At 64.4% G+C, this 112597-nt stretch carries 112 protein-coding genes, 2 tRNA genes and 1 pseudogene (2 of these 115 only partly in view); 54 read left to right on the top strand and 61 right to left on the bottom strand.

What is annotated here, in order from left to right:
• The 6 genes from rho to argS all read right to left on the bottom strand — a co-directional run.
• Positions 1-1670, bottom strand: the 5' portion of a protein-coding gene (rho, locus tag JGU72_RS26290) for a transcription termination factor Rho (RefSeq protein ID WP_199687101.1). It extends 412 nt beyond the left edge of the window; only the first 1670 of its 2082 coding nucleotides appear in the window; the start codon lies at positions 1668-1670; its stop codon lies off the left edge, out of view.
• A 329-nt stretch (positions 1671-1999) separates the two neighbouring features.
• Entirely contained in the window at positions 2000-2932 is a 933-nt protein-coding gene (gene thrB, locus JGU72_RS26285; protein ID WP_199687099.1) for a homoserine kinase, read from the bottom strand.
• Between the two features lie 25 nt (positions 2933-2957).
• On the bottom strand, positions 2958-4034 hold the full coding sequence (gene thrC / locus JGU72_RS26280; protein ID WP_199687097.1) for a threonine synthase: 1077 nt from the start codon (positions 4032-4034) through the stop codon (positions 2958-2960).
• Between the two features lie 2 nt (positions 4035-4036).
• A complete protein-coding gene (locus JGU72_RS26275) occupies positions 4037-5365 on the bottom strand; it encodes a homoserine dehydrogenase (RefSeq protein WP_374101160.1) in 1329 nt (442 codons plus the stop codon).
• Positions 5362-6783, bottom strand: coding sequence for a diaminopimelate decarboxylase (gene lysA, locus JGU72_RS26270; RefSeq protein WP_199687095.1), 1422 nt, complete (start codon positions 6781-6783; stop codon positions 5362-5364). The genes JGU72_RS26275 and lysA overlap by 4 nt, the downstream gene beginning before the upstream one ends.
• Entirely contained in the window at positions 6780-8432 is a 1653-nt protein-coding gene (gene argS, locus JGU72_RS26265; protein WP_199687093.1) for an arginine--tRNA ligase, read from the bottom strand. Before argS ends, lysA begins: the two co-directional genes overlap by 4 nt.
• A 177-nt stretch (positions 8433-8609) precedes the next feature.
• On the opposite strand from argS, the gene JGU72_RS26260 reads away from it, so the two are divergent.
• The 4 genes from JGU72_RS26260 (at position 8610) to JGU72_RS26245 (ending at position 11552) form a co-directional block, all read left to right on the top strand.
• Entirely contained in the window at positions 8610-9602 is a 993-nt protein-coding gene (locus tag JGU72_RS26260) for a DUF3105 domain-containing protein (protein ID WP_199687091.1), read from the top strand.
• A complete protein-coding gene (locus tag JGU72_RS26255) occupies positions 9602-10321 on the top strand; it encodes a DUF305 domain-containing protein (RefSeq protein WP_199687089.1) in 720 nt (239 codons plus the stop codon). Before JGU72_RS26260 ends, JGU72_RS26255 begins: the two co-directional genes overlap by 1 nt.
• A gap of 145 nt (positions 10322-10466) precedes the next feature.
• A tRNA-Arg gene (locus JGU72_RS26250) sits at positions 10467-10539 on the top strand.
• Between the two features lie 98 nt (positions 10540-10637).
• A complete protein-coding gene (locus JGU72_RS26245) occupies positions 10638-11552 on the top strand; it encodes an aminotransferase class IV (protein ID WP_199687087.1) in 915 nt (304 codons plus the stop codon).
• On the opposite strand, the gene JGU72_RS26240 is transcribed toward JGU72_RS26245, so the two are convergent.
• From JGU72_RS26240 to JGU72_RS26215, 6 genes are all read right to left on the bottom strand, one after another.
• Positions 11545-12621: a sulfate/molybdate ABC transporter ATP-binding protein gene (locus tag JGU72_RS26240; protein WP_199687085.1), complete on the bottom strand. Its 1077-nt coding sequence runs from the start codon at positions 12619-12621 to the stop codon at positions 11545-11547. The genes JGU72_RS26245 and JGU72_RS26240 overlap by 8 nt on opposite strands.
• Positions 12618-13427 (bottom strand): ABC transporter permease, encoded by an 810-nt coding sequence (locus JGU72_RS26235; RefSeq protein ID WP_199687083.1) that lies wholly within the window; start codon positions 13425-13427, stop codon positions 12618-12620. The genes JGU72_RS26240 and JGU72_RS26235 overlap by 4 nt, the downstream gene beginning before the upstream one ends.
• A complete protein-coding gene (modA, locus tag JGU72_RS26230; protein ID WP_199687081.1) occupies positions 13424-14179 on the bottom strand; it encodes a molybdate ABC transporter substrate-binding protein in 756 nt (251 codons plus the stop codon). Before modA ends, JGU72_RS26235 begins: the two co-directional genes overlap by 4 nt.
• Positions 14176-14583 carry a TOBE domain-containing protein gene (locus JGU72_RS26225; RefSeq protein ID WP_199687079.1) on the bottom strand — a complete coding sequence of 136 codons (408 nt, stop codon included), beginning with the start codon at positions 14581-14583 and terminating at the stop codon, positions 14176-14178. Before JGU72_RS26225 ends, modA begins: the two co-directional genes overlap by 4 nt.
• 124 nt (positions 14584-14707) lie before the next feature.
• On the bottom strand, positions 14708-14944 hold the full coding sequence (locus JGU72_RS26220) for a hypothetical protein (protein ID WP_233533038.1): 237 nt from the start codon (positions 14942-14944) through the stop codon (positions 14708-14710).
• Positions 14934-15176 (bottom strand): DUF6400 family protein, encoded by a 243-nt coding sequence (locus tag JGU72_RS26215; RefSeq protein ID WP_199687078.1) that lies wholly within the window; start codon positions 15174-15176, stop codon positions 14934-14936. The genes JGU72_RS26220 and JGU72_RS26215 overlap by 11 nt, the downstream gene beginning before the upstream one ends.
• A gap of 133 nt (positions 15177-15309) precedes the next feature.
• On the opposite strand from JGU72_RS26215, the gene JGU72_RS26210 reads away from it, so the two are divergent.
• The 6 genes from JGU72_RS26210 (at position 15310) to JGU72_RS26185 (ending at position 20454) form a co-directional block, all read left to right on the top strand.
• Positions 15310-16008: a haloacid dehalogenase type II gene (locus JGU72_RS26210; protein ID WP_199687076.1), complete on the top strand. Its 699-nt coding sequence runs from the start codon at positions 15310-15312 to the stop codon at positions 16006-16008.
• 17 nt (positions 16009-16025) lie between these two features.
• Positions 16026-16484 carry a hypothetical protein gene (locus JGU72_RS26205; protein ID WP_199687068.1) on the top strand — a complete coding sequence of 153 codons (459 nt, stop codon included), beginning with the start codon at positions 16026-16028 and terminating at the stop codon, positions 16482-16484.
• A gap of 194 nt (positions 16485-16678) precedes the next feature.
• Positions 16679-17683 (top strand): hypothetical protein, encoded by a 1005-nt coding sequence (locus tag JGU72_RS26200; RefSeq protein ID WP_199687066.1) that lies wholly within the window; start codon positions 16679-16681, stop codon positions 17681-17683.
• Positions 17683-18711: a hypothetical protein gene (locus JGU72_RS26195; protein WP_199687064.1), complete on the top strand. Its 1029-nt coding sequence runs from the start codon at positions 17683-17685 to the stop codon at positions 18709-18711. The genes JGU72_RS26200 and JGU72_RS26195 overlap by 1 nt, the downstream gene beginning before the upstream one ends.
• A complete protein-coding gene (locus JGU72_RS26190; protein ID WP_199687062.1) occupies positions 18708-19535 on the top strand; it encodes a hypothetical protein in 828 nt (275 codons plus the stop codon). The genes JGU72_RS26195 and JGU72_RS26190 overlap by 4 nt, the downstream gene beginning before the upstream one ends.
• A 31-nt stretch (positions 19536-19566) precedes the next feature.
• On the top strand, positions 19567-20454 hold the full coding sequence (locus JGU72_RS26185; protein ID WP_199687060.1) for a hypothetical protein: 888 nt from the start codon (positions 19567-19569) through the stop codon (positions 20452-20454).
• A gap of 3 nt (positions 20455-20457) precedes the next feature.
• On the opposite strand, the gene JGU72_RS26180 is transcribed toward JGU72_RS26185, so the two are convergent.
• Positions 20458-21390, bottom strand: a complete 933-nt coding sequence (locus JGU72_RS26180; RefSeq protein ID WP_199687058.1) for a catalase — start codon at positions 21388-21390, stop codon at positions 20458-20460.
• Positions 21391-21537: 147 nt separating this feature from the next.
• Between JGU72_RS26180 and JGU72_RS26175 the strand changes: the two genes are divergently transcribed.
• The 3 genes from JGU72_RS26175 (at position 21538) to JGU72_RS26165 (ending at position 25747) form a co-directional block, all read left to right on the top strand.
• Complete coding sequence (locus JGU72_RS26175) at positions 21538-22143, top strand: hypothetical protein (RefSeq protein WP_199687056.1); 606 nt, start codon at positions 21538-21540, stop codon at positions 22141-22143.
• A 213-nt stretch (positions 22144-22356) separates the two neighbouring features.
• A complete protein-coding gene (locus JGU72_RS26170) occupies positions 22357-23748 on the top strand; it encodes an acyl-CoA dehydrogenase family protein (RefSeq protein WP_199687054.1) in 1392 nt (463 codons plus the stop codon).
• A gap of 601 nt (positions 23749-24349) precedes the next feature.
• Entirely contained in the window at positions 24350-25747 is a 1398-nt protein-coding gene (locus JGU72_RS26165; RefSeq protein WP_199687052.1) for an FAD-binding oxidoreductase, read from the top strand.
• A 5-nt stretch (positions 25748-25752) separates the two neighbouring features.
• Here the strand turns inward: JGU72_RS26165 and JGU72_RS26160 are convergent, their stop codons facing one another.
• Both JGU72_RS26160 and JGU72_RS26155 read right to left on the bottom strand, forming a co-directional pair.
• Positions 25753-26217, bottom strand: coding sequence for a hypothetical protein (locus tag JGU72_RS26160; RefSeq protein WP_199687051.1), 465 nt, complete (start codon positions 26215-26217; stop codon positions 25753-25755).
• A gap of 25 nt (positions 26218-26242) precedes the next feature.
• Positions 26243-27460, bottom strand: coding sequence for an FAD-dependent monooxygenase (locus JGU72_RS26155; RefSeq protein ID WP_199687049.1), 1218 nt, complete (start codon positions 27458-27460; stop codon positions 26243-26245).
• Positions 27461-27540: 80 nt separating this feature from the next.
• On the opposite strand from JGU72_RS26155, the gene JGU72_RS26150 reads away from it, so the two are divergent.
• Together JGU72_RS26150 and JGU72_RS26145 are read left to right on the top strand one after the other, a co-directional pair.
• A complete protein-coding gene (locus JGU72_RS26150; RefSeq protein ID WP_199687047.1) occupies positions 27541-28113 on the top strand; it encodes a TetR/AcrR family transcriptional regulator in 573 nt (190 codons plus the stop codon).
• Positions 28114-28130: 17 nt separating this feature from the next.
• Positions 28131-29231, top strand: a complete 1101-nt coding sequence (locus JGU72_RS26145) for a saccharopine dehydrogenase family protein (RefSeq protein ID WP_307828611.1) — start codon at positions 28131-28133, stop codon at positions 29229-29231.
• Positions 29232-29235: 4 nt separating this feature from the next.
• Here the strand turns inward: JGU72_RS26145 and JGU72_RS26140 are convergent, their stop codons facing one another.
• From JGU72_RS26140 to JGU72_RS26125, 4 genes are all read right to left on the bottom strand, one after another.
• On the bottom strand, positions 29236-30093 hold the full coding sequence (locus JGU72_RS26140; protein ID WP_199687044.1) for a DUF4344 domain-containing metallopeptidase: 858 nt from the start codon (positions 30091-30093) through the stop codon (positions 29236-29238).
• Between the two features lie 74 nt (positions 30094-30167).
• Complete coding sequence (locus JGU72_RS26135; RefSeq protein ID WP_199687042.1) at positions 30168-30641, bottom strand: YybH family protein; 474 nt, start codon at positions 30639-30641, stop codon at positions 30168-30170.
• Positions 30638-32041 (bottom strand): carotenoid oxygenase family protein, encoded by a 1404-nt coding sequence (locus JGU72_RS26130; protein WP_199687040.1) that lies wholly within the window; start codon positions 32039-32041, stop codon positions 30638-30640. Before JGU72_RS26130 ends, JGU72_RS26135 begins: the two co-directional genes overlap by 4 nt.
• Before the next feature lie 109 nt (positions 32042-32150).
• Positions 32151-33581, bottom strand: a complete 1431-nt coding sequence (locus JGU72_RS26125; RefSeq protein WP_199687038.1) for an MFS transporter — start codon at positions 33579-33581, stop codon at positions 32151-32153.
• 173 nt (positions 33582-33754) lie between these two features.
• On the opposite strand from JGU72_RS26125, the gene JGU72_RS26120 reads away from it, so the two are divergent.
• Complete coding sequence (locus JGU72_RS26120; protein WP_199687036.1) at positions 33755-34147, top strand: hypothetical protein; 393 nt, start codon at positions 33755-33757, stop codon at positions 34145-34147.
• 4 nt (positions 34148-34151) lie between these two features.
• Here JGU72_RS26120 and cysC read toward each other — a convergent pair whose 3' ends face one another.
• The 3 genes from cysC to JGU72_RS26105 are packed head-to-tail and all read right to left on the bottom strand — an operon-like array spanning position 34152 to position 37815.
• Positions 34152-35999, bottom strand: coding sequence for an adenylyl-sulfate kinase (gene cysC, locus JGU72_RS26115; RefSeq protein WP_199687027.1), 1848 nt, complete (start codon positions 35997-35999; stop codon positions 34152-34154).
• Positions 35999-36916, bottom strand: a complete 918-nt coding sequence (cysD, locus tag JGU72_RS26110; protein ID WP_199687026.1) for a sulfate adenylyltransferase subunit CysD — start codon at positions 36914-36916, stop codon at positions 35999-36001. Before cysD ends, cysC begins: the two co-directional genes overlap by 1 nt.
• Entirely contained in the window at positions 36913-37815 is a 903-nt protein-coding gene (locus tag JGU72_RS26105; RefSeq protein ID WP_199687025.1) for a helix-turn-helix domain-containing protein, read from the bottom strand. Before JGU72_RS26105 ends, cysD begins: the two co-directional genes overlap by 4 nt.
• Positions 37816-37898: 83 nt before the next feature.
• Between JGU72_RS26105 and JGU72_RS26100 the strand changes: the two genes are divergently transcribed.
• The 3 genes from JGU72_RS26100 to JGU72_RS26090 are packed head-to-tail and all read left to right on the top strand — an operon-like array spanning position 37899 to position 41021.
• On the top strand, positions 37899-39068 hold the full coding sequence (locus tag JGU72_RS26100) for a DUF1214 domain-containing protein (RefSeq protein WP_199687024.1): 1170 nt from the start codon (positions 37899-37901) through the stop codon (positions 39066-39068).
• A 2-nt stretch (positions 39069-39070) separates the two neighbouring features.
• Positions 39071-39853, top strand: coding sequence for an SDR family oxidoreductase (locus JGU72_RS26095; RefSeq protein WP_199687157.1), 783 nt, complete (start codon positions 39071-39073; stop codon positions 39851-39853).
• 13 nt (positions 39854-39866) lie between these two features.
• Entirely contained in the window at positions 39867-41021 is a 1155-nt protein-coding gene (locus JGU72_RS26090) for a sulfotransferase family protein (protein ID WP_199687023.1), read from the top strand.
• On the opposite strand, the gene JGU72_RS26085 is transcribed toward JGU72_RS26090, so the two are convergent.
• The 4 genes from JGU72_RS26085 to JGU72_RS30850 form a co-directional block, all read right to left on the bottom strand.
• The gene (locus JGU72_RS26085) at positions 41008-42270 is read right to left on the bottom strand and encodes an NAD(P)/FAD-dependent oxidoreductase (protein WP_199687022.1); all 1263 of its coding nucleotides are present in this window, start codon (positions 42268-42270) and stop codon (positions 41008-41010) included. The genes JGU72_RS26090 and JGU72_RS26085 overlap by 14 nt on opposite strands.
• 10 nt (positions 42271-42280) lie before the next feature.
• Positions 42281-42790 carry a VOC family protein gene (locus JGU72_RS26080; RefSeq protein WP_199687021.1) on the bottom strand — a complete coding sequence of 170 codons (510 nt, stop codon included), beginning with the start codon at positions 42788-42790 and terminating at the stop codon, positions 42281-42283.
• Between the two features lie 81 nt (positions 42791-42871).
• A complete protein-coding gene (locus JGU72_RS26075; protein WP_199687020.1) occupies positions 42872-43963 on the bottom strand; it encodes a glycosyltransferase in 1092 nt (363 codons plus the stop codon).
• Between the two features lie 621 nt (positions 43964-44584).
• Positions 44585-45142: a hypothetical protein gene (locus tag JGU72_RS30850; RefSeq protein ID WP_233533037.1), complete on the bottom strand. Its 558-nt coding sequence runs from the start codon at positions 45140-45142 to the stop codon at positions 44585-44587.
• A 646-nt stretch (positions 45143-45788) separates the two neighbouring features.
• Here JGU72_RS30850 and JGU72_RS26065 point away from each other — a divergent pair.
• The gene (locus JGU72_RS26065; protein ID WP_199687018.1) at positions 45789-46391 is read left to right on the top strand and encodes a hypothetical protein; all 603 of its coding nucleotides are present in this window, start codon (positions 45789-45791) and stop codon (positions 46389-46391) included.
• A gap of 6 nt (positions 46392-46397) precedes the next feature.
• Here JGU72_RS26065 and JGU72_RS26060 read toward each other — a convergent pair whose 3' ends face one another.
• Positions 46398-46703, bottom strand: a complete 306-nt coding sequence (locus tag JGU72_RS26060) for a hypothetical protein (protein ID WP_199687017.1) — start codon at positions 46701-46703, stop codon at positions 46398-46400.
• A gap of 186 nt (positions 46704-46889) precedes the next feature.
• Between JGU72_RS26060 and JGU72_RS26055 the strand changes: the two genes are divergently transcribed.
• Together JGU72_RS26055 and JGU72_RS26050 are read left to right on the top strand one after the other, a co-directional pair.
• Positions 46890-48410, top strand: coding sequence for an alpha/beta fold hydrolase (locus JGU72_RS26055; protein ID WP_199687016.1), 1521 nt, complete (start codon positions 46890-46892; stop codon positions 48408-48410).
• Positions 48411-48444: 34 nt separating this feature from the next.
• Positions 48445-50109, top strand: a complete 1665-nt coding sequence (locus JGU72_RS26050; RefSeq protein WP_199687015.1) for an amidohydrolase — start codon at positions 48445-48447, stop codon at positions 50107-50109.
• Between the two features lie 52 nt (positions 50110-50161).
• Here JGU72_RS26050 and JGU72_RS26045 read toward each other — a convergent pair whose 3' ends face one another.
• Positions 50162-51301 (bottom strand): helix-turn-helix transcriptional regulator, encoded by a 1140-nt coding sequence (locus JGU72_RS26045; RefSeq protein WP_199687014.1) that lies wholly within the window; start codon positions 51299-51301, stop codon positions 50162-50164.
• Between the two features lie 108 nt (positions 51302-51409).
• Between JGU72_RS26045 and JGU72_RS26040 the strand changes: the two genes are divergently transcribed.
• Positions 51410-51880 carry a grhN gene (locus JGU72_RS26040; RefSeq protein WP_233533036.1) on the top strand — a complete coding sequence of 157 codons (471 nt, stop codon included), beginning with the start codon at positions 51410-51412 and terminating at the stop codon, positions 51878-51880.
• Positions 51881-51891: 11 nt separating this feature from the next.
• A complete protein-coding gene (locus tag JGU72_RS26035; RefSeq protein ID WP_199687013.1) occupies positions 51892-52698 on the top strand; it encodes an MBL fold metallo-hydrolase in 807 nt (268 codons plus the stop codon).
• Here the strand turns inward: JGU72_RS26035 and JGU72_RS26030 are convergent.
• Positions 52695-53798 carry a BTAD domain-containing putative transcriptional regulator gene (locus JGU72_RS26030; protein ID WP_199687012.1) on the bottom strand — a complete coding sequence of 368 codons (1104 nt, stop codon included), beginning with the start codon at positions 53796-53798 and terminating at the stop codon, positions 52695-52697. The genes JGU72_RS26035 and JGU72_RS26030 overlap by 4 nt on opposite strands.
• Positions 53799-53928: 130 nt before the next feature.
• Here JGU72_RS26030 and JGU72_RS26025 point away from each other — a divergent pair, with 130 nt between their 5' ends.
• The gene (locus JGU72_RS26025) at positions 53929-54522 is read left to right on the top strand and encodes a CAP domain-containing protein (protein ID WP_199687011.1); all 594 of its coding nucleotides are present in this window, start codon (positions 53929-53931) and stop codon (positions 54520-54522) included.
• 197 nt (positions 54523-54719) lie between these two features.
• Positions 54720-57871 (top strand): annotated as a pseudogene (locus tag JGU72_RS26020) (multicopper oxidase domain-containing protein).
• A gap of 5 nt (positions 57872-57876) precedes the next feature.
• On the opposite strand, the gene JGU72_RS26015 reads toward JGU72_RS26020, so the two are convergent.
• The 3 genes from JGU72_RS26015 to JGU72_RS26005 are packed head-to-tail and all read right to left on the bottom strand — an operon-like array spanning position 57877 to position 62409.
• On the bottom strand, positions 57877-58848 hold the full coding sequence (locus JGU72_RS26015; protein WP_199687010.1) for an antibiotic biosynthesis monooxygenase: 972 nt from the start codon (positions 58846-58848) through the stop codon (positions 57877-57879).
• A gap of 10 nt (positions 58849-58858) precedes the next feature.
• Positions 58859-61585 (bottom strand): molybdopterin-dependent oxidoreductase, encoded by a 2727-nt coding sequence (locus JGU72_RS26010; protein ID WP_199687009.1) that lies wholly within the window; start codon positions 61583-61585, stop codon positions 58859-58861.
• Complete coding sequence (locus JGU72_RS26005) at positions 61582-62409, bottom strand: FAD binding domain-containing protein (protein ID WP_199687008.1); 828 nt, start codon at positions 62407-62409, stop codon at positions 61582-61584. The genes JGU72_RS26010 and JGU72_RS26005 overlap by 4 nt, the downstream gene beginning before the upstream one ends.
• Before the next feature lie 220 nt (positions 62410-62629).
• On the opposite strand from JGU72_RS26005, the gene JGU72_RS26000 reads away from it, so the two are divergent.
• Positions 62630-63418 carry a PAS domain-containing protein gene (locus JGU72_RS26000; protein WP_199687007.1) on the top strand — a complete coding sequence of 263 codons (789 nt, stop codon included), beginning with the start codon at positions 62630-62632 and terminating at the stop codon, positions 63416-63418.
• Positions 63419-64753, top strand: a complete 1335-nt coding sequence (locus JGU72_RS25995) for a putative bifunctional diguanylate cyclase/phosphodiesterase (RefSeq protein WP_199687006.1) — start codon at positions 63419-63421, stop codon at positions 64751-64753.
• A 3-nt stretch (positions 64754-64756) separates the two neighbouring features.
• Here the strand turns inward: JGU72_RS25995 and JGU72_RS25990 are convergent, their stop codons facing one another.
• The 4 genes from JGU72_RS25990 to JGU72_RS25975 form a co-directional block, all read right to left on the bottom strand.
• The gene (locus JGU72_RS25990) at positions 64757-65791 is read right to left on the bottom strand and encodes a hypothetical protein (RefSeq protein WP_199687005.1); all 1035 of its coding nucleotides are present in this window, start codon (positions 65789-65791) and stop codon (positions 64757-64759) included.
• Positions 65792-65827: 36 nt separating this feature from the next.
• On the bottom strand, positions 65828-66733 hold the full coding sequence (ppk2, locus tag JGU72_RS25985) for a polyphosphate kinase 2 (protein WP_374101161.1): 906 nt from the start codon (positions 66731-66733) through the stop codon (positions 65828-65830).
• A gap of 93 nt (positions 66734-66826) precedes the next feature.
• Entirely contained in the window at positions 66827-67027 is a 201-nt protein-coding gene (locus JGU72_RS25980) for a CsbD family protein (protein ID WP_199687004.1), read from the bottom strand.
• 97 nt (positions 67028-67124) lie between these two features.
• Positions 67125-67733, bottom strand: coding sequence for a TetR/AcrR family transcriptional regulator (locus tag JGU72_RS25975; RefSeq protein ID WP_199687003.1), 609 nt, complete (start codon positions 67731-67733; stop codon positions 67125-67127).
• Between the two features lie 113 nt (positions 67734-67846).
• On the opposite strand from JGU72_RS25975, the gene JGU72_RS25970 reads away from it, so the two are divergent.
• From JGU72_RS25970 to JGU72_RS25960, 3 genes are read left to right on the top strand one after another with little or no spacing between them, the layout of a single operon-like run.
• The gene (locus JGU72_RS25970; RefSeq protein WP_199687002.1) at positions 67847-67984 is read left to right on the top strand and encodes a hypothetical protein; all 138 of its coding nucleotides are present in this window, start codon (positions 67847-67849) and stop codon (positions 67982-67984) included.
• 50 nt (positions 67985-68034) lie between these two features.
• A complete protein-coding gene (locus JGU72_RS25965; protein ID WP_199687001.1) occupies positions 68035-69258 on the top strand; it encodes an alkane 1-monooxygenase in 1224 nt (407 codons plus the stop codon).
• Entirely contained in the window at positions 69258-69434 is a 177-nt protein-coding gene (locus JGU72_RS25960; RefSeq protein WP_199687000.1) for a rubredoxin, read from the top strand. The genes JGU72_RS25965 and JGU72_RS25960 overlap by 1 nt, the downstream gene beginning before the upstream one ends.
• Positions 69435-69531: 97 nt before the next feature.
• Here the strand turns inward: JGU72_RS25960 and JGU72_RS25950 are convergent, their stop codons facing one another.
• Both JGU72_RS25950 and JGU72_RS25945 read right to left on the bottom strand, forming a co-directional pair.
• Positions 69532-69891, bottom strand: a complete 360-nt coding sequence (locus tag JGU72_RS25950) for a VOC family protein (protein ID WP_199686998.1) — start codon at positions 69889-69891, stop codon at positions 69532-69534.
• Positions 69892-69966: 75 nt separating this feature from the next.
• Entirely contained in the window at positions 69967-70836 is an 870-nt protein-coding gene (locus JGU72_RS25945; RefSeq protein WP_199686997.1) for an AraC family transcriptional regulator, read from the bottom strand.
• A 73-nt stretch (positions 70837-70909) separates the two neighbouring features.
• On the opposite strand from JGU72_RS25945, the gene JGU72_RS25940 reads away from it, so the two are divergent.
• Both JGU72_RS25940 and JGU72_RS25935 read left to right on the top strand, forming a co-directional pair.
• On the top strand, positions 70910-71080 hold the full coding sequence (locus JGU72_RS25940; protein ID WP_199686996.1) for a hypothetical protein: 171 nt from the start codon (positions 70910-70912) through the stop codon (positions 71078-71080).
• A gap of 50 nt (positions 71081-71130) precedes the next feature.
• Positions 71131-71733 (top strand): hypothetical protein, encoded by a 603-nt coding sequence (locus JGU72_RS25935; protein WP_199686995.1) that lies wholly within the window; start codon positions 71131-71133, stop codon positions 71731-71733.
• A gap of 26 nt (positions 71734-71759) precedes the next feature.
• On the opposite strand, the gene JGU72_RS25930 is transcribed toward JGU72_RS25935, so the two are convergent.
• From JGU72_RS25930 to JGU72_RS25915, 4 genes are read right to left on the bottom strand one after another with little or no spacing between them, the layout of a single operon-like run.
• Complete coding sequence (locus JGU72_RS25930; RefSeq protein ID WP_199686994.1) at positions 71760-72851, bottom strand: saccharopine dehydrogenase family protein; 1092 nt, start codon at positions 72849-72851, stop codon at positions 71760-71762.
• Positions 72848-74239 (bottom strand): hydroxysqualene dehydroxylase, encoded by a 1392-nt coding sequence (locus JGU72_RS25925; protein ID WP_199686993.1) that lies wholly within the window; start codon positions 74237-74239, stop codon positions 72848-72850. The genes JGU72_RS25930 and JGU72_RS25925 overlap by 4 nt, the downstream gene beginning before the upstream one ends.
• Complete coding sequence (locus JGU72_RS25920) at positions 74236-74652, bottom strand: DoxX family protein (protein WP_199687150.1); 417 nt, start codon at positions 74650-74652, stop codon at positions 74236-74238. Before JGU72_RS25920 ends, JGU72_RS25925 begins: the two co-directional genes overlap by 4 nt.
• 14 nt (positions 74653-74666) lie before the next feature.
• A complete protein-coding gene (locus tag JGU72_RS25915; RefSeq protein ID WP_199686992.1) occupies positions 74667-75188 on the bottom strand; it encodes a TetR/AcrR family transcriptional regulator in 522 nt (173 codons plus the stop codon).
• A gap of 203 nt (positions 75189-75391) precedes the next feature.
• Between JGU72_RS25915 and JGU72_RS25910 the strand changes: the two genes are divergently transcribed.
• A complete protein-coding gene (locus tag JGU72_RS25910; RefSeq protein WP_199686991.1) occupies positions 75392-76225 on the top strand; it encodes an SDR family NAD(P)-dependent oxidoreductase in 834 nt (277 codons plus the stop codon).
• Between the two features lie 24 nt (positions 76226-76249).
• On the opposite strand, the gene JGU72_RS25905 is transcribed toward JGU72_RS25910, so the two are convergent.
• A complete protein-coding gene (locus tag JGU72_RS25905; RefSeq protein WP_199686990.1) occupies positions 76250-76426 on the bottom strand; it encodes a hypothetical protein in 177 nt (58 codons plus the stop codon).
• A 562-nt stretch (positions 76427-76988) separates the two neighbouring features.
• Between JGU72_RS25905 and JGU72_RS25900 the strand changes: the two genes are divergently transcribed.
• Positions 76989-78062 carry a serine hydrolase domain-containing protein gene (locus JGU72_RS25900; RefSeq protein ID WP_199686989.1) on the top strand — a complete coding sequence of 358 codons (1074 nt, stop codon included), beginning with the start codon at positions 76989-76991 and terminating at the stop codon, positions 78060-78062.
• A 20-nt stretch (positions 78063-78082) separates the two neighbouring features.
• Here JGU72_RS25900 and JGU72_RS25895 read toward each other — a convergent pair.
• Positions 78083-78156, bottom strand: a tRNA-Cys gene (locus tag JGU72_RS25895).
• Positions 78157-78514: 358 nt separating this feature from the next.
• Positions 78515-79633: a cytochrome P450 gene (locus JGU72_RS25890; RefSeq protein ID WP_199686988.1), complete on the bottom strand. Its 1119-nt coding sequence runs from the start codon at positions 79631-79633 to the stop codon at positions 78515-78517.
• A 147-nt stretch (positions 79634-79780) separates the two neighbouring features.
• Here JGU72_RS25890 and JGU72_RS25885 point away from each other — a divergent pair, with 147 nt between their 5' ends.
• Complete coding sequence (locus JGU72_RS25885; protein ID WP_199686987.1) at positions 79781-79993, top strand: hypothetical protein; 213 nt, start codon at positions 79781-79783, stop codon at positions 79991-79993.
• 98 nt (positions 79994-80091) lie between these two features.
• Here JGU72_RS25885 and JGU72_RS25880 read toward each other — a convergent pair whose 3' ends face one another.
• Positions 80092-81291: an MFS transporter gene (locus JGU72_RS25880; RefSeq protein WP_199686986.1), complete on the bottom strand. Its 1200-nt coding sequence runs from the start codon at positions 81289-81291 to the stop codon at positions 80092-80094.
• A gap of 14 nt (positions 81292-81305) precedes the next feature.
• On the opposite strand from JGU72_RS25880, the gene JGU72_RS25875 reads away from it, so the two are divergent.
• Positions 81306-81845 (top strand): MarR family winged helix-turn-helix transcriptional regulator, encoded by a 540-nt coding sequence (locus JGU72_RS25875; protein WP_199686985.1) that lies wholly within the window; start codon positions 81306-81308, stop codon positions 81843-81845.
• Positions 81846-81899: 54 nt separating this feature from the next.
• Positions 81900-82940, top strand: coding sequence for an acetate and sugar kinases/Hsc70/actin family protein (locus tag JGU72_RS25870; protein WP_199686984.1), 1041 nt, complete (start codon positions 81900-81902; stop codon positions 82938-82940).
• A 148-nt stretch (positions 82941-83088) separates the two neighbouring features.
• Here JGU72_RS25870 and JGU72_RS25865 read toward each other — a convergent pair whose 3' ends face one another.
• The 7 genes from JGU72_RS25865 to JGU72_RS25835 all read right to left on the bottom strand — a co-directional run bounded on the left by JGU72_RS25865 (position 83089) and on the right by JGU72_RS25835 (position 92165).
• On the bottom strand, positions 83089-83865 hold the full coding sequence (locus JGU72_RS25865) for an enoyl-CoA hydratase (RefSeq protein ID WP_199686983.1): 777 nt from the start codon (positions 83863-83865) through the stop codon (positions 83089-83091).
• 4 nt (positions 83866-83869) lie between these two features.
• Positions 83870-84778: a 3-hydroxyisobutyrate dehydrogenase gene (gene mmsB, locus JGU72_RS25860; protein ID WP_307828609.1), complete on the bottom strand. Its 909-nt coding sequence runs from the start codon at positions 84776-84778 to the stop codon at positions 83870-83872.
• Complete coding sequence (locus JGU72_RS25855) at positions 84775-85839, bottom strand: enoyl-CoA hydratase/isomerase family protein (RefSeq protein WP_199686982.1); 1065 nt, start codon at positions 85837-85839, stop codon at positions 84775-84777. The genes mmsB and JGU72_RS25855 overlap by 4 nt, the downstream gene beginning before the upstream one ends.
• Entirely contained in the window at positions 85839-86978 is a 1140-nt protein-coding gene (locus JGU72_RS25850) for an acyl-CoA dehydrogenase family protein (RefSeq protein WP_199686981.1), read from the bottom strand. The genes JGU72_RS25855 and JGU72_RS25850 overlap by 1 nt, the downstream gene beginning before the upstream one ends.
• Position 86979: 1 nt before the next feature.
• A complete protein-coding gene (locus JGU72_RS25845) occupies positions 86980-88482 on the bottom strand; it encodes a CoA-acylating methylmalonate-semialdehyde dehydrogenase (RefSeq protein WP_199686980.1) in 1503 nt (500 codons plus the stop codon).
• A gap of 123 nt (positions 88483-88605) precedes the next feature.
• Positions 88606-89391, bottom strand: a complete 786-nt coding sequence (locus JGU72_RS25840) for an SWIM zinc finger family protein (protein ID WP_199686979.1) — start codon at positions 89389-89391, stop codon at positions 88606-88608.
• Entirely contained in the window at positions 89388-92165 is a 2778-nt protein-coding gene (locus JGU72_RS25835) for a DEAD/DEAH box helicase (RefSeq protein WP_199686978.1), read from the bottom strand. The genes JGU72_RS25840 and JGU72_RS25835 overlap by 4 nt, the downstream gene beginning before the upstream one ends.
• 107 nt (positions 92166-92272) lie before the next feature.
• Between JGU72_RS25835 and JGU72_RS25830 the strand changes: the two genes are divergently transcribed.
• The 3 genes from JGU72_RS25830 to JGU72_RS25820 all read left to right on the top strand — a co-directional run bounded on the left by JGU72_RS25830 (position 92273) and on the right by JGU72_RS25820 (position 94310).
• Entirely contained in the window at positions 92273-92590 is a 318-nt protein-coding gene (locus JGU72_RS25830) for a hypothetical protein (protein ID WP_199686977.1), read from the top strand.
• A gap of 161 nt (positions 92591-92751) precedes the next feature.
• Positions 92752-93468 carry an HNH endonuclease family protein gene (locus JGU72_RS25825; protein WP_374101159.1) on the top strand — a complete coding sequence of 239 codons (717 nt, stop codon included), beginning with the start codon at positions 92752-92754 and terminating at the stop codon, positions 93466-93468.
• Positions 93469-93482: 14 nt separating this feature from the next.
• Positions 93483-94310 (top strand): shikimate 5-dehydrogenase, encoded by an 828-nt coding sequence (locus JGU72_RS25820; protein WP_199686976.1) that lies wholly within the window; start codon positions 93483-93485, stop codon positions 94308-94310.
• 69 nt (positions 94311-94379) lie between these two features.
• Here JGU72_RS25820 and JGU72_RS25815 read toward each other — a convergent pair whose 3' ends face one another.
• From JGU72_RS25815 to JGU72_RS25805, 3 genes are read right to left on the bottom strand one after another with little or no spacing between them, the layout of a single operon-like run.
• Complete coding sequence (locus JGU72_RS25815; RefSeq protein WP_199686975.1) at positions 94380-95219, bottom strand: sulfurtransferase; 840 nt, start codon at positions 95217-95219, stop codon at positions 94380-94382.
• Positions 95219-96247, bottom strand: a complete 1029-nt coding sequence (locus JGU72_RS25810; RefSeq protein WP_199686974.1) for a phosphotransferase family protein — start codon at positions 96245-96247, stop codon at positions 95219-95221. The genes JGU72_RS25815 and JGU72_RS25810 overlap by 1 nt, the downstream gene beginning before the upstream one ends.
• Positions 96244-97068 (bottom strand): SDR family oxidoreductase, encoded by an 825-nt coding sequence (locus JGU72_RS25805; RefSeq protein WP_199686973.1) that lies wholly within the window; start codon positions 97066-97068, stop codon positions 96244-96246. Before JGU72_RS25805 ends, JGU72_RS25810 begins: the two co-directional genes overlap by 4 nt.
• An 87-nt stretch (positions 97069-97155) precedes the next feature.
• Here JGU72_RS25805 and JGU72_RS25800 point away from each other — a divergent pair, with 87 nt between their 5' ends.
• Positions 97156-97527, top strand: a complete 372-nt coding sequence (locus tag JGU72_RS25800) for a DoxX family protein (RefSeq protein WP_199686972.1) — start codon at positions 97156-97158, stop codon at positions 97525-97527.
• Here the strand turns inward: JGU72_RS25800 and JGU72_RS25795 are convergent, their stop codons facing one another.
• A complete protein-coding gene (locus JGU72_RS25795) occupies positions 97528-98004 on the bottom strand; it encodes an Lrp/AsnC family transcriptional regulator (RefSeq protein ID WP_199686971.1) in 477 nt (158 codons plus the stop codon).
• 183 nt (positions 98005-98187) lie between these two features.
• On the opposite strand from JGU72_RS25795, the gene pdhA reads away from it, so the two are divergent.
• From pdhA to JGU72_RS25775, 4 genes are read left to right on the top strand one after another with little or no spacing between them, the layout of a single operon-like run.
• Positions 98188-99276 (top strand): pyruvate dehydrogenase (acetyl-transferring) E1 component subunit alpha, encoded by a 1089-nt coding sequence (pdhA, locus tag JGU72_RS25790; RefSeq protein WP_199686970.1) that lies wholly within the window; start codon positions 98188-98190, stop codon positions 99274-99276.
• Positions 99273-100244 (top strand): alpha-ketoacid dehydrogenase subunit beta, encoded by a 972-nt coding sequence (locus JGU72_RS25785; RefSeq protein ID WP_199686969.1) that lies wholly within the window; start codon positions 99273-99275, stop codon positions 100242-100244. The genes pdhA and JGU72_RS25785 overlap by 4 nt, the downstream gene beginning before the upstream one ends.
• A gap of 10 nt (positions 100245-100254) precedes the next feature.
• Complete coding sequence (locus JGU72_RS25780) at positions 100255-101478, top strand: dihydrolipoamide acetyltransferase family protein (protein ID WP_199686968.1); 1224 nt, start codon at positions 100255-100257, stop codon at positions 101476-101478.
• Between the two features lie 18 nt (positions 101479-101496).
• The gene (locus tag JGU72_RS25775; RefSeq protein WP_307828608.1) at positions 101497-102699 is read left to right on the top strand and encodes an MFS transporter; all 1203 of its coding nucleotides are present in this window, start codon (positions 101497-101499) and stop codon (positions 102697-102699) included.
• A gap of 42 nt (positions 102700-102741) precedes the next feature.
• Here JGU72_RS25775 and JGU72_RS25770 read toward each other — a convergent pair whose 3' ends face one another.
• The 3 genes from JGU72_RS25770 to JGU72_RS25760 are packed head-to-tail and all read right to left on the bottom strand — an operon-like array spanning position 102742 to position 105581.
• The gene (locus JGU72_RS25770) at positions 102742-104160 is read right to left on the bottom strand and encodes an NAD(P)(+) transhydrogenase (Re/Si-specific) subunit beta (protein ID WP_199686967.1); all 1419 of its coding nucleotides are present in this window, start codon (positions 104158-104160) and stop codon (positions 102742-102744) included.
• Between the two features lie 3 nt (positions 104161-104163).
• Positions 104164-104481, bottom strand: coding sequence for an NAD(P) transhydrogenase subunit alpha part 2 (locus JGU72_RS25765; protein WP_199686966.1), 318 nt, complete (start codon positions 104479-104481; stop codon positions 104164-104166).
• Positions 104481-105581 carry a Re/Si-specific NAD(P)(+) transhydrogenase subunit alpha gene (locus JGU72_RS25760; protein WP_199686965.1) on the bottom strand — a complete coding sequence of 367 codons (1101 nt, stop codon included), beginning with the start codon at positions 105579-105581 and terminating at the stop codon, positions 104481-104483. Before JGU72_RS25760 ends, JGU72_RS25765 begins: the two co-directional genes overlap by 1 nt.
• Positions 105582-105747: 166 nt before the next feature.
• Between JGU72_RS25760 and JGU72_RS25755 the strand changes: the two genes are divergently transcribed.
• From JGU72_RS25755 to JGU72_RS25730, 6 genes are read left to right on the top strand one after another with little or no spacing between them, the layout of a single operon-like run.
• Positions 105748-106497 carry an SIR2 family NAD-dependent protein deacylase gene (locus JGU72_RS25755; RefSeq protein WP_199686964.1) on the top strand — a complete coding sequence of 250 codons (750 nt, stop codon included), beginning with the start codon at positions 105748-105750 and terminating at the stop codon, positions 106495-106497.
• Positions 106487-107662 (top strand): FAD-dependent monooxygenase, encoded by a 1176-nt coding sequence (locus JGU72_RS25750; RefSeq protein ID WP_199686963.1) that lies wholly within the window; start codon positions 106487-106489, stop codon positions 107660-107662. The genes JGU72_RS25755 and JGU72_RS25750 overlap by 11 nt, the downstream gene beginning before the upstream one ends.
• A 4-nt stretch (positions 107663-107666) precedes the next feature.
• On the top strand, positions 107667-108104 hold the full coding sequence (locus JGU72_RS25745; RefSeq protein ID WP_199686962.1) for an HIT family protein: 438 nt from the start codon (positions 107667-107669) through the stop codon (positions 108102-108104).
• Positions 108104-108817: a mycothiol-dependent nitroreductase Rv2466c family protein gene (locus tag JGU72_RS25740; RefSeq protein WP_307828614.1), complete on the top strand. Its 714-nt coding sequence runs from the start codon at positions 108104-108106 to the stop codon at positions 108815-108817. The genes JGU72_RS25745 and JGU72_RS25740 overlap by 1 nt, the downstream gene beginning before the upstream one ends.
• Positions 108814-109626, top strand: a complete 813-nt coding sequence (locus JGU72_RS25735) for a maleylpyruvate isomerase family mycothiol-dependent enzyme (RefSeq protein ID WP_199686961.1) — start codon at positions 108814-108816, stop codon at positions 109624-109626. Before JGU72_RS25740 ends, JGU72_RS25735 begins: the two co-directional genes overlap by 4 nt.
• Positions 109627-109629: 3 nt before the next feature.
• Complete coding sequence (locus JGU72_RS25730; RefSeq protein WP_199686960.1) at positions 109630-110271, top strand: Type 1 glutamine amidotransferase-like domain-containing protein; 642 nt, start codon at positions 109630-109632, stop codon at positions 110269-110271.
• Position 110272: 1 nt separating this feature from the next.
• Here JGU72_RS25730 and JGU72_RS25725 read toward each other — a convergent pair whose 3' ends face one another.
• A complete protein-coding gene (locus tag JGU72_RS25725; RefSeq protein WP_199686959.1) occupies positions 110273-110584 on the bottom strand; it encodes a hypothetical protein in 312 nt (103 codons plus the stop codon).
• Here JGU72_RS25725 and JGU72_RS31465 point away from each other — a divergent pair.
• Positions 110583-111062: a GNAT family N-acetyltransferase gene (locus JGU72_RS31465; protein ID WP_374101158.1), complete on the top strand. Its 480-nt coding sequence runs from the start codon at positions 110583-110585 to the stop codon at positions 111060-111062. The two genes, JGU72_RS25725 and JGU72_RS31465, sit on opposite strands and share 2 nt — an antisense overlap.
• A gap of 79 nt (positions 111063-111141) precedes the next feature.
• Positions 111142-112597, top strand: the 5' portion of a protein-coding gene (locus JGU72_RS25715) for an alkaline phosphatase D family protein (RefSeq protein ID WP_199686957.1). Its footprint extends 128 nt past the window's final position; only the first 1456 of its 1584 coding nucleotides appear in the window; it begins with the start codon at positions 111142-111144; its stop codon lies beyond the right edge, outside the window.

Raw genomic sequence — 112597 nt, 5'->3', positions numbered from 1 at the left:
GAGTCGACACCACCGGAAAGGATTCGGCCGGAAGCAGGCGACGAGTTGTTGTACGCGCGGCCCAGACGAGTGATCGAGTCGAGCAGCACGACGACGTCTTTGCCCATCTCGACCAGACGCTTCGCCCGCTCGATTGCGAGCTCGGCGACCGACGTGTGGTCTGACGGCGGCCGGTCGAACGTCGAGGCGATGACCTCGCCCTTCACCGATCGCTGCATGTCGGTGACTTCCTCAGGACGCTCGTCGACCAGCACGACCATGAGGTAGCACTCAGGGTTGTTGATGGCGATCGCGTTGGCGATGTCCTGCATGATCGTCGTCTTACCGGCCTTCGGCGGCGAAACGATCAGTGCGCGCTGCCCCTTGCCGATCGGCATGATCAGGTCGATGACGCGAGTCGTCAGCTTGTTCTGCTGGGTCTCGAGGCGCAGTCGCTGATTCGGGTACAGCGGCGTGAGCTTCTGGAACTCCGGACGACGCTTGGCAGCATCGACCTCACCGCCGTTGACCGTGTCCAAGCGCACCAGCGGATCGAACTTCTGGCGCTGGTTGTTCTGCTCGCCCTCACGCGCGGCGCGGACCGCACCGGTGATGGCGTCACCACGACGTAGCCCGTTCTTGCGGACCAGGTTCATCGACACGTAGACGTCGTTCGGGCCGGCGAGATAGCCGGACGTGCGCACGAAGGCGTAGTTGTCGAGCACGTCGAGGATGCCCGCTACCGGCTGGAGAACGTCGTCCTCGCGGATTTCCGGTTCGCGACCGGTATCGCCCGGACCCGCTTCGCCACGATCGCGGCCACGACGCCGCTCGCGGAACCGACGACCGCGCCGACCGCCGCGACCGTCTTCGTCGTCGTCGCGGTTGTCGTTGTTGCGGTTGTCGTTGCGCGGGCCGTTGTTTCCGGCCTGGTTGTTGTTCTGATTCCGGTTCTGATTCCGGTCACCCTGGTTACGGTCGCCACCCTGGGTGCGCTCACCCTGCTGGTTACCGCCCTGATTGCGTTCGCCTTGATTGCGTTCGCCCTGGTTACGTTCGCCCTGGTTACGTTCGCCCTGGTTGCCGCGTTCGCGACGGCCACGGTCGCCACCCTGGTTCTCCTGCGCGGGCCGGTCGCCGGCCTGGTCGGGCTTGGCGGTCTCTTCCTCGGTCCGCGTAGCTTCGGCCTGGCGCGAGTCGGCCGCGGGCTCGGTTCCGTTCGTGGATTCGCCCTGTTCAGGCGACCCTGCCTGCCGGGACGCGCCACGTCGCTGCCGATTCCTGCCGCCGCCCTGCTGATCGCGGCCGCGGTCGGTTTCGGTCCGCTCGCCGGCATCTCCCGCAGTGTCGGCCGCGGGTGCGTCGGCCTTCGGAGCCTCGGTCTTCGGGGCAGCCTCTACGACTGCACCCTTCGCTGCGGGAGCCTTCGCGGGGGCCGACGAGGTCTGGCGATCGTTGATCGCACCGATCAAGTCGCCTTTTCGCATACCGGAGGTACCGCGAATGCCCAGTTCAGCGGCCAGAGCGCGCAATTGAGGTAGTAACATTCCAGCCAATCCGCCGCCTCGCGGCGCCTCGGCCGATCGCGCGGCCGGTGTTGTGTGTGAAGTTTGTGATTCGCTCGCCTGGCTGACCGGAGAATCGGTCCCAGAATCGGCAACAGGCGTGGTGAACAGGTCCGTATCGGTCACGGAAGTCCTTTCCTTCCCTCGCTTGCGGTCGCATGAGTCGAGGGTTCGTCCCGCCGCCCAGCTATCGAGCTGGACTCGGATGTGCGCCGTACGTGCAGGCCTTTCGACCGGTAGCCATCCACCACCGCAGCGAGGGTGCGAGAGATCATCCCAGTCGCGCGATCCCAACGCTATGGAGAACTTGGAACTTCCCAAATGGATCGTATGGCTGGTGTGATTGCCCTGGTGAAGCACCGGCGTCTGAAGCGCACGATGTACGGACAGTGCTCAGAATAGCCCGGTACCCGATGCTCGGCAACAACTGGGTGGCCCGGCGAGTCGTACGACCGTCACATAACCTCGACGCCGTCGGCGAGCGCGAGTTCGAGCACGTCAAGGCCCTCTGCGACCGCACGCTCGCGAAGGTGCTCCGGAAAAGGATCCGTCACCAGCGCGAGAACCGTCGGACCCGCGCCCGAAACCATTGCTGCAATTCCCTCCGAACGGAGAATTTCGATCCACCGCGTGGACAGCGGCAACGCGGCTGCCCGCTGATTCTGGTGCATCATGTCCGCCGTAGCGGGCAGGAGCAGGTCGGGCCGTTGCGTCAGCGCGACAACCGCGAGAGCGACGCGACTCACGTTGAAGGCCGCGTCCCTGTGCAGGATCAGCTCCGGGAGCAGCCCGCGCGAATGTGCAGTGGAACTGCGTTCGCTCGGAACCAGCGCGACGGCGCGAATATCGGGGTGCACCTCGATACGGACGGCGCGGTATGCCCGATCGGCGATGTGGTCGGAATCGGACTCGACCCAGGAAACGATCGCACCGCCGAGCACGCTGGCCGAGGCGTTGTCGGGGTGGCCCTCGAACTCCGACGCCAGTTGGACCAATTGCTCGTCGGTGAGTGCGAACTCGGCATCGAGCTTGCTCGCCAGCCCGTTCGCGGCGGCCAGTCCCCCGACCACAGCCGAGGCGGAAGAACCCAGGCCCCGGGAATGCGGAATCACGTTGCGGCACACGACGTCGAGACCGTCGGCCCAGACGCCCGCAGATTCGAGCCCGCGCTCGATCGCCCGAACGACGAGATGCGACGGCCCCCATGGCACGTCGTCGGCGCCTTCACCTTCGACGCGGATCGTCAGCCCGGACGCCGTGGTCGTCACCGTGATCTCGTCGTACAACCCCAATGCCAATCCGAGGGTGTCGAATCCAGGTCCGAGGTTCGCACTCGACGCCGGAACGCGCGCGGTGACTGTCAGGCCGATCGGAAGGGTCTGCGTCATCTGGTCATTCGCTCCGGGGTCGGTGTCAGGCAAGCTCGAGCGCACGGGCAACTGCCACCGGGTCAACCGAAATCGGTTGCACCACAGGCATTCCGAGCAGCGCGGTGTCAGGATCCTTGAGGCCGTTTCCGGTCACGGTGCACACGACGGTCAGGCCGGCGTCGAGCCAGCCTTCCTTACGCGCCGCGAGCAGGCCCGCAACGCTTGCCGCAGAAGCGGGCTCGACGAAGACGCCCTCGGTAGCCGCGATGAGCCGGTACGCCTCGAGGATCTCCTCGTCCGTCGCCGCACGAAACGCGCCGCCGGACTCTTCCTTTGCATTGACCGCGCCGTTCCAGGAAGCCGGTGAACCGATCCGGATGGCTGTAGCGATCGTCTCGGGATCCTTGACCGGCGCCCCGTTGACGAGCGGCGCGGCACCCGCGGCCTGTACGCCGAGCATGCGGGGCTTGACCGTGGTGATCCCGTCGGCGAAGTACTCGCTGTAGCCGCGCCAGTAGGCCATGATGTTGCCCGCGTTGCCGACCGGAAGTGCGTGCACGTCGGGCGCCCTACCCAGCGCGTCGCAGATCTCGAACGCGGCGGTCTTCTGCCCTTCGATGCGCGCCGGATTCACCGAGTTGACCAGACCGATCTCCGGAAATTCCGCCGTCGTCTTGCGAGCGAGCTCGAGGCAATCGTCGAAGTTGCCTTCCACCTGGATGATTCGGGCGCCGTGCATGACGGCCTGAGCCAGCTTGCCCATCGCGATCTTGCCCTGCGGGATCAGCACGGCACACGTCATCTTCGCCTTGGCTGCATAGGCGGCCGCAGACGCTGACGTGTTTCCGGTCGATGCGCAGAGCACCGCGCGCTGACCGCGCGCCAGCGAGTCCGTGATCGCCATCGTCATGCCGCGGTCCTTGAAGGACCCCGTCGGATTGAGGCCCTCGACCTTCAGGTGGACGTCGCAGCCGGTCAGTTCGGACAATGCGGCGGCAGGCAGCAGCGGTGTGCCACCTTCACGCAACGTGACCGGCTTCCAGTCGGCGCCGATTGCGAGCCGGTCGCGGTACGCCTCGATCAAACCCGGCCACGGGGTGTGAACCCTAGCGTTCGACATGGTCATTCTCCGTTGCCTTCCAGTCTCAGTACGCTTTTCACGACGACCTCGAATTCCAATTCCGACAGCGCTGCAACGGTTTCGGCGAGCGCGGAGTCCTTGGCAATGTGGGTGACCACGACCAGTCGCGCCCCCTCACCCGCGCCTTCCTGCCGAACCGTCGAGATACTGATGCCGCGTTTGGCGAACTCTGCCGCGACTCCAGCCAGCACACCCGGTCGATCCGCTACCTGCATATTCACGTGGTAACGCGTCGGCGTGTCGCCGATCGGTGCGATCGGCAACTTCGCGTACGTCGATTCGCCCGGTCCGCGACCACCGTAGAACTTGTTGCGTGCCGCCATGACGAGATCGCCCATCACGGCGGACGCGGTCGGTGCGCCACCGGCGCCCTGACCATAGAACATCAGCCGACCGGCGGCATCTGCTTCGACGACAACCGCGTTGAACGCCCCGTTCACCGAAGCCAGCGGGTGCTTCAGTGGAACGAGTGAGGGATGAACGCGGACCGAGATCCGCTCCTTGCCGTCCTCGTCGACGACGCGCTCACACAGCGCGAGAAGTTTCACGACGCAGCCGACAGCCGCTGCCGTCGTCATGTCTTCCGCGGACACCTTGGAAATGCCCTCGCGGTAGACATCGGCGGCAGTGACGCGAGTGTGGAACGCCAGCGAGGCAAGAATTGCTGCCTTCGCTGCCGCGTCGTAGCCCTCGACGTCCGCGGTCGGATCGGCTTCCGCGTATCCGAGGATGCCCGCCTGAGCCAGCGACTCCGCGTAGTCGGCACCGGTCTCGGCCATTGCCGACAGGATGTAATTCGTTGTGCCATTGACGATTCCGGCGACGCGGTTCACGCGGTCACCCGCGAGCGACTGCATCAACGGGCGCACGACGGGGATGGCACCGGCGACGGCCGCCTCGAAGTAGAGGTCCGCGCGATTGCGTTCGGCTGCCTCGGCGAGTTCGCCCGTGTAGTCGGCAAGCAGCGCCTTGTTCGCAGTGACGACAGACTTACCCGAGTTCAGTGCCGACAGGATCAGCGAGCGCGGCTGGTCGATACCACCGATCACCTCTACGACGATGTCCACGTCGTCGCGTGCGACAAGTGCGGCGGCGTCGGTCGTCAGCAACTCTTCCGGGACGCCGCGGTCGATGTCTTTGCGGCGCACCGCAATTCCTCGCAGTACCACCGGAGCACCGACGCGGGCGCGCAGATCCTCCGCGTTGTCGCGCAGAATCCGCACGACCTCGGTGCCGACGTTGCCCATACCGAGGACAGCGATTCCGATCGGCTGATCCGCGGTCCGTGCATTCATCGAGATGCTTGTCATTCCGTCACCTCCAGGCTGAGCAGGTCTTCCACTGTCTCCCTGCGAAGAATCAAGCGAGCCTTGCCGTCTCGTACGGCGACGACCGCGGGGCGCGGCAGCAAGTTGTAGCGGCTCGACATCGAGTAGCAATACGCGCCCGTCGCGGCGACGGCCAGCAGGTCGCCAGGTCCGACGTCCTCGGGCATCCACGTATCGCGAATCACGACATCGCCACTCTCGCAGTGCTTCCCTACGACGCGCGCGACAACCGGTGTGGCGGTGCTATCGCGGGAGACCAACCGGCAGTCGTATTCGGCTTGATAGAGCGAGGTGCGAATGTTGTCGCTCATGCCGCCGTCGACACTGACGTAGCGCCGACTCGTATTCGAGCCCAGCGCAACATCTTTGATGGTGCCGACCTGGTACAGGGTGACGGTACCCGGCCCGGCGATGGCACGCCCCGGCTCGACCGCCAGGATCGGCTCGGGCAGCCCGACTGCAGCCGATTCGGTCGCGACGATTGCTCTGAGTTTGGCTGCGAGTTCGCTCATCGGCGGCGGATCGTCGCTCGGCACATAGGAAATGCCCAAACCACCACCGAGGTCGATGACAGCGATCTGCGCGGTCTTCTCGACGCCGAATTCCGCGACGACATCGCGCAGCAATCCGATGACGCGCCGCGCGGCGATCTCGAAGCCGTCGACGTCGAAGATTTGCGAACCGATATGGCTGTGCAGACCGACCAAGCGCAGGTTTGCGGTCTCGAACACCCGGCGAACAGCGGTGAGCGCATCGCCGCCGGCCAGCGAGAAGCCGAACTTCTGATCTTCGTGTGCGGTGGAGATGAATTCGTGTGTGTGGGCCTCGACGCCGACCGTTACGCGGACGAGCACGTCCTGAACGATCCCTGCGCGACCGGCAATCTCGTCGAGGCGTTCGATCTCGATCAGTGAGTCGAGGACGATGTGCCCGACACCGGCCCGAATGCCGGCCTCCAACTCGGCGATCGATTTGTTGTTGCCGTGCATCGCAATTCGTGCCGCGGGGAACCCGCCGTGCAGTGCGACCGCAAGTTCGCCGCCGGAGCAGACGTCGAGCGACAGACCCTCGTCGGCAACCCAGCGCGCTATCTCGCTACACAGAAAGGCCTTGGACGCGTAATGAATTCGAGCCTTCGGGCCGAACGCGTCCACGATGTCGCGGCAGCGGGAGCGGAAGTCCGCCTCGTCGATCACGAAGAGCGGCGTGCCGTACTGGGTCGCGAGGTCGAGCACCGAGACACCCGCGAGCGTGACGACTCCGTCTGTCCCCCGTTCGGCACCCCGCGGGTACACGTGCGCGGGTAGGGCAGTCAGCTCGGCGGTTGTCGCCGGACGCTCGGAAAGGTTTGGCGCATGGGCGACTTCGGCGTGGCGGGGTCCCGCTGGATGCGCGCTCACATGCGCTCCGGCGCACTGACGCCCAGCAACGCGAGTCCGTTCGCGAGCACCTGGCGGGTGGCGTCACACAACGCCAGCCGTGCCGTGTGCAGTTCGTTCGGCACTTCGTCTCCCATCGGCAGCACACGACATGCGCCATAGAACCGGTGATAGGTACCCGCGAGATCCTCGAGATACCGCGCGACCCGATGCGGCTCACGCAGATTCGCGGCACTCGCCACAACGCGCGCGTACTCGCCGATCGTACGGATGAGGTCGCCTTCGTGGGGGGTGGTGAGCAGACCGAAGTCCGGGTTGTCGATGCTCACGCCGAGATCGACGGCATTGCGCGCGAGCGACCGCAGTCGCGCGTGGGCGTACTGCACATAAAGGACGGGGTTCTCGTCGTTCTGCTTGGTCCACAACTCGAGGTCGATGTCGATGCTCGTATTGACCGAAGAGCGCACGAGCGCGTATCTGGACGCGTCGATGCCGATCGCCTCGACGAGGTCGTCGAGGGTGATGACGGTGCCCGCGCGCTTGCTCATCTTGACCGCGACGCCGTCGCGGACCAGGTTGACCATCTGACCGATCAACACCTCGACCGATGCGGGATCGTCGCCCAACGCGGCGGCGACGGCCTTGAGCCGACCGATATAGCCGTGGTGGTCGGCACCCAGCATGTAGACGCACAGGTCGGCGCCGCGCTCACGCTTGTCGAGGTAGTAGGCGATGTCACCGGCTACGTAGGCCGAACTTCCGTCACTTTTGATGACGACGCGATCCTTGTCGTCGCCGAAGTCGGTCGTCCGCAGCCACCAAGCGCCCTCGGCCTCGTACAGACTGCCCTCTGCTTTCAGCTTCTCGACCGCCCGGTCGACGGCGCCGGATGCGAACATCGAACTCTCGTTGGTGAACACGTCGAAGTCGGTGCCGAAATCATGGAGCGTCGCCTTGATATGGGCGAACATCAACTCGACGCCGACCGCGCGAAAAGTCTCGCGCTGCGTGTCGTCGGACAACGACAGCACATCGGGATTCGCAGCGACGACGGCCGACGCGATTTCACCGATGTAGGCGCCGGCGTATCCGTTTTCCGGTGTCGGCTCGCCCTTCGCGGAAGCCCGCAGCGAGTCCGCAAACCGGTCGATCTGCGCACCGTGGTCATTGAAGTAGTACTCGCGGGTGACGTCGGCGCCTTGCGAGGCCAGTATCCGGCCCAGCGCGTCTCCGACTGCGGCCCAACGAGTTCCACCCAGGTGGATCGGGCCCGTCGGGTTCGCGGACACGAATTCGAGGTTGATCGACGTGCCGGCGAGGTCCGTCGCGTAGCCGTAGCGTTCGCGCTCCTCGAGCACCTTCGAGAGAATCGCACCCTGCGCGGACGCATCGAGGCGAATGTTCAGAAAGCCGGGACCGGCGATGTCGGCCGACGCAATGCCCTCGGTTTCGGCAAGCGCGGTAGCGAGCCAACCCGCGAAATCGCGCGGCGTCACGCCTGCCTTTTTCCCGACCTGCATGGCAATGTTCGACGCGTAGTCACCGTGCTCGGGGTTTCGCGGGCGCTCGACTTTCAGCTCAACCGGGAGCACTGACGGATCGAGGCCTCGCTCGGCAAGCACCTTCGCAGCAGTACCACGAAGGAGTTCGGCAAGGTCGGCAGGAGTCACAGGTGTCTATCCTATGGTCTGCAAGGTCGGACGCCCTACCCGGATCGATCCCGCGCGACCGACCTCCCGAATCGGTCACCCGTAGAGTGGGTGGCGGCTGCGCAGGGTTGTGGGTAGTCGCGCGCACCTGCAAGCACCACGAGCACCTTGTCCATACGGCGAAAGAGCAATCGAGCAATGCCGAGCGGTTCCGACAGTCGCAGCCCCGTGAGCAAGACCGGGGCCAAGTCAGCCAAAGCCATCAAGGCTGCCACCAAGAAGAAAAAAGGTGTACCTGCCGGGAAGGGCCTGCCGAAGACTCGCCAGATTCCATGGATGACGGTGGGCGCGGTCGCTGTGGTCGTCGCCCTCATCGGACTTCTGGCCTGGAACATCTTCCCGAAGTATCTCGAGAAGCGGGACGCGGAGCGCTTCAGCCCGACCGCTGAAAACATCGATCCCTCGACTGGCATCGACGGCGTCGAACGCCTCGAGTTCAAGGGTTCGCTGCACATCCAGCCTGGTCAGCGCGTCGCATATAAGCAGACGCCGCCGATCGGCGGACCGCACGACCAGGTCTGGGCAGCCTGCAACGGCTTCGTCTACCCGACCGCCATCCGAACCGAGAACGCTGTGCACTCGCTCGAGCACGGTGCTGTCTGGATCACGTACAACCCGGACAAGGTCGACAGCGAGACGATCGAGACGCTGGGCGACAAGTTCGTCGACGGCAAGCCCTACACGTTCATGTCGCCCTATCCCGGCCAGGATTCGCCGATCTCGCTGCAGGCCTGGGGCCATCAGCTGAAGATCGACAACGCCGACGACCGCCGGATCGGCCAATTCATCGCCGCGCTACGCCAGAACCCGTACGAGGACTCGTTCCTGTTCCCTGAGAAGCGCGCGAGCTGCGACGCTTCCCCGGGCGCCTTCGATCCGGACAACCCGCCGCCGTTCGATACGTCCCCGCTGCCGGCCGATGCCGTTCAGCCCGACGACCCGAACCTGCAGCCTGATCCGATCGAGCAGCCGGGCATCCCGGGGATGCCAGGGCTTCCGGGCGATCCGAGTATTCCGGGCCTCCCGGGTCTGCCTGGCGATCCCAATGCGCCCGTCGTCCCGCCGGGTGGCGATGCCCCGCCTGCACTCGACCCGAACGCTCCCCCGGCCGTCCCAGCACCGCCGCAGTGATGACTGCCGACGACGTTGCCGCGATCGAGGAGACCGAGCCGGCTCGGCGCAGCCAGCGCACGACGCTGACCGTGCTGGGGCTCGTTGCGGCCGTTCTGCTGGGCTTCGCGATCGGCTTTCTGGCGCGTATTCCGCTGGAGGACAAGGAGACACCGACACCGGCCGACGATTCGGTCGATGTCGGCTTCCTCCAAGACATGACCGTCCACCACATCCAGGCGGTCACGATGGCTACGTACGCGCTGAAGGGCGCAACCGATCCCGCCGTGCAATCGCTGGCGTTCGACATCCTGACGACGCAGCAAACGCAGATCGGCGAGATGCAGGGGCTGTTGACGCTGTGGGAGAAGCCGCTCCTGCCGCCGCCGGGCGAGGGTTACATGGCCTGGATGACCGACTCCGACCACGGCCACGACATGCCCGGCATGGACATGGGCAGCCACTCCGGACCGGTCGACAAGATGCCCGGCATGGCCAGCGACGAGGAACTCAAGGCGTTACGGCAGGCGCAGGGCCCGGCGTTCGACACGCTGTTCCTGCAATTGATGCTGCGGCACCACCAGGGCGGGGCATCGATGCTCGCCTACGCGGCGGACCACGCCGAAGTCGACGCGGTCCGCAATCTGGCCCGTGCGATGCTGGCGACGCAGGACAAGGAATCCGCGCAGATCACCGAGATGATCACGCAGCGCGGCGCCCAGCCTTTGCCGATGAATTAGGTCGTCGAGCAGGCGATTGTCGCGCAAACCACTCGGCGTTTGCTCGGCTGTCCGCCTGCTCGGCTGGTCCCAGGGCCGACTTTGGTCCGGCGCGCAGTGTGCGTTAGGGTTACACCGCCCAACGGCGACACCGATTGTTCGGTGCGCCCCCGTAGCTCAGGGGATAGAGCGTCTGCCTCCGGAGCAGAAGGCCGCAGGTTCGAATCCTGCCGGGGGCACTCTCTTTCGACACACGGCGTTCTCCGTCCTGGATTCATGACGAATGCCACCCAGAATCGATTTCCATTTGGGCGCGCGGTTTCATAGGCTCCCCCGCATGGCAACCCCGTATCCCAAGGTGTATTTCGGCGACAGCATCGTCGGCTCAGCGCAGGCAACGCTGGGAGTTGCCACGTCTGCGGTGCTATACGGGCTGAGCGTCTACACGGTTTTCCCGGTGCACGTCGACGGCACCCGCCGGACCGCGTTCCGTCTGCGTGATCACTTCCAGCGACTCGTGGAGTCCTGCAAGATCATTGGTATCGACCAGTTCGCGAAGGAATGGGACTTCGAGCGTTTCCTCGCGGTGACCGACGAACTCATCGGCGCAAACGACCCGGGACGTGACGTTTTCGTCCGGGCGACGGTCCACGTCGACGAATCGATCCCGGGCACACGGGTCCGCGGCTGCCACACCAAGGTCAGCATGTTCGTCTACAACGCCACCCCGATCGTCCCGCAGGACGGCATTCGGCTGAAGACGAGCCCGTGGCGCCGGATTCCGGACGACGCCATCCCGTCGCGCGCGAAAGTCAATGGCGCCTACGTCAATTCCGTCCTCGCGAAGCAGGACGCAATCGACAGCGGCTACGACGATTGCATCTTCCTCGACGGCAACGGCCACGTCTGCGAGCTGAGCGCAGCCAACATCTTCCTGGTGCGCGGCGGGACGCTCATCACGCCGGACCCGTCCTGCGACATCCTGGACGGGATCAATCGCCGGACCGTGCTGACGCTGGCTGCCGAAGAGGGCATCCCGGTCGTCGAACGGCACGTCGACATGACCGAGCTCTACATCGCCGACGAAGTCTTCGTGACAGGTACGTCGGCGGGCGTCGCGCACGTGGTCGAGGTCGACGGTCGAAGCGTCGGAGATCGTGTGCACGGACCTATCGCACAGACCCTGCGCAAGCGGCACTCTGCGACCGTCCGTTCGGATGCGTTGCACGGCTGGGTGACCGAGCTCAGCTGATCGAATAGATCGCCGTTTCAGTTGCCTTGACGACGAACTGAACGACCTTTCCCGGCGTCAGGTCGAGATCTGCCGCTGCGGCGGGGGTGACGTCGGCCATCAAAGCGGCATGATGGCGGTCTTCCTCGCCGCGGACGCGGATGAGGTCGCCGCGATTCTCGATCTCAGCGATGGCAACCGTGAAGTGGTTGCGTGGACTGCCGGTCGGCAGGTCCACGTAGACGGCGACCGCGGCGGGGCTGAAGACGGCAACAGCGCGCTCCCCCACCGCGATCGGTTCCGCGGTGGCGCCGTAGACCGATTCCCCGGCATCGGTGCGCAACACTCCGTCGGCTTCGATTCGGCCGCTGCGCAGATTGATTCCCGCGATTCGCGCAGCGAAAGCACTACGAGGGCGTGAAAGTACCTGCCGCACTTCGCCTTCTTCGACGACCTTCCCACCGTCCACGACAACCACGCGGTCTGCCAGCGCAAGCGCGTCGAGCGCGTCATGGGTCACCAACAGCGCTGTTCGTTCGCCACTGCGCAGCACTTTCCGCAGCAGGCTTCGCACAGCCGGTGCCGCTGTGACGTCCAGAGCCGCCAGCGGCTCGTCGAGAAGCAACAGGCGTGGATCGGCCGCGAGCGCCCGCGCCACCGCAACTCGCTGCGCTTGACCGCCGCTGAGCGCACTGGGTCGCCGGTCGGCGAACTCGAGCGCGTCGACTGCCGTCAGCCATTCCCGGGCTTTGACACGGGCGTCCTGCCGCGAGGCCCCGGCGCTGCGCGGCGCGAACTCCACGTTCGCGGTGACGCTCATATGCGGAAACAGCAAGGCCTGCTGGGCAAGTAGCGCAACGCCGCGCTTGTGGGGCGGTACCTCGACGCGCCCTTCCGTGTCGGTAAGCACTCGGTCGTCGAGTTCGACGTATCCGCTGTCGGGGCGTAGCAAGCCCGCGACCACGTCGAGGAGCGTCGACTTGCCTGCGCCGTTCGGCCCGAGCACGGCAGTCACCGTGCCCTGCGCTACGGGCAGTTCGACGTCGAAATCGCGATCTCGCACGACCGCGCGGACGAGAAGCCCACTCACAACGCACCTGCGGCGGTCCGCCGCCGGACCGCGACCACTATAAGTATCGCCACAACCACCAGTACCAGCGAAAGGGCAACCGCCGCATCGGCATCGGACTCGCGCTGCAGGTAGATCTCGAGGGGCAGCGTCCTCGTGACGCCCTCCAGACTGCCGGCGAAGGTCAGCGTCGCACCGAATTCGCCCAGAGCCCTGGCAAATGCGAGCACAGCGCCCGAGAGCAGACCCGGCAGCACCAGTGGAAGCGTCACCCGCCGCAGCACGGTTGTCGGCGAAGCGCCCAGTGTCGACGCAACCGCTTCGTAGCGCTGTCCTGCGGTGCGCATCGCGCCTTCGAGACTCACGACGAGGAACGGCAACGCGACGAAGGTCTGCGCGAGCACAACTGCCGTGGTGGAGAATGCGATTCGGATACCGACCACCTCGAGGTACTCCCCGAGGAGCCCTTTCCGGCCGAAGGTGTAGAGCAGGGCGATTCCGCCCACGACCGGCGGAAGTACCAGTGGCAGCAGGATCAGCGACCGCAATACCGGCAGACCGCGAAAATTGCTGCGCGCCAGCACAGCTGCCATCGGAATGCCGAATACCACGCACAGAGCCGTACTCACCGAAGCTGTGCGCAAGCTCAATTCCAATGCGGCAACCGAGGATTGCGAGGTGACCAGCTCGACGAACCGGCCCCACTCGACGGTGCCGAGCATCGCAACCAGAGGCAGAACGACGAACAATCCACCGACAACGGCAGGCACGTAGATCCACGACGGCAGACCGGTGCGCGGACCGGCGTGCCGTCGCGTCCCGATCATGCGCCTCCGAAACCTGCCTTGCTCAGCACGTCCTGGCCCTTCGGACCAGTGACGAGGTCGACGAATTTCTGGGCAAGCGTAGCGTCCGCGGAATCTTTCAACGTGACGATCGGGTAGGTGTTGACCGCGCCCGACGACTCGGCGAACGGCACCGCCGTGACGTTGTCACCAGCCGCGGCAGCGTCGGTCACGTACACGACTCCCGCATCCGCCTGCCCCGAGGTCACCTTGTTGAGGACGTCGGTAACGCTCTGCTCTTCGCTGACCGGTGAGATGTCGGTACCGGTGGCGTCCTCCACCTTCTTGGTTGCGTTCCCACACGGCACCGCGGGCGCGCACACCACGACTGACACACCCGGCTTGGTGAGGTCGGCGAACGAACCGATGCCATCGGGGTTGCCCGGTGCCACCACGATCGTCAGCGTGTTGGTCGCAAAGTTCACCGGCGTTCCCGCCGCGAGCCCGGCGTCGGTGACCTTCTTCATGTTGTTCGTGTCCGCCGACGCGAAGACGTCTGCGCGAGCGCCGGAGTCGAGTTGGGCCGCGAGGTCCGAGGACCCTGCGAAGTTGAACACCAGGTCGGTGTCTTTGTTGTCGGCCTCGAACTGCTTCTCCAGCTCGGTGAACGTGTTCTTCAACGACGCTGCCGCAAAGACCGTGACGGTCTGCTTGTCGTTGTCGTCCGACCCGCAACCAGCAACGAGCGCCACCGATAGGGCACCGACCAGCGCAATTCCAACTCCGCGATTCACGACTCTCCTAGTGGGGTCTCCACGATCACCGTGGTTGCCTTGACGACCGCGACAGCGACGCTGCCGGGCTCCAACTTCAACTCGCGCACCGCCTCGGAACTCATCAACGAGACAACCGTGAACGGACCGCATTGCAACTCGACCTGAGCCATCACCTTGTCGGTCACAACATTGGTGACGAGGCCGACGAAGCGATTGCGGGCAGAGCTTCCGACGCCGAGCGGATCACGGGCCGCGGGCGCCGAATTGGACCGCGCGAAGCTGGCGAGGGTCGCGCCGTCGATCACTTTGCGGCCGGATCCGTCTGCGGTCGCCGGCAAGCTGCCGTTGTCGACCCACCGGCGGACGGTGTCATCACTGACACCCAGCAACTCGGCGGCTTCACGAATCCTGAACTCGGGCACGCCGAGATAATAGATCGGCATCTGCGGATGTAGCAACGCAAAACAACCGCAGATACGGAGAAATGAGGGTCTGCGGCCCTGTGCGCGGTTAAAGAGTCCATGGACTCGGCAAGCGCGTACGGGGTCAGCCCAAGCACACTTTCGGCGCGAGGTAGGTGCGGTCGCGGGAGTCGAAAGCCCACAGATGCGCGCAGTCACTGCACTGCAGGAAAACCTGCGGTCCCTTGTTGCTGAGCAGGTACTGCCAGTGGTTGTCGCAGTTCTTGCCGCTACCGCAGTCACCGCAACCCACGTTGTGCGCGCAGGCCGGGCAGGGCAACCATGCGCGCCGACCGAAGTCAGCGGTGGGATCAATTGGCATGATCACGCACCGCCCTGTTCGGTAGGACGCCTGCGACCACCAACTCGTCGTAGATGCGCTGCTGGTCGCTGTCGAGACCGGAGTAGAGCATGTCGTACGCCTGCTCTTCGGCCGCGAGCACCGCGATCGGATCCCAATCGTCACCGATTGCCTGCAGCACGGCGGAACGACGATGCGCTTCGCCAAGCGTGAGGTCGAGGCTGAACTCCAGTTCGCCCGCTTCGGCACTCATACAATCACCCTCAATCCACAAATGCGAAAGGTTAGGCTCCCTTAACTTTGCGCATGATCACAATGACGCACGTCACGTTCTGGATGAGTTTTCCGCCTCTTGACAGCCATTTGTCACTGGCAAGATCACAGTCATGACAAAGGCCTTGCTGTTCGACGTCCAAGGCACCGCGACCGATTTCTTCTCGACGGTTCGCGACGAAGCCGTCCGGATCGACGCCGGACGGAATCCAGAAATCGACTGGACAGGTTTCGTAACTCGTTGGCGAGCAGCCTACTTCGCGGGGGTTGCAGCTGTACCCGTCGATTCCGGCACGTGGACGAGCGTGCATTCGATTTACCGCGGAACCCTGGACGGGCTGCTCGACGAGTTCGCGATCCGCTATTCCGAGCCGGAAGCGGCGGAACTCGCCCTCGCCTGGCAGCGGCTGCGCCCGTGGCCCGACGCCGTCCCCGGCCTGAATCGACTCCGCACCCGCTTCACTCTCGCGACGCTGTCGAACGCCGATGTCAGCGCCGTCGTGAATATGTCGAAAACCGCCGGATTGCCGTGGGACGCCATCTTCACCGCAGAGATGGCGCAGGCGTTCAAACCCGATCCGGCCGTCTACGCCATGGCAGCGACCTATCTGGGCCTGCGCCCTGCCGACATCATGATGGTGGCGAGCCACAAGTACGACATCCGCGCCGCCGCCGCGCTCGGATTCCGGACCGCATTCGTTGCACGACCGCTCGAGTTCGGCCCCGACGGCGCTGTCGACCTCGAGTTCGAGGACGAGTTCGACATCAATGCGACCGACTTCGAGGATCTTGCGAACAAACTCGACTGCTGACGGCCTATTCTTCCGCGGTGGAGATTATCGGGATCGTCCTGTTCATTCTGCTGATCGTCGCCGTCGTGGTGCTCGGCTACCTGGTGAACAAATTGGTGCTGGTCCCATCTCGCCAGACAACGGGATATCGCCTCTCCCAGAAGTACCCCGCCAAGGAGATCGTCCGCGAACAACGCCTCACGCGCTTCCTCGGTCTCGAGTCTGCGGGCACGTCTCCGGAATCCGTGCTGGGCACGTTGGTCATTGCGGCCGGCCGACTCGGGTTCGTCTCTACGGACGGCGAACACGACTTCGAAGTGCTGCTCGAAGACATCCACAAGGTCGACCTCGTCGGCTCCCACCTAGGGTTCGCGACCGAGATGCCGCTGCTGCACGTCACGTACGAAGGTGTCACAGGCGTCGACAGCGTGGCGTTTCATCTTCCGTTCACAGACGAGTGGCAGCTGGCGCTGACCAATCTCACCAAACCTGCCTGAGCCGAGCCATGAGCCTCGTCACTGCCGACGAGGTCCACCTGCTGTTCCGTCCCAATAGTTCGATTCACGCTGGGTGAAACTCGTGACCGAACTGCCCCGGTGCGTTCCGATGAAAGCGCGGGCCGCGAGGTCGGCGTTGCGCTGCGCGCACCGCACCAGCGCTCCGCACTATCGGCGAACGGCAAGGGAAAACAATGGTTCTGGTACGACGAGGGTTACGGGCTGCCGCCGCCATCGCAATTGCGGGATTCTCGACTCTGGCAGTTGCGCCGGCCGCGGAGGCCGAATCGACAGTTCCGCTCAACGGCCTCTTCGCGCTTTCACCGGGCGTGTGCTCGGGCGGCGCTGTCAGCGGCAGCTTCTTCCGGATGATTCTGCCGACAGGCGATGCGAGCGGTCCGTTCCTGTCCAACAGTGACTCCGGGTGCAGTGACCAAAGCGTCACGCCGCTCTCTGCGGGCAGCGATGGCGGGTTGCTGAGCGGCTCGTATCAACCACAGCCAGCGCAGGCGTTCGACGGCAGCGGCAACGCGACGTCGGGCAGCGTCACGACGCCCGTGCGGTTCTACGGAGTCGGCTTCGCTACGGCGACCAATCCGGTCGACCCGCAAACCGGCGGCGGGACAGCGCTCCCCCAGATCTTCGCGACCGGGAATGTCCTGAGCGGCGACCTCAGCGCGCTCGGCGTGACCTGGAACAACCAGGTGTTCAATCAGGGCTCACCGAAGCCCGGAGGCGGTCTGCCGGGTAAGACCAGCGGAATTCGCGGCACGATCGACCCGGCCAACGGCAGCTTCGTCATCGAATGGACGAGCCAGATCGTCGGCGGACCGTTCAACAATTTCACGGGCTTGTGGCACCTTGCCGGTCAGTACCGCGGCGGTACCGCACTCACCCCAGCCGCCGGGCCGGCTCCCGCAGCGCCCGTTCCCGGCACTCCGGCCGCCGCGTTGCCCGCCGCCCCGCCTGCGACCCCGGCCCCTGGGGGACCGGTGCCCGATCCAGGCACTCCCGCCGTAGTCCCCGCCGCTCAACCGGCGCAATCCGTGGCAGATCCGGCGTTGGCAGCGCGCACGATCGACGTCCCGCGCGAGCACAACCTCCCGATCTGGGTGATCCCCGCACTCGTTGTCGGCGGCCTACTCGGTGTGGCGCTCTTCTTCAGCGCCGACCGCATCGCCGGGGCACGGAACCGATAGTGCCCGCCCCGCCGACACCCTCCGATACCTCGGAGCTGCCCGCATACGACGATCACGCCTCCTGGCACAGTCGCGCCGTCGAGCGCGGCTCGCCTGCACAACCGCATGTCGCATTCGCGGTGGTCGCCGCTATCGGGGTCGCCCTCATCCTGCTACCGATCGTGCTCGGGATGTTTCCGCGGTCGGCGAAGGGCGAACGCATGCTTGCCGAGTTCGGCCCATATATGTCGACGGCTCACGTCGACAGCTTGCAGGCCGACCTACAGGCAATCGAGGGTGCTCGCCAGAATGTCCTCACACTGCAGGGATCCGGGAACGCCCCAACCGGCCAATATTCGTACGTCGATACCTTCGTCCGCGACTATCCCGCGATTCGTGCGGACATGTCGTCGATGCTCGACACCATGTCGGCCAACGTTGCCAACTACGAACAGCTTTCGTCCCTTCCGCCCTTCTCGGCGATGCCGTGGTTCTTTGCACTGCCCGGCGCCGCATTGACGGCAATCGGCATCATCGGGTTTCGCCGTGCGCGCCGCGGCGATCGCTCACCGGTTCTGACAGCTGCCGGAGTGCTCCTCGGAGCAGGACTCGTCATCGCACCGCTTGCATTCGGCATATTCGAGAAGGCACCTGCCGCCGACCCAATTCTCGACGACTTTTCGACCGTGCTGACTCACGACGAAGTTCGAAAAGTGCAGGGCTACTTCGTGACCCTCGTCGGCGGGCAGGGCGAACTGAACAGCCGCTATACCAAGGCAGTGCGGGACAGCCATCCTGCCGCCGACCTCGGCGGCATCGACGAGCTCGAAAACCGTTGGCAACCGATGACCTCCGAGTTTGCCGGCCTGATCGGCGTCATGAACGACAACGTCGAGAACTTCGATTCCGTAGCGGCACTCAACGATTCGACCACTGCCATCGGCTTCCGCGCCTTCGGGCAGCTGGGCTGGTTCTTCGTTCTGCCCGGTGTCGCGACAGTGGCAGCTCTCGGCGCAGGACCCGTTCGGAAACTGGTGAAGAGAAGATGAAGATTCGAAGCCTGTTGTGTGCGTTGACTGTTGCCGGACTGCTGTTCGGATCCGGCTGCGCAAGCGACGACGCCGCGCCGAAAGAGGCGGCCGCGACCAACGAACAACTCGTCGGATTGTTCCGCCTGACGCCGGGCAGCGTCGACGGCGACCAGGTGATCGGCTCCTGGTTCCGTATGGTCCAGCCCGGCGGTACCCCGGAGGCCGGTCCGTACATGCCGAACGGCGATTCGGTCGTGCCCGGCGGCTTCGCGACTCTGCTCGAACCAGGGGCCGAGGGCGGCCTTCGCACAGGCGGCTATCAGTCCGAGCCCAATCCCGGTTTTGCTGACGGCAATTCGCTGGCGAGCTCGATCATGAAGCCGACCAAGTTCTTCGCCGTCGAATTCGGTGTATCTACGAACGCACTCGATCCGCAGACGCAGCGCGACGTCGCGGCGCCGTCGGTCGTCAACAACGGAGGCGTCCTCACCGCCGACCTCTCGGCCTGGGCCGCATCCTGGAACAACCAGGAGTTCAACCAGGGCGCGCCGAAGCCGAAGGAACGCGAGGGCGCTCAGGTTGCCGGAGTCGCCGAAGCAAAACAGGTCTGGGACTGGGTCGCCAAGACGTGGCTGCACCAATCGAACGACGTTGCAGGCGAGGGACCGTCGGCAACGGGCACCTACGACCCCGAGACCAAGAAGTACACATTGGAGTGGACGAGCCTGATCGTCGGCGGACCGTTCAACGGATTCACCGGAGTCTGGCATCTCGAAGGTGTCTACGAGCCCGGCGCCGAAGCCCCGCAACCACCGCCCACCCCTGCCCAACCCGGCAACTAGAGCCAGATCAGCACGGAAAGATATGGGAGACATGACCGAACCGACTCGCACCCCGCGTAAGGGTCTGGCCAACGCCATCCGCTTCGTTGCCGCACTGGCAGTAATCGGCAGCTCGGTTGCCGTCACAGCGCTGACGGTGGACCGCAACGAAACAGTGGCCGTGGTTGTGCCACAGGCACACTCGGCAGCAGTACCCGCTCAACCGGCACCCGACCCCGCTGCGCCGGCGGCGCCTGCCGCGCCTGCACCAGCGACCCCCGCAGCTCCGGCGCCAGGGGCGTCGGTGCCTATCGGAACCGGTAACAGTGCACCGGCGACGTCGGTGCCGCTCGGCGGTGGCGGCGCCGCGCCGTCGGCCGTCGTGCCGGGGATAAGCCCGTCGGTTCCGCTCAACCCTGCTGCGCCCGGTACCGGCAGCCCGTTCGAGACCACAACTGTCGACACACAGCCGGCCTGCCCGCTCGGCTGGCCGAAGCCGGAACGGCAGGGCGGACTTGCCTCCCTGATCGGTCTTGCTCCGCTGGCGGGGCCGTTCTCGTCGGAGGCATTCGCGCTCGGCTCGGTCTACCAGCCGCTGCTACGGCTGGCCGGCCCGATTCTCGCGGAGATCTCGCCTGTCATCGCGCAGTACCAGCCGCTGATCGACCCCATCATCAAGAACGTGCAGGGCGTGGAAGCCGTTGTGCTGGAAGCCATCCTGCCCTACTACGGCCCCTACCGCGGACAGCTCATTGCAGCGGAGGGTGAAGTGGCCAAGGTGCTGGCACCGATCCTCGATCGGGTGTACAACAGCGAAGCTGCCGCGTGCCTCGTCGCCTGGCAGGACCAGGTTATCGATGCCGCTCAGGGTGGTCGCATCACCGTCGCGTCGCTCGCGCGCCCGGGCACGGTCGTCGAACTCGGGCCCGTCGAAGGCTGATGGTCAGGCCGGCGGGGCCTCGGCCCCACGGCCGACGCCGCTGCGCTCCTGCACCGACACCGAGTAGGCCAGCGACCTGAAGTGCAGCACCGGATCGTCGGATGCCTCGATACCGTCGGTCACACGCATCGGATCGAAGACCACGATGTCGCCTTCGTGTTCGCGCTCGGTGTCGATGCCGGTGATCTCCAGGGTGCCGACAGCTGTCGTCTCGTCCGACGCCCACGGTGCGGACGGGTCGACCGTCGAGTCGTCCGGGCCGGCGACCTGCACGTGCAGCTCGAATCGGACCGGTACTTCCGCGAGCCGAGTCGTCAACTCCTCGGTCAGGTAGTCGGGCGACTTCGATCGGGTTTCGAGCAGCTTCAAGTGCTGGATCCCGGCCTCGGGAATCCAGTGGTAGCGAACGAATCTGGACCCACCGTCGGCGTCGATCCACTTGAACGCGTGCAGCGCGTGCCATTCGATCGTCGCGTAGCTCGCCGGCACTTTGAGCGCAACAGCATTGGCGCGCAGGGTATGCAGGAACTCCGGGTACTGCGCCGTGAACTTCGCCAGTTTGACGCCGGCCAGTGGACCCAGTTTCGACGCGCGCATGAACTCGACGAAACCCTCGGGGGTTCGCGAGATGAAGAGCCGACCGGTCTGTGCAGAGATATCTGTCGTCGAGCCGTCCGGCAGCGACAGTTTGACGGCCATGCCCCGAATCATCGGTCTGTTGTCGGACTTGTCCGGCTCCGGGGCGCCGTTCGAGAACCGGACCAGGGCAGGCACCGTCCGACCGTCGAGATGCACGGCACGCGACAGTGCCTTCGCAGCCGCGGTCGCCGTGAAGGTCCCCCGGAACAACGAACCTTTCGCGTGCAGTGCGCGATAGCCGGCGTGCGAACCGCCTGACTCGTGGATGACCTGGACAGCTTCTTCGGGAGTGACCATTACGCCGTGCCCTTTCCGCGCTGCCGACGCGCGCGCGACCCAACTCTACGACGGCGGGCGCCTGCGCCATCGCGGTCTGGAGCAGTTCGTTTGGACGCACCTGCTACCGGGTATCGCCACCAATACCGCATCCGAGGAGCTCACATCATGGAACCGATCACCATCGTCGTTCTGATCGTCGTAGTCCTGGTCGTACTTGCCGTCATTGCCGCTGTCGTGGCTTTGACCGGCAGAGGCCGCCGCGATCGGCGCGCAGCAAAAGCAGAAGAGATCCGGCAGCAGGCCACGAGGGATGCCGCCAAAGTCCAGCAACACGAGGCAGAAGCAGCCGAGACTGTCGCAGCAGCGAAACGGGCGCAGGCCGACGCCGCGGCCAAGTCCGTGGAAGCCGACAAGTTGCTCAGCGAGGCTCGGCAGGCCGAAGCCGAGGCAGCGCAAGCCCGGCAGCGCGTCGACCAGGAATTCCAGCGAGCAGCGAAGCTCGATCCCCGCTCCGAGCAAACCCAGAACCAGCGCAATACACCCGACCCTCAGGTCCACGCCCAAGGGCACGGACCGCAGTGGCCGCGCCGCGGCAACCAGGACCAACCGGTAGCGACCGCTCCCCCGCAGCCGCAGGAGCGCCCGAACACGTTCGCGCCACCGCAGGCTCAGCACCGGGGAAACACGTTCGCTCCGCCGCCGCAGCAACCGCAACAGGCGCCGGCTCAACAACCGCAGCAGCAGTCGGCATTCCGGAATCCGCCGCAATAGGCGCCCGAACCCGATCCTTCGCAACGGGTGATTCCGCCCGACGGATATGAGCAGCGACCGACCGGCAAGCACCTTCGGCCCGGCCCGGACGGTGCCGCGCCCAATGAATCCGGTACCCACTTCAACCCGCCGATCAAGCACTGATTCGAACACGTGGTCCACTCGTCGCGCGAGAGCAATTCGAGTGGATCACTCAGGTGACCAGGTGACCTCATGACATTCAGCCTCAGCCTCTCGCCGGCCCAGCGTGACCTCGCCGAGCGCGCGCACGCGTTCGCCGAAGACGTGATTCGGCCCGTTGCCGCGCACTACGATTCCGCGCAGGAGTTCCCGTGGCCGGTCCTCGAAAAGGCCGCAGCGGAAGGGTTTTACAGCCCACTCTTCTACCGCGATCTCATCGGCGACCCGACCGGACTCTCACTTCCGCTCTTCATGGAGGAACTGTTCTGGGGGTGCGCCGGAATAGGCCTGGCGATCGTCATGCCCGCGTTGGCACTCTCGTCGATCGGTCAAGCCGCAACCCCGGAGCAGATGTTGCGTTGGGCGCCCGAATGTTTCGGCGAGCCGGGCAACCTGAAACTTGCCGCACTCGCAATCTCGGAGCCCGAGGGGGGTAGCGACGTCCGCAATCTGCGCACGACCGCAACGCGGGACGGCGACGACTGGGTCATCGACGGACACAAGATGTGGATCGGCAACGGCGGCATCGCCAACGTCCACGTCGTCAATGCGACGATCGATGCCGACCTCGGCCACCGTGGGCAGGGGCTGTTCGTCATCCCCGGCGACACTCCCGGGATAGAACTTGTCCGCAAACTGGACAAACTCGGCTGCAGGGCGTCCCACACCGCAGAGTTGAAGTTCCACGGCTGCCGAGTGCCGGCGGATCATCTACTTGGCGGTGAGGAGAAGCTGCAGCACCGCCTCGAGAAGGCGCGGGAAGCGCAGGCTGCGGCGACCGGCACACAACGGCGGCAGTCTGCAACCCTCGGAACCTTCGAGCAGACGCGGCCGATGGTCGCTGCGCAAGCGCTCGGAATCGCCAGGGCCGCACTCGAATACGCCACTGCGTACGCGAACAGACGGGAGGCGTTCGGCGGACCGATCATCGACAATCAAGGCATTTCGTTCCCGCTCGCCGAATTGGCCACACAGATCGACGCCGCGCGGTTGTTGACCTGGCGGGCGTCCTGGATGGCGGCGAGTGGGGTGGAGTTTCGCAACGGCGAGGGGTCGATGGCGAAGCTCGCCGCGAGCGAGGTCGCGGTCAAGGCGACCGAACGAGCGATCCAGACGATGGGCGGCTGGGGTTACATCAGCGACCACCCCGTCGAGAAGTGGTACCGAGACGCCAAGCTGTACACCATCTTCGAAGGCACCAGCGAAATCCAGCGCATGGTCATAGGCCGCGCACTCGGCGCGGCCGACGGCGCACCGCCGATACACCTCGACCAGGAAACAGAGGGTCTGGCGCTCGGCAAAACCCTTGGTCGCGGTACCCCGCTGCGCACCCGCGCCGGCCAGGTTGCCCTGTCGATGAAGGACCGTGTTCCCGATCCACTCATGAAGGTGGCCATGAAGGTGCTGCAGCCGCCGAATCGGTGATCGTCGCGCTTCAGTAGTGGATTCCGGGCACTGGTGCGGTGATCACGAGCGAGGGGTTCGCGACACGCCGACACCGACCACCTTTTGCTCGTGATCACGAACGTCGCCGCACCTTTTGTTGCTCGTGATCACCAGCCCGCCCGGACGGGCCGGCGCGATCACGACCAACGGGTTCGCAACACGCCGACACCACGCGCCATTTGCTCGTGATCGCGAGCGCCGCCGCACCTTTTGCTCGTGATCACCAGCCCCGCCGGGACGGGCCGGCGTGATCACGACCAACGGGTTCGCAACACGCCGACACCACGCACCCCTTGCTCGTGATCACGAACGTCGCCGCACCTTTCGCTCGTGATCACCACCGCCGCCGCACCTTTTGCTCGTGATCACGAACGTCGCCGCACCTTTCGCTCGTGATCACCACCGCCGCCGCACCTTTTGCTCGTGATCACCAGCCCCGCCGGGACGGGTCGGCGTGCCACCGCACCTTGTGCTCGTGATCACCTTGCCGACGAACGGCAGTCAGCGAACGGTCAGTGCTCGGTAAGACCGTTGGACTTGGGTGGGATTCATCAGCTAATCCCGACACCCAAGGAATCCGATGTCTGCTCATACCGAAGACCCTCATGCCGTCCTGAACAGCGTTGTCCCGCAACTGCGCGGCGTGGTGGGCGGTGCCGTCCACGCTCCCGGAACCGGTGGCTACGACCTCGCCCTCACCGCGTTCAATGCGGCGACTCGGCATCGGCCCGCCGCAGTGGTCGTCGCGGCGAGTGCTGCCGACGTCGCCGCTACCGTGCGGGTCGCGGCGGCAGCAGGGCTGACGGTAGCCGTGCAAGCGACCGGCCATGGTGCGGCGCCGGCGGGGCCGGACGCAATCATGATCACTACGTCGCAGCTGACCGGCCTGACGGTCGACCGCGTTGCCCGAACAGCGACTGTCGGCGCGGGCGTGCGGTGGCAGCGCGTCCTCGACGCCGCGACGCCGTACGGCCTCGGCGGACTGTCCGGTTCCGCACCTGACGCCGGCGTTGTCGGCTACACGCTCGGCGGTGGCATGGGCCCGATCGCGCGAACACATGGCTTCGCTGCCGACCACGTCGTCGAGCTGGAAGTTGTCACCGCCGATGGACAGATTCGCATCGTGAACCAGGAGACCGAACCTGACCTCTTCTGGGCGATCCGCGGCGGCGGCGCCGCGTTCGGGATCGTTACTCGAATGACGTTCCGGCTCTTTCCGATTCAGACACTCAGCGCCGGCGGACTGTTCTTCGCCATGACCGACGCCGCTCGCGTGCTACATGGCTGGCGCGAACTGGCGCACATGGTGCCGGAAACGGTCAGCACGTCCGTCGCGATACTGAATCTGCCTCCGTTGCCGGAACTTCCGAAGCAGATCCGCGGAAAGACCGTCCTGCACGTGCGATATGCACATACAGACGAGGAAGATGACGACACGCCTATCTTGGCCGCACTTCGTTCCCTGGCAACACCACTCCTCGACACCATCACCGAGATCATGTACGCCGACATCGGTGCGATCCATGCTGATCCGACCGAACCGATGCCGATCGTCGAGCGTTCGATGTTGCTGCACGAACTCCCGATCCAGGCAATCGACCGCTTCCTGGAGACCGTGGGTCCGGAAGGCGAATTGCCCTTGATTCTCAGCGAAATCCGGTTGATGGGCGGCGCGCTGGCACGTCCTGCCGCCGTTGCGAATGCGGTCGCCGGGCGGTCGGCGGCCTTCAGCCTGTTCACCCTCGGACTGAACATTCCGCAGGTCGAGGACACTGTCACCGACGCATTGGATTCCGTACTGGAGGCGATGTCGCCGTGGGGTACGGGCGGGTCGTTGCTGAACTTCGCGGGTGGCGTCGCGGGCGCACCGGCACAACGTGTTGCCGCGGCGTGGGGTCCGGAGACCCATCTGCGGCTGCGCGAGATCCGCGACCGATTCGATCCGAAGGGAGTGTTCGCGGCAGCCGCGCGCTGGTGACCTCGTCAGCGCAACAGTTGTTTCGCCTGTTGGATTGCACCCACCCAGCCCTCGGCGTCGCCGACGTACCACGCGACGACGTCGGGGCCTGCGGTGGTCTCGAAACGCACGCGCAGCAGCGGACGGCCGACCCGCTTGCCGAGGTGACTGCTCGCAATGTCCGCGTCGACCACAGCTCCGAGCGGAATTTCTAGCGCCTCATTACCACCGATTCGCCTGAACCACAGTTGATTCCGGGTGAGTACGAGCGTCCCGTTGCCGCGCATCTGCTTCACTCCGCGCGACTCGAGGCCGAAATAGTTCGCGAGAGGATCGCTGCGTTGCACTTCGCCTTCGCCGAACTCGGCCTCGAGCGTCGCGGCACCCTTCCTACGCATCGCGCGAACGACGTACCGCGCGACGAGCAGAACGACGAGCAGCACTCCGGCGACGATCGCAACTACGAGCAGGACCACTTCCAAAGCCGTCATATCGGGCACATTACTGGCCCTCGCGTCACTGATGCGTGAGCGAGTACTCAGGCAAGTCGTAGTCGTCGGTCTTCGCGAGCATTCGGGTCATCAGCGGTTCGAGCAGGCGCGTCGTCATGAGCTTGGTCATTGCCTGACCGACGCGAATTCCAATCCGGCTCGACGGCGTCATCGCGCGTAATCCGCCAGGCGGTAGCTCGCGCGCGAGATCGACAAACGGCCGCAGGACCGCCTCGTAGCGCTCGAATGCCCGAGCGATATCTGACGGATTGCCGGCCAGTTCGCCCGCCAGCACATACGCGCCGAGCAGAGCCATCGCAGTGCCCTGACCTGTCAGGGGCGACCCACAGAAGGCAGCGTCACCGAGAAGCGCAACCCTCCCGTGCGACCACTTCGGCATCGTCACGCGCGCGAGTTCGTCGAAGTACAGATCTTCCGCGTCATCGAGGGCGGCCAGTATCGCCGGTACCTCCCAACCGCCGGCGGCGAGTCGCGCACGCACGAGGCGGCGCTGCGCTGCGGCATCTCGACGCAAGCCTGGATCGGACGGCATGCGAACTGTCACGATCGCTTTCGATGTAGCCGCATCGACGTCCGCGCGGATTCCCGCCGTCACCGCACCTGGCATCGAGTACATCCGGAACCAGCCGGGCTCCGACCGAAGAGACCGCGGAGTCGGCATCGTGAAGAACGACATGTAGCCACCGAGGTACTCGGTGAAGTTCTCCTCGGGCCCGAACACCATGCGACGCATCGCCGAGTGCACGCCATCTGCGCCGACGACGAGGTCGAACCGTTGCGCCGTCCCCGATGCGAACCGCACGAGGACGCCACGCGAGTCCTGGGCGACGGCGGTGACCCATTCGCCGTACCGGTAATCGACCCCGCCGACTTTGCTGATCTCGTCGAGCAGCACCTGGTTGAGGTCGCCGCGCGTGATCTCGATTTCGGCAACACCGCCGTTGCCGCCGAAGAGTTCGGCAGGCATCCGCACCCGCTCGCGACCACGGTCGTCGAGAAAGATCATGCCCTTCTCGTTCAGTCGGCGCCGCTCGATTCCAGGCGTCAGGCCCATTCGGTCGGCGACCTCGCGGCTCGGACCGCGCAGGTCGACCGCCTGGCCGCCGGGGCGTGCCGTCACCGACCGCTCCACGACGGTCGGCCGAAATCCGCTGCGCGCCAACTGCAGAGCGAGTGCGTTGCCAGCGATTCCGCCGCCGCAGATGAGTACGTCGAGTGTCATGTCCGCCTCCGCAGATCGTTGTACAAATGTCTTGCACAAATGTCTAACACATATGTTTGAGTCGGCGCTAGACTCCACTCATGGGAAATCGCGAAGACCTTCTCGCAGGCGCACGAAAATGCATCCTCGAGCGCGGCTACGCGAACACGACAGCCCGTGACATTGCGACGGCTGCCGGCGTCAGCCTCGCAGCGATCGGGTACCACTTCGGCTCGAAGGACCGCCTGCTGACCGAAGCACTCACCGACGCTGTCGGGTCCGCCATGGGCGACGGATTGGAGGCGATCATCGAGGACTGCGGCGCTGGAAAGTCGATAGCGGACGCATTCGCTCCGACCTGGGAGCAGGCCGGAGCTCTGTTCGCCGACAACACCGAAGCGCTGCTGGCAAGCATGGAAAACCTGCTGCGCGCGTATCGCTCGCCCGAGTCACGGGAGTACATGGCCGAGGCCGTCGAGCATGCAGCGACCGATATCGATGCGGTGATCCGCAGAACGCACCCAGAACTCGGCGAACCTGAGTCGCATGCTGTCGCAACCTTCTACTTCACGTTGCTGAACGGTCTTGCCGTGCTGTGGATTACGAACCCCGACGGCGGCCTGCCCACCGGTGATCAGCTTGCTGCAGCACTGCGGGTGCTGACCGGCAGGTGATGTGTACCGTGGCGAGGGTGACCGACAATCGAATCGTCCTCTTCGGGGCCACGGGCTACACGGGCAAGCTCACCGCCGCGGCATTGGTTCGCCGGGGCGAGAAGCCGGTCCTGGCCGGCCGCAACGCCGGGGCCCTCGCGTCGCTGTCCGACGAACTCGGCGGGCTGCCCACAGCCGTCGCGGACGTTGCGAAACCTGCCTCGGTACGTGCGCTTGTCGGCAAGGGCGATGTGTTGCTGTCGACGGTCGGGCCGTTCCATCGGTGGGGCGAGCCCGCGGCCGAGGCAGCACTCGATGCGGGCGCGAACTACCTCGACTCCACCGGAGAGCCGGCATTCATCCGTCGCGTGTTCGAGAAGTGGGACGCACCGGCCCGATCCTCGGGAATCGCAATGCTGACAGCATTCGGCTACGACTATGTGCCGGGAAACCTCGCCGCAGCGCTCGCCCTCGAGGAAGCCGGGCCAGCGGCGACGTCGGTCGTCGTCGGATATTTCACGCGCGGGGGCACCAGCATCAGCAAAGGAACGCTGACCTCGGCGGCCCAGGCCGCACTCGAACCAGGGTTCGCGTGGCGCGGCGGCGCGATCCGCCAGGAGCCCGTCGGTCGCGACCTGTTACGGCACCCCGTAGAAAGTTCCCGCATCCGCACGTCTTTCTCGGTCTCGGGCACCGAGCACTACTCGCTCCCCCGCGTCTTTCCGAACGTACGCGACGTCCGGGTCGGAATGGGCCTCGGCGACGTTGCCTCGCCTGCAATGTGGGCGGGAACCAAGATCACGCAGCCGTTGCTCAAGATCCCGGGTGCTCGCTCGCTCGCCCGAAAGGCGGTTGTCACAACGCTGCGCGGGTCCGGCGGCGGACCGAGCGACGATTTCAACACCCGCTCCGGCTGCATTGTCACGGCCCACGCCTATGCGAAGGACGAAACAGAACTCGCCCGCGTCACCCTCGAAGGACCGAGCGTGTACGGCTTCACCGCCGAGGTACTCGCCTGGGGCGCACAGCAGCTGGCGGCCGATTCGGTGACCGGCACCGGCGCACTCGGACCGGTGGAGGCGTTCGGCTTGGAGCGGCTTCGGACTGCATGCGCATCGTTCGGACTCCGCGCGACCTGACGGGTCACTGCTCCTTGAGGTGCGGCATCATCAGCCTGTACCAGGCACGCTCGATCTGGTCGTATTCGGCGGGGCAACGTTCCGCACGCTCTTCCGGTAACGCATCGGGACCGACCAGGTCGTCGTAACTGTTCGGGTCCGAGCCGTAGATCCAGCACAGGACATTGAACTTGCGCTGGGCATTCAGCGAGTGTTCATCGGCGAACACAACCTCTCCGAGCATCTGACGTTCGGCGAGGATCGAGAACGCCTGAGCGTCGTCGAGGATGATCGCCTGCAATTCGGGATCCCGCTCGAACAACAGGATCACGGCTGACAGCTGGTCTGCCGCGTCTTCTTCCCTGCCGGTCGCGGGCAGGTCGTAGAGCGAGATGACGGCGTGCCCCAACTCGTGGAAGAACGTCGCGATCGTCTCGTTCAGCGCAGACTCCGCGGGCTGCCGGTCGCCGTCCTCGGTGAACAGGTCGACGAACAGCGCCGTGTACTCGTAGCACATCGAAATGGTGTGGTCGCGTTCGTTCCAGAACGCGTTGGGGACGCCGCACTCCCGGCCGACAACGTCGACGTCGCGCGGCAGTTCGAGGTAGGTATTCACCGTTTCGGCGAGCTGCTCGAGCAACTGAGTGTCTTCCATCAGCTGCTTGCCGGCCAACGCCTCGGGTGTTGTCGCGTCCTCGTAGGAGGCGACCATCTCGTACCGCGATGTACGACTGGACGGTGCCCGGGAGGTTTCCTCGTCCTGCGCCGCTGCGGTGGGACTACTGCTGGCCGCGTCGCTCTCGTCCGCCTTGTCGGAACCGCACGCCGCCAACGCGATTGCGGCACACGCGGCAACTGCTCCGGCGGCAAGTCGGTAGCTCACGGTATGACGGAAGGCAGTGGTGTGCAGCATCGTGGTGCCCTTCGTGCGCTGAACGATAAATCAGCGTAAGCGACTCACAGCGGGAAGGCGTGCGAGATGCGAATCTTCCAACTGCCGTCGTCCTGACGCTGAAAGACGTCGACGCCGTTCTCCTCGACCGTCTCGAGCACAACGCCGGAAGAATCGGTGACAGTCAAGGTCCAGATCAGCGAAACGGTTGCCAGATCGCCGTCGACGATGATGGTCTCGATGTCGGGCGCCGCGTAGCGAAATGTCTTGTCACTCGGACCGAGAACGTCGTGCATCTGTGCACAGAATGCCTCGTAGTCACGATCTTGCGAATCCGGGTAGACGACCTGGGTGTCGGGCGCGAACAGCGAGCAGACGGCATCGACGTTGCGGTCGTTGAAGTCGTTCGGCCACTGCACGAGAGCCTGCTCGATCGCCGCCCTGTCGGCGGACTCGTCAGGGGTCTTCTCGTCGTCGCCACAGCCAGTTACCGAAACCGCAATCGCCGCGCAGACCGCCGCAGTTTGCCAACGAATCATGCAGCTAGCCAAGCACCATGGAGTCCCGCGGGCACACGAATCGGCAGTCGAACTTTCGCCAGCGGGCCCGAACCGGGGTCCGCGGCCGGCAGCACGTAGAACCACGACGACATGTCGGTGCGGTCGGTCCCGATCATCCCCCAGTATTCGTGCTCCGATCCAGGCATGAAGATCGGCTCTCCGACCGCGACATGACTTGGTGCCCAATATGTTTCCGAACCAGCGGCCATGTCGAAGAACAACAGTGCATCCATGCCACCGGTGCGTCCGGCGACCTTTCCGAGCGTCGCGATCGTGCCGTGCCGCTGCGTTGTCGACCTGTCGTCGATTCGCGGAAACTCGACGTCGCGGTCCGCAACCACCGTTCGGGTCACCTTGCCCGTGCCGGGATCGATCACCGCACGAACCAGCGCGCCGTCGCACGGCGTCCCCGGATCCGCGAAGCCGCCTGGATACGCCCACTGTGCGTAGTCGACGCAGACCGAGCCATCGGGAAGATCGAAACCGTTGGCGAAGTGCCACACCCAGAATGCGTCATCGCTCGCCCAGCGGACCGGCCCACCGGCACGTGGAATCAGCGCGATCCGGGTTCCGCGATCCGGCTGCCAGTCGAGAACGGCACCACCGGTCAACACCTTCGCAATATCGAAAACCAAGGGGCACAGGAGAAGAACTATGTAACGCTCGGTGAGAACCATGTCATGGATCATCAGCGGTGTATCGACGCCTTCGACCGGAGTCGGAGTGCGCAGCGCCGAGCCGTCCGCGGCGACAACCGACCACGTGAGGTATGGCGGCTCGAACATGTAGTTGAAGAGCACCAGCTCACCGGTCGCCGGGTCGAGTTTCGGATGCGCGGTGCTGCCGATCGCCATTGCGCCGTCGCAACTGTCCCTGCCGATCGTGCCCAGCGTCTCCGGATCTATCCGGTACGGCTGGTCCGCTTCGGCCATCGCGAGCAGCCGGCCTGCGTGCCGCACGACATTGATATCCGGCAGCTCGCGCGCAGTCCCCGCAAGATCGCCCGCTTCGTCCGCTCCGGGCCGATACGCATCTGTCGCGTTCGCCCAGATGACATGACCCGCTTTTTCCTCGGCGACAACCTGCGGAGTGCGGACGAACTGATTCGTGTACCGCGCTGTGCCCTCGGCCAACTCGACGCGGTGAAGCATCGCATCGCCGTCGATCGGATACACGTAGGTGCCGATCGGGTCGAAGCGCGGGTTCGGCCCGTTGCGCAGATAGGCGCCGTTGAGGTCCTTCGGCAGCGATCCGACCACCTCGAGGTCACGGACGTCGACCTCCTGGCGCTGCGGTGCGAACACACCGCTCAGATGCGCGTGGTGCGCCATGTCGACGGGCGCCGGTCGTGGAATCTTGTGTGTCTTGGTGATACTCATGTGCACCTGCCGTGGCTGTCGTCGACGCTGTTACTGATTCCCGACAGAACGACGATAGCGCCGATTTCGGCACCACAACGACTGGTCGAGCAAACTCTTTTCGACGTCGTCAGCGGTCGGCGCGAGTCAGCCCGAGGCTCACTGGAACCGCCGCGATCGACACGAGCGCGATCAGAATTTCGACAGCTGTGAGTGCGCCACCCTGACCCCAGCTCGTGCCGGCCAGTACCAGGAACAGTGTGCCGACTGTCGCCGCGCCGAGCGAAATGCAGGTCTGCTGTGCCGTGATCAGCAGCCCACTCCCGAGGCCTGCCTGCTCCTGCGGAACTTGAGCCATGACAACCCCGAACAGCGGCATCATGACCAGTCCTGCACCGAACCCGGTGACGAGCATCGGAATCGCCATGTTGAGCGGTCCGACATTGGGCCAGGTTGCGGCCACCACGGCGGCGCAGGCAAGGTAGCCGACCGCCTGAATCGCCCAACCGCGGGCAATGATGCTCGCGCCATAGCGCTCTTGCAGTCTCGCGTTGTACACCGAGACGATCATGAAGCTGACCGCAAGTGGCAGGTACGTCAGGCCGCCTTCTAGTGCCGACATTCCGGCTTCGCCCTGGGTCGCGATCGCAAAGACGAACATGAACCCGCCGAACGTTCCGAAGAACGCGACGGCGATCGTCAGCCCGATGCGCATGCCACGCAGTCGCAACACCGAGGGTGGCACCAGAGCGGCGCGACCGAGCCGTTCGGTCCGGCGCTGATGGATTGCCAGCGTCAACGCCAAGGGCAGAACCGCGGCGAGCATGATCCAGGTCCACGTGGGCCAGCCCAGTGCCCTGCCCTCGGTCAGCGGCAGAAGCAGCAGAACCAATGTCGACCCGAGCAGTACGGCGCCGACGCCGTCGACGGGCAATCGCTCGATCGCCTTCGTCTCGGGGATCACCCGAATCGCCGCCACCAATGCGATCAGCGCGATCGGCACGTTGACGAAGAACACTGCACGCCAGCCGAGGCCCGCGATATCTGCGGACACGAGCACGCCACCGAGAATCTGTCCCACAGCGGCAGCGACACCGCCGGCGGCGCCGAACAGGCCCACCGCCCGGATGCGGCTCGAACCGGTCAGCACCGCGGCAATCGTAGCCAGCACCTGCGGCGTCATCAACGCCGCGAGTGCACCCTGGCCTACGCGGAACGCCAGCAACGACAGGAGGTTCGGCGCAAGACCGCACAGCAGCGAGAAGACGGTGAATCCCGCCATGCCGATCAGAAAGAGCCGGCGCCGGCCGAAGGCGTCGCCCAGTCGGCCACCGACGACAACGAGGGTCGCGTTGGCAATGCCGTAGGTGCCGACTACCAGTTGCAGGCCGGCCTTCGACGCATCCAGGTCCGTGCCGATCGCCGGCAGCGCGACGTTGATGATGAAGAACGAGAGAATCGGCAGAAATGCGCCGCCGATAAGCGTGATGATCGCGATGGTCGAGAGCCCGGTCTCTTCGGCCGCCGGACGGTCCACGACGGCACTCGACTTCTCAGTCATGAGTCCGCGTCACAGGTGTGCACCCTGTGAGCAACAGCGGCGCCCGGTACGTCTATTCCCTGTACGCGCTTGGAGCGTCCATAGACTCCCCCAACCGCGCACAGGGATTTGCCTGCACACTGGAGAGAGACCGGGGTTCATCGACGAACCCCGCAGCGCCAGGAGGACCGCAAGTGAGCAACAACGGACCGTTCGGGATCGATCCCGAGGATTTCGATCGCGCGCTCGGCGAAGCCAGCGAGGGCATCCGCGAAGCCATCGAGATGGTCGGCCGATTCGTGGACAAGACGAACAACGCCGCGGGGTGGGGTGGCGTGCTCAACGACCTCATCGGCGGTGCGCGAGCGTCTGCGCCCAAATCGCCGGAAAAGGAGCCCGAGCAGAGCAGTGCCGGCGTCTGGGTCGTCTACATCGTCGAAGAGGACGGAACAGCCCGTGTCGAGCAGGCGTACGCAACCGAGATCGACGCCTTACGTGCGCACAAGAACAACACGGACCCGTCGCGGAAGGTCCGGTTCCTGCCCTACGGCGTGACCGTCGGACTACTGGACGCCAGCGCGGACTAGATCCTCACAAGTTCAGGAACTCCATGATTCGCTTCGCATGCTCCATCGGCCCGCCGTCGATGGGACGCAGCACGACTTCGGGGCGGCGCGGCGCTTCGTAGGGGTCGTCGACGCCGGTGAATCCCTTGATCTCACCCGCCCACGCCTTCGCATACATACCCTTCGGGTCGCGCTGTGCGCACAACTCGATCGGCGTATCGATGAAGACCTCGACGAACTCCAGACCCGCCGCTTCGTGCGCCGCGCGGACCCGATCGCGGTCGACGGCGTAGGGGCTGATCAGCGACGCAACGGCGATCATGCCGGCATCGGCGAGCAACTGGGCCACAGCACCGACGCGGCGGACGTTCTCTGACCGATCGGACGGGCCGAAACCTAGGTCGGCGTTGAGGCCGTGCCGCAGATTGTCGCCGTCGAGGCGGTAGGCGGGATGCCCGCCCGCGACGAGCAATCGTTCCAGTTCGACTGCCACACTGGATTTTCCGCTCGCGGACAGGCCGGTCAGCCACACCGTGGCACCCTTGGTCGCGCGTTCGCCACGTGACACGACGCCGCCGTGCCAGACCACGTTCGACGCCGCAATCGTCGGCCCCGTGATCATGCCCGCCGCGACGGTGTTGTTCGTCGCCTCGTCCACCAGGACGAAACTTCCCGTGGTGCGATTCTTCCGGTACGGGTCGAAGAGCAGCGGTTGCTGGACGCGCAGCTGCACTCGCCCGATCTGGTTGAGTCCCAACGATTTCGCGTCCAGGTCTCGGTGCAGCGTATTGACATCGAGCCGGTAGTCGAGCCGCGTCACCTGCGCCCGGGTACTTCTGGTCGTGTGCAGCATCGTGAAGCGCGAATCCTCGGACAGCGTCGACACGTCGGTGAACCAGCACACCATCGCATCGATCTCACGACCGACCAGCGGCCGGTTGTTGGGACGACAGAGTAGGTCGCCCCGGCCCACATCGAGATTGTCCGTCAGCTCGATACACACTGCCGCCGGCGCGAACGCATCCTCGATCGGCTCACCACCGGGACCCCAGATCGCCTTGACCTTCGAGGTGAATCCGCCTGGCAGCGCGACCACCTCGTCGCCCGGTTTGAAAACACCACCGGCGACCGTTCCCGCGTAGCCGCGGAAATCGTGCAATACCGAATCACTTTGCTGCTGCGGCCGAATGACGTATTGGACCGGAAAGCGCGAGTCGATGAGATTGCGGTCCGACGACACAACGGCGTGCTCGAGATGATGGATCAGGGACTGTCCGTCGTACCACGCCATGTTCGTACTGCGCGAGACGATGTTGTCGCCGAGCAGCGCACTGACCGGGATGAACACGATGTCGTGGATATCGAGCTTCATCGCGAACTGCCGGAATTCCTCCGCAATCTCTTCGAAGCGATCTTGCGACCAGCCGACCAGGTCCATCTTGTTGATGCACAAGACGATGTGCGGAATGCCCAGAAGGCTCGCGATGAAGGAGTGCCTGCGGGTCTGTTCCAGGATGCCTTTACGCGCATCCACGAGAATCAATGCGAGGTCGGCCGTCGACGCACCCGTGACCATGTTGCGCGTGTACTGCTCGTGGCCTGGCGTGTCGGCGATGATGAATTTTCGCTTGGGCGTTGCGAAATAGCGGTATGCGACGTCGATGGTGATCCCCTGCTCCCGCTCCGCACGGAGGCCGTCGGTGAGCAGCGCGAGGTCGGCATGTTCGTCGCCACGCTCGGCGCTCACGCGCTCGACGGCAGCGAGCTGATCTTCGAAAATCGCTTTCGAGTCGTACAGGAGCCTGCCGATGAGCGTCGATTTCCCGTCGTCGACGCTGCCCGCGGTCGCAACGTGCAGCAGTTGGGAAGCCATCAGAAATACCCTTCCTTCTTGCGATCTTCCATCCCCGCTTCCGAAATCCGGTCGTCGGCGCGTGTTGCGCCGCGCTCCGTGACTCGGGTCGCCGCTACCTCCTCGACGACCGCTTCCGCTGTGGCAGCGACGGATTCGACACAGCCCGTACAGGTGGCGTCGCCGACGGTGCGGAAACGCACAGTTGCCTCGAACGGCTCTTCGTCGGCACCGAGCTCCAGGAATCTGGTCTGCGCCAGCAACATTCCGTCGCGCCGCACGACCGGTCTGCGATGTGCGTAATAGATCTCGGGTAGCGCTATCTGCTCGTCGCGGATGTACTGCCAGATGTCGAGTTCGGTCCAGTTCGACAGCGGGAAGACGCGGATGTGTTCGCCCTTGCGATGTCGGCCGTTATAGAGGTTCCAGAGTTCGGGCCGCTGGGCACGCGGATCCCACTGCCCGAATTCGTCGCGGAAGCTGAAGACACGTTCCTTCGCACGGGCCTTCTCCTCGTCGCGGCGGGCGCCACCGAATACGGCGTCGAAGCCGTTCTCGGCGATACCCCGCAGCAGGGCGGTCGTCTGCAGCCTGTTACGGCTGGCACCCTGACCCGTCTCGTCGACGACGCGACCGGCGTCGATGTCGTCCTGCACGCTCGACACCACGAGCCGCAAGCCGAGGCGCTCGACGGTACGGTCCCGGAACTCGATCACTTCGTCGAAGTTGTGCCCCGTGTCGATGTGCATGACCGCGAACGGCAGAGCGGCGGGCCAGAAGGCTTTCGCCGCGATGTGCAGCATGACGACGGAGTCCTTGCCACCGGAGAACAGAATTCCCGGCCGCTCGAACTGCGCAGCCACCTCGCGGAAGATGTGCACCGACTCGGCTTCGAGCGCCCGAAGGTGCGAAAGCTCGTATACCGCGCCCGTTTTCATCGCCGACCTCCACCTGATTCATGCGTAATCGCAGCTGCTGTTTCAACGAGGGCCGCGCCGCGCCGCGCGATCTCGGCTTGATCGATCCACGCACTGACGTGCAACGACAATACAAGAGCCTGGCGGCCGTCCGCGTCATATGTCGGCGCTGCGATGAGGCTGACCGGATGTTCGGCGGCGGACCCGTCGGCACTCTCCAAATAGACACGCTCGCCCAGGCTCGACGACATCTCCCCCAGCAGCTCACGGAGCTCGGCAGGCAGATTGCTCGTATCGACACCGGCCATGACGTTGTGCAGCTTGCGGCCCATTTCCGTCAGAGTTTCGACGAGGTAGCCCGTGCGCCGGCAATGGTCGACGACCCGCCGCAGCCGGTCTCGATCGATCCGTACGGGTAGCGCCGGTTCGCGCGCCAGCCACGATTCGAGTGCGGCGTCGCCACCCCACAGCACGTACATCAGTCCCACAGGTGGGGCGAAAGGATAGACCTGACCGACCTTCACACCTGGATCTACGCCCGGCGGTGCCGTCAACTCGAGGATGGTGATCCGGTCGCCCACGACGGCGGACGCACTGCATGTGGTGTCGAAACGACTACTCAGCAGTTCGAGGTGGCGACGCGGAACAGGTCCTGCCGCAAGGCTTTCCTGTGCAGCGCGACCCGCGGCGACCAATGCCGGGCCGAGGCCGTAGGACCTCGCGACGGGATCGCGCATCAGGTAGCCCCCGTGCGTGAGCGCCGACACGATCCCCAGGCAGGTCGGCTTGCTGATGCCGAGCTTGCGCGCCAATTCCGACAAGCCGTACTGGCGATCGGCGTTCGCGACCAAGAAGTCGAGCACCGCGACGACCCGCTCGGTCGGCGGCGATTGCCGCGCACCGCTCTCGAAGCTGGTCATTGACCTCTCCTTAGAACACGTTCTAGTCTGAGGAAGTTCTACCACGTCGGTACATATTTGGACCAGCCCCGAGGAAGAGGATCATGCAGCAGACCGACTCCTTCGCCGCGGCAATCGCTGAGGCCGAGAAGCTCATCGAGACCGCGCCACACATCCGGACGGAGCAAGACCTGCTGGACGGGTACCAATACCTCGCCGGCGGCATCCTCGCGACGTTGCACACAGCATGGGCAACGGAGAAGGGGCATCCGACGTTCGTCACCGGGACAGGCCCGTACACGAAGATGGGCCTGGACAACCCGGACACGCTGTACTTCGGTGCGCGCATCAGCGACGACGCGGAATACGTCGTCACCGGAACACGCGGTACCACAGCGGATCTCAGCTTCCAGATTCTCAACGGGAGCTACACGTCCGCAGTGGTGCCGGGTAGCGTCACGGCCTTCGACGACCGAGAACTCACCATTGCCGACGACGGCTCGTTCGAGGTACGGTTCGGCCCCGAACCGGCCGACGACCGGCCGAACTACTACACACTCCCACCCGGATCCGCCCAGTTGGTCGTCCGCGAGGTCTACAGCGACTGGCGCCAGACTCGCGGCACAATCCGAATCGAACGGGTCGACGTTCGCGGCTCGGCGCCGTCCCCGCTGACCCCCGAGAAGGTCGAACGGCGCTTCTCCGGCGCCGGTCGGGCACTGGTCAGCAGGGTGCAGACCTGGCTGAAGTTTCCCGAGTGGTTCTACCTGAACCTCCCCGTCAACACGATGACCGAACCACGTTTGACGCCAGGCGGATTGGCGACGCAATACTCGTCAGCGGGGCACTACGAACTTGGCCCCGATCAAGCCATGGTGATCACCGTGCCACTGGCCGACGTCCCCTATCAGGGCTTTCAGCTCGGCAGCATGTGGTACATCTCGCTCGATTACGTCAACCACCAGACGTCACTCAACGCGACTCAGGCGCAGGTCGATCCAGACGGCAAGATCCGGCTCGTCGTCAGCGAACGCAATCCCGGCGTCACCAACTGGATAGAGACCCTCGGCCATGCGCGGGGCTATCTGCAATTCCGCTGGCAACGCGTCGACGACCCACTGACTCCCGCGGACGGGCCGACGGTGGCGGTCGTCGAATTCGACTCGCTACCAAAGATTTTGCCGCACTACGAATCGAACACGATCTCGGCGGCGGACTTTCGCGAACGTATCGCCGCGAGACAGGCCGCCGTCGCCAACCGAATGCTGGGGTAATGATGCAGGAACTCTTGACTGGTCGCGTGGTTGTACTTTCCGGTGTCGGGCCTGCGCTCGGCCGCACATTGGCGGTCCGCTGTGCAGAAGCGGGCGCCGACCTCGTCCTCGCCGCTCGTACTCAATCCAGGCTCGACGAGGTCGCGAAGGAGGTCACCGACCGCGGCCGCCGTGCCGTCGCGGTAGCGACCGATATCACCGACGACGACTCTGCCGCCAACTTGGTCAGTGCCGCTACGGATGCGTTCGGCAAAGTCGACGTCCTCATAAACAACGCGTTCACTGTTCCGTCGATGAAGTCGTTGGCACGCACGGACTTCGATCACCTGCGGAACAGCTTCGAGCTCACCGCACTCGGCGCACTTCGGCTCGTCCAGCTGTTCACGCCTGCGCTCGAGGAATCCAAAGGCGCTGTGGTGAACGTCAACTCGGCTGTTCTACGACATTCCGAGGAGCGGTACGGCAGCTACAAGATGGCCAAATCCGCACTGTTGTCCCTGTCGCAATCACTCGCAACGGAGCTCGGCCCCAAGGGCATTCGGGTCAATTCCGTTGCACCCGGCTGGATCTGGGGCGACACCCTGCAGCAGTACTTCAGCCACCAAGCTTCCAAGTACAACACCACTGTCGAGCAGATCTACGAGTTCACCGCCGCGAAGTCCGACCTCAAACGACTTCCGACGATGGACGAGGTTGCGGACGCGATCGTCTTTCTTGCGTCGCCGATGGCGAATGCCATCACCGGTCAATGCCTCGACGTCAACTGCGGCGAGTACCACCACTGAAACGGAGAGCACCATGACCGAGCGCACGAACGTCGGGACCGTCGAGGACATACACGAATCGGCGTCGAAGATCACCGGGCTCACCGACTTCGGCGACAAGGCGTACCTCGAAGGCTTCGGCGTACTTCTCGATTCCTACCAGCGCGACGCCGACCTGACCCCGTTGGGGCGCAAGGTAGCTCGGGCATTCATGCGCGGCGCACTGGTAGCGCGCTCACTCAGCGAGGCGGGCTTTCAACAGCATCCCCAGCACGCCGACGCGAAGATCGAACGACCGATCTTCGTGACCGGCCTCCCCCGCACCGGCACGACCGCGCTGCACCGCCTGCTGACCGCGGACCCAGCCCACCAGGGACTCGAGATGTGGCTGACCGAGTTCCCGCAACCACGTCCGCCGGTCGACACATGGTCGTCGAATCCGGTTTACCAACGTTTGGACGAGGCCTTCAGCCGTCATCACATCGAGAACCCCGAATTCATGGGCGTGCATTTCATGTCGGCGTCGGAGGTCGAGGAGTGCTGGCAACTCCTTCGGCAATCGTCGAAATCTATTTCCTACGAATGCCTTGCCTACCTGCCGACCTACTCGGAGTGGCTCGCACAGCAGGAATGGACCGATGCCTACGCCCGCCATCGCCGCAACCTCGGGCTCATCGGCTGCAACGATCAAGACCGTCGGTGGGTGCTGAAGAACCCGAGTCACCTGTTCGCCCTCGACGCTCTGCTCGAGGTGTATCCCGACGCGCTGATCATCCAGACGCACCGCGCTCCGCGTACGGCGATGGCATCCGCGTGCAGCCTGGCAGCGCACGCGACCGCGGGCTGGTCGGAGAAGTTCACGGGTGAGGTGATCGGGCGCACGCAACTCGATCTGTGGAGTCGCGGACTGGACCTCTTCGAATCGTCGCGTGGCCGCCACGACCCCGCGCAGTTCATCGACATCGACTACCGCGACTTCATCAAAAATCCGCTCGCGACAGTGTCCGGAATTTACGACCACTTCGGACTCCCACTGACCGCGGCGGCAGAAACCGCGATGGCGTCGATGCACGCCGAAAGCCGTTCGGGGGGGCGCAAACCCGCGCACAACTACACATTGGCCGACTTCGGCCTGACGGACGCAGAGGTCGACGAGCGGTTCGGGAACTACTCGTTCAGCGGGGCGTGATCGTCGGCTCGATGTCGTTGCCCCACACGATCCGCTTCGGTTCGCCGTGGCATTCGACGATCGCGGCATGATCGCGATCGAAGTAGTCCCACGCCCACGACATGAACGCGTCGACCTTGCTGTGCGCGTCGCTCAGCAAGGCCGCGTGCACCCCGAGCCACGCGGCGAACGCAAGCGGGCCTTCGAGTTGGTGCCTGTGCACACCGATCTCGGCGATCGCGGCGCCTCGGCCGATCATCGCCATGATCCCTTTGTCTTTGTAATGGAACGGCTTTCGGCTGTGGCCTTTGCTTTCCCGCTCGATGTTGTGTGCGGCCCACAGCCCGGATTGTTGTGCAACAGAACCCAGCTGCGGCAGCGCCTTCCCGTCGCGGCCAGGCACATTCGCGACGTCTCCGACCGCGTACACGCCCGAGTAGCCGTCGACTACGAGGTCGGGCGTGACGTCGATGCGCCCGCCACGGCCCGGTTCGGCACCACAGCCGTGTGCAACGGGTTGGGCAGACTCGCCACCCGCCCACACCGCAGTTCGCGTTGCAATCACGGAACCGTCGCTGAGCGAAACATCCTCCGGCCCAACCGCTGTCACGCCGACGCCGAGTTTCACTTTCGCGCCGTGCGCGGTCAGCTTGTCGAGGGCGTATCTGTGCGACTTTTCGCTGAACGGCGCAAGGAGCGCCTTCCCGTGATTGACGAGGTAGACCTCGGCCTCGCCGCCACGGTGCTTCATCGTGCGCAGGGCGGAGAACAGTTCCGCGAACGCACCGGCGGTTTCGACTCCGGTCGGCCCACCACCGACCACCACGACATCGGTCGGACCGCTGGGCGCCTCGAGTAATGCGCGAACATGCAGGCGAAGCCGCTCGGCATCGGCGACCGAGTACAGCGGGAACGAATGCTCCTCGGCACCAGGCGTTCCGAAGAAATTGGCACATGCGCCGGCAGCAAGAACCAGATAGTCACAGACGAACTCGGCGCCGCTGTCGGTGACGACAGTTCGAGCGGCGAAGTCGATGGCCGTGATCTCCGACTGCACGACTCGGACATTCGGCAACTTCGCGAAGATCGCTTTCAGCGGTCGGGCGACGTCGACAGCGGGCAGCTGCGACGTCGCGACCTGATAGAGCAGCGGCTGAAACTGGTGGTAGTCGTTTCTGTCGATCAAATGCACGTCGAACCCGGCGCGGCCGAGTTCGTGAGCACACGCAACACCCGCAAGGCCTGCGCCGGCGATTACGACGTGAGTCATCCCAGCCCGCTTACAAGACCTTCGAGCCGTACATCTCGCCGAGCGGATCGGAGATCAGCTCGATCCGGGCACCGTCTGGATCACGGAAATAGATCGACGCGCCACTGTGCTCCGCGAGCTCCACCTTCGCGGCAACGAGCTTGTCCCGCAAGCGCTCCCAGCGGGAATGTTCGACGCTGATCGCCGTGTGGTGCAAGCCCCCGAAGACCTCCTGATACGGCCCGACATCAAGCCCCGGGAAGTCGAAGAAGGCCAGCAGATTGCCGTTACCGATGTCGAAGAAGAAATGCGACGACCCCGGGTAGTCCCTGTTCTCGATCAATTCGGTCAGTGGAAACTCGAGGAGATCCTGATAGAACCGGATCGTCCGTTCGACGTCGCCGCTGATCAACGCCGTGTGGTGCAGGCCGCGCGCCGACGATTTCGGGCGCAAGGCAGCAGGGCTCAGGTATTTCTCACTCAGGCGGGCCCTGATCTCTTCGAACTTCTGGGATCGCTCCTGCTCGGCCGCGGTCGTCATGCCTGCTCCTCACAGTCCTACTGCTCGACTTCTTCCTCCAAACGCACTGTATCGCTGGACGTGCGGGTGGCGCACCGAGAATCAGTCGACCCGTCCGGTCAGTTCCGCTACTCGATCGACGGCGAACTGTCTGTTGGCGATCGTCTGCGCGCGATAGTTTTCGGGAAGCTCCGCGATCGCAAGCAGATCGTCGCAGGCCCGCAAGGACGACCGCGGGTCCCCGACCCAGTACGCCGTGATCGAGAACTCGAACAGCAGCCCCCACCGATACACCCACGGATGCACGAAGAGCAGGTCGTCGGGCATCGGGCGGCCAAGCCCGGCCTGCGCAAACGCGTGCGCGGCTTGGTGCAAGCCCTGTACCCGCAGCCTGCACGTCAGCTCGTAGCAGGCTTCCAGACGCTGCGGCCGAGCCTCCCACGCACGGATGAATGTCGCCATCGCGATGGGCCAGTTGCCGCGATCGGCCTCGAGAATTCCGACTTGCAGCAGCGAATAGTAGATCTCCTCGGCCCAGCCACCCATCCCCGCGCGCCGTTCGTACAGCTCGATCGCGCGCTCGGCGTTGCCCATGTCCCGCATTGTCTGAGCGAGATAGAAAACTGTTCGGACGTTTCCAGGGTCCGCGGCGAGGTCCGCGCTCAACAGTCGCGCATCCCGCTCGAACTTGTCGTGCCGCGATCCGCCGTCCCCGAAGTGCTCGATCGCCAGCGCATCGAGGTTCGCTTCGGTCGTCGCGCTGTCGGTCGTCAGATACTCGTGCGTGGCACCTTCGTAGCGCCAGTCGACGTCCGCTTTGACCAGCCTCTTCACGCGGTAGCGCAGGTCCCCGAGATGGCGCAACAGATAGCTGTCAGCGGTGAGGTCCGGCAGGTCGGACTCCTTGCGCACGACCATGTCCGCGTCGATCAACAGCAAGTAGTCGGCCTTGCCGAGGGCATGACGAATGTTGAGGGACCGGTTGTGGCCGAAATTCACCCACGGATCCTCGTGCAATTCGCCGGGCACGTCCGCGAGCGCGCGGCGAATCAGATCCTGTGTGCCATCGGTCGAACCGGTATCCGAGATGACCCACGAATCAATGAGGTGCCGCACCGATGACAAGCAGCGCTCGATCACGCGGGCCTCGTTCTTGACGATCATGCAGAGGCAGATCGTCGGCTCTGCGGTCATCGACCACCTCTCAAGTTCGCTTGCAGGCCAACATGTTTCACACAGTCAGCCGCGCGACACGCCCGTGCTGGCCGCAACATTACCGCGATCGCGGTGCAATCGGCGGCAACGACGTGCCGAGCACGAACAAATTCGAAGAGCGAATCTTGGCGCTGAATAGCCGCGAAAATCAGGTCGGAAGGCACAGCGCATTTACGCTGACCGTCGACGCCACGGATAACGTATTGCGGAAAACAACGGTCCATTGCGTGCCCGACGAAGACGAAGAAACGGGCGCAATAATAAGAGCCGAATTACCGACCGTATATTCACCGTTGACCGGAACCGTCCCCGCCGGACAGGACGCAGTTACGGTGACAATTCCACCGACCAAAGGCACGTTTGCGGTGACGACCGGACCCTTTACGAGGCCCGCGCCCGCATTCGGGCCGGTGGGACCGGTGGGACCGGTCGGGCCGGTGGTACCGGTCGGTCCGGTCGGGCCGGTGAGTCCAGCGGTTCCGGTCGGTCCGGTTGGGCCGGTCGATCCCGTCGCACCGGTCGCCCCTGTTGCGCCGTCTACACCCGATGCGCCGGTTGCCCCGGTTGCGCCAGTTGCACCGGTCGCCCCTGTTGCGCCGTCTACACCCGATGCGCCGGTTGCCCCGGTTGCGCCAGTTGCCCCGGTTGCGCCAGTTGCGCCGGTAGCTCCGTCGGCGCCAGTTGCACCGGTCGCCCCTGTAGCGCCAGTCGCGCCGGTGGCTCCGTCCGCGCCGTTGGCTCCCGCCGCCCCGGTAGCGCCAGTGGCACCAGTCGCTCCGACCGCGCCAGTGGCACCAGTTGCGCCGTCCGCACCAGCCGTTCCCGTAGCACCCGTAGCGCCCGTTGCGCCAGTGGCACCTGTTGCTCCAGTGGCGCCATCCAGACCCGCGGCACCGGTTGCGCCGGTCGCGCCGGTGGCTCCGTCAGCGCCAGTGGCACCAGTTGCGCCGGTCGCCCCCGTGGCACCGTCCGCGCCAGTGGCACCAGTTGCGCCGGTCGCCCCCGTGGCCCCCGTGGCACCAGTTGCACCAGTTGCGCCGGTCGCCCCCGTAGCACCGTCAGCGCCCGTAGCTCCAGTTGCGCCCGTAGCCCCGGTTGCACCCGTAGCCCCGGTTGCACCCGTAGCCCCGGTTGCACCCGTTGCTCCCGTAGCTCCATCGGCGCCCGTCGCACCCGTCGGGCCGGTGGGACCAGTTGCACCAGTCGGTCCGGTCGGACCGAGAGGGCCAGTAGGTCCGGTCGGACCGGTTGGCCCCGTGACACCTTGCCCGCTGGATCCCGAACTCGAACCCGAACTGCAGGAGGAGCCGAAGCAGTCGGTGCTTCCCACCGTCAGTTCGACCGCCGCGTCTTCCGAATCGCGACCAACCGTGCGGGAATCGAAATTATCGACGGAATTGACAATGGAAGCGGCACCGGCGCCGAATACGAACGTTCCGCTGATAGCGCATGCGACGATAAATGTCGGTCTTCGAGAAGACATTTTCATCGCCGGCTCCAAAGTGTCCGCAGTGCAGCAATCGGAATAGAATGCGTGCGTTTTCAATACGACGCGAGGCGAATTGCGTGCACCAATCGGTCGACGGCATAATGTCACCGCAAAAGCGCGCGCCGGACCATCGTTTTCCGCAACATTTATCACTTCTTGACGCGCTCGTGACTTAACTCCGGCGCTCCGCGACCTCACCAAGGCCGACATCGGAGGTCACGGTTTACTGTCCGGGCGTGGCCATCCGGCGCTATCCTGAGCGTCCGACGGTCTTCCGGCCTGATCAGGGGCCACCTTCCAGAGACGAGGAGCCCAGTGAGAATAGGCAGAATCCCCGCACTGTCCGCGCTGGTCATCGCGACGATGGGGATCACGGCCAGCGTGGCTCACGCGAACCCGGCCCCCGATCTGGGTGTGCAGTATTCGACCGTCGTCGGCGCGGACGGGCGTTCGGTCCAGACGACCCTCTCGAACGGCACTTTCCGGCTGACCGATTCCGGGCGGACCGTCGACGTCGTCGACAGCGCTGGGACGGTCGTCGTACATCTGCCGTTGGCATACTCGGTGCGAGGGTCGGCGTTTCCCATCGCTGCCGACCTCACCGCGGACGGTACATCGCTGAAGCTGACACCGGAGACCGCCGACGTTGCCGGCGCCCTGCCCCTGCACGATGTCGATGCCCGAAGCGACGCCTACAACAACATGATTCGCCAATGGCAGCTCGGTTGGTCGCGCGACGGCGGACTGTCTGCAGGGATCGGCACGGCGATCGGAATTGTCGTCGGCTGCGTTCTCGTCTTCTTCGCGGCGTGCATCCCGGGCGCGGTGGTCGGCGGAATTCTCGGTGCGGCGGCAGGCGTGGCGATCGCCAATCCGGACTTCCCGCCTGCGGTATCGGACTTCCTCACTACCTACTGATCGGGATCACGCGGGCGCAAGGACAAATGCGCGAAAGACGATGTTGCAGCCCTTGGCCAGGTTGACGTTCGCGACGTAACTGGCCGCGTTGCTTGGACTTCCACCCGCGAGGAGCCTGTTCGCTTCAGCCGTGTACTCGTTGCATACCCGCCATTCGGACGTGGTTGCGAGCGTCTCGTTGACGTATCGATCACCCACCCGGTCCGGCGGTGTGACGCGCGGACGTGCGGCTGCACCGGCAATCCACGCGAACGAGAAGGCAAGGGTCGCAATGCAGACGATCGATGCGCGAGCCGTGGTGTGACTGGTCATGGCAATTCTCCTTGTCATGCGGAACATTCGGCCCGACACATCACACTTTGCCCGCACCGCAGGCGCCCCGATAGGCACCCAGGGGTCGGCAGATTCCACCCTGGAACAAGGTTCTGATTCCGATCTTGGGCGCGTACTGTCAGCGCAATGATCGCCTCCGCGCGGAGAAAGAGGACTCGTGCAACCGTGATTTTTGCCGCGGTCGCGCTCTGCATCGGAGGTTGCACCGATGATGCCTCCGATCGCCCGGCCGAGAGTCCGCCCGCCACCGCGGCCGACTACGCGAAGGCATCGTGTCCCACGCCGAACTTGCCCGGGTATCCACAACTCGACCTGGGCCCGGAATACGATTGCGGCTATTTGACGGTGCCCGAAGACCGCTCGAAAACCGACGGCCGCATGATCAAGATCGCCGTCGCGCGAGTGCAGGCAGCCAATTCCGATCCTGAGGCAACGCCGCTGGTGTATCTCACCGGCGGTCCCGGTGGCACCGCGCTTGCCACTGCGGTCTTGCAGGTCGCCGCAGGAATCAACCGAGATCGCGACGTCGTATTCGTCGATCAGCGCGGCACGCTCCATGCCGACCCGTTCTTGGGTTGCCCCGAGATCGACGACTTCAGTGCCGAAGCGACCGCAATGTCGATCGAGGAAGCGTCGACTCGCGACAAAGACCTTGCCGCGGTGCAGGCGTGCCGAGATAGGTTGGCAGCGACGGGCATCGATCTGAGCGCTTACAACACCGCTGAAAACGCCGCCGACATAGCAGCATTGCGCGTCGCATTGGGCATCGATGAGTGGAACGTGTACGGCGTTTCCTACGGCAGCGATTTGGCGCTGCAGTTGCTGCGCGATCATCCAGAGGGAATCCGGAGCGTCGTTCTGGATTCACTCGTCCCGCCCACCGACAACCTGATGAACCAGTTCTGGCCCAGCGCGGCGGAGGGCTACAAAGCTCTGTTCGAGGCATGCGCTGCCCAGACTGCCTGTGCCGCAGCATATCCCGACCTTCCGGCCGAGTTCGCAGCGACAGTGACGAAACTGGCCGAGCAACCGCTGTCGGTGGATCTACCCGGTGCAGACGGACAATCCCCGCGAACCGTCGTTCTCGACGGATACACGTTCGCCAATCTGGTAGTGCTCCTGAGCCTGAGCCCCGGCAATTTCGCCGGTCTTCCCGGCATGATCCACGCCCTAGCGACAGGTGACGGCGTTCCAGCCGCAACCGCGCTGCTCACGACGTTCGCACCGAAGAATGTCGTTGCCTACGGGCTCGCGTACGGTGTCTTCTGCCGCGAGGACGCAGCATTCACTACGCCAGCCGAGGTACTCGATATCGCGCGCCGCGCGCTGCCGCTGTTCCCGGACGACGTGCTCGCACTCGAGCCGCAGGCGCCAAGACTGCTCGAAGAATGTCCAGTTTGGAACGTCGGAAAGGCAGCCGACGAGATTCACGACGAAACGACGAGCGACGTCCCGGTCGTACTCATGGCGGGCACATTCGACGCCGTCACGCCGCCGAGCCGCGCGGACGAGGCTGCGAAGACCCTGTCGAACTCGAAGGTCGTCAGGTTCCCCGGCCTGGGTCACGACGTGCTCGCCGCGTCCGACTGCGCTCAGACCGTCATGGCGAATTTCCTTGCCAATCCAGATGATTACGACACGGCGTGTGCGGCTGCGATGACGGTACCGACCTTTACAGTCGGATAGTTGAAGCTTGAAGCTACCGACGAGGAGCGATGCCATGACTCAGAACGCGGCCCGCGGCGCACACGACGACACAATGTTCGTCAATGGACGAATTCTCACGATGGACGGTGCCGAGCCGACGTACGCCGAAGCCGTTGTGGCCCGACACGGTCGAATCGAGTTCGTCGGCTCCCGTGCGGACGCAGATTCGCAGTTTCCAGCCGCGGTCGTTCGAGATCTAGGCGGCAATGCGCTACTGCCCGGTTTCATCGACGCGCACAGCCATATGAGCTTCGGATTCGACCTGTTGAATCAGGTCGATGTCAGTGCGCCACCGGTCGGCACCTGTACCGACATCGCCTCGGTCATAGCCGCATTGGCCACGTTCCGCAGTGAGCGCGCCGTGCCCGAAGGCGGCTGGCTCATCGGTTGGGGCTACGACCAGGAAGCTCTTGCCGAAGCCCGCCACATCACCAAGCTCGATCTCGACGAGACATTCCCTTCGCATCGCGTTGTCCTGATCCATGTTTCGTCCCACGGTGCCGTTCTCAACTCGGCAGCTCTGCAATGGGCGGGCATCGACGCATCGACACCAACGCCCGACGGTGGCGTTATCGCCCGGCTCGACAACACCGACGAGCCGGCAGGTTTGCTGATGGAGACCGCGTACCAGCGGTTGATCGCCGACCGGCTACCCCACCCGGACTCCGACGAGCGTCTCGCACTCCTCGACGACGTGCAGCAGATGTACGCCGCCCGCGGCTACACCCACGTTCAGGACGGCTTCACTGCCGTCGCGGACCTCGACTTCTTCCGGCTCGCCGCCGACAAGGGCCTGCTGTACCTCGACGTGGTTGCATTGGGTTCGTTCCTGGAAGCAGACACGTGGGTCGGCAACCCCGATTATCCGACCGCTGCCTACGATGCCGGATTCAGAATCGCCGGGATGAAGATTGTCTACGACGGATCTCCGCAGGGCCGAACGGCTTACGTCACCGAGCCGTACCGGACCGGCGGACCCGGCGGCGAGGCCGAGTGGTCGGGTGAACCGACATTCCCGTTCGGACATCTCGTCGCAACGGTCGGCAAAGCCACCGCGGCCGGTGTCCAGGTTTTCGCGCACGTCAATGGGGACGCCGCTATCGACGATCTGATCCGCGCGGTCCGGCAAAACGGCATAACCGCCGACGACAACCGACGTGTGGTACCGATCCATTCCCAGTTTCAGCGCGCCGACCACCTCGACGACTACGTCGAACTCGGCATTTCTCCCAGCTACTTCACGAACCACGCGTACTTCTGGGGTGATGTGCATACGGCGAACATCGGACCGGACAAGGCAGCTTTCATCAGCCCGATGAAGGCTGCTGTCGATCGCGGCCTCGTCGTCTCGAACCACACCGATTTCACCGTCACACCGCTCGATCCGTTCTTCACTATCTGGACCGCGATGTCACGCACGACCCGGACCGGATCCGTGCTCGGCCCCGACCAGCGGGTCGACGCCTATACGGCTCTGCAAGCGCTCACCACCGGCGGCGCGTACCAAATGTTCGAGGAGGACCGCAAAGGCCGAATCGCGCCAGGGCTGCTCGCGGACTTCGTCGTGCTCTCCGCCGACCCGATCGAAGTAGGTGTCGACGGGGTTCGCGACATCGCCGTGCTCGAGACGATCAAAGAGGGCGTCACGGTCTTCGACGCTGCTACGTCGAGTGCATAGTTTTCCACGCTGAAATCGACTTTCGAACCGGAAGAACCGTGCACTCGATGGGTCACGAACCCCAGGGTTCACCACGTACCGGTTTGGCTGCGGCAACACGCTGTTCATTGTCTCGGAAGCGCGGTTCGTAGTGGGTGTAGAACACCTTGCCGACCAAGTCCCTGCGGCTGCGCACACCGGTCTTGTCGAAGATGCTCTTCAGGTGTTGCTGGACCGTGTTGGCGGAAACGACGAGTTCGGCCGCGATCTGCGAGGTCGAGTTACCCTGCAGCACAAGCCGAGTGACGTCCTTCTCGCGGTCCGTCAAGCCGTACGCGGACATCAGCAGCGGGTAGAGCCGACTCGGCTGAGCCGGCTCGATGATCACCGCGATCCGACGCGCGCCGGCGCTCGAGCTCAAGCACGCACCGTGCAGCACAACCCAATTGCCGCTCTGTGACTGGACTCGCGAAACAGCAACCTCGCCAGGTTGATTCGGGTTCGACGCCAATCGCAAGGCTCGACCTGCCACCGCGAGCACCGCGGCGGGAAGCGTGCCTGCCGCAGCGTCGCCGTCGGGCAGTTCACCGAGCCAACGCTCGGTCCCCGGCGTTGCGGACTCGATGTCCCAGGCATCGTCGAGAATCAGCAAGCCGGGCGAATCCGCAAAGTCGGGTTCGCTCGCCTGGCCGACGAGCAGGGCACGGCGGGCGCCTTCCGCGAGGTGCGGCGCCACAGCGGCGACAACGGCCTTGTCTTGTTCGCTGAACATCGGCCTGCCCGGCATTCGATAGATCCCCATCGCGCCCCACACGGCTCCCGACCTAGTGCGGAACCGGCCGATCAATTCTTGATCGCCGCCGAGTTCGATGTTTCGGAGCCATCGGGGACTGCCCGACGGATCGCCGTTCGTCGCCTCGTGCAGCGTGGAAACACCGTTCGCCGACCGCGCAATATCGGCAATCTTGTTCACGTCGTCTTCGTAATACTCGCTCGCGAGCCAGTCCGGCGGAAACGTCGGCATGCCGAAGTGAAAGTGGCTCGTGATCAACAGCGATACCGGATCTACTGTGTACCAACATGGTTCGTGGTCGTACGGAACCACCGATTTCACGACCTCGGTGGCCTCCTGCCACAGACTCACCAGGTCCCGCGGTTGCGCGGAGAGCCGCGCGATCTTGTCGACCGCGCGTTCGATGGCATCTACGGTCATGAAGCAACCGTATGCCCAGATCGGCAAGCAGAGAATGCCAGATTTGTGGAATGTTGCGCGCGGCAGCGCCCTCCTACCGTCGACACCAGTCGACCGAGGGAGCCCGCAATGACAAACACCGCCGCAACGAAGGTGCGTCTCGATCCACCACCACCAGGGTTGATGCGTCTGTTCAATCCCCTGGTTCGACGAGTCCTGAAGAGCCGCGCGATCGGCAGGCACGTCAGGCTGCAGGCGGTCCTCGAGTTCGAAGGTCGCCGCAGCGGGAAAACGTTGCGGGTACCGATCTGCTTGCACGAGATCGAAGACGGACCAACGGTATTCACCGAAAGGCCTTGGCGGCTCAACTTCACGGAGAGCAGACGCGTGACCGTCACCCACCGCGGAATCGTGCGAACCGGCACGGCAATCCTGCTCGATCTGACGCCGGAGGAGTTCGGGATCTGCCTGCGCCAGGCACTCGACAACGCCAGGCCGTTCGAACTCGGGCTCAAAGTGGCACGATCCTACGACCCCACCCCCGCGGAGCTGGGACAACTCGCCCGTTTCGCCATCCGCATTCGATTCGACGACAACTGAGGTGGATCGCCATGCACATCAACAAGATCAGCCGCGACATCACCGTCCTTGCGGACCAACTCGAGGTGCCCGGGATCGGGCATCTGGCGGTCAACTCGTTCGTTCTGCACGCCGCTGAACCTGTCGTCGTGGACACCGGTCTGAGCCTCCCCGGGCGCGGATTCATGGACGCGCTCGGAAGTGTCGTCGACCCAGCCGACGTCGAGTGGATCTGGCTCACCCACCCCGACCGCGACCACACCGGAGCACTGTTCGAGCTACTCGATGCCGCACCTCGCGCCCGGCTGATCACGACCTTCCTGGGTGTAGGCGTGATGTCGACGCAGCGACCCTTGCCGCTCGACCGGGTCTATCTACTCAACCCCGGACAGACGATCGATGTCGGAGACCGCCAGCTGACAGGGATGCGGCCGCCACTGTTCGACAACCCCGCGACTGTCGGGATCCTCGACAACCTGAGCGGCGCGTTCTTCAGCTCGGACTGCTTCGGTGCACCGATGCCGAGCGCGGAACTCGCGACCTGCACGGACGTGCGAGTCGTCCCACGAGACGACCTTCGGAATGGGCAACTGATGTGGGCCGCCGCCGACAGCCCCTGGGTACACACGGTCGACGCCGCGAAGTACGCAAAGACGGTTGCGCCCCTGCGTGCCGCGGATCCGGCGATGTTCCTCAGCACGCACCTGCCACCAGCCATCGGGTGTGGCCCCGCGTTCTTCGACATGCTCGTCGCAGCACCGTCGGCAAACGCATTCATCGGACCGGACCAGACTGCCCTCGAGGAGATGCTTGCCGGTTTCGAACCCGCGAACGTCTAGCCAGGCTGGGTTTCCTCGAACGTCATTGTCGTGGAACCTATTCTGATCTCGATACCGTGGTAGAGCATTGCATCGGCATCGAGCCGCTCGTCTTCGACGAACACGCCATTGGTCGACTCCAGGTCCTTGATCACCAACCCGCGATGGCCTTGGACGATCCGCGCGTGGTAGCGGCTGACCTTGGGGTCGTTCAGCGGAATGTCGTTGTCTGGTGCCCGGCCGATGTTTATTCGACCGGACACAGCGACGGTCCGCCCGTCCGAGATGTGAAGCAGCCCTGAGCGCGCCGCCGTCAGCACGTCCACTTCGGTCACCGTGGAACCACGCGACTGCCTGCGCTCTTCGACGACGCCGAGGTCGAGGGTCTCTTGGCGCAGAATTCGCTGCTCGACGAGTAGCAGTTGCGGTCCGGGGTCGACAGCCAGTTCGTGCGCCAGGATTCTGCGCACCCGACGACATGCTTCGAGCGCGTCGGACTGCCTTCCGGTCAGGTACAGCGCGGTGGCAAGCTGCACCCAGAACGGCTCGCGGAGTGGGAAATCATTTGTGAGAGTAGTGAGTTCGCCGATGACGCGGGCTGCCCTACCCGACGCAATATCCGCCTCGATCCGCGCGGCAAGTGTGTGCCAGCGTTCCTCGTCGAGAGCGGCGGCGAACGTGTCGGCGAAGCTCAGGCCACGCAAGTCGGCCAGGACGTCACCCTGCCACTCGGCGAGCGCGCGCCGGTAGTGCACCGCTGCGTCGGCGGGAGTCGCGGCTAGCGAGCCCGCACTCCGCGCCTGCTCGAACCGCCCTACGTCGCAATCACTTTCGGCCAGATCGAGCACATAGCCCGGCTGCACCGTGCGGAGTACATCGGCGGACTCGATGCCCGCATCCCGCAACATCTTTCGCAGGTTCGACACCGAAACCTGAAGGCTCGTGGCAAACGTCGCGGGAGACTCGGCACTCCAGACCGCTTCCGCCAAAGCGCCCGCGGACACCACTCGGCGACGATGGACCACGAGCATCGCGAAGACAATGCGCGCCTTGCGACCGCCAAGCGGCAACTCGCGACCATCCGCGAGCACCCGCAGGGGGCCGAGGACACGAACATCCATGAATCGGAACTCTACGGAATCGTCCGGAATGCCGTAAGTCGAGTGTTAGTAGCCCGTTAGCGGCGGTCGCGATCCTTCTCTTACCTCGCGAACACAAGGTTCGAGAGAAACACCCGAACAGGACCTCACGATGAAAACTCCCTCCGCCCTCAAGACCGTCGTCGGCGCACTCGCTCTCGCCGGGAGCATCGCGTTCTTTGCCGCTCCCACAGCGAGCGCAATCGAGACAACTCCCGAACAGTTCGCCGCATGCCGCATCACCGACGACCCGTACATCCAGCAGCTCGCCGAAGACCTGACGCTCGACGAAGGTGATCTGGTCACCCTGGTCAACAACTTCCGAGTGGACAACGGCCTCGCGCCGATTTCGGTGTCCAGCGACCTCGCCCGAGCAGCTGTGATCGCGACGCACGACAGCGCACTCCGGGGTTACAGCCCGGCAGACCACGTCGATTCGCTCGGTCGCGATGTCGGCGAGCGCCTGGATGCCTGCGGAGTCTGGAACTACAGCTCCTACGCAGAGATCAACTTCTACCAGACGGGTGGGGAGGTCTCGCAGAGCGCCGACGACGCCTTCTACTGGTGGCTGTCCTCGCCCGGCCATCGTGCGATCCTGCTCGATCCGAACCTGACCGAAATGGGCATCGCGCTCGGCTATATCGGTGAGATCGGCCAGGTGCAGGACACGAACAGCGCGCACTGGACGATCGTGTTCACCGGCTGATTCGGAGTCCGCGGTAGCCGAGGGATTCATCTCTCGGCTACCGCCGTCCGGCTCGACCGTCCTGTGAATTCCGCGACGCGTCCGAGGTGATAATTGCCTTTCCGATAAGCGGAACCGCGGTGCGTTCCCTGAGTAATGTCCCATGCATCCATCGCGGCTGACCAGCTGCGATTGTGTCCCGGGAATTGGGGAACGCCATGGTGGTCCACCGGAAACCGATCGGCGCAGTCGCCCTCGTGGTCATCACCTCGATGACGCTTCTCATGTCGGGCTGCAGTTCCGACGAGACGAAATCACTTGCCGGCGCGAATGCCGGCCCGGACGGCAGTCCGGTCGAATTCAAAGAACCCGTCAGGCTGACGAGCAAGGACGGACTTCTCGAAGTGCGGCTCTCAGCCCACCAGGGGACCGTCGAGCTCGATACGGTCCCCGAGCCGGTCACCGGCTTCCTCGTGTACGGCTACGAACTCATCAACGGGACGAGTTCCGACGGCTCGACCGAGGGCGACAACATGTACCCGGCGCCCACGTTGCGAGTCGATCCGGGCGAGCGGTTGATCGTCCACTACGACAACGACCTGCAGGGTCTGACGATCGACGACTACTACGACCCGGCGTTCACCCCGGTGGGTGGTGAGGTCCCCATCTATCCGCAACCGCTCGAGTCGTCGCCGTTGAATCTGCACACCCACGGGCTGCACGTGAGCCCGGACGGCAACGCCGACAATGTTTTGCTGGACATACCTGCCGGGATGGGCAACGTGTACGACTACGCAGTTCCCGACGACATGCCCAACGGCCTGTACTGGTACCACAGCCATCGGCACACCGTGACCGCGCAACAGACGTACATGGGGCTTGCGGGGCTCCTCGAGATCGGCCGTCCCGACGGGAACTTGCCACTGGTCACGCAGAACGATATTCCGATCAGAGAGATGGCACTGCAGTACAACTTTGTGTTCGACCGTAGGGGCAAGGGGACCGAACTCAACGACCCGAACTGGCCGCAGTTCGTCAGTACGCTGATGCCGCCCGAAGGCAATCAACTCGCGGAGGGCACCTACTCCCCCAGCTTGGCGCCCACCAACTTCGAGAAGACAACCGAGGGTTCCGAGTACGTCACCAACTGGTACCAGGGCCCGCTGTCGCCGGCGAACCATCGCGGGCAGAACCAGTTCGTGCCCGGCAACATGCAGACGTTCTCGAGCGCGACGAAAAATGTCGCCGCAGACCTCTCGGTGCCGGAGAACGAACGCGATGTGCAGTACACGATCAACGGCCAGTTTCAGCCCGCGCTGAAACTCAAGCCTGGCCAAACCGAGATATGGGTGCTTGCGAACATCAGCGACTTCGCCTACATGCCGCTGCGACTCACCGAGACGGCAACGGGAAACAACCCGAAGTTTGCGGTCCTCGGCCAGGACGGAAATCCATTCACTCAGGTACAACTGCCCGTCGACGGCGACGGCACGCGGCTCGGCATCCCACCCGGATCGCGCTACACGATCGCGGTCACCATGCCCCAATCCGGTGATCTCGTGCTCGACATGCCACCGCTCGAAGGAGCGAAGCCCGTCTCCAATCCTGGTGTGCTGTACACAAACAACGGCACCGAGAACTCGCCGGCGGTGTTGGGTACGGTCACCATCGATCCTTCGATCATCAGCTACGCCGACGGCTTCTTCACCTTCCCGACCCAGAAGCTCTTACACGTGACTGCCGATAGCGGCGAAGGACGGACCACGAAGTTCGAACCCGGCCAAGCCCTCGGCGCCTACACGTCCTTCGTCGATACGTCGGTGATGGAACCCGCAGTAAAACGTGAACTCGTGGTTTCGGGTGGTTTCAGCAACAACAAAGCGAGCAAGAACGACCCGAAGGCGTTCACGTACGAGTTCGCTGCCAACACCTTCCCGAACATTCCCCTGATCCAGCCGCGGCTCAACTCCGTCGAGGAGTGGCTGATCACGAACAACAACAACGACGAACACCCGATGCACATCCACGTCAACGACTTTCAGGTGATGGAGATCTACTCGCCGATCACCGGTACCCGGACAGGCGTGGGCCGTGGGGCGAGGACAACGTCAACGTGCCCGCACCGATCACCGACGAGAACGAGAACTCCCTCGAGGCCGCAACGACGACCGTGCGCACGAAATTCACCGAGTACACCGGCACTTTCGTCATCCACTGTCATCGCCTGAATCATGAGGACAACGGCCTCATGGCACTCGTCAGCGTGATACCCGAGGTATCGACCTACGCGGTCGCTGTACCGGGGTCCGCATGTAAGCCCGCGACCGTCCAGGTGTACGACGCCAACGGCGACAAATTGCTGAGCACGCTCACCCCGTTTCCCTCGTTCGAGGGCATGCCGACAGTGGCAATGGCCGACGTGAACGGAGACATGATTCTCGACGTCGTCGCCGGCAGCGGTGCGGGGGCGGTACCGGAGGTCGTGGCCTTCAACGGTGCCGGGAACGCGTTCACCGAGTTGGCTCGCTTCGCCCCGTTCGACGCCGCATTCCGCGGCGGCGTCCGCGTCGCAGGCGCAGACATCGACGGAAACGCGTTGGCCGACAACATCATCGTCGGTTCCGGTCCCGGCATGGAGTCGCAGGTGAAGGTCTTCTCCGCCACACTCTCCGAAGACCTGGGTACGGCGCCGGAGGTGTTCACGTCCTTCACCCCGTATGCGGGATCGGAATCGGGAGTTTCCGTCGCCACAGGCTTGGTCGACGCCGGATCGGGCCGGCAGAGCATCGTGACCGCGCCGGGCGCCGGCGAAGCAGCGCGGATCAAGACGTTCCGCTACGACCTCTACGAACCGACCAAACGGGTCGAGGAAAGCGGCACGGCAAGCGAGCACTCGCACGCCCGCCCTGCGATGACGTCGGAGTTCCTCGCGTACGACGAGAACTACACGGGCGGCGTATCGCTGTCGACCGGCTGGGTCGCAGGTGCCGAAGGCGGCGCCAAGAGCATCGTCACCGGCCAACTCGGTGGCGACGGAACGGTCCGCGTGTGGTCAACCGGTTCACGCCTGGACGGCGGTCCGGCGATGTACCTCGAGAGCCCGAACCATCACGGGGGCCAGATTGCGTTCGCGCAGGTTGCATCATTCGTACCCTTCGCAGGCGGTACCGGGGTCGAGGTCGCGACGACGAGCACGACGAGTGGCGCCGATCTGCTCGTCAGCGGTTCTACCCCCGGTGGGCCGACCGAGGTACGGAAGTTCTCGCTCGGCCGGGCCGATCCGGCCGCAACGACGTTGAGCCCGAACCAGATCGGCGGATTGCCACCACGTCCCGAAGGAAGCGGCCACGTGTCGCTGGGCGGGCGCTGATCACATCAGGGCAGGGTCCAGATCACAACCGTCAGCAGATAGAAGATGACGACCCAGAACGCGTTGAGGCCGATGACGATCGCGGCGCCCTTCAGGTTCGTCTTCTGCACTGGTTCGTCGGCGGGCGGGCGCAGCCATCGGTGCAACAGCTTGTTCACGTAGTACGGCATCGTGAAATAGCTCATTGTGAAGCTGGAGAGGAAGTTGCCCACCAACATGGCGAGCCACAGGGGCATGTGGAGGGGCGAGGTCGCCAGTGTCAAGAATACGACCGTCGGATACAGACCGACCCAGACCGCAATGGACGTCTTGAAGTCCGACGGCGGCGGCGCCTCGTTGCCGTTCTCGTCGAACGCAAACCAGTTGCCGAACGAGTTGTCGATCGTCCGCAGTTCGAAATTGTGGAACTTGCGGCCCTCGTCGAGTAATTCCTGTCGACGTTTCGACGTCAGCCAGGTATCCAAATTCGCCGCGGAATCGAAGCGGTACAGCGCCGTCCACTCTTCCTGAATGCCGTCCACCGGCCGGAAGAGTTCCGTTCCCCTGAAGCCGGCAAACTTCGCTTCTTCCTGATTCATGCGGCCTTGCCATGCGAGGAAGTCGTCGACATGTTCCGGACTGACGCGATGTGTCACCACGACTGTCACGAGTGCGTCACTGGGCCGCTGACCGCCCGCGATCACCTGTTGTGTCGCAGGGCCGTCGAAGTACTGTCGCCCGTTGTCCAGAAACTCCTGCCGCGTGGAGCTGTTGATCCACGCCTGCAGATGCTCGACGGAATCGAAGCGGTAGACCACAACCCAGTCGGGCTGGACGGCCGTAGGCGCAGTGATCTCTGCGCCGACGAAGCCCTGGTATTCCGACGCAGCCGCGTTCACATCCTTCTGCCACTTCTCGAACGCTTTCTCGACGCCGGCCTTCACACGTTGGCCGATAATGACCGTTGTGGCATTCTCCACAATCTGGTCGGCTGCCATCGTCGTCTCCTCAGGTAGTGGAAACAGGTTGCTTCTCGCTCAGGCGAGCGTAGATCCGTTCGGGTGTCAGAGGCAGCTCACGATAGCGAACCCCACTGGCATTGTGCAGGGCATTCGCCAACGCGGGCGCCACCGGATTGATGCAGCACTCCGCCATGCCCTTCGAGCGCATCGGACCGACCGAATCTGCCGAATCCACGAGGAGGACCTCGGTTCCCGGAATGTCGGCGTAGGTAGGAATTCGGTAGTTGCGCAGGTTCGGATTGACGATGGTGCCAGTCCCGTCGATTCGGTGGTTCTCGGTCAGCGTGAAGCCGATACCTTGTGCGACACCGCCTTCCACCTGGCCACGCACCTGCGCGGGGTTGATGATCACACCGGCGTCGGTTGCCTGCACGCTGTAGAGAATCCGGATCTCACCGGTGATCCTGTGGACCGCGATGCGGAACCCGTGGGTGTTCGACACGACACTGCGCGGAGACCCGTACGCCTTGCGCGCCACCCTGAAGCGAATGCCGCGCTCCCGCGCCGACGCGACGAGATCCGCAAGCGAGAAGCGCGTTTCGCCACATACCACGCCGTCATCGTCCATGGCGCACGTCGCGAAATCGACCTTCGCCTCCGCCGCCGCATACGCGAGGATGCGGTCACGCAGTGCGATCGCAGCAGTATTGACCGCGTTACCCGCAACGAACAAGCCCGCACTGGCGAAGGCACCCGTATCGAAACCGGTTCGGTCGGTGTCGGACTGGATGATGCGCACGCGCGACGGAGTCGTTCCGAGTTGGGTTGCTGCTAGCTGTACGTGAGCCGTCGACGTTCCTTCGCCGAACTCGACTGTGCCGATGGCAAGTTCGTACACGAGGTCGTCACCGAGGGTCAGCCATGCTTCCGAGATGTGCTCGGTGGGCGGAGCCGTCTCGTGAATCGAGGTTGCCGCGCCCGCACCGATCAGCCAGTCCTCGCCGAGTCCGAGGTCCGCGCGCGGTGTCGCGTTGCGCGCCAGGGCGTCTTCGACCAGGTCGATGCACTTCGAGAGACCGTCCTCGATGAACAGCACGTCGTCGGGTCCGTCGTGCATCGAGATGAGCGAATCACCGGGCTTGACGATGTTGCGCCGACGCAGCTCGGTCGGATCCATGTGCAGCGCAACGGCGAGCTCGTTCATCGCCGATTCCACGGCGAACGCCGGCTGGGTCATGCCGTAACCGCGCAGGGCGCCACTTGGAACGGTGTTGGTATAGACGGAGTAGGCGTCGTATTTTTTGTTCGGACAGCGGTACAGCATGACCGCCGCGCCACCCGCGAACAGAGTCTCGCCGCCGTGATTGCCGTACGCGCCGGTGTTCGACACGTTGCGCACCTGGAACGCGGTCAACGTCCCGTCCGACCGTGCACCGAGTTTGACCGTCAGCTTCATCGGGTGCCGCGGGGACGCGATGGTGAACTCTTCCTCACGCGTGAATTCGAAAGAGACTGGGCGGCCCGTGTCCAACGTCGCGAGCGCGGCCAAGTCTTCGGAGATGACCTCCTGCTTGCCGCCGAAGCCGCCGCCGACGCGCTTGCAGAACACACGCAACTGGTCGGGTCGTAGGTCGAACAGGTGCGAAAGCTTCACCTTCGCGATCGACGGCGATTGCGAACTGGTCCGAACGTTGAGGCGCCCGTTCTCCATCCACGCGATCGAGCCGTGAGTCTCGAGGTGCGCGTGCTGGACCCGGGGCGAGAAGTAGGTGCCTTCGTGGATCACATCGGCTTCCGCGAAGCCCGCCTCGACGTCCCCAATGTCGGAGTGCAATTCGAGCAGGAGGTTGTGTACCGGATCCTGGACGAACGGATCGTCGGAACCGTGCAATTGCGGCGCACCGTCGCGCATTGCCTCCTCGGGGTCGAATACCGCTGGGAGAACGTCATATTCGACGACGACCCGGCGACAACCCTCTTCCGCGGCTCCGACGCTCTCCGCCAGAACTGCCACGACCTTCTGCCCGACGAAGCGCACGACGTTGTCGAGCATGTAGGTGTCGTCGGGATCGACGAGGTGGTCGGTGTGGATCGCCGTCGTGTAGAGCTTGCGCGGCACGTCTTCCCACGTATAGACGCGGTGCACGCCAGGCACCGCGAGCGCCGCGGTCTTGTCGATCGACACCACGCGAGCGTGCGCGTGCGGCGAGGGCAGCACCTTGATGTGCAGCATTCCCTCCATCTGTGTGTCCATAGTGAATTCGGCTCGGCCGGTGACGATCTCGGTGGCGGCGGGGGCGCCGACACTCGTTCCGACAGCTTTACCCGGCAGCGCGGTCTCGATCGCGGCAACCCCGTTGACGGCATCCTCGATCGCGCGATAACCGGTGCAGCGGCAGAGATTGCCCTTCAGCGCGCGCGGCAGATCCTGCTTCTGTTCGTCGGTGAAGGTGGCCGACGTCATGATCATTCCGGCAGTGCAGAAGCCACACTGAAAGCCTGGCGCGTCACGGAATCGACGTTGCATCGGGTGCAGGTCTTCCGGCGTGCCGAGGCCTTCGATCGTCGTTACCTCGTGCTCGTCGGCCCGGAAGGCCGGCGTGATGCAGCTGTGGACCGGGTTGCCGTCGAGCCACACGGTGCATGCACCGCAATCGCCTGCGTCGCAACCCTTTTTGACGCCGAAATGGCCGAGCGAGCGCAAGAAGGTCCGCAGGCACTGGCCAGGATCAGGCTCTTGCTCGAACGTCTTGCCGTTCACCGTGTACGTCATGACAGGTCTCCCGCCGACAGTTCGGTCCGGATCTCTTCCGCAAAATGCTTGGTCAGGTGCCGCCGGTGATCGGGACTGCCGTTGGGGTCGTCGAACCAGACATCGTCGGGGATCGCGTCGATACGGCGCTGCAACTCCTCTGCATCGGGCATCGCGTCGAAGGCGAACCGCAGGGGCTTCGTCGTTCCCGCCGTGACAGTCAGGAGCAGGCTGGACGTGCCGGGCGTCTGCGTGGCGACGATGAAGACCGTCGACCGCCCGAGATGTGTGAGCGTGAAGCGGCGGTGCGTATGGCGCTTACGCAGCGCCGCAACTGGAATCTCGATCTTTCGCAGGATCTCGCCTGGCCGAAGGACATTCGCATGGTTGCCGACGACGAAGTCGGCCGAATCGACGGTCCGCTCGGATCCGTCTGCGTCCCACAGGGTGTACGTCGCCTGGAGCGCGACCGTCAGGGTGATCATCGGCCCGGCCGGCAACGACATACAGATGTTGCCGCCGACGGTCGCCGAGTTCCACACCTTGAAGGAGGCCAGGAATGCCTCGCAACTCGTCCGCAACAACGGCGCCGCCCGCCAATCTTGCGGCGCCACAAAACCGTACAGCTCGCGGACCGTCGTCGTGGCGCCGATCTCGAGCCCGTCGTCCGTAGCGGTGATGGTGTCCCAACCGAGCGCTGTGAGGTCTACCAGGCGGCGCAGATCCGGCTGCTTATCCGAAAACAACCAGGTGCCACCGGCCAACCATGCGTCGCCGGCACGCCAATCCGCACCTGGCCTATCGGCTGGACGTCGAACTACTTCGGTGATCGTGCTGATGTCCATGTGCAAAACTCCCGCCGGAGTGGGCTGCCGACTGTCGTCGACCCGAGTCGACACAATGACTTTAGACAAGGCGGGTCGTTATCGGAACTAAATACGACGGACTCCGCGCAAGACGGTCGGCGCGGGCGTGATCGCGTCTATTGTTCAGTCGGTAAGGACTACTGACCAGGCCGGACAGGACCTGCGCAAGCAGCTGACTTGAAGCGCGCAGGAGGGCTCGATGACGCAGAAACATCGACACTCTGCAGTCGTCGAAGAGTCGTCGGCGGGCTTCGGCGACGCGATAGTCGCCGCCGCTCCGGACGCCATCATCGTCGCCGGTTCCGACGGGACGATCGTCGAGTTCAATCCGATGGCCGAGCACATCTTCGGGCGTGCACGGGCCGACGTTGTCGGTACCGACCTCTTCGATGCACTGACCCTTGCCACGCATCGGAACTCCCACCGAACCGACCTGAGCCGGTTGTGGTCGGCCGATTCTGCACGGTTCATCGGGCGCACGTTTCCGGCAATCGCCATGCGCGGAGACGGCAGGCCCTTCGCCGTCGAGGTCTCTGCGAATGTCGTGCCGACGGAGCGAAATCTGGTGGTTCTGTTCGTTCGCGATCGGTCGACCAACGGCCCGAATCCGTCTATCCCCGAGCCTGATTCGCCGGCAGACGACGACGCAGCCGTGTGGGGAAGCCGCGAGATGCTCGCGATCATTATGCGTTCGGCGCCGGGGATCGTCTTCGCCGTCGATCTGTCCGGAGTGATCCAGGTGTCGACCGGCAGTGGTCTCGCGGCACTCGGCTTCCAGCCCGGCCAGCTCGTCGGAACCAACGTGTTCGAGATCTACAAAGACATGCCCGAGGTCGCCGAGTACCATCGACGCGCGCTGCGCGGCGAGGAATTCCGCGCCCAAGTGGACATCGGCGATCGCAGCCTCGAGACGCTGTATCGACCCATCTTCTCTGCGTCCGGCAGGCTGGTCGGCACAGTCGGTGTCAGTGACGACATCACCGTCTAAGTGCAGGCGCTACGGGCACTGAGAGAACTCGCCGACACCGACACCATCACCGGGCTGAGTAGTCGTGCACGGGCGGAGGACCTCCTGGCAACCACCCTGCAGCAGGGTAAGCCGCTCAGCGTTCTTGTGATCGACCTCGACGAGTTCAAAGACATCAACGACTCCCACGGTCATGCGATCGGCGATCTGGTGCTAGAACGCGTCGGCGCGAGACTGCGCGAAACGATTCCCGCGGAATCGATCATCGGCCGACTCGGCGGCGACGAACTGGTGGTCGGGTTACTGACCGGCGAGCGGGGCGAAGCAGGTCGGCTCGCGACGAAGATCCTGGCCGCGATAGCACGCCCACTGCAGCTGGACCTGGACGATTCCGGTTCCGTGGCAATCGACCTGAGCATCACGGCGAGTATCGGCATCGCGGTTGCACCGCGAGACGGTGGGACCGCACACGAACTGCTCGGGCACGCCGACTCGGCGATGTACGCGGCCAAGCGATCCGGTCGGGCATCACATCGCTTCTACCGCACCGAAACCGACATCGCGAGCCGCCGACTGCTGGTCTCCACCCGACTGCGCCGCGCGGTCGATGCGGACGAAATCACGGTTGCGTACCAACCCATCGTCGACCTGCAGAGTGAAAGGATCATCGGGTTCGAAGCGCTTGCGCGGTGGACCGATTCACAACTGGGTCGCGTTCAACCCGACGAGTTCATCGCGCTGGCCGAGAACACACCCCTGATCGATGATCTTTTCGACCGCGTACTGCAGCAGGCGCTGCGTGCGGCGGTGACGTGGAATTCCGGGCTGCGCACAGGCACAGCCGTCGCTCTCGGCGTCAATCTCGCGGCACGACAGCTGACCGATCCGAAGCTGCCGAAGCGAATTGCCAACGCCGCGCGGGCCGCCCGCTTCCCGCTCGCGGCATTGCGAATGGAGATCACCGAAACCGCGATGATGAACCATGCCACGGCACGCAAAGTTCTCGGCGAACTGAGTGCTGCGGGTATCGGCCTCGTCATCGACGACTACGGTGTCGGTTTCTCCAATATCGACGTCCTGACCGACCTGTCGAGGGCCGGCGTGCTCAGCTCGGTCAAGTTCGATCGCAGTCTCGTTGCCGACCTCCCGACGACGCGCTCCAGAACGCTGCTCTCGACGTTCCTCGGTTTCGCCACAGCGCTCGATGTCACGCCGGTGGTCGAGGGAATCGAGACAGCCGAACAACTGGCAGTTCTCTTGGAGGTGGGGTGCCCATTCGGCCAGGGATTCCATCTCGGCCGGCCGATGTCGGCGGAAGCGGCGTGCGCACGAGTCAGGGAGCAGACCTGTCTCTAGCGGTCACCAGCCGGGCTGACCGTACGGTCCGGCGCCGGCCTCGCGCGCGAGCTGAGTGTGCAGGTTTTCCTTGCGAATTCGCTGATCGGTGAACAGCAGCACGGTGACGATGCCTGCGAACGGTGTGACGAAGGTCGACGCGATCATTTCGCCGATCTCGGTGACGAGAAGACCGCCGAAGGTGACACTCTCCTCCATGCCGGAGAAGGTGCTGTACCCGTTGCCGACGAGGCCGAACGGGAAGGTGATGACGCTCGAGACGAGTATCGCGAGAACCATTGCCAGCAGCAGGATCCCGAAAATTCGCCACCAGGAGCCACTCACGAGGTCCCTCGACCGTGACAAAGCGCCGCCGATCGATTGGCGTTCGAGCACCAGAGCTGGAGTAGCCAGACCGAACAAGACGTAGAGCCAGATTCCAGGGACAACGCAGAACACGATGCCCACCAACACGATCAGTGCGTAGACGACTATGAGCCCGAGCAGGGGCAGCAATCTGGGTCGCAGCTGTGCGAGCGCGGCGGCGAACCCGATCGGCCTGCCGAGCACCGCCTCGCCGACGACCACGGTCAGGAAACCCGTAAGGAATGTCGTTGCGAGCAAAGTGATTACGGCGCCCCCGGCGGTGCCGCCGAGGATTGCAGGCAGATTCTCGCGCAGCGCATCCAATTGCTCCTCGGCGGTAGCGTCCGCGTCTGCCGAGATCGTTTCGAGTTGGCCGCGCAATCCCCAGCGAATCGCGAGGACGACGATCCCGGTCACGACCGCCACTGCCGCGGAGACGCCGAGAATCAGCGCGGGATATCGGCGGATGGTCGCTATCGCACCGCCCAGGATGTCTGCGACCTGGAGTGGCCGCAGTGGAATCACGCCCGGCTTGCCGTAGCCGTCGGGACCCGATCTCGGGCCGGCCGGCGGCATTCCGGGCTGGTAGCCAGGTGGAGGCATTTCAGGCTGGTAGCCAGGTGGGGGCTGGCCGGCTTCGCGCCAGCGATCGTCCGACGAATTCGATGGTGGCCAGTCACCTGTTCCGCTCATGCGACAACTGTCGCATACCCGGTGGGACGGCACGGGCTAGTGCACCTCGCGTTCGCTCTGCTCGTACACGCTGTCCGGATCGCCGACGATCAGCGGGTCGGGTTTCCCGACGACATCGTTGTCCTTGCTCGGGTATTCGAGCCTCGACAGGACCCATTGCATCGCCGCGATCCGGCCTCGCTCCTTATCGTTGCTGCGCACTACCGTCCACGGCGCATGGGGAGTGTCGGTGTGCGCGAACATGTTCTCCTTCGCGCGGGTGTAGTCGTCCCAACGATCCAGGGAATCGAGGTCTGTCGGGCTGAGCTTCCATTGCCGGAGCGGATCGACGACGCGCGTTATGAATCGCGTTCGTTGCTCGGCACGCGATACCGAGAACCACAGCTTGAACAGTTGGACGCCGTCGTCGACAAGCATCCGTTCGAAACGCGGCGTAGTCGCCATGAAGTAGTCGTATTGCTCGTCGGTACAGAAGCCCATGACCCGCTCGACCACCGCGCGGTTGTACCACGACCGGTCGTACAGCACTATCTCTCCTGCTGCGGGAAGACGCTCGATATAGCGCTGGAAGTACCACTGTGTGCGTTCACGCTCGCTTGGCTTGCTCAGCGCCACCACCTGTGCGCCGCGTGGATTGAGATGTTTCGTGAATCGCTTTATGGTGCCGCCTTTTCCGGCGGCATCCCGACCTTCGAAGAGCACCACGACGCGTTGGCCGGTGTCCTTGACCCAGGACTGCATTTTCAGCATTTCTATCTGCAACAAACGAACGGTCCGCGTGTACTCGCGGTGGTTCATCCGCTCGTCGTACGGATAGTCCTGTTTCCACGTGGCGACCTCGTTGCCGTCGCCGTCGAGGAGCAGTAGATCGTCGTGCAGCTCCCGCACGGAAAGGTGGTAAAGGTCATCGAGCAGACCAGCGGCCTTCAGCGACTCACGCAGCTCCTGCCGCGTGTCTTCCGAACTCCCGGCGGCTCGCGGTGATCGGCGGAAGGCCGCAATCGCGTCTTCGGCGGGGTACGCCACTGCGGACCGTCAAACTCGACGATTCCGCCGGCGATTCCCACCGCCGAATGCATCTTTGACCTTCTCGAATGCTTGTTTGAGATTTGCGCCGGACCGCTTCCGGCGGCCGCGCGCCTCGAGATTCCTGTCGCCCGTGGCTCGGCCCAACTCTTCCTTCATTCGGCCCGATACCTCGTCGACCTTGTTTCGAAACTTATCGTTCCCACTCATGCTGCACTCCACTGCATTCGACTGAGTACTAGAACGGAGTTCTCTCCGCTCTGCATGGGTACCCGGCGGACACGGACTTCTAACGAAGCACGCCGCTTCAGTGCTGCCCGGAGTCGAAAAGCCCTGCGACTACTTGTCGTATCTGCGCGGTGGCATTCTCGATCGGTCCTAGCGGCTGCATCAAATGGCTGAGAGTGATGCGGACGAAAGCTTCGATCGCGGACTCCAGCGTGAGCTCACCGAACGACGAGTCCGGATACCGAGTGCGGACGGCCCCGACGAGCGCGCCGACCGCGCGCCCGAGCACGGGCGCCGGATCGGTGGCGAGTAACGGGAGGAGCCCGGTGTCGGGTCCGTGCTCACCCGCAAGGATGACCTTGATCAGAGTGTTGTCGGCGCCGGTGCGGAGCGTGTATTCGGCAGCAGCGGCTAAGCCGCCGACGAGGTCATCCGGATTCGCGTTCAGGCAGCCGACTATCCCGTCCAGAAACTGATCGGTTTCGCGCTCGACGAGTGCGGCGGCGAGTGCGTGCTTACCTGCGAACTCCTTGTAGAGAACGGGCCGGCTGACGCCGATATCTGCTGCCACACGCGACATGTTCACCGCCGACCAGGCTTCGGCGACCGTCAATTCGCGCGCAGCATCGAGCGCGCGCTCGCGCAGCAGTTGACGCATCTCGGCCTGGAAGCTCACGGACTCGGACATGGCCACATCGTACATGAAGAAGCATTCTGTAATAGGTATTGACACTTTTACATAAAGTGTATTCAATTGATACACAACAGCCCAAAGTGTAATCGCCCCCGGAAGGCCCTCCCATGGCACTGTTCGTCCTCCTCTCGATCTACGCCGTCGTCTTCGCACCGCTCGCTCTCCCGCCGGTGGTCGGACTGTTCGCGGCGATCGTCAACCTGGTGCGCAATTCAGTTCGGCCCGCGAAGCACGCGCTCGCGTGAAACAGCCACTCCCACAAGGTCAGTCAGAAATCCAACACGGAGGTCAGATCATGACGACAGCAGAAATCGAGACGAGCGAACAGGTTTCGGCGCCACCCTGGCGCGACCGCAAGCGTTACCTGTGGTTGCTGGGCCTGGTCGCCCCGACCTGGGTATTCGTCGGCGCAGCCCTGGTGTGGGGCTTCAACGAGATCGGCTGGACCCAGGTCTCCCCGGCCTTCTGGTGGATCGGCCCGCTCCTGCTCTACGTCTTGCTCCCGATACTGGACGTCTTCTTCGGTCCCGACGGCCAGAATCCGCCGGACGAAGTCATGGAACAACTCGAGAACGACAAGTACTACCGCTACTGCACCTACGCGTTCATTCCGCTGCAGCTCGCGAGCCTCGTGTTCGCCTGCTACCTGTGGTCGGCCTCCGCTGTCGACTGGTTAGGACTCGACAACGGCCTCGGACTGATCTCCAAGATCGGCCTCGCGCTGACGATCGGCGTCATGGGCGGTATCGGCATCAATACCGCGCACGAACTGGGACACAAGAAGGACGAGCTCGAGCGCTGGTTGTCGAAGATCACACTTGCGCAGACTGTTTACGGCCACTTCTACATCGAGCACAACCGCGGCCATCACGTTCGCGTCGCGACTCCCGAGGACCCCGCCAGCTCGCGCTTCGGCGAGTCGTTCTGGACCTTCCTGCCACGCAGCGTGTCCGGCAGTTTCCGTTCGTCATGGGAGCTGGAGAAGACTCGGCTGAAGCGACTCGGCAAGAGCCCGTGGACAATTCATAACGACGTGCTCAATGCCTGGTTGATGTCGATCGCTCTGTTCGGTGTGTTGGCCGCAGTCTTCGGACCGATCGTCCTGCCGTTCCTCTTGCTTCAGGCCGTCTACGGGTTCTCACTGCTGGAGACGGTGAACTACCTCGAGCACTACGGGCTGCTGCGGCAGAAGACCGCATCCGGTCGCTACGAGCGCTGCACGCCCGCACACAGCTGGAACTCCGACCACATCGTCACCAACCTGTTCCTCTACCACCTGCAACGGCACAGCGATCACCACGCCAACCCGACGCGTCGGTACCAGACCCTGCGCAGCATGGCCGAAGCGCCGAACCTGCCGAGCGGCTACGCAAGCATGATCGGAATCGCCTACTTCCCTCCGCTGTGGCGCAAGGTGATGGACCACCGAGTGCTCGACCACTTCGACGGCGACATCACGCTGGTCAACATCCAGCCGAGCAAGCGTGCCAAGATCCTCGCCCGCTACGGAGCGAAGTGATGGCCGCCTACCGCTGCCCCGTCTGCCACTACATCTACGCCGAGGAGGTCGGCGCTCAGCGCGAAGGTTTCCCACCAGGCACCGCATGGTCGCAGATCCCCGACAGCTGGTGCTGCCCGGATTGCGGAGTTCGCGAGAAGCTCGACTTCGCGATGATCGAAAGTGCCCCGATATGAGCGACAACATCGTCATCGTCGGCACGGGAGTGACCGGCGCGACGGCTGCCCAGCAACTGCGGGCCGACGGCTACACCGATGCGCAGGTGACGGACATCTACCCTGGTCGGCCGGCAGCCCCGCTCGATTGGCGCAAGCCGAACCGCACACCCTGATCGTCGCGGCAGAATGCGAATCTGCCGAAGCCGGGTTCGTCAGGTCCGGGATCCTGCGCGTCGCCGCCGAGTTGCCGAACGGCGGCGACCGCGGCATCGATATCGACTACTTCGAAGAAGATGTCGATCCGGCGGTCTTCGTCGTCGTCATGCAGTCCACCCCGGACGCCGCCCGTTTCCAGCCATGCCTGGCCGCGGTCGCCCATCGCATGCGGAGTCCAGCCGAGTAACTGCGTGTAGAACTTCTGCGCCCGAACAGCGTCAGGAACGCCGATCTCGAAAAATGTGGGTTGCCCAGGCATTTGTTCCTCCATCGCCGACCGCTGTTGCTGAACGAACATTAGGTGCGGATCGGCGGCTGCGTCTTGGACAAATGTTCACTCAGTACTCGGCACCCTGTTACCCGGCAGGTCCGTGTAGCGCGCAGCGATCCATTCAGTTGGGCTGCACCCCGCGAACGACCGAAAGTCGCGGTTGAAGTGGGCTTGGTCGTAGTAGGCGCACGACAGTGCGATCGACGCGAGTGAGCGATGGCCCGGTTCCGTCATCAGTCGCACCGCGCGCTCGAAGCGCAATAATCTCGCCATCGCCTTCGGCGTCACGCCGACCTGTTCCCGAAATCGCGAAGCCAATCTCGCACGGCTCCAGCCGGTCTCGACGAGAAGGTCACCGATCACCGCCCGACCCTCGGTGCGGCGCAACGTATTCCAGGCGTACCCCACCTCAGGATCGGGCGCCGAACCCGCATCCGCCAACCGCGCAAACACGCCGTCGAGGACACCGAACCGTCCGTCCCAATCGGTCTCCGCGGCAAGATGTTCCGGCAGGTCGCGGCCGGTGCGGCCGAACAGATCCTCGAGTCCCACAACGCGATCGCTCAGTTCGTGCATCGACATACCGGTCATCGAAAAAACCGCGAGTGGCGTCAGCCTGACCTCGACGCAGTGCTGGGAACCGGCATGCAACGTCGCCGTAGGAGCCTGACCGATTCCAGCAGCGAAAGACTGCCACAGGCGTGGGCGGTCATGTTCCGCGACGTCCGACACAAGCAGGGGATCGTCGAATTCGACGATCAGAACCGCCCCGGAATTGGCGACCTCGGCGCGGTCGACCGGCGTCGTCGAATTTTCCCGGAATTCGGCGTACGACGTAACGACCCGTGCCAAAGCAGGAGCAGGCTGTGCGGTCACCGACTCCCAGGCTGCGGTCTCGGATCGGCCGCTCGCTGTACGCGCCCGGCGTTGCATACAACAATCGTGCGTTAACGCTCCTGCTCGCGCGTCATATTCCACTCCAAAGTTCGAACGGAGAAGGTGCGAGATGGACGTTGTGGTGTTTGTAGTCGTCGTAGGACTTTTGGCCTTCGCGTTGTTCGCGGCTGTGCGGGGAAACTCCCGGCACCGCAGCTACTGGGACGCCGGGTTCCTCGGTGACAGCGCCGGCGGCGACAGCGGCAGCTGCGGCGGCGGATGTGGCGGAGGTGGTGACTGACACTCCCAGGCAAAGCCTGTCCGAAGCGTGGCTTAGGTTAGCCTAAGCGCATGACTAAGTTACGGACACGCACTGCGGGCGCGATCGCAGCAGCCAGCTTGTTGATTCTGGCTGGCTGTGGCGACGACAGCAGCGACTCCCCTTCGCCATCGACGACATCTGCTGTTGTCGCCTCATCGTCGACCACCACGTCCGCGTCGGCGTCGTCTGCGCAGCCATCCGCACCGGCGACGACTATGCCGGAAAGCACCACGACCGAGCCGACGACAACAACAACCACAACTACGACTACCACGACGACCACCGAGGAGACGACGACTCCCGAGGCGCTCGCTCCGCCGGTCCCGTCGGAGGGTGAACTGCAGGGCAAACTGCAGTCGGCCCTGAACGGCTCGGCTAACGAACTCGAGTCGGGCGATGCGTCGTCGATCACAGTCGTTCGTGACCGGATCGCGCTGCTTCCCGGTTATTCGTGGTCCGTGGGCGGACCGGTCAGCGTGTCCGGTGACGTCCTCTCGGCGACCTTGCAGAGCTGCCTCGGTCAGTGCTTCCCGATCCCGCTCACCTGGAAGAACGTCGACGGAACGTGGAAGCTGTCTCAGGAAAGCCAGAACGAACTCGTCGGCTACGCGCAGATGGCCGGGAACTACTGACGATCTGCGGAGCCTGGTGTTGACCGTCAGACCTCGCGAAGGCCTATCGCCGCACAACCTGCGGCTAGTTCGTCGAGACCGAACGCGCTGACCGGTCCGCGCGCACCGACACCGTGCAATCGTCCATCGGCCGCGGTCGTCGCTCCCCACGCGAGTGCGTCGGCGGTGAAGTCGTACGGGTCGGGCCCAGTGAGCGTCACGGTGGCGAGCGGCTCGCCGGACGCCGAGATCGCTTCGGCAACGACCGTGACGCTCGCTCGGGCCCGCTGCTCTGCCGAAGGTCCGCCGGTCGAGCCTGGAACGAGTCTGCCCGCGACCGCACTCGCCAACGCTTTGAGTGGTGCAATCCGCCGGACCGGTGCCGTGAGGATCGTGCTCGCTGCCATCCCGCGCGCCAACACCGGCGGTGCCCCGAGGAAGCTGCCGACCTCGCGAAGCGTCGGGTGAATTTCTGGAAGCGTGAAGTGTTCGGCGCCCGGGACGGACACCGCGTGCAGATCCCGCCCGCGAACGGTGAAGCTACGAGTCCTTCGGCCCGCCCGCTCGTTGCTGACCCGTCCGTCCCGAAAAGCGAAGCCCTCTTCGAGCAGCACTCCAACTACAGAGGCACGTGTTCCTCCGCTGGTGCCGAACTGAGAGACGAAGTAGCCGACGTCGACACTCGTCGCGTCCGGACCGGCCTTTCGCAGGGCCAGGCCGCCGGCCAGAGCACCAGGCACAAAGTCGAAGCCGAATGCCGGAACGAGCGCGGACCTGGTTGTTGCTGCGAGGGGACCGAAACGTTCGAAGACATCCCGGATGAACGGACCCTCGCCGGTCGAGTCGAAGTAGTGCGCGCCGACCTCCGCAGCGGCACACACCGCGGGCTCGCCGTACTTCAGGAACGGACCCACGGTGCTCACTAGAACATCGCCGCGCCGCACGACGGCCGCCACAGATGCCGGGTCAGCCGCGTCCGCCACCGCGGTCTCGAGGCCACCGAGCTCGGCCGCCAGCGTCGCAACCCGATCGGCGCGCCGCGCCACCAGCACGGGGGATGCGCCGAGGCGGACGAGTGCGCGCGCCGTGAGGTCGCCCGTGTAGCCGGTCGCGCCGAAGACCACGATGCGGGCGGTCATGACCGCACCAGCCGAGAATCGAGGACGGCGATCGCGCGGCGGGCACTCTCCACGGCGCCTTCCATCGTCGAACACAGGTCTGTGCGGGTCCAGTCGCCCGCGAGGACCAGGTTGTCGATCGGCGTCCGCTGCGGTAGTCGCATGCGCTCGAATCCGGGCCGTGCCGAGAACGTCGCTCGCGGCTGGTGAATGACGTGCGTGTGCAATACCTTTGCATCTCGCGCAGCCGGATAGTGCAAGCGAAGCGATGCCATCGCCTGTTCCACGAACTCCTCCTTACGTAAACCCACCACGTCCCACGACGCACTCACTGCCAGCGAGTAGCAGTGCCCGGCCTCCGTCACTTCGCCGTGCATGCCCGACGTGTGAAAAACCCACTCCACCATGCAGTCCCGCAGGTTTTCAGCGACGCACTCGTTGCCCAGATGCCGGTCGAGCCAGACGTATACCGAGCTGATCGGCGCTGCGGTAATCTGCCGCGCCGGATCGAAGAAGCCGACCGAACCGAGTGGTGTCTCATCGAGCAACTTGCTCAGTGCCCACGGCGTGAGCGCAAGAACTACTGCGTCGGGCTCGAGCCGAGTCCCGTCCGCGAGAGTCAGGCTGCTCACGCGAAAACCGTCGAGTTCGAGCCCGGTCAGAGCTTGGCCCGAGATCACTTCTGCCCCATGATCGGCGAGGAACTTTTCAGCGGGAGCGACAAAACGATCATCGATCGGTACACGTGGCCAGCCCGCATCAGCGAAGCCGAGTCCCTTTCCGCGCCGCGCACCTTCGTGCACTGTTCGCAGGAAGGTATACGCCGACGCGTTTTCTGTCTTCTCGTTGACGATGCCGATGGCGAACTGATCGAGCGTCAAGCGGCGCAACGATTCCGGTGCGCCGATCCGCCGGTAGAACTCGTCGATCGTGATGTCGTCCAACTCGATCGACGGATTCGCCACAGCAGCACCGAGTTTTGCAAGTGCCCGCCAGGCCGCCGGTCGATCGCGCCATGGCAATGGGAGTGCTGCAAACCAGAACGGCGCCGCGAGCCTCCCCAATCGACCGAACCTCTCGGTCAGCCGTTGCGACGAGAGCAATCCGTGCTCGCGCGTTCTGATGGCGAAGGGCGGCGGTTCCCAGAGCACATGCTCTGCCGTGCCCAAAGTACTGATGTAGGAGCGCAACCCGGAGTAGAACCCGGCGAAGAGGTGCTGCCCGTTGTCGACGAGTTCACCCTGAGGCCCGATGTGGCGGATCCGGCGGGAGAACGTCCTGCCACCGAGCTGTCCACGCTTCTCTACCAAGGTGACCCGATGACCCGCCTCGGCGAGCCACACGGCCGAGGACAAACCGGCGAGGCCTGCGCCGACAACGACGATGTGTGCAGGCTCGGCCGCAGTCATCGCCGCAACCTCTTGCCGACCTGCCATGCGTCCGTGGCGAGAAGCGCCCACGCCACGAGGACGGGCTGGAACAACAGGCGTGCGCCGCGGGCGAGGTCGGTATCGAGCCCGAAAGCGTCTCTGTGCTCTACGAATTGAGCGATGTTGCCGGGGAAGATCGCCACGAAGAATGCTGCAGTGGCGGCACCCACAGCAGCCCGGCCCGGCTGCCGCCACGCTAGAAGCAAGGCTCCACCCAGACCGATCTCGACCGCACCCGACGCGAGCACCACGAAGTCCGCATCGAGCGGTACCCACGGCGGCACTTGCGCTTGGAACTCCTCACGCAAGACCGTCAGGTGCCCGACGCCCGCGCCGGCAAGGACGGCACCCAGACCCGCCTGCGCGAGTGTCTGCAATGTGCGCTTTTTCATCGGCGCCTTTCCGTTCACGAGAGCAGCTTCGACAGAGCTCGGGAGACCTGCTCGACCGCTGCGATATGGGTGACCTGACCGAGGGCGACCGGCACGAGCGCCGACGATACAAGCCCGAGAAACATATGTGACACCAAATGTGGATCGAACGTGGAATCGATCTCGCCACGTCGCTGACCACGGGCGATGAAAGCTGCGAAAGCCGTCTGGGCTTCGACCGCGGTCGAAGTGACTTCCAGTTCGCGCGGATAGAACAGGAGGTAGCGATACCGGGTGCCGAGCGCGACGCTGTCGTCGAGCAGCGCAACCAGTTCAGGCAAGACCGGCCCCCTCGACGGGAGCCGTGCGACGAGTGCAGCGATCTCCGCTTCCGAGGCCGCCTTGATCGCCGCGATCAGCGCCTCGCGGTTCTCGTAGTAGCGATACAGGGTGACGCGGGTCAATTCGGCGGCGTCTGCGATGTCGGTCATCGTCGCGGCCGGATTCGCCGCCAGCACCTGCGTCGCCGCCTCGATGATCCGCTTTTCGTTACGCACAACGTCTGACCGTTTCCCGGCACGAGGGCGGGTTGCGGAACTAGCGGACCGGGGCACTTCCGCATCTTTACATACTCCGCAGAATAAATCGATACAGCGTTGTCAAACTTATGACAAAGGGCTAACTTTTTGACATGACCCCAACGTTGTCGCGCAACACTTTTCCTCTCCTGCGGCGGGAGCCTGACTGCAGAGTCGCCGTTGTGACGGGCGCCGCATCGGGCATCGGCAAGGCCACGGCTCTGCTGCTCGCCCGACATGGTGCGAAAGTGCATTTGGTCGACATCGCCGCCGATCGCCTCATCGAGGTTGCGGACCTCGTCCGTGCCGAAGGGGGCGAACCCGTGACTCACGTTGTCGACGTGTCGGACCCCGCAGCGATGGCAGAGCTGGCCGACGCCGTCTTCGCCGGCGATGCTGCTGTCGACCTGCTGCACAACAATGCGGGGATCGGAGTCGGCGGCCGTTTCATCGATCTCACCCTCGACGACATCCAACGAACCGTCGGGGTCAATCTGCTCGGCACGATGTACGGGCTGCACTACTTCCTGCCGCGGATGCGCAAGCAAGGACGTCGCGGACACATTGTCAACACCGCGAGCGGTGCCGGTCTGGTGCCGATCCCCTTGCTCGGCACCTACTCGGCAGCCAAGCACGGCGTGGTCGCACTGACCGAGGCGCTGCATGCCGAGCACGCCGACGGGCAGGTGGGCTTCTCAGTCGTCTGCCCGGGGGTCATCGACACACCTATTTTGCGAAACAGCCCGCAACGGGGTGGTCTGGTCGACGTCGACCTCATCGATCGCCTGGCGAAACGGTTCGCAGCCTCGCCGGAGTCGGTGGCGGAAGCGGTCTGGGACGCCTACGCGCGCCGCAAGGTGGTCGTCGTGGTCGCGCCGCTGTTCGTCACCCCCGCGTGGTGGCTACGTCGACTTTCGCCGCGTGCCGCCCAATTCGGTAGCCGCCTCACGGCCGTGGCTCTCGAGCAGGTTCTCGGCGGTGCGGCCGAACGGGCCGGCAAAAAGGTGAACGCCTGAGTCGGCCGGACTCGTCGCTCTATTTCAGAAGCAGATCGGAACCACTGCCGATCCGAGCGAAATGCCGATGCAGGTCAGCTGGAGGCCGGCCGGCGTCGGCTCGAGATTCGCCGGTGTGGCCGCAGCCGTGGGCGCACTCAGCGCACCGACGGTAACCGAGAATGCGATCGCAGCGAATGCCGTGGCGAATCTGATGCGCATGTCGAGTCCTCAATCCGTAGGTGTCAGCCTGCTCCTGACATATTGCCGTTGTTCACCTTCCGCTGACGCACTTTCGAAATGACGGGCGGGAAACAACGTCGCTCGGCGGACGTCTGCGCACGCCCATGCCGCTATTGGTCAGGGTGGCGAACTGAGACCCTCGGGGACCTACTGTTGAGGCTGCGCGTGCCGCAGACTTTGCATAGCGGCGACGGAGATTGCCTGTTGCGCAGGCATCCTGAGTTGCGCTCCAGATTCGCCGACCGAAAAATGCAGAACCACATCGCTGTTCACCGGGTGCTGGTTCGAGTCGGGATCAGTGCCGTTGTTGTCCTTTCTATCTCGGCGTCCCGACTGCCGGGACGGCACCGATCGCGAAGCGCTGATGAACCGGCCAGAAAGAGAGTGGGACCGGTATATGACGACCTTCGACGGTGAAAATCACACTGACGCGACCGCACACCCGACTCAGCGGCGCAGGCACTCCAGGACAGGCGCACGTCCGACGATCAACGCTCTAGCGGCGGTGTGCTGCATCGTGCTCACGGGATGCGCTGTCTCCGTGGCGAATCCGAACCTCGACGCCGCGGCCTCCGGCGTTCCGTCCGATCGTGACCGAAAGGTCCAAGCCCGCCTCGATCGCCTCACGCGTGCAGGTGTCGTCGGCGTCGTCGCGACGGTGACCGAGAACGGTCACACTTCCACACTGGTCAGCGGACTCGCAGACATGGAAACGGGAGCCCCCATGCCGGCGAACGGACAGGTACGGGTCGGCAGCGTCACCAAGACATTCGTCTCCGCGATCCTCATGCAACTCGTCGCCGAGGGCAGCCTAGAACTCGATCGGCCGGTCGACGTCTATTTGCCCGGCGTGGTCGTCGGCGACGGTATCGACGGCAGAGCGATCACGGTGCGCCAGATTCTGCAGCACCGAAGCGGTCTGCCCGAGTTCTCGGACGATCCGCGCGGTGACGAGTTGGCAGCCGCTGCCGAGCACCGCATCGAGACGCCGTCGGACATGCTCGCTTTGGCGTTGAGCAAGCACGCCCAATTCGCACCCGGAACTGCTTTCAGGTACACGAATACGAACTACGTGGTCGCCGGCATACTCGTCGAACAACTGACAGGAAACAGCTTGGCTGACGAACTGCGGCGCCGAATTCTCGATCCATTCGGGTTGACTGAGACGTACCTCCCGGCACCGGGCGAAACGGAGATACGCGGTCCGCATCCAACCGGATACCAGAACATAGGCGGCACCGTGGTCGACGTATCGCGGATCGAGCCGTCGATCCCATGGGCTGCGGGATCGCTTGTCTCCACGGGAGCGGATCTGAACAGGTTCTTTCGGCAACTCGCGGATGGCAACGTAGTCCCGCCGGCGCAGCTGACCGAAATGCGGGCTGCGGAGCAACCCGGCAACACCCTCACGGGCATGCGTTACGGGCTCGGCGTGGGCATTACCGAATTGCCTTGCGGGATAACTTTCATCGGCCATCCTGGCGGTATACCCGGCTACTACACCCTGACAGGCGCAGACGATCAGGGCAGAGCCGTGACGATCACACAAACGCAGACACCGGTCATGCCGCCCGACCTGATGGGAATCATGGCGGACGCCCTGTGTCCGGTGTGATCATCTTCAGGGCTGACGCTTGGAGCGAGTGACGGGATTCGAACCCGTGTGAACGGCTTTGCAGGCCGGTGCCTTGCCTCTCAGCCACACCCGCGTCGATAAGGAACTATTCCGGGACGGGGCGCCGCCGCCGAGGTTTGCGATCAGCGTGATCGTTAACGGCAAAGTAGACGGTCGATTGCCGGGGGCTTGCACACGACCCGGGGGCAATGATCGCCGCGGACGACGGCCGCTCATCCTTGCCGCTTCGTCCAGCCGCTGCTGTTGGCGCTGGTGTGGGATTGACACTCTCAGCCTGCGGCGACGCTGAGTCGAACGTGCTTCGCACATCGCGTGACGACGACCCAGTTTCCGGACTGGCTGCCCATAGGAGCGGCGAAGTCACCCCGTGGCCTGAGCCGCCAGGAGGCGAGGACGCAACTCCCTGAATGGGTTCGAAAGGCACTCAACCGTCAGCGACGGGATGCAGTGGCGAGCACGACCGGCAAGGTGAGCGGTCGGCGGCTGAATCTGTTTTGGTGCCAACGCAATTCGCCGATGGGGACCGCGAGCGTCAACTCGTCGAGGCGGGGCAGCAACGCCGTCAGGACGATTTGTGCCTCACGCCGCGCCAAGGTGGCGCCTGGGCAATAGTGCGGACCTGCGCCGAATGCGAGATGTTTGTCGTCGTCGCGCGCGGGATCGAGCAGGTCCGGATTCTCGAATCGGGCTGGGTCGCGATTGGCCGCTGATAGGTCGATGTCGATCGAGCTGCCCGCAGGAACGATCGCGTCACCGAGTGGCAGGTCCTCGGTAACGAACCGCATCCATGTCCCACTCGTCGGGGTGATGTAGCGCAGCAATTCTTCGATGACGGTCGGCACCAACTCCGGCTCCTCGATCAAGACTTTCCGCAGCATCGGGGCGAACAGCAGTGTCAGAGTGCTCATCCCGAGGAAGCTGACCGTCGTCTCGTATCCCGCGACCAGCATGATGCTGGCGGTCCCGAGCGCTTCCGAATACGACAGACTCCCCGCTGCGGCACCCGCTGCAAGAACGCCGCACAACCCGGCGGTCGGCTCGCCCGCCAAGAACGACTCCAGGTAGTCGTCGAGCGACTGCGCGCCTGCCTCGCTTACACCGCGGTCTTCCATTGTCGAGGCTTCCGACCACCTGAGGACCTGCTCGCGGTCGCCGTCGGGCACTCCGAGAAGATCACAGATCACACCGTGAACAAGTGGCGCGAATGCGTCACCGATCAGATCGCCGCTGCCTCGCGCGACGATGGCGTCGAGCAGTCCGTGCGCGTTGTGTTCCAGCTTTTCAAGTGCGCTGTCGCAGCGACGAGGCGTCAAAGCAGTGCCGGCGACACGTCGCAATCGCGCATGGACGTCGCCATCGGACATCTGCATGCTCGTACCGCGACGCCTCAGCGACAACAGATCCGGCGGTGCCTGCGGGTGCAAGCGATCATCGACGAACGGGCTGTTGGACACTCGACGATCGCTGAGCACCGACATCGATTCCGCGAACCCGGAAACGAGATACCGCCCATCCGAGAGCCTCTGGACCGATCGGGCGCGCTCGCTCATCAGGGGAATTCTACGGCGGAGTTACACACGCCAGGGTGACTTCACAGCACTCACAGGGCCATTCGATGCCCTCCCAAGGGTGCCTTTTCGGCGGGTTGGCGACCGCGCAGACTTAGTTACACCACCCAGACCGACAGGGAGAACAACATGAAGAAGCCCGCTTTCCGCAAGAGCCTCACCGTCGCTACCGAGCTTGCCGCGGTCTCCCTGATGATGGCCGGCGCGGGCGCACTGGCAATGGGCCCCGCGTCGGCAGCACCAGCGGCCCAGTCGACGAGCATCGCCGCGCAGGCCTCGTCGAGCGCAGACGGCGCAGGCCAGCTCATCGACGACCGTGGCTGCCCGAAGTGCTACTACTGAGCGCGCCAGGCTGATTCGCCACGCTGCCCCGCCCGCGATTCGCGGCGGGGCAGCTGGCATTCGTCCCACTGTTCGGTCAGGCCGGTCGGTACTCGCGTTCAGCGGCGGAGTCGGAGCGCCAGAAACCCCGACACCGACGCCGCGAACAGCCCGAATGCTGCTGCGGTAAGGACGAATCCGAGGCTGCCGAGCCCGAAGCCACCCAGCGCGGTCGCGCCGATCGCCGTTCCGAGATACAGGGCTGAGTTGTTCCACGCCACCGCCGCGCTGCGCCTGCTGCCGGTAACGGTCGTCAGGAACACCTGGCTCGTACTGAAGAACGCGGCGCCCGCGAAGGCCGACGCTGCAAACCCGATGAGGGCGAGCCACCATTCGTCGGCAGCGGTCGCCAGGGCCAGAGACGCGGCAAGCATGATCGCCCAACCCATCCCCAACGCAGGTTCGGCCCGCCTTCCCGCACGCCACCAATCCACCACCGGACCCGCCACGAGCGACCCGGTGAACGATCCCAGCCCGACGACCGCGCCGACGACACCGAGCACGCCGGTGCCGAACCCGAACTGCTCGGCGAAGATCGCGCCGGCGTACGCATATGCACCGAGCCGGGCAGTCTGTGCCGCCGAGTTGGCGGACAGGATCAGCCGGAACGTCGGCATCTGCCACAGGCCGACCGATGCCCGCATCGCAGACCGCTTACGACTCCGTTGCACCGGGCGCGGGGGTTCTCGAAGCCGGAACGCGATCATCGTGCCCGCCAGCGCAAAGCCGACTGCCAGTCCGACGAACGCCCAGCGCCAGCCGGCACCTGCCGCGAGGACTGTGCCGAGCGGAACCCCGACAATCTGGCCACCGGCGTATGCGGCAGCTGCCCGGGCGATCGCCCTGCCGCGCTCGTGCGGTGCTGCGGACTCGGCGAGGTACGCCCAGATCACCGGACCGACGAGCGCGCCCCCGAGTCCGCCGATCACCCGGCCGATCAGCGCGACCGCCAAGCTCGGCGCCAGACCGGTCACGATGACGCCCGTAGCCATGACCGCGACGCCGAGCAGGATCACTTCGCGGCGGCGCCTGTTGGTCGTCAGGGCGCCGAAGATCGGACTGACCGAGGCGTACGCGAGTCCGAACGTCGTCACGACCCATGCGGTCGCCGAAATGCTCGTCCCGAATTGCTCGGACATCACGGGCAACAGAGGCGGGATCAGAAATAGATCGCTGCCCATCAAAAAGAACACTGCCCAGACGAGTACGTGCTGGGACCAAGGCGTTGCCCGATATCCCGGGGCCCCGTCGGCGCACATGGAATGATCGAACCATGCCCCCAACCCCGCCACTCCCGCTCGACCCGATCGAGGAGGCCCACCGCCAGTGGACCAAACACGGGTGGGGCGACGTCGCGGACGGGATGGCTGCCGTCACTTCCGTGATGCGTGCGCAACAGATCATGATGGCCCGAGTCGACGAAGTGTTGAAGCCGACGGGACTCACCTTTGCCCGCTACGAACTGCTAACCCTGTTGAGCTTCAGTCGATCCGGTGCATTGCCGATGGCGAAGGCCAGCGCCCGCCTGCAGGTCCATCCGACGAGCGTCACCAACGCGGTCGACCGCCTCGAAGCGGCGAATCTTGTTCGCCGCGTACCACACCCGAGCGATCGCCGCGCAACCCTCGTCGAGATCACCGAGGCCGGAAGGAAGTTGGCGCTCGAGGCGACCGAGCAACTCAATGCCCGGGTCTTCGGCCAGCCAGGTCTCGGCAATGAGAAACTGGATACTCTGGTTCGAATTCTCGCCGAACTGCGCGTAGCAGCGGGCGACTTCGACTCGACCGGCCGGCCCGCGAAGTGGCTGACCTAGATCAAGATCAACTTTGGTCTTGGATTCTGAGCCGCGAAGAGTCAAGATGAGCAAATGGTGCTGGTTCTGGGTGTGTCGTCGGGCGCGAGTGGCGCCCGCGCGATCCTCGCGCACTCCGATCAGCCGCACAGGACTCCGATCGATCGCTGCGTAGTCCCCCGCCGCCCCGGCGCGTGCGTCGGCGAGCCCGTTCGATGGGCGATCGAGACGATGTGCAAGGCAGCGGTGCAACGCGGCGAACTGATCACCGCGATCGCCGTCACATATCGCAGCGAGGTCCATGCCGACGCCATCCGCGCTACGGGCATCACCCAGGGGCCGACGCCGACGATCCTGGTCAAAGAGTCAACGGCCCAGCTGCGGTATCTGCGTTTCATCGGAGAGCTACCGAAGTCGGGGTCCGTCGTGCTGTACGACCTCGGCAGTTCGGGTCTCACGATCACGCTCGCGGACTGCGTGTCGGGCACCGTTCTGCGCAGTCGGCGCAGCACGGTACTCGGTGGTGACGAGTACGACGGCCAGGTCCAACGTCGATTGGCGCACTCGGGGATTCACGCGGACACCGCGACGTGTCGCGGCTACAAGGAGTCGCTGAGCGCGAAAAAGGTTGCGACCGTATCGAACAAGGGCGGCGGCAACCGAATCGTGCTGACCCGCAACGATCTGGCGATCCTGCAGCAGCCCGGAATTCACCACTCGGTGTCGTTCGTCCGCCAACTCATGGACGACGCGACAACGCCGCCGGAAGCAATCGAACTACTCGGCGGTCCCGCCCATAACCCGCTCGTCAAAGACTGGCTCGAATCCTCGCTGCGGATTCCCGTCCTCGTAGAACGTGACCCGGAACTGGTCTCCGCGCGTGGTGCGGTGGTACTGGCCGACGAGGGCCCCGCCAGACTGATCCGCGCGAGCCGAGGACTGCCACGCCCGCGGCCTTCCCGTCGAAAGTTGGTGGCCGCCTTCGCGGTTACGGCTGTGCTCACCGGCACGATCGCGGGCCTCGTCGTCACAGCCGAGCAGGCGGCCGACCCCAACCAGGGCGGGTCCACACCGTCGACATTCGAGATCGCCCGAATTCCCGACAACCCCTGGTGACGACGGAAGCAAAATCCCCGGAATCCGGTGGAAATGCTTCATCGACCGATGGCGACAGCACATTGTCGCTCGTACTCGGGCAGAAAACACTACCCGCAGTAGGATTCGGCCAGGCACGTGCTTCAGTGCGCGCGCCCGGCCGAAAGTCTCACCGGTGTTTGAACTCCGGCTTCCGCTTCTCGACGAACGCGGCCATGCCTTCCTTCTGGTCCTCGATCGCGAACAACGAGTGGAAAACCCTGCGCTCGAACCGGATTCCCTCGCCGAGCGTGGTCTCGAAGGAACGGTTGACCGCCTCCTTCGCCACCATGACGACTGGCAGCGACATGGACGCAATGGTTTCGGCGACTTTCAGTGCCTCGTCGAGCAACTGGTCGGCTGGAATGATCCGCGCAACCAAGCCCGCGCGCTCCGCCTCCTCGGCGTCCATGTTGCGGCCGGTGAGGCACAGGTCCATCGCCTTCGCCTTGCCGATTGCTCGCGTAAGACGCTGCGAGCCACCGATTCCCGGAATCACACCCAGCTTGATCTCCGGCTGGCCGAACTTCGCCGTGTCGGCGGCGAGCAAGATGTCGCACATCATGGCGAGCTCGCAGCCACCGCCGAGGGCATAACCGGCGACGGCCGCGATCGTTGGCTTACGCGCAGACGCGACCACATCCCAGCCTGCGAAGAAGTCGCTCTTGAACATGTCCATGTAGGACTGCGGCTGCATTTCCTTGATGTCGGCGCCGGCCGCGAATGCCCGCTCCGAGCCAGTGATCAGGATTGCGCCGATGCCATCGTCGCTCTCGAGGTCGTTGATTGCGACGATGATGTCGTCGAGCACCTGCGAGTTGAGGGCGTTGAGTGCCTTGGGACGATTCAGCGTGATGACGCCGACACGGCCCTTTTTCTCGAGCAGGATGGTTTCGAAATCGGTCACAGGCTCATGCCCCTTCGGAACGCTTGCGGATATCGGTAACGATCGCCGAGAAATCTAGTCCTCCACCGCTCTCCTGCTTGAACCGGTTGTAGATTTCCTCGGCGTGCAAACCGAGCAGACCGTCGACACCATTGGCCCGCAATGCATTTGCCGCCAGGCCCAGGTCCTTGTGCATCAGCGCGGTCGCGAAGCCCGGCTGGTAGTCCTTGTTGGCCGGGCTCGTCGGCACCGGACCGGGAACCGGGCAGTACGTCGTCAACGACCAGCATTGACCGGACGCATTCGACGCGACATCGAAGAACGCCTGGTTCGTCAGCCCCAACTTCTCGCCGAGGACGAACGCCTCGCTGATCGCGATCATCGAGATCCCGAGCACCATGTTGTTGCAGATCTTCGCAGCCTGGCCCACGCCTGCGCCGCCGCAGTGCACGACCTTCGCGCCCATCACGTCGAGCAGCGGCTTCGCAGACTCGAAGTCCGCCTCCGAGCCGCCGACCATGAACGCCAGAGTGCCCGCCGCGGCACCCGCGACACCGCCCGATACCGGCGCGTCGACCGCACGGTGACCAGCGGCAACTGCCAGCTCGTTCGCCGTCTTCGCATCGGCAACGTCGATCGTCGATGAGTCGATGAACAGCGTTCCCGGCTTGGCCGACGCCAGCAGCCCACCGTTGTACAGATCGATCACGTGCTTGCCACTCGGCAGCATCGTGATGACGACGTCGGCCGCGGCAGCAGCCTCGTCGGACGACGTGACCACGGTGGCGCCGTCCTTGGTCGCCTGCTCCAGCGCGGCTGGTGCGAGGTCGAAGCCGAGCACCTTGTAGCCGGCCTTCACCAGGTTGGCCGCCATCGGCCCGCCCATGTGGCCGAGCCCGACGAAACCGATTGTCGTGTTCTCCGGAGTGGTCACTGCTGTCCTTCCACGCTGCTGTCGGGTGCTGCCAAACCGAGTTCGAGTTCGCCGAGGTCGGCGAAGTATGCCGCGACCTGATCGTCCGTGACGGCCTCGAGGGTCGCCGGGGACCACGCCGGGTTGCGATCCTTGTCTATCACCTGTGCCCGAATTCCCTCGACGAGATCGCGAGACTTCAAGCACGCCAGCGACACTCGGTACTCGTCGTTCAGCACCTCTTCGATGCTCGACGCATCCCGCGCACGCCGCAGCGAGAGCAGAGCAACCTTCACCGCGATGGGTGACTTCGAGAGAATCGCCTCGGCCGCCTTGTTAGCCTCCGGTGACGAGTGTGCCCGCAGGCGAGCAACGATCTGTTCGACCGTGTCCGCCGAATAGCACTCGTCGATCCAATCCTGCTGTCCCACAAGCTCGGACAGCGGGGGCTCCTGCGCGAATTTTGCGACGACCTCGGAAACGGGCCCGCTCGCCAACGCCGCGAGGAGCGCCGGGAGATCGGACGTCGGCACGAAGTGATCCGCGAAGCCGGTTGCAATTGCGTCCGCCGCGCTCATCCGCGCGGTCGTCAGAGCGACGTGCGTCCCCAACTCCCCCGGCGCCTGCGCGAGCAGATACGTTCCGCCGACGTCCGGCACGAAACCGATTCCGACTTCGGGCATCCCGATCTTCGACCGCTCCGTGACGATGCGGTGACTACCGTGCGCCGAGATGCCCACGCCGCCACCCATCACGATGCCATCCATCACTGCGACGTACGGCTTTGGAAAGCGTGCGATCAACGCGTTGAGGACGTACTCGTCGCGCCAGAAGTCCGAACTGTCGGCACCTCCCTTTTGCGCGTCGTAATAGATAGAGACGATGTCGCCACCGGCGCACAATCCGCGCTCGCCCGAGCCGGTGATTACGACAGCCGTAACGTCTTCGTCTTCCGCCCAAGCCCACAGCGCCGCCGTAATCGGGTGCACCATCGCATGATTCAGCGCGTTGATCGCCTTCGGACGATTCAGGGTGATGAGGCCGAGCCCATCCCGCTTCTCGATCAGAACATCGTCGGTCACTAAGCATTCCCAACTATCGAGCGAGCGATAACCACCCGCATGATCTCGTTCGTGCCCTCGAGGATCTGGTGCACACGTAGGTCACGGACGATCTTCTCGACTCCGTACTCGGCCAGGTAGCCGTAACCGCCATGCAGTTGCAAGGCCTTGTTGGCGACCTCGAAACCGGTGTCGGTTCCGAATCTCTTTGCCATTGCACACAGTTCGACCAGGTCAGGTGCACCCGCGTCGAGTGCAGCGGCCGCACGCCACAAGAATGTGCGCGCCGCCTCCAGTTCGGTCCGCATGTCGGCCAGCTGAAACTGCAGTGCCTGCGAGTCGAGCAGCCTGTTGCCGAACGCTTTTCGCTCGGCCAGATACGAGACGGCCTTGTCGAATGCCGCCTGCGCGCCGCCGATGGAGCTGGCAGCGATGTTCAGCCGACCGCCGTTGAGTCCGGCCATGGCAATGCGAAAACCGTTGCCCTCGTTGCCGATCATGTTCGACGCCGGAATTCGGACGTCCTCCATGATCACCTGACGAGTCGGCTGCGCGTTCCAGCCCATCTTCTTCTCGTCGGCACCGAACGACAGGCCAGCCGTGCCGGCGGGGATCAAGAAGGCCGTGATGCCTTTCGGCCCGGAGTCGCCGGTCCGTGCCATCACGACGTACACGTCGGCAGCACCCGCACCCGAAATGAACTGCTTCACACCGGTGAGGAGGTAATCGTCGCCATCTCGAACGGCCTTGGTACTCAACGCGGATGCGTCGGAACCGGCACCGGGCTCGGTAAGGCAGTAGCTCGCGAGCAGTTCCATCGACGCCAGCTTCGGCACCCACTCATGGCGCAGTGCATCGGAGCCGAACTTGTCGATCATCCACGTCGCCATGTTGTGAATGGAGATGTACGCCGAGATCGTCGGGCAGCCCTTCGCGAGCTCCTCGAAGATGCGGACGGCATCGAGCCGGGTCAGGCCCGATCCGCCCACTTCCTCGTCGATGTAGATCCCTCCCATTCCCAGCGCGCCCGCCTTGCGGAGGACATCGACCGGAAAGTGGTGGTTCTGGTCCCACTCGATTGCGTTGGGCGCCAAGTACTCCATGGCGAAGTCGCGAGCGGTTTCGCTGATCGCGCGCTCGTCTTCGGAAAGTATGAACATGTCAGTCCATCGTGGGGATGACGAAGTGGTCCGCGTTCTCCTTCAGGCCCTTCGGCCAGCGCTGCGTGACCGTCTTGGTCTTGGTGTAGAAGCGGATCGAGTCCGGTCCGTGCTGGTTGAGATCGCCGAATCCAGAGCGCTTCCAGCCGCCGAACGTGTGGTAGGCGATCGGGACTGGGATGGGCACGTTGATGCCGACCATGCCGACCTGCACACGCGTCGCGAAATCGCGCGCAGTGTCGCCGTCGCGGGTGAAGATCGCGACGCCGTTCCCGTACTCGTGATCGTTAGGGAGGCTCAGCGCCTCTTCGTAATCGTGGGCGCGGACGACCATGAGGACCGGTCCGAAGATCTCTTCCTTGTAGATCCGCATTTCCTTGGTGACGTTGTCGAACAGCGTCGCGCCAGCGAAGAAGCCGTCCTCGGATCCCTCGAGCTTGAAACCGCGTCCGTCGACGACCGCGGTTGCGCCCTCGTCGACGCCGATCTGGACATAGTCGTTGACTCGCTTGAGTGCGTCGGAACCGACGAGCGGACCGAAGTCGACGCCCTTCTCGTCAGAGCGGCCGACGTTGAGTTTGCCGACGCGCTCGGTCAGCTTGTCGACCAGGCGATCGGCGGTTTCCTTGCCGACGGGAACAGCAACCGAGATGGCCATGCAGCGCTCGCCCGCCGAACCGTAACCGGCGCCGACGAGCTGATCCGCGACGTCGTCGAGGTCGGCATCGGGCATGACGATGGCGTGGTTCTTGGCACCGCCGAAGCACTGCGCACGCTTGCCGTTGGCCGTCGCGGTTTCGTAGATGTACTGAGCGATCGGGGTGGAGCCGACGAAGCCGACGGCCTTGACGCGCGGGTCGTGCAGCAGTGCGTCGACCGACTCCTTGTCACCGTTGACGACGTTGAAGATGCCCGCGGGCAGGCCGGCTTCGAGGAAGAGTTCCGCCAGTCGCAGCGGCACCGACGGATCACGTTCGGACGGCTTCAGGATGAACGCGTTGCCGCACGCGATTGCAGGCGCGGCCTTCCACAGCGGGATCATGGCCGGGAAGTTGAACGGGGTGATGCCGGCGACAACGCCGAGGGGCTGACGCATGGAGTAGACGTCGATGCCGCCGCCTGCGCTCTCGGTGTATTCACCCTTGAGCAGGTGCGGGATACCGACTGCGAACTCGACGACCTCGAGGCCGCGCTGAATGTCGCCCTTCGCGTCCGGGACAGTCTTGCCGTGCTCCGACGACAGCAGCGCCGCGAGCGAATCCATCTCTTCGCCCACGAGCGCGAGGAACCTCATCAGCACACGAGCGCGGCGCTGCGGATTCCAGGCCGCCCACTCCTTCTGCGCTTCCTCGGCGTTGGCGATGACGGCCTCGACCTCGGCTTTCGTCGCCAACGGAACCCTCGCCTGGACCTGGCCGGTGTTCGGGTCGTAAACGTCACCGAACTTGCCGGAGGTGCCGGCGACGTGCTTGCCACCGATGAAATGCGTTAACTCACGTGCCATTTCTTCAGATCCATTCTGTGTTCGCGCTGCGGTAATCGACGACTGTCCGCCCGACCAAATTTATGTTGCCATCCTATAGTTGGATGTCCATGTATGTCCATAAGTGACAGAGGTCACACAGCTTCAAGCATAGTCAGATAGGCGCGCGTAGAGCGAAGACAACTCATGAACAGTCGTTGCGACCTCCTTCTCCGAGTCGGCCAGCGTGCGCAGTGCGCGGCGCAACACCGCCGGGTCCAGATCGTCCATTGCCGGAGTGAAGTTCACCTTCGGTAGCGCCGGCAACTCGATCCGGTCGCCATACGGATCGTCGGTCGCAATGTCGACCGGATCCGCTTCGACGCCACTGATGAGGGTGTCGAAGTCGATCCCGCGGAGCGTGAGAATGTCGAGCAGCTTTTCGTCGATGTGCTCCGCGGTCAGATAGGCGACCGCCGCAACATGCTTGCACGGCCACCCCGAATCAGGGCACGTGCAATCGAAATCCAGCTCACTGGCTCTGCTGGGCAGCAGTAGCGGTCCGAGATCACGTGGGACCGAACCTGAGGCGATCTCGGCCAGCATGCCCGGAGTCGACCTGACCGTGTCGATGAGTTCTGCGATCGCGTCGTCGTCGAGTGGCTTGATCGACAGCGTCGAGGTGAACGGAAGTGGTTGACTTCCTTGCACTTCCGCGGTGACCGCGCCAGACCCGACCTGTATAGCGACGACCTGCCCCGCGCGCGCATACGTCTTGCCGCGCGCGAGCCGTCCAGAATCGGCCAGGCCCTCGACTGCGTCGAGCAGCGCACGGCCCCACCAGGTGCTGCCGAAAGAGCCTCTGCGACTTCGCGCTTCGACGCCGCCGACCACCGGTCGACGTTTCCCGTACTGACTGAAGTCGTTGAACCTGCCGCGTGCCGGGCTCATTCGCCGATCGCCTCCTCGCCCAATCGGAGAAGGTCGTGCAGCTGCTCGGTGCTCATCTCGGTGATCCACGATTCACCGGACCCGATGGCCATATCCGCGAGTTCCTGCTTGCTCGTCAGCATCGAGTCGATCCGTTCTTCGACGGTGCCCACGCACACCATCTTCCGGACCTGAACATTTCTGCGCTGCCCGATCCGGAAGGCACGGTCCGTCGCCTGGTTCTCGACCGCCGGATTCCACCATCTGTCCAGATGGACAACATGATTCGCTGCCGTCAGGTTCAGTCCGGTGCCGCCGGCCTTGAGCGACAACAACATCAGCGGCGGACCGTTATCGGCCTGGAAACCGGTGACCATCTTGTCACGGGCGCCTTTGGCCACGCCGCCGTGCAGGAAGGGCACATCGACGCCGAACCGCTCGCGCAAGTAGGGCGCCACCAACTCCCCGAATTCGCGGAACTGCGTGAACAGCAACGCCTTTTCATCGTCTGCGAGGACCGTATCGAGAATGTCCTCGGCCAGGCCCAGCTTGCCGGACCGGTGCGAACCCCGGCGCAGCATTCCGGACCCGTCACCGAGGAAGTGAGCCGGATGGTTGCACACTTGCTTGAGCCGGGTCAGCGCGGCGAGCACAGCACCCTTACGGCTCATCCCTTCTGTGTCTTTGATTTTCGCCATCATGTCCGCCACGACGGCCTGATACAACGCTGCCTGCTCGGCGGTCAGGTTGGCCCGCACTGTCATCTCGATCTTCTCGGGAAGATCGGAAATCACGGTCGGATCCGTCTTCACGCGACGCAGAACGAACGGCGACGTAATCGTCCGCAGCCTGGCTGCTGCCGCCTGGTCGTGTTCACGCTCGATCGGAATCGCGAACCGCGCGCGGAACGTCTGCGCGGAGCCGAGCATTCTGTGATTGGCGAAATCGAGGATCGAACGCAACTCTTCGAGCCGGTTCTCGACCGGCGTACCCGTGAGTGCCAAGCGGTGGCGCGCAGGAACGGACCGCGCCGCCTTCGCCTGCGCAGTACCCGAATTCTTCACGTGCTGCGCTTCGTCCAGAACCACTCGGTCCCACGTCATCTCCCGCAGCTGCTCGATATCCCTGGCTACCAGCGCATACGTCGTGATCACGAGGTCCGCGGCCGCGACCGCCGCCTGCAACGGATCCCCGGACAGGCGCCCGACCCCGTGGTGCACCAGCACACGCAGGTCGGGAACGAATCGCTGGGCTTCGCGCTGCCAGTTTCCGACGACCGACATCGGGCACACGAGCAGAGTCGGGTGCGCCGCCTGCTCATGGGAGAGCAATGCCAGCACCTGCACCGTTTTGCCGAGACCCATGTCGTCGGCAAGAACAGCGCCGAGACCCAGTCTGCTCATGAACGACAGCCAGTCGAGTCCGCGCCGCTGATACGGGCGCAACGTCGCATAGAGCCCGGCGGGAACCGGGACCTCGGTGGGTGTGGACTGCGCACCGAGGAGTGTGTCGATCCAGCCTGTTGTCGTGATTTCGCTGACCGGCAACGGCGGCGGATGGTCGCCACCGAGTGTGCCGATCAGCGCCGCCAGCGTGGACTCGTCGGCGGTATGCAGCGCGACGTACCTTGCTGCCTTCGCCAGCGTCTCGTGGTCGGCCTGCACCCAGCGCCCGCGCAGCCGCACCAGGTCCGATTTCGAACGGGCCAGCCGCTCCATCTCCTGCGGTGTCAGGACGTCGTCACCGAGCGCGAGTTCCCAGTTGTAGGAGATCAATTCGGCCATTCCCACCGCGCTGTCCTTCGCAGTGGGGGACGGCGCGCTCGCGACCCGCAACCGAAGCGACGGGCTGGCGACACTCCACGCACGCGGCAGCAGCAGGCCGATGCCCTTGGCGCTCAGCACGTGCGCGCCATGCGCGACCAGATCGGTCACCACCGCGGTCGGCAGCAGGAGGTCCAGACTGCGCGGATCGGTCGGCACGTCGCGCAGGCGTGGATACTCGTGCATCGCTTCGCCAAGTTTCCGAACCGCGATCTTCATCAGATTCGGATCCACGTTGTTGATCGGAACTGGTTGCGGTGCTTCACCTTCGGGTCGCAAGCAGACTTCGAGGCGCCATAGTGTCTCGGCGGAATCGACGATGTCCTCATCGTCGGGCTCCAGCAAGCGCAGCACCAACTCGGGCTCGTCGACGGTCAAGGTCCCCCGCCACTGCTCGAGGGTTGTCACGAGGCCCTGCGTCCCGAATCCCACTGCCTCGTCGGACAGCAGCGACGCCGCAAACGGCGTCGACAGTTCTGTCCGGCCGATACGGTGCCTGACGATCGAATCGGTGATCTCGACGATCATGTCCGCGAGCACCTTCGCGGCCGGTCCTTGCATCCGCTGCACGGGCGGCATCGCGGCGACCAGTTCCGCCTGCCAGGCGCGTTGCCGCTCGCCACCGACCAACCGCCACCGCGTCCACCAGTCGCCTTCCGCGCGGTAGATGTCGGGCACCACCCGTCCGCCGCGCACCCATCGGTCCACACCGCGGGCCACGTGCAGCAGATAGCGAAGATCACCCGCAAGACCGTCGCTCGACGACGTGCCGAGCAACATCCGCGCGGCGTCTGCCGGTGCATACGCGGCGGCAGCAACCTCGATCGACTCGCCTCGACCGAGCACAGTGATGCGACGCCGGAACTTGCCGGTGCGGGCCGCGACCGCGAGCGGGCCGTCTTCGACCGAATCGGCGACAGGATCTTGCCACAACAACAACCCTGCGCCCGGCGACCAGAGCCCGTGCAGCATCGATCCATCCAATCAGCGCCCACCGACAGGTACGTATCCAGGGCGCAAAATCTAGCTTTCTCGACGAGGCCCGCACATACTGGAAACCGACTTTCTGGGAGGGTGGGATGACGATCCTGCTTCAGGTCTTGGAGCAGAGCTTCACGCCGACCACACCCTGGCCACTTCGCAAGTTCACGTTCGTCAATGCCGCACACATCGTCGGTATGCGCCTCGACGGTCAGTGCGGGGTCTGGATCGACCTGGCACGTCCGCACGAGTCGCAACGGCTCGCGCACACACCGCAGCCCGAAGATGCGATCGCCTTTCTACTCGCGACGTTCGGCAAGATCGCCGAGTGCGAGACCGCGGGTGGGTCCTGGCTGATCGGCCACGATGGGACGAACCACTCGACGCTCGCCGCGAGCCAGGTCCCACAGAAGTAGTTGCCGACGATGCGGCCCTCCCCCGCGCCGAGTGTGCACCTGCTGTCGCGGTTCCTCGCCTTTTGCAGCAACAAGTGCACACTCGGCGGGGGCGGTCGGTCCCCACGATCTCTGTCGGTGCCGTAGTGCACACTTGCTGAGCTCACAGTGCGGAACAACCGGTGGGGAATGATGTGGTATCTCGCAAGGTCCAACTGGCATGTTGGGCAGCAACTTTGCTCGTGTTCGCAGGGTGCACGGCTCTGCGGCAGAACCTGGAGCCGCCGGCCCCGGGGAGCCCCGCGCGCGGCCAGATCGAGCAGTTGCTCGCTGCGGTGACCGTCGTTGCAGGCCGCCCCGAGATACCTGGGTACGAACGTGGCTGCAGGCAAGGGCAGGGGTGTGTATTCGGTCCGGCGTGGTCCGACGATACGGCCGCGCCGGGTGGCCACGACGGCTGCGACACGCGCAACAACGTCCTCGCCCGCCAGCTCACGAAGGTGGAGTTTCGCCCTGGCACACGTAATTGTGTGGTGCTCGCCGGCGAGCTCGACGACCCCTACTCGGGCAAGACGGTCGAGTTCACCAAAGCCAACGCAGGCGACGTCCAGATCGACCACGTCTATCCGCTTGCTGCGGCGTGGGACTTCGGCGCCGCTTCGTGGCCACTGGAAAAGCGGATGGAATTCGCGAACGACATCGACTACAACCTGCTCGCCGTCACCGGATCGATCAATCAGTCCAAAAGTGATGACACCCCACAGAGTTGGTTGCCGCCGAGCAAGGCCTACCACTGCTTCTACGCGGGCAAGTACCTGACGGTGGCAGTTCAGTACCAGCTACCCATCACCGAAGGTGATCGTGCCGCGCTGACACGCATCGCCGCAGGCTGCGACTGAGTTAACCTGCAGACGTGGACCACTCTCGCGCGCTCGACAAGGACACCACGCTGTGTATCTCCTTGGCCGCCAGGCCGAGCAATATCGGCACCCGATTCCACAACTATCTGTACAACGAACTCGAGCTGAACTTCGTCTACAAAGCGTTCACGACCGGCGACCTCGACGCAGCGATTGCGGGTGTCAAAGGACTCGGCATTCGCGGCTGTTCAGTGTCGATGCCGTACAAGGAAGACTGCATACGGCTCGTCGACGAGATGCATGAGTCCGCGACAGCAATCGAGTCGGTCAACACGATCGTGAACGACAACGGCAGGTTGCACGCGTACAACACCGACTACCTCGCCGTCGCGAGCCTGCTCCGCGAGCGGGGTGTGCCGTCGGATGCGTCCGTCGCCATCGCGGGCAGCGGCGGGATGGCAAAGGCCGTAGCTGCCGCGGTCCGCGATTCGGGCGTCACCGAGGCAATCATTGTGGCTCGCAACGAATCTGCCGGGTCGACGCTCGCCGAGAAATACGGATTCACCTGGTCGGCCGAACTCGGGGCCAACCGACCCCAGGTGCTCATCAACGCGACGCCGGTCGGCATGGAAGGTGGGGCCGAGGCAACAGCGCTGGCCTTCCCGGAGGACACGATCCGTGCCGCGGCGGTCATATTCGACGTCGTCGCAAAACCACCGGAGACCCCCTTGGTCCGCATGGCAGTTGCCTTGGGGAAAACCGTGATCACCGGCGCGGAGGTTATCGCGCTCCAAGCTGCCGAGCAGTTCGCCCTCTATACAGGTGTTCGGCCGACACCCGACCAGGTCGAGCGGGCCTCTGCGTACTCACGCGCCACATAGCTGACCTGCCGAAGACGTCGAGAACCGCCGCCGAGCGGTGTTCGGGGCAGTCATCCGTGGCCAGCGCCTCTACGCGTTGTCGGTGCTGCGCGTCTCGTGACCGGTTGCCACTGCCCGCGCATCGTCGCCCGACCACTGCGACCACGATCCCGGGTACAGGGCGGCTTCGATGCCGGCGACGGCGAGGGCTGCGATCTCGTGCGCTGCCGTCACACCCGATCCGCAATAGACGGCTACGGGACCGACGACACCAGCGAACCGGTCCGCGAGCAGGTCGGCCGACTTGAATCGGCCCGAGCTATCGATGTTTTCGGTCGTTGGCGCATTCACCGCGCCGGGAACGTGACCTGCCCGCCTGTCGACGGGTTCGACTTCACCCCGATACCGCTCCGCAGCACGGGCGTCGAGCAGCGTGCCGTGGCGCGACCAGGTCGCGGCGTCGTCGATCTCGATGATCGGCATCCCCCCACCGGTCAGCGCGACCGAACCGAGTGCAGCGGGCTGCTCGTACCCCTGCGCCGGCTGTCGACCTGCGGCCAGCCACGCCGCCAGTCCGCCGTCCAGAATTCGAACATCCCCGAGGCCGCCCCAGCGCAGCAACCACCACGCCCTGGCAGCGGCGAGCCCACCGGTCGCGTCGTAGACCACGACCGACGAGTCGTTGTGGATTCCCCAGCGGCGCGCTGAGTCTTGCAGGTCCTGGACGGACGGCAACGGATGCCGACCGGCGGCGCGCGACGGCGGCGCGGCCAAATCCGTCTCGAGATCGACGAAGACTGCGCCCGGGATGTGTCCCTCGAGATAGTGCTCGCGACCACGCGGATCACCGAGCGCCCATCGAACATCGAGAAGCACTGCGCCCGGTCGCAATTCAGCAACGGTTACGAGTACCGGCGTCGCATGGGGCACTACAACCCGACCTCGTCCGCGTTTGCGACAGCGCGAGCGATAATTTCGTCGACCATCTTCGTAGACACCTCCATCGCTCCGCGATTACGCGGGTCGTTGTGCAGGCGACGCAGGATGCCTTCAGCGATGATCGAGATCTTCCATAGAGCGAGTGTGTGCCAGAAGCCAAGTGCGCCGCGGTCTCTACCCGTCTGTTCGAAGTAGGCGTCGGCCAGCTCGGCGCGGTTGGGAAACCCGTCCAGTGTCGACGACATGAACGGCCCGACGTAGCCCTCACCCGATTGCGGCCAATAGGCAAGCAGCGCACCGATATCCGCGATCGGATCCCCGAGCGTGCACAACTCCCAATCGACAACTGCCGCAACGCGACCGTCGGCCGGCGATGTGATGACGTTGCTGAGATGGAAATCGCCGTGCACGAGCGTCAACTCCGTCTGCTCCGGAATCGCGGAGTGCAAACGCTTCGCGAGCGCCTCGACCGCTTTGTGCTCACGCGTCTTCGACTTCTCCCACTGCCCGCTCCACCGCTTCAATTGGCGCTCGGCATACGGCTTGTGACTGGCGAGGTTCTCGAGGCCGGCACTTTCCAGGTCGACCGCGTGGATCCGAGCCAACGTATCGGTCAACGACGCCCCGATCTGGGCCCGCCGCCGGACAGTCAGCGTTTCCGCGACAGCGATGTCGTCGACCACAGTGCCGTCGACGTAACTCATCAGCAGCAGCGGCGCATCCGTCACTGCTGGATCTTCGGTCAGGCCAAGAACCTTAGGCACGGGCACTGCGGTGCCCTGCAGCCCCGAAAGAATCGAATGCTCCCGGACGACGTCGTGCGCCGACGAAAGTATCGCGCCGAGCGGTGGCCGCCGCAGAACCCAGCGCGCACCGGCCGAATCCGTCACGAGATAGGTCAGATTCGATTGCCCGTTACCGATCCGGCGAAAGGTCAACGGCGGCAACGCCCCGAGTCCGACCTCGGCGACGAGCCAACTCGCTACGGCCTCCTCGTTCAACCCGACGGCGGTAGTCATGACGACTCCGATGCGACGAGCGCGTCCTGAAAACGACGCATGCCGGCGAGCCAGCGATCGTAGTCTGCACCTTTGTATTTGTAGAACTCCAGCACCTGCGGATGCGGCAGGATCAGGAAGCGGCGTTCGGCTATCGCGGCGATCACGAGTTCGGCAACATCGTCCGGTTCGAGCACGGCACCAGCAGACTTCACCGCGCGAGCAGCCAACCCCGCATTCTTGTCGTCCGCTTCGAAGCCGGATTCGAGCAGTGCAGTCTTGACGCCCATCGGACACAGACAGCTCACTCCGACGCCGCGGTTGCCGTACGTGACCGATAGCCATTCGGCGAATCCGACGGCCGCGTGCTTCGACACCGCGTACGGCGCGGAACCGATCTGTGTGAGCAGTCCGGCCGCAGATGCGGTCGACACGAAGTAGCCGCTTCCACGCTCGAGCCACTTGGGGACGATCAACCGCGCGGCACGCACGTGCGCAAGCACATTCACGTCGAGAGCTTGCTGCCACTGCTCGTCCGAGCTATCCAGGCCGAGCCCGCCTGCAATGCCGGCGTTGGCAAAGAAAAGATCGACCGGACCCAGTTCTGTTTCGGCTCTGTCGATTATCCGGCGCAGCACCGCCTCGTCCGAGACGTCGCCCGCCAGGTACGTGGCGGCCCCCGGCGACTCGTCGTTTATCAGGTTGGCGACTCGTTGCGCGCCCGCGGCGTTCAGGTCGGCAACGAGCACGCGCCCGCCACCGGAGGCGACACGCTTCGCGATCGCTTCGCCGATTCCCGCACCCGCGCCGGTCACCACTGCAACCTTCCCTGTGATATCCACCTTGCCGATGCTAGTGCGACCTCGCGACCGCTGACCGAATGCAGTGAACTTGCCTTTTCGAGGCGTGCCGGATGATAGGAAACTCCCATGAACATTGCGGCGATCGTCTGCTCGGTCGTGCTCGCGCTCGCGGCCCTGTGGTCGGCCAGGGACAAGGTCGCACTCAAGGGCCGCGGCTGGACCAGCCTGCGCAACCGCGGCTACAGCGAGAAGACGGTCCGCAGCATCGGCATCGTCGAAATCGTTGCCGCGATCGGACTGATCATCGGAATCTTCTTCGGACCGGTCGGACTGTTCGCCTGCATCGTCTTCATGGCTGTGCTGATCTGGGCAATCGGTCAGCACGTCACATACGGCGACTACGGCAATCCCGATACTCGAAATATCGCCTTCGTTCCGCTGGGCGTCCTGCTTCTCGCCATCGTCACCCTGGTCTGTGTGCTTGCCGCCAGCGGGTAGTCAGCGTCCTTCCTTCGCAAGCCGGTCGAGCAGCGGCGTCATACGCGGCCCGACCAGTTGCCGCATCACGAGCGCCATGTTGGTTCGCTCGACGCCGGGTACGCGCAGAATCTGCCCGGCGATCCGGTACAGATCATCGGCATTGCGCCCGACCACTTTGGCGGACAGATCGGTCAGCCCTGAGATGCCGTAGACCTCGACCACCTCGGGTATTTCCGCGAGTTCGTCGACCACGCTGTCCAACTGATGCTGGTCGACGACGATCGCCACCATCGCCGAAAGTGGATACCCCAGTGCGCGCGGGTCGACCCGGCGATCGAACGCCCCCAGCGCACCGCTGTCCTCCCACCGCGCGACGCGCGCCTGGACCGTATTTCGCGACAGACCGAGACGGTGAGCGAGCTCCACACCCGTCGCTCGCGGGTTGTCGCACAGCTGCAGGAGCAACCGCGCGTCTGTCGCATCCAGACTGGTCATGTAGCGCAGTATGCCATCGAACCGTTATCGCTAGCCGTGCATTTTGCTCATTTGGTGAAGTGAGGGTTGCGCATCACGCTGAATCGTGGATCCTGTGAGGTAGGACACACCAGTCCTGAAGTTGGAGCGCTAGCGACTTCGACGAGCCCACAAGGCGCCGCCGGAACGCGAGGAGGTACGACGATGCCGGAAAAAGCTGTATACCCCGTTCAGCTGGTCCAGCCAGACGGTCGTCGCGTACTGAATCGCGAGTATTCCGCGCTGCTTCCCGACATCGGACCGGCCGGACTGCGCGGTCTGTACGAGGACCTCGTCGTCGTTCGGCGGATCGATACCGAAGCCACAGCGCTGCAGCGCCAAGGCGAACTCGGACTGTGGGCACCGATGCTCGGCCAGGAGGCGGCCCAGGTCGGCTCGGCCAGGGCGCTCAACGCCGACGATTACGCATTCACCAGTTACCGCGAGCATGCGGTCGCGTACTGCCGCGGCGTCGATCCCGCCGACCTCACCAAGTTGTGGCGCGGTGCCGCGCATTCTGGTTGGGACCCGGACTCGGTCAACATCACGAACCCGGCAATCGTCGTCGGGGCCCAAGGACTGCACGCGACGGGCTATGCGTTCGCCGCGCACCTCGAAGGTGCCGAGATAGCAACGATCGCGTACTTCGGCGACGGCTCGACGAGCCAAGGCGACATCGCGGAGGCACTCGGCTTCGCGAGTTCCTGGAGTGCGCCCGTCGTGTTCTTCTGCCAGAACAATCAGTGGGCCATCAGCGAGCCGGTCCGGTTGCAGAGCGCGACTCCGATCGTGCGGCGCGCATTCGGCTATGGAATTCCGGCAGTGCAGGTCGATGGCAATGACGTTCTCGCGGTGCTTGCGGTCACCCGGCAGGCAATCAAGCGTGCGCGCGAGGGCGGCGGCCCGTCGTTCATCGAGGCCATCACCTACCGCATGGGCCCGCACACGACATCGGACGACCCCACCCGCTACCGCTCGTCCGCTGAGACCGAGGAGTGGAAGGCGCGTGACCCGCTCGACCGGATGCGCAAGCTCCTCGAACGCGAAGGACTGTTCGACGACGACTACGCCGCTCACGTGCAACGCCGCGCAGACGAGGTAGCGGCAAAGGTGAGGTCGGCGACGATCGGCATGCCGGATCCCGAGCCGCAGAAAATGTTCGAACACGTCTATGCCACACCACATTCCACGCTCGAACGCGAGCGCACCGATTACTTCACGTACCTGGACAGCCTGGAGGAGGCCCGCTCATGATCACCCTGGCCGCTGCCATCAACGCAGGCCTGCGCCGCGCTTTGGAGGACGATCCGAAGGTCGTCATCATGGGCGAGGACGTCGGCAAGCTCGGTGGCGTATTCCGCGTAACCGACACCCTGCAGAAGGATTTCGGGAACAACCGCGTCATCGACACACCGCTCGCCGAATCCGGCATCATCGGAACAGCTTTCGGCATGGCGTTGCGTGGCCTCCGGCCGGTCTGCGAGATCCAGTTCGACGGCTTCGTTTATCCGGCTTTCGACCAGATCGTCTCCCAGGTCGCGAAGATTCACTATCGCACCGAGGGCCGAGTCAAGGCGCCCATCACGATTCGCATTCCGTTCGGCGGCGGCATCGGCGCGGTGGAACATCACTCCGAGTCACCCGAGGCTTACTTCGCGCACACCGCAGGACTCCGCGTCGTGTCGCCGAGCAACCCCGTAGACGCGTACACGATGATCCAGCAAGCTATTTCGCTGGACGACCCCGTCGTCTTCTTCGAGCCGAAGAGGCGCTACTGGGACAAGGCGGAAGTCGATCTCGACGCCCTGCCCGACCTCCCGCTGCACAAGGCTCGCGTTGTCACCGAAGGCACCGACGTTACGGTCGTGACCTACGGCGGCACGGTCGCAACGGCGGTGACGGCAGCGAAAATCGCTGCCGAAGAGGGTCGTTCGATCGAAGTGATCGACCTGCGTTCGCTCTCACCCATCGATTTCGACACGATCGAGGAGTCCGTCCGCAAGACAGGCAGGCTCGTCGTCGCACACGAAGCAGCAACGTTCCTCGGCATTGGCGCGGAGATCGCCGCACGGATCAGCGAGCGTTGCTTCTACCAACTGGAGGCACCGGTTCTTCGCGTGGGCGGCTTCCATATCCCCTACCCGCCAGCGAAACTGGAAGCGCACTACCTGCCAGATCCCGACAAGTTGCTCGACGCGGTCGACCGCTCACTCGCCGCATAGGAGGTCCGCAGTGGCGCAGGACCAAGAATTCCGGCTGCCGGATCTCGGGGAAGGACTGACCGAGGCAGACCTCGTTTCGTGGTCGGTCGCGCCCGGCGATCACATCGAGCTGAACCAGACGATCGCGGAGGTGGAAACCGCGAAAGCGTTGGTGGAGTTGCCTTCTCCCTTCGCGGGCATTGTCGCGGAACTGCTGGTGTCTGCCGGTGACACTGTCCCGGTTGGGACTCCGATCATTCGTGTGACAACCGACGCCGTCGTGCGCCAGGACGTCCTCGTCGGCTACGGACCGTCTGCAGCGCCGGAAAGTCGCCGCCGCAAGCGCGTACTGCACGAAGCAGTCCCCGAGGCGCACATGGCCACCGACAGCAGCACTGCCACAACACCCGGCAGGCCCGACGCGAAACCATCGGCGCGGCAGCTCGCACGCGAACTGGACGTCGACCTCGCCGTCGTCTCGCCGGCGGGTCGGGCGATAACGGTCGACGACGTCCGCGCCCATCGCGCGTCACCTGTGTCTGTCGCCATCGGCGAACGCGAGACGCGCACGAAGATAGCGGGTGTCCGTAAGCACACCGCCGAAGCGATGGTCACCAGCGTCCGAACCATCCCCCACGTCACCGAGTTCGTCACGGTCGACGTCACGGCGACTGTCGAACTGCTCGAGCACCTGCGGACAACCCCGCAGTTCCAGAACGTCAAGCTGACCCCGCTCGCTTTCGTGTCGAAAGTCGTGACGCTGACTTTGGCTCAGCATCCGACCTTGAACTCGAGCTGGGACGACGACAACCACGAGATCGTGACCAAGCACTACGTGAACCTCGGTATCGCAGTCGCGACGCCGCGGGGTTTGATGGTGCCGAGCATCAAGGACGCACAGGACCTCGGCCTGCGAGAGCTGTGCGAGTCGCTGAGTCGGCTCGCCGAGAAGACTCGTGCAGGCGATGCGACACCGGGTGAGCTCCGCGGCGGCACCTTTTCGATCACCAACATCGGGGTCTTCGGCGTCGACACCGGTACGCCGATCATCAACCCTGGTGAAGCCGGAATTCTGTGCCTCGGTTCGATCGGCAAACGACCGTGGGTGGTCGACGACGAGGTAGCGGTCCGGTGGGTGACAACCCTGGGCTTGTCGTTCGATCACCGCCTCGTCGACGGCGAACAGGGATCCAAGTTCCTCGCAGCCATCGCCGCGACGCTGCACGATCCACTCACCCTGCTCGCCCGGATCTAACAGGTAGATTCGGAAAGCGTGCCCTTCCCTGCCGTCGCACCCGACCTCCGTGCCGCGCGAGTCGGCGTCTTCGGGATCTTCGGAATCAACGGCTTCCTGCTGGCCATGTGGGTCGTCCACATTCCTGCGATCACCGACCGGACCGGCGTCTCCAAATCGGCGCTCGGTCTGCCGATCTTGTTGCTCGCAGCCGGTGCGGTGGTCGGGATGCAGCTGGCCGGGCCGCTCGCTGACCGGTACGGTAGTCGCATCATGGTCGGTCTCGGCGCTGTGATCGTCTCAGCGAGCCTGATCGGTCCGGGACTCGCAGGCAGTCCGGCGCAACTCGGGATCGCGTTGTTCGTCCTCGGGTTCGGCAACGGCGGGCTCGACGTATCGATGAACGCCCAAGCGGTATACGTCGAACGTGCCTACGAACGTCCGATCATGTCGGCCTTCCACGCTTTCTTCTCCTGCGGCGGTGTTGCGGGGGCCCTGCTCGGCGCAGCAACGCTGCACGCCGGCTGGGACATCCGCGTGTCGCTGGGGCTGGCAGCTGTCCTGAGCCTTGCACTGACCGCTGTGTTCACCCCGCGGCTGCTGCCGCACGTTCGTCCGGTCCACGCACAAGAGAAAGGTGCGGTCGCGAAAGGTGGCCGCACGCCCGCACGTGTGTGGGCGCTGGGTGGAGTGGCGTTCGCGGTGCTCTTGTGCGAGGGCGTGGCGAACGACTGGAGTGCACTGCAGGTCAAAGAACACCTGGACGCGTCGGATGCGACCGCGGCCCTGGCGTTCGGCGCGTTCTCGACAATGATGACGCTGGGTCGATTCGGTGCGGATCGCGTCGCCGGAGCACTCGGCCCGGTCGCGATCGTGCGCTACGGAACGCTGATCGCCGGTGTCGGCATGCTCTTCGTCGTGACGTCGGACTGGGTCGCGTTGACACTGTTCGGCTGGGGACTGTTCGGCCTTGGGTTGTCCGGCGCAGTACCGCAGATATTCACCGCTGCGGGAAACCTGAACGCACAATCGGCGGGCGTCAATATGTCCCGGGTATTCAGCATGGGCTATCTGGCGTTTCTCGCAGGCCCGTCCCTGATAGGCGCGCTGACGAAGGTGATGCCCCTGACAACGGCGATGCTCGTTCCGCTCGCAGGCGTGTTGTTCGCCGCTGTGGCGGCAAACGTCGTCGAAACGACATCGAGCGCGCAACCCGAAAGGGCTGCGCGCTCGACGGACTGACTGAGCTCTGCAGAACAGCTCTGAGAAACAGAGCGTGCTGAACTACAGTGCTTTGAGTTCTTCGGTGACCGCTCCGACGGATTTCTTCGCATCGCCGAACAACATGCTCGTGGTGTCGGCGTAGAACAACGGGTTGTCGATACCCGCGAACCCACTGTTCATCGACCGCTTCAACACGATCACACTCTTGGCCTGATCCACGTTCAGCACCGGCATCCCATAGATCGGCGACCCGGCATCATCACGAGCAGCCGGATTCGTGACGTCGTTGGCACCGATCACCAACGCCACATCGGTACGGGAGAACTCCCCGTTGATGTCGTCCATTTCCTTCATCGCGTCATAGGACACCTCAGCCTCGGCCAGCAACACGTTCATGTGCCCGGGCATCCGACCCGCCACCGGGTGGATCGCGTACTTCACTTCCACACCCTTGGCCTCCAACAACGCGGCCATCTCCTTCACCGCATGCTGCGCCTGAGCCACCGCCATCCCGTACCCGGGGACCACGATCACCTGATTGGCGTACGCCATCTGGATCGCCGCATCCGCCGCCGAGGTCGCCTTCGCCGTCTTCGCTTCGCCATCACCCGCCGCCGCAGCGACACCCCCACCACCGAACCCGCCGGCCACGATCGCCGGAATGGATCGGTTCATCGCTTTTGCCATCAGGTTGGTCAGGATCGTGCCGGATGCGCCGACGATCATGCCCGCCACGATCATCGCCGTGTTATTGAGGGCGAGACCGGCGGCTGCGGCACTGAGCCCGGTGAGCGCGTTCAACAAGGAGATGACGACCGGCATGTCCGCGCCACCGATCGGCAACACCACCATCAACCCGAGCACCCCGGCGGCGACCAGCAACCCGACCATCCACCACTGCGACACACCACTGTCCCCGGCACCGAGACCGATCACGACCGCCGCCGCGACCGCACCGATCAGCAGCAACAAGTTCACCGGTTGCTGGGCCCGGCCCAGCGTGATCGGGGCACCCGACAGGAGCTCCTGCAACTTGGCGAACGCGATCACCGATCCCCAGAACGAGATCGAGCCGATGATCGCGGCGAACAACGAGCCCACGATGATGTGCACCGTCGGGGATTCACCGTGATTGAACGCGGAGAAACCGTCGGTATCGAGGAATTCCGCCCACGCGATCAACGCGACCGTGCCACCACCGACACCGTTGAACGCGGCCACCAACTGCGGCATCGCGGTCATCTTCGTGAACCGCGCCGGTGGCACACCCAACGCGATACCGATCACCAAACCGGCCACGATCAGCACCCACTGACTGGTGTCGCGGACCGCGATCAACGTCGCGACCACCGCGATGAACATGCCGACCGCGGCGATCTGATTACCCCGTACCGCGGTCTTCGGCCCGGTCAAACCCATGAGGCCATAAATGAACATCGCGAACGCGATGATGTAGAGAACATTGACAAGGTTGTCCATGGCTCAGACGTCCGCCTTCTCGATCGCAGCAGGCTTTTTGCCCTTGAACATTCCCAGCATCCGGTCGGTCACCACGAAGCCACCGATCACGTTCAACGTGCCGAAAACGACCGCGACGAACAGGATGATCTGGATCGCGATCGACGGATCCTGCACCCGGCCCAACGTCACCAACGCACCCAGCACCACGATGCCGTGGATCGCGTTCGTGCCCGACATCAACGGCGTGTGCAACGTGTTCGGGACCTTCGAAATCACCGCGAAACCCACGAACCCCGACAACACCAAGATCGCGATGTTCGCCAACAACTCCGTATACATCAGTTCGCCTCTCGTGTGACGCAGGAATCGGCCAGCACCTGATCGGCGAAGTCCGGCACCAGCTTCCCCTCGACCAGCATCAACTCCAGCAACGCCGAAATGTTCTTCGCATACAACTCCGACGCGTGCTCGGGCATCGTGGCCGGCAAGTTCAGCGGCGAGCAGATCGTCACGTCATGTTTGACGACGGTTCGGCCCGGCTCGGTCAGCTCACAGTTGCCACCGGTCTCCCCGGCGAGATCCACAATCACCGAACCCGGTTTCATACCCTGCACCGCAGCAGCGGTCACCAACCGTGGCGCGGGACGACCCGGCACCAACGCGGTCGTGATCACCACGTCGAACTTCGTGATCGCATCCTCGAGCGCCTGCTGCTGGCGCACTTTTTCCTCGTCGGTCAGCTCACGCGCATACCCACCTTCACCGGCGGCGTCGATCCCCAAATCGAGCCACTGCGCACCCACCGACTTCACCTGATCGGCCACCTCCGGACGCACGTCGTACCCGGTCGGGCGACCACCCAACCGTTTCGCCGTCGCCAAAGCCTGCAACCCGGCCACACCCACACCCAGAATCAGCACCGTCGCGGGCTTCACCGTCCCCGCGGCCGTCGTCAACATCGGGAAAAACCGCGTCGACTCCGACGCTGCCAACAACACCGCCTTGTACCCGGCGACGTTGGCTTGCGAGGACAACGCGTCCATCACCTGCGCCCGCGAAATACGCGGAATCGCCTCGACGGCGAACGCCTGTACTCCGGCGTTCTTCAAGGCGTCGATCTTGTTGTCGGCGTTGCGCGGTGCCAAGAATCCGATCAGCGTCTGACCGTTCGACAGCTTCGCGATCTCGGAATCCGAGGGTGGCGCGACCTTGACGATGACGTCGGCGGACCACGGATCACCGATCGTGGCTCCGGCCTCCACGAACAACTCATCCGGGATCAAGGCCCCGACGCCGGCACCGGATTCCACGATCACATCGACGCCCTTACCAACCAGGGACGTGACGATCTTCGGGACCAGCGCGACTCTACGCTCACCGTCGTTCGTCTCACGAACGACTCCCACACGAGTCTTTTCGGAGTTTTGCGATGTCTCCAACTGTCCGACTTCCTATTGTGTGTACAGGTGCGGCGCTCGACATGAACCAGCTAACTGACTCTTGAGTAAGTTAGCGTAGCGCCACACTCACGCGTTCTAGAAACCAGCGGTGAGCCTATCGGACATCCACCGGAAGCGGTGACGGCACATGGGAGGGATTCGTCTCATGGCGCTGGACGCCCCGACCGAGGTGGCCGACCTTGCCCGGCATGCACGCAACGTAGTGGTACTCACGGGCGCGGGGATGTCGGCCGAAAGTGGCGTTCCCACATTTCGGGACGCGCAGACCGGCCTGTGGGAGCAGTACGACGCCACAGCACTCGCCACACCGCGGGCGTGGAACGCCGATCCCGACCTCGTGTGGGCCTGGTACCAATGGCGCAGCGCCCTCGTGCGACGAGCGGCGCCCAACGCCGGGCACCGAGCTCTCGCCGACTGGTCACGTGGCGCAGACGTCCGCATCGTCACGCAGAACGTCGACGACCTGCATGAACGCGCCGGCAGCAATGTCGTCGCACATCTGCACGGCAGTCTGTTCGCACCGCGGTGCGATCGCTGCGGGCAACCGTTCGATCAGATAGATCCGCCCGACGAACCCGCGGAACGAACTCCTCCCCCGCGTTGCGATTCGTGTGGCGGCGCGGCCCGGCCCGGAGTCGTCTGGTTCGGCGAAGCGTTGCCCGAAGAACCGTGGGAACGCGCGCTCGCGGCAATCGCGAACGCGGATCTCGTCGTGGTCGTCGGCACGTCCGGCGTCGTGTACCCAGCGGCGGGCCTTCCATCGCTCGCGCGCGAAGCCGGGGTGCCGACCATCGAGATCAATCCCGACGTGACTGACCTCACAGAGCAAGTCGATCACATTTGGCGTACAACCGCCGCGAGAGGACTACCGATCTTGGCTGCCTGTGCGAACTGAGCGACTCACAGCAATCGTCGTCGGCGCCGGTGTCGGAGGCCTCACGGCTGCGATTGCGTTACGCGCCCAGGGTGCGCACGTCGAAATCTACGAAGCCGATGTTGCGCCCCGAGTTTCCGGCAGCGGACTCGGCGTACTCGGCGGCACTCGGCGCATCCTCGAAGGGCTCGGAATCGACGTCGACGGGATCTCCGTCGGCCATCGCCTCGACATTGTCGAACTGCGCACGCAGCGCGGCAGACTGATCCGGGCCTTGCCGCTGCGGGCGTTGTCGGTGAACGGACCACCCACCAGCATTCAACGCAGCCAGCTCGTGAACGTCCTGCGCAAGGCGGCCGGTGACTGCCCGGTCCACTACGGCGCCGAGCTTGCCCGCTACGACATCGCGGATTCGAAGGTGACCATCACCTGCACGGACGGGCGACGGGCCACCGCGGACATCCTCATCGGTGCGGACGGTTTTCGCTCGGCAGTCCGCTCCCAGCTTGCTGGAGTCAATCCGATCACCGAGTACGGCTATGTCCGCTGGCTGGCCGCGATCCCGTACCCCGAGGCGCGCTCGGCCGACGGGTTCGTCCGGCATTACTGGGGTGCGGGCCAACGGTTCGGAATCGTCGATCTCGGCGGCGGCAGCGCATATTGGTGGGGAACACAGAACATGCCGGTCGAGCACGCGCGCGAATGGCGCGGCGGAAATGCCGAGGTGCTCGCGGCATTCGACGGCTGGCCGGACGAAGTGCTCGAAGCGATCTCCGATACGCCCGATGAGTTGATCGGTGGTGTGCCCGCACAGGACCGCCCCTTCCTCGAGCGCTGGGGTTCCGGACCGGTCACACTCATCGGCGACGCAGCCCACCCGATGCTCGCGAGTTCGAGCCTCGCGGCGGGTTCGGCGATAGAGGACGCATTCGTTCTGTCGAAAGCACTCCATCGCGCGCCCGACCCCATTGCGGCCCTACGCCGTTACGAGGACACTCGCCGCGAGCCGGCGCGTGCGCTGGTACTCCGGTCGCGACGCCTGAACAGGATCGAACAGATCGGCAATCCGCTCGGTAGAACGGCGCGTGACCTCGCAGTTCGCTATGCGCCGGAAGCGTTGCTGCGATACGCGGCGATCAGTGAGTTTTACCCCCACTCAGGCGAGATTCGCCCAGGGTCATACTGACCACATGGGCAGCTGCATTTTCTGCAAGATCGTCGACGGCGACGCGCCGGCCACCAAGATCTACGAGGACGACGACGTCCTTGCATTTCTCGATATTCGCCCGATCATGCGTGGGCACACACTCGTCATCCCGAAGAAGCACGCGACCGAACTCGAGGACCTCCCCGCCGACATGGGCACGAAGGTTTTCCGCGTCGGACACGGGCTCGCGCTGGCAATGCGCCGCTCCGACCTGGACGCCGACGGCGCAAATCTCGTCATCAACGACGGCAAGTCCGCCTTCCAGACGGTCCCGCACGTGCACCTGCACGTCATACCGCGCCGATCCGGCGACAAGCTCAGATTCGCGAAGGGCTTCGTGCTGCGCCGCGGCGGCGATGCCGAAGCGACCGCGACGGCCATCAAGGCAGGCATGGACCGCTTGGAGAGCGAACACCTGTGATCAGGCCCGACGTGATCGACTACCACTTCGATCCGATGTGTCCGTTCGCGTACCAGTCGTCGATCTGGATACGCGAGGTCGCACGGCTCACGGATATGCGGATCGATTGGCGATTCTTCAGCCTCGAAGAGATCAACCGCGTCGAGGGCAAGAAGCACCCATGGGAACGGCGGTGGTCGTACGGCTGGTCGTTGATGCGAATCGCGGCGCTGTTGCGCCGGCGCGATCCTGAGCTCGTGGATCGCTGGTACTTCGCCATCGGCCACGAACTGCACGACCTCGCAGGTAAGCCGCACGATGAGTTTGTCGCACGCCGACTACTGACCGAACTAGGCCTCGACGCGGGGACGCTGGACGAGGCAATCGACGATCCGACCACGCACGACGACGTGCGCTCCGACCACCAGCGCGTGGTCGACGCCGGCGGGTTCGGTGTGCCGACGATCTTCTTTCCGGACGGCCAGGCACTCTTCGGTCCGGTGCTCGTCGATCCGCCGAAAGGCGACAAGGCTCTTCGGCTGTGGGATGTCGTCACCGGGCTGCTCGAGTTCCCGAACGTGTACGAACTGCAGCGTCCGAAGGGCCCCGCGCAGGCACAGGCGATCGCCGAGAGCCTGCGTCCTTACGTTCGCGGCAGGGATTGGGTCAGCATCAATCGCGGCGAAGTCATAGATCTCTCATCGATCGCCAACAGTGAGGAGACAGCCCGATGATCGACAAGGCCGAGGTGACCGGCGCGCTGTTCGAGGAGTGGGCGACGATCGAGGCCGTGATCGGCCAACTCGACGAGTCGCAGTGGCGACTGCCGACGTGCCTACCGAACTGGAATGTTCACGCCGTCGTGGCGCACCTCATCGGAACCGAATCCTTCCTCGCCGGAATCCAGCCGCCGGACAGTGGTGTCGATGTCAAAGAACTTCCACATGTACACAATCCGATCGGCGAACTGAACGAGCGCTGGGTCATCGGCCTCCACGATCTATCCGGCGCCGAGATGGTCGAGCGCTTCAGCTCGATCACAGCGCAGCGCCGGCAAGCACTGTCCGCGATGCCGCAGGCGGAGTGGGAGAAGGAATCCTTGTCGCCGCTCGGCCAGGTGCCATACGGCCGGTTCATGCGGCTTCGCATATTCGACTGCTGGATGCACGAACTCGACATTCGTGACGCGGTCGGCCTGCCCGGCGACGAGGGCGGTCGGCGCGGCGAGCTGGCGTTCCTGGACATCCAGGAAGCGCTCGGATTCGTCGTCGGCAAGCGAGGTAAGGCTCCGGACGGTGGTCGCATCTCCCTCGAACTGACCGGACCGCTGGCACGGACGATCGCTATCTCGGTCGACGGGCGTGCACGCGTCGTGGACCAATTCGACGACGGTCCGACGACCGTCATCCGCCTGGATTCCGGATTGTTCGTCCGGCTGTGCGGTGGCCGAACTACAGCCGCCGACCACGTCGCGGCGATAGAACTCGAAGGTGACACCGAGGTGGGCCGGCGGATCGTGGACAACCTGGCATTCGTGTTCTGACCCGTGCGTCTATTCCTGTCGTCCTATCGCTTCGGCGCGCATCAGGAGCGACTTCTTCAGCTGCTCGGCGACCGGCCACGCTCGGCAGCCGTCATCGCAAACGCAGCTGATGCCTGGCCGCCTTCCGCGCGCGCGTCGGCAGTGGTGAGCGATCTGACGCCCCTGCGCCGACTCGGATTCACCGCGCGCGAGGTGGATCTGCGCGACTACGTCGACCACGCCGACCGCCTTGCGGCAACTCTCGCCGACCACTCGCTCGTGTGGGTACGCGGCGGCAATTCGTTCGTCTTGCGCGCCCAGTTCGCCCGCAGTGGAGCGGATTCGGTCCTACCGGACCTACTTTCCCGCGATGTCCTCGCCTACGCCGGCTACAGCGCGGGCGCGTGCGTTCTGACGCCTTCGCTCCGCGGCTTGGAAACGCTCGACGATCCGGGCGAGGTGTTGCCGACGTGTGGTGTCGACCCAATCTGGGACGGCCTCGGGCTCGTGCACAAACCGATTGTGCCGCATTGGCGCTCGCCGATGTCCGATTCCGATGAGATCGATGTGGTCGTAGCCGATTTCCGCAGCCGGGGTGTCGATATTTGGGCGCTGACCGACGAGCAGGCCGTCGTCGTCGACGGCGAGTCGATCGTCGTCCACTGAATCAGCTGATGTCGGCAAGCGGCGCGAAGCGGTCCAGCACCGACCACGTGACCGAGCACCGGCGGCGCGTCATCTCGTCGGCGTCGGCCAACAGCACTTCGAGGAGGTCCTTGGGACGCTGCCGCCAGCGATCGCCGACTGCGTCGATGGTCGCTTCGTCGAACAACCCAGACCTGTCGAGTGCCTCGAGCCACTCGCCGATGTCCCCGCGGTGAATCTGTTCGATGCTGTCGTAATCGACTCCGCCATCGATGAATTCGTAGCTGAACATCGCTGCGATCAGGTCTCTGACGTTCTTGTGGTCGACATCCATGATGTGTGCCTTCCGTGCTCGCCGCCCGTTCGCTGAGGTTAACTGCGCGGCGGGCAATTTTCCGTCGCACATCCGCCACGATCCGGTAACAGAAGTGACGGATGTGACGATTGGGACTGGCTGGCTCCGAATGGGAATTGTCGAGCTCTTCGCGACGTTGCACAGTTGCGACGACGAAAGGCGGCCGATGACTTCGCAGGCGACCACAAAGATCGTGCACAACCAGGCGCAGAGCCGGTTCGACATCTATCTGGACGACGTCCTGACCGGCTACGCCGAGTACTCCGAACACGCGGGCGTACGGGACTTCAACCACACGCTGACCTACCCACAGTTCCGCGGCCACGGCCTTGCTGCGAAGGTGGTGGAAGCCGCGCTCGACGCATCGCGCGCCGACGGCTTCAAAGTGGTTCCGACCTGCTGGTTCGTCGACCAGTTCATCGGCCAGCACAAGGAATACGCCGACCTGCTGGCCTGAGCGCCGGATTCGCCATGGGTTCATGACCCGGCCACGGCGGGGCCATGGTTGCGCAAGCTGAGGCCCGAACAATCCGGTTGTGGCGATCTCGCGGCGCAGGCTGCTGGGTTACGGAGCAACTGGCGCAGCGGCAGTCCTGTTGGGCACCGGCGCGGCATCGAGTTCGAAGCCCTACCGCTCGCACCGACTCGACGGCAATCCGTTCTCGCTGGGCATCGCTTCGGGCGACCCGGCACCGGACGGGTTCGTGTTGTGGACGCGCCTGGCACCCGACCCGTTCGCTCCCGATGGTTTCGGCGGCATGCCCGATGCGCCGGTGACTGTCTACTACGACGTCGCACACGATGAACGCTTCACGAGAATCGTGCGGACCGGAGCCACGGTGGCCGTGCGCGCTCTCGGCCACTCCGTGCATCCCGAGCTCTACGGCTTGGCGCCGGATCGTGTGTACTACTACCGTTTTCGGACCGATAACGCCGTCTCGGAGACAGGCCGAACCCGGACAACTCCGGCGCCCGGCGCCGACAAGCGTGCCCTGAACTTTGCCTTCGCGTCGTGCCAGTACTGGAACGACGGGTTCTACACCGCCTACGACCACATGGCAGCCGAAGACCTCGACGTCGTCGTCCATCTCGGTGACTACATCTACGAGGACGGGCTTGCCGACAACAACCGCGGTGTCGACGTGGACCGTCAATTCTATGGCGAGGCTTACGATTTGGCCGGCTACCGCCTGACGTACGCGGCTTACAAGTCCGAACGACCGCTGCAGCGGGCACACGCACAGTTCCCCTGGATCGTGACAATGGACGACCACGAGGTCGAAGACAATTGGGCCCGTGACATTTCCGTACTCGACGCCGAAGTCGATCAGTTCACGGCGATGTTCCGGCGGCGGCGCGCCGCCGCCTTCCAGGCGCTCTACGAACACCAACCGTTGCGGGCCGCGCAGGTACCCGCCGGACCGGGGATGCGACTGCACCGGCGCATTGCGTACGGCGACCTCGCCGAATTCACGATGCTCGACACCCGGCAGTATCGCGACGATCAAGCCTGTGGCGACGGTCAGGTCACGCGTTGCCCGGACAGGTTCCGGACCGATCGCAGCCTGCTCGGACCGCAGCAGCGCACATGGCTGATCGATGGGTTTTCGACCTCGACTGCGAAGTGGCAGGTGATCGGCAACCAGGCCCCGATGGGCCAGACCGACCTGGACCCCGGGCCCGCGGTCGAGGTGTCGACCGATGCTTGGGACGGCTACGTCGGCGATCGCAACGAGGTCCTGCGCCAAGCAAAGATCCGAGGAGTCGACAACCTCGTCGTCATCACCGGCGATCGGCATCAGAACTATGCGTCGGACCTGCGCACCAGCTTCGAAGATCCCGATTCACCTGTCGTCGCAAGCGAATTCGTCGGAACGTCGATCACCAGCGGTGGCGACGGTTCGGAGACCTCGGCCGCCGACGAGATGTTGCTCGCTGCGAACCCCAACTTGAAATTCGTGAACGGCCAACGCGGCTACGTCCGAGTCCACG

The sequence above is a fragment of the Antrihabitans auranticaus genome (assembly GCF_016481275.1).
Taxonomy (GTDB): domain Bacteria; phylum Actinomycetota; class Actinomycetes; order Mycobacteriales; family Mycobacteriaceae; genus Antrihabitans.
Note: the sequence above shows the minus strand (reverse complement) of the source record. Positions and strands in the feature narration are given on the sequence as shown.

What these genes read in the sequence shown, in the direction of transcription:
- thrB (WP_199687099.1), bottom strand. Translation starts at nt 2,932, where the DNA reads ATGACGCAGACCCTTCCGATCGGCCTGACAGTCACCGCGCGCGTTCCG.
- thrC (WP_199687097.1), bottom strand. Translation starts at nt 4,034, where the DNA reads ATGTCGAACGCTAGGGTTCACACCCCGTGGCCGGGTTTGATCGAGGCG.
- JGU72_RS26275 (WP_374101160.1), bottom strand. Translation starts at nt 5,365, where the DNA reads ATGACAAGCATCTCGATGAATGCACGGACCGCGGATCAGCCGATCGGA.
- JGU72_RS26260 (WP_199687091.1), top strand. Translation starts at nt 8,610, where the DNA reads ATGCCGAGCGGTTCCGACAGTCGCAGCCCCGTGAGCAAGACCGGGGCC.
- JGU72_RS26255 (WP_199687089.1), top strand. Translation starts at nt 9,602, where the DNA reads ATGACTGCCGACGACGTTGCCGCGATCGAGGAGACCGAGCCGGCTCGG.
- JGU72_RS26245 (WP_199687087.1), top strand. Translation starts at nt 10,638, where the DNA reads ATGGCAACCCCGTATCCCAAGGTGTATTTCGGCGACAGCATCGTCGGC.
- JGU72_RS26235 (WP_199687083.1), bottom strand. Translation starts at nt 13,427, where the DNA reads ATGATCGGGACGCGACGGCACGCCGGTCCGCGCACCGGTCTGCCGTCG.
- JGU72_RS26220 (WP_233533038.1), bottom strand. Translation starts at nt 14,944, where the DNA reads ATGCCAATTGATCCCACCGCTGACTTCGGTCGGCGCGCATGGTTGCCC.
- JGU72_RS26215 (WP_199687078.1), bottom strand. Translation starts at nt 15,176, where the DNA reads ATGAGTGCCGAAGCGGGCGAACTGGAGTTCAGCCTCGACCTCACGCTT.
- JGU72_RS26210 (WP_199687076.1), top strand. Translation starts at nt 15,310, where the DNA reads ATGACAAAGGCCTTGCTGTTCGACGTCCAAGGCACCGCGACCGATTTC.
- JGU72_RS26200 (WP_199687066.1), top strand. Translation starts at nt 16,679, where the DNA reads ATGGTTCTGGTACGACGAGGGTTACGGGCTGCCGCCGCCATCGCAATT.
- JGU72_RS26190 (WP_199687062.1), top strand. Translation starts at nt 18,708, where the DNA reads ATGAAGATTCGAAGCCTGTTGTGTGCGTTGACTGTTGCCGGACTGCTG.
- JGU72_RS26185 (WP_199687060.1), top strand. Translation starts at nt 19,567, where the DNA reads ATGACCGAACCGACTCGCACCCCGCGTAAGGGTCTGGCCAACGCCATC.
- JGU72_RS26180 (WP_199687058.1), bottom strand. Translation starts at nt 21,390, where the DNA reads ATGGTCACTCCCGAAGAAGCTGTCCAGGTCATCCACGAGTCAGGCGGT.
- JGU72_RS26175 (WP_199687056.1), top strand. Translation starts at nt 21,538, where the DNA reads ATGGAACCGATCACCATCGTCGTTCTGATCGTCGTAGTCCTGGTCGTA.
- JGU72_RS26170 (WP_199687054.1), top strand. Translation starts at nt 22,357, where the DNA reads ATGACATTCAGCCTCAGCCTCTCGCCGGCCCAGCGTGACCTCGCCGAG.
- JGU72_RS26165 (WP_199687052.1), top strand. Translation starts at nt 24,350, where the DNA reads ATGTCTGCTCATACCGAAGACCCTCATGCCGTCCTGAACAGCGTTGTC.
- JGU72_RS26160 (WP_199687051.1), bottom strand. Translation starts at nt 26,217, where the DNA reads ATGACGGCTTTGGAAGTGGTCCTGCTCGTAGTTGCGATCGTCGCCGGA.
- JGU72_RS26155 (WP_199687049.1), bottom strand. Translation starts at nt 27,460, where the DNA reads ATGACACTCGACGTACTCATCTGCGGCGGCGGAATCGCTGGCAACGCA.
- JGU72_RS26150 (WP_199687047.1), top strand. Translation starts at nt 27,541, where the DNA reads ATGGGAAATCGCGAAGACCTTCTCGCAGGCGCACGAAAATGCATCCTC.
- JGU72_RS26135 (WP_199687042.1), bottom strand. Translation starts at nt 30,641, where the DNA reads ATGATTCGTTGGCAAACTGCGGCGGTCTGCGCGGCGATTGCGGTTTCG.
- JGU72_RS26130 (WP_199687040.1), bottom strand. Translation starts at nt 32,041, where the DNA reads ATGAGTATCACCAAGACACACAAGATTCCACGACCGGCGCCCGTCGAC.
- JGU72_RS26125 (WP_199687038.1), bottom strand. Translation starts at nt 33,581, where the DNA reads ATGACTGAGAAGTCGAGTGCCGTCGTGGACCGTCCGGCGGCCGAAGAG.
- cysC (WP_199687027.1), bottom strand. Translation starts at nt 35,999, where the DNA reads ATGGCTTCCCAACTGCTGCACGTTGCGACCGCGGGCAGCGTCGACGAC.
- cysD (WP_199687026.1), bottom strand. Translation starts at nt 36,916, where the DNA reads ATGAAAACGGGCGCGGTATACGAGCTTTCGCACCTTCGGGCGCTCGAA.
- JGU72_RS26105 (WP_199687025.1), bottom strand. Translation starts at nt 37,815, where the DNA reads ATGACCAGCTTCGAGAGCGGTGCGCGGCAATCGCCGCCGACCGAGCGG.
- JGU72_RS26100 (WP_199687024.1), top strand. Translation starts at nt 37,899, where the DNA reads ATGCAGCAGACCGACTCCTTCGCCGCGGCAATCGCTGAGGCCGAGAAG.
- JGU72_RS26095 (WP_199687157.1), top strand. Translation starts at nt 39,071, where the DNA reads ATGCAGGAACTCTTGACTGGTCGCGTGGTTGTACTTTCCGGTGTCGGG.
- JGU72_RS26090 (WP_199687023.1), top strand. Translation starts at nt 39,867, where the DNA reads ATGACCGAGCGCACGAACGTCGGGACCGTCGAGGACATACACGAATCG.
- JGU72_RS26085 (WP_199687022.1), bottom strand. Translation starts at nt 42,270, where the DNA reads ATGACTCACGTCGTAATCGCCGGCGCAGGCCTTGCGGGTGTTGCGTGT.
- JGU72_RS26080 (WP_199687021.1), bottom strand. Translation starts at nt 42,790, where the DNA reads ATGACGACCGCGGCCGAGCAGGAGCGATCCCAGAAGTTCGAAGAGATC.
- JGU72_RS26075 (WP_199687020.1), bottom strand. Translation starts at nt 43,963, where the DNA reads ATGACCGCAGAGCCGACGATCTGCCTCTGCATGATCGTCAAGAACGAG.
- JGU72_RS30850 (WP_233533037.1), bottom strand. Translation starts at nt 45,142, where the DNA reads ATGGAGCTACGGGAGCAACGGGTGCAACCGGGGCTACGGGTGCAACCG.
- JGU72_RS26060 (WP_199687017.1), bottom strand. Translation starts at nt 46,703, where the DNA reads ATGACCAGTCACACCACGGCTCGCGCATCGATCGTCTGCATTGCGACC.
- JGU72_RS26050 (WP_199687015.1), top strand. Translation starts at nt 48,445, where the DNA reads ATGACTCAGAACGCGGCCCGCGGCGCACACGACGACACAATGTTCGTC.
- JGU72_RS26045 (WP_199687014.1), bottom strand. Translation starts at nt 51,301, where the DNA reads ATGACCGTAGATGCCATCGAACGCGCGGTCGACAAGATCGCGCGGCTC.
- JGU72_RS26040 (WP_233533036.1), top strand. Translation starts at nt 51,410, where the DNA reads ATGACAAACACCGCCGCAACGAAGGTGCGTCTCGATCCACCACCACCA.
- JGU72_RS26035 (WP_199687013.1), top strand. Translation starts at nt 51,892, where the DNA reads ATGCACATCAACAAGATCAGCCGCGACATCACCGTCCTTGCGGACCAA.
- JGU72_RS26030 (WP_199687012.1), bottom strand. Translation starts at nt 53,798, where the DNA reads ATGGATGTTCGTGTCCTCGGCCCCCTGCGGGTGCTCGCGGATGGTCGC.
- JGU72_RS26025 (WP_199687011.1), top strand. Translation starts at nt 53,929, where the DNA reads ATGAAAACTCCCTCCGCCCTCAAGACCGTCGTCGGCGCACTCGCTCTC.
- JGU72_RS26015 (WP_199687010.1), bottom strand. Translation starts at nt 58,848, where the DNA reads ATGGCAGCCGACCAGATTGTGGAGAATGCCACAACGGTCATTATCGGC.
- JGU72_RS26010 (WP_199687009.1), bottom strand. Translation starts at nt 61,585, where the DNA reads ATGACGTACACGGTGAACGGCAAGACGTTCGAGCAAGAGCCTGATCCT.
- JGU72_RS26005 (WP_199687008.1), bottom strand. Translation starts at nt 62,409, where the DNA reads ATGGACATCAGCACGATCACCGAAGTAGTTCGACGTCCAGCCGATAGG.
- JGU72_RS26000 (WP_199687007.1), top strand. Translation starts at nt 62,630, where the DNA reads ATGACGCAGAAACATCGACACTCTGCAGTCGTCGAAGAGTCGTCGGCG.
- JGU72_RS25990 (WP_199687005.1), bottom strand. Translation starts at nt 65,791, where the DNA reads ATGAGCGGAACAGGTGACTGGCCACCATCGAATTCGTCGGACGATCGC.
- JGU72_RS25980 (WP_199687004.1), bottom strand. Translation starts at nt 67,027, where the DNA reads ATGAGTGGGAACGATAAGTTTCGAAACAAGGTCGACGAGGTATCGGGC.
- JGU72_RS25975 (WP_199687003.1), bottom strand. Translation starts at nt 67,733, where the DNA reads ATGTCCGAGTCCGTGAGCTTCCAGGCCGAGATGCGTCAACTGCTGCGC.
- JGU72_RS25970 (WP_199687002.1), top strand. Translation starts at nt 67,847, where the DNA reads ATGGCACTGTTCGTCCTCCTCTCGATCTACGCCGTCGTCTTCGCACCG.
- JGU72_RS25965 (WP_199687001.1), top strand. Translation starts at nt 68,035, where the DNA reads ATGACGACAGCAGAAATCGAGACGAGCGAACAGGTTTCGGCGCCACCC.
- JGU72_RS25960 (WP_199687000.1), top strand. Translation starts at nt 69,258, where the DNA reads ATGGCCGCCTACCGCTGCCCCGTCTGCCACTACATCTACGCCGAGGAG.
- JGU72_RS25950 (WP_199686998.1), bottom strand. Translation starts at nt 69,891, where the DNA reads ATGCCTGGGCAACCCACATTTTTCGAGATCGGCGTTCCTGACGCTGTT.
- JGU72_RS25945 (WP_199686997.1), bottom strand. Translation starts at nt 70,836, where the DNA reads ATGCAACGCCGGGCGCGTACAGCGAGCGGCCGATCCGAGACCGCAGCC.
- JGU72_RS25940 (WP_199686996.1), top strand. Translation starts at nt 70,910, where the DNA reads ATGGACGTTGTGGTGTTTGTAGTCGTCGTAGGACTTTTGGCCTTCGCG.
- JGU72_RS25935 (WP_199686995.1), top strand. Translation starts at nt 71,131, where the DNA reads ATGACTAAGTTACGGACACGCACTGCGGGCGCGATCGCAGCAGCCAGC.
- JGU72_RS25930 (WP_199686994.1), bottom strand. Translation starts at nt 72,851, where the DNA reads ATGACCGCCCGCATCGTGGTCTTCGGCGCGACCGGCTACACGGGCGAC.
- JGU72_RS25925 (WP_199686993.1), bottom strand. Translation starts at nt 74,239, where the DNA reads ATGACTGCGGCCGAGCCTGCACACATCGTCGTTGTCGGCGCAGGCCTC.
- JGU72_RS25920 (WP_199687150.1), bottom strand. Translation starts at nt 74,652, where the DNA reads ATGAAAAAGCGCACATTGCAGACACTCGCGCAGGCGGGTCTGGGTGCC.
- JGU72_RS25905 (WP_199686990.1), bottom strand. Translation starts at nt 76,426, where the DNA reads ATGCGCATCAGATTCGCCACGGCATTCGCTGCGATCGCATTCTCGGTT.
- JGU72_RS25890 (WP_199686988.1), bottom strand. Translation starts at nt 79,633, where the DNA reads ATGAGCGAGCGCGCCCGATCGGTCCAGAGGCTCTCGGATGGGCGGTAT.
- JGU72_RS25885 (WP_199686987.1), top strand. Translation starts at nt 79,781, where the DNA reads ATGAAGAAGCCCGCTTTCCGCAAGAGCCTCACCGTCGCTACCGAGCTT.
- JGU72_RS25880 (WP_199686986.1), bottom strand. Translation starts at nt 81,291, where the DNA reads ATGTGCGCCGACGGGGCCCCGGGATATCGGGCAACGCCTTGGTCCCAG.
- JGU72_RS25875 (WP_199686985.1), top strand. Translation starts at nt 81,306, where the DNA reads ATGCCCCCAACCCCGCCACTCCCGCTCGACCCGATCGAGGAGGCCCAC.
- JGU72_RS25870 (WP_199686984.1), top strand. Translation starts at nt 81,900, where the DNA reads ATGGTGCTGGTTCTGGGTGTGTCGTCGGGCGCGAGTGGCGCCCGCGCG.
- JGU72_RS25850 (WP_199686981.1), bottom strand. Translation starts at nt 86,978, where the DNA reads ATGTTCATACTTTCCGAAGACGAGCGCGCGATCAGCGAAACCGCTCGC.
- JGU72_RS25845 (WP_199686980.1), bottom strand. Translation starts at nt 88,482, where the DNA reads ATGGCACGTGAGTTAACGCATTTCATCGGTGGCAAGCACGTCGCCGGC.
- JGU72_RS25840 (WP_199686979.1), bottom strand. Translation starts at nt 89,391, where the DNA reads ATGAGCCCGGCACGCGGCAGGTTCAACGACTTCAGTCAGTACGGGAAA.
- JGU72_RS25835 (WP_199686978.1), bottom strand. Translation starts at nt 92,165, where the DNA reads ATGCTGCACGGGCTCTGGTCGCCGGGCGCAGGGTTGTTGTTGTGGCAA.
- JGU72_RS25830 (WP_199686977.1), top strand. Translation starts at nt 92,273, where the DNA reads ATGACGATCCTGCTTCAGGTCTTGGAGCAGAGCTTCACGCCGACCACA.
- JGU72_RS25810 (WP_199686974.1), bottom strand. Translation starts at nt 96,247, where the DNA reads ATGACTACCGCCGTCGGGTTGAACGAGGAGGCCGTAGCGAGTTGGCTC.
- JGU72_RS25800 (WP_199686972.1), top strand. Translation starts at nt 97,156, where the DNA reads ATGAACATTGCGGCGATCGTCTGCTCGGTCGTGCTCGCGCTCGCGGCC.
- JGU72_RS25795 (WP_199686971.1), bottom strand. Translation starts at nt 98,004, where the DNA reads ATGACCAGTCTGGATGCGACAGACGCGCGGTTGCTCCTGCAGCTGTGC.
- pdhA (WP_199686970.1), top strand. Translation starts at nt 98,188, where the DNA reads ATGCCGGAAAAAGCTGTATACCCCGTTCAGCTGGTCCAGCCAGACGGT.
- JGU72_RS25785 (WP_199686969.1), top strand. Translation starts at nt 99,273, where the DNA reads ATGATCACCCTGGCCGCTGCCATCAACGCAGGCCTGCGCCGCGCTTTG.
- JGU72_RS25770 (WP_199686967.1), bottom strand. Translation starts at nt 104,160, where the DNA reads ATGGACAACCTTGTCAATGTTCTCTACATCATCGCGTTCGCGATGTTC.
- JGU72_RS25765 (WP_199686966.1), bottom strand. Translation starts at nt 104,481, where the DNA reads ATGTATACGGAGTTGTTGGCGAACATCGCGATCTTGGTGTTGTCGGGG.
- JGU72_RS25755 (WP_199686964.1), top strand. Translation starts at nt 105,748, where the DNA reads ATGGCGCTGGACGCCCCGACCGAGGTGGCCGACCTTGCCCGGCATGCA.
- JGU72_RS25745 (WP_199686962.1), top strand. Translation starts at nt 107,667, where the DNA reads ATGGGCAGCTGCATTTTCTGCAAGATCGTCGACGGCGACGCGCCGGCC.
- JGU72_RS25735 (WP_199686961.1), top strand. Translation starts at nt 108,814, where the DNA reads ATGATCGACAAGGCCGAGGTGACCGGCGCGCTGTTCGAGGAGTGGGCG.
- JGU72_RS31465 (WP_374101158.1), top strand. Translation starts at nt 110,583, where the DNA reads ATGATGTGTGCCTTCCGTGCTCGCCGCCCGTTCGCTGAGGTTAACTGC.
- JGU72_RS25725 (WP_199686959.1), bottom strand. Translation starts at nt 110,584, where the DNA reads ATGGATGTCGACCACAAGAACGTCAGAGACCTGATCGCAGCGATGTTC.